This window comes from Pseudomonas sp. R45(2017), assembly GCF_002112305.1.
Classification (GTDB): domain Bacteria; phylum Pseudomonadota; class Gammaproteobacteria; order Pseudomonadales; family Pseudomonadaceae; genus Aquipseudomonas; species Aquipseudomonas paraglycinae.
Genome location: NZ_NEHH01000015.1, coordinates 1 through 96250 on the forward strand (window position 1 = coordinate 1; position 96250 = coordinate 96250).

General features: G+C 61.9%; 63 protein-coding genes. 28 read left to right on the forward strand and 35 right to left on the reverse strand.

The features are described from left to right. Positions 1-355 precede the first annotated feature (355 nt). A complete protein-coding gene (locus CAF74_RS27030) occupies positions 356-1312 on the reverse strand; it encodes a threonine dehydratase (protein ID WP_085748367.1) in 957 nt (318 codons plus the stop codon). 97 nt (positions 1313-1409) lie between these two features. On the opposite strand from CAF74_RS27030, the gene CAF74_RS27035 reads away from it, so the two are divergent. Both CAF74_RS27035 and yghU read left to right on the forward strand, forming a co-directional pair. After that, entirely contained in the window at positions 1410-2255 is an 846-nt protein-coding gene (locus CAF74_RS27035; protein ID WP_085748368.1) for an AraC family transcriptional regulator, read from the forward strand. A gap of 166 nt (positions 2256-2421) precedes the next feature. Continuing rightward, entirely contained in the window at positions 2422-3261 is an 840-nt protein-coding gene (yghU, locus tag CAF74_RS27040; RefSeq protein ID WP_085748369.1) for a glutathione-dependent disulfide-bond oxidoreductase, read from the forward strand. A gap of 54 nt (positions 3262-3315) precedes the next feature. Here the strand turns inward: yghU and CAF74_RS27045 are convergent, their stop codons facing one another. Next, positions 3316-3807, reverse strand: a complete 492-nt coding sequence (locus CAF74_RS27045) for a DUF2269 domain-containing protein (RefSeq protein ID WP_085748370.1) — start codon at positions 3805-3807, stop codon at positions 3316-3318. A gap of 2 nt (positions 3808-3809) precedes the next feature. Further along, entirely contained in the window at positions 3810-4937 is a 1128-nt protein-coding gene (locus CAF74_RS27050; protein WP_085748371.1) for a saccharopine dehydrogenase family protein, read from the reverse strand. Positions 4938-5287: 350 nt separating this feature from the next. On the opposite strand from CAF74_RS27050, the gene glcD reads away from it, so the two are divergent. The 3 genes from glcD to glcF are packed head-to-tail and all read left to right on the forward strand — an operon-like array spanning position 5288 to position 9072. Beyond that, positions 5288-6787, forward strand: a complete 1500-nt coding sequence (glcD, locus tag CAF74_RS27060) for a glycolate oxidase subunit GlcD (RefSeq protein WP_085748373.1) — start codon at positions 5288-5290, stop codon at positions 6785-6787. Continuing rightward, positions 6787-7851 carry a glycolate oxidase subunit GlcE gene (gene glcE / locus CAF74_RS27065; RefSeq protein ID WP_085748374.1) on the forward strand — a complete coding sequence of 355 codons (1065 nt, stop codon included), beginning with the start codon at positions 6787-6789 and terminating at the stop codon, positions 7849-7851. The genes glcD and glcE overlap by 1 nt, the downstream gene beginning before the upstream one ends. 3 nt (positions 7852-7854) lie before the next feature. Then, positions 7855-9072, forward strand: a complete 1218-nt coding sequence (gene glcF, locus CAF74_RS27070) for a glycolate oxidase subunit GlcF (protein WP_085748375.1) — start codon at positions 7855-7857, stop codon at positions 9070-9072. Between the two features lie 16 nt (positions 9073-9088). On the opposite strand, the gene CAF74_RS27075 is transcribed toward glcF, so the two are convergent. Beyond that, the gene (locus tag CAF74_RS27075; RefSeq protein ID WP_085748376.1) at positions 9089-9316 is read right to left on the reverse strand and encodes a hypothetical protein; all 228 of its coding nucleotides are present in this window, start codon (positions 9314-9316) and stop codon (positions 9089-9091) included. 255 nt (positions 9317-9571) lie between these two features. On the opposite strand from CAF74_RS27075, the gene CAF74_RS27080 reads away from it, so the two are divergent. Continuing rightward, entirely contained in the window at positions 9572-10342 is a 771-nt protein-coding gene (locus CAF74_RS27080) for a helix-turn-helix transcriptional regulator (protein WP_085748377.1), read from the forward strand. Positions 10343-10407: 65 nt separating this feature from the next. Here CAF74_RS27080 and CAF74_RS27085 read toward each other — a convergent pair whose 3' ends face one another. The 5 genes from CAF74_RS27085 to CAF74_RS27105 form a co-directional block, all read right to left on the reverse strand. After that, on the reverse strand, positions 10408-12363 hold the full coding sequence (locus CAF74_RS27085) for a MacB family efflux pump subunit (protein WP_085748378.1): 1956 nt from the start codon (positions 12361-12363) through the stop codon (positions 10408-10410). Between the two features lie 2 nt (positions 12364-12365). Further along, a complete protein-coding gene (macA, locus tag CAF74_RS27090) occupies positions 12366-13514 on the reverse strand; it encodes a macrolide transporter subunit MacA (protein ID WP_085748379.1) in 1149 nt (382 codons plus the stop codon). A 66-nt stretch (positions 13515-13580) separates the two neighbouring features. Beyond that, positions 13581-21881 carry a non-ribosomal peptide synthetase gene (locus tag CAF74_RS27095; RefSeq protein ID WP_085748380.1) on the reverse strand — a complete coding sequence of 2767 codons (8301 nt, stop codon included), beginning with the start codon at positions 21879-21881 and terminating at the stop codon, positions 13581-13583. Then, entirely contained in the window at positions 21878-34885 is a 13008-nt protein-coding gene (locus CAF74_RS27100; RefSeq protein ID WP_085748381.1) for a non-ribosomal peptide synthetase, read from the reverse strand. Before CAF74_RS27100 ends, CAF74_RS27095 begins: the two co-directional genes overlap by 4 nt. Before the next feature lie 185 nt (positions 34886-35070). Then, on the reverse strand, positions 35071-41481 hold the full coding sequence (locus CAF74_RS27105) for a non-ribosomal peptide synthetase (RefSeq protein ID WP_085748382.1): 6411 nt from the start codon (positions 41479-41481) through the stop codon (positions 35071-35073). Positions 41482-41971: 490 nt separating this feature from the next. Here CAF74_RS27105 and CAF74_RS27110 point away from each other — a divergent pair, with 490 nt between their 5' ends. The 4 genes from CAF74_RS27110 (at position 41972) to CAF74_RS27125 (ending at position 45479) form a co-directional block, all read left to right on the forward strand. Then, positions 41972-42766: a helix-turn-helix transcriptional regulator gene (locus tag CAF74_RS27110; protein ID WP_085748383.1), complete on the forward strand. Its 795-nt coding sequence runs from the start codon at positions 41972-41974 to the stop codon at positions 42764-42766. Positions 42767-42828: 62 nt separating this feature from the next. Next, complete coding sequence (locus tag CAF74_RS27115; RefSeq protein ID WP_085748384.1) at positions 42829-44247, forward strand: efflux transporter outer membrane subunit; 1419 nt, start codon at positions 42829-42831, stop codon at positions 44245-44247. A 150-nt stretch (positions 44248-44397) separates the two neighbouring features. Beyond that, on the forward strand, positions 44398-45003 hold the full coding sequence (locus CAF74_RS27120) for an SCO family protein (RefSeq protein WP_085748385.1): 606 nt from the start codon (positions 44398-44400) through the stop codon (positions 45001-45003). After that, the gene (locus tag CAF74_RS27125) at positions 45003-45479 is read left to right on the forward strand and encodes a copper chaperone PCu(A)C (RefSeq protein ID WP_085748386.1); all 477 of its coding nucleotides are present in this window, start codon (positions 45003-45005) and stop codon (positions 45477-45479) included. The genes CAF74_RS27120 and CAF74_RS27125 overlap by 1 nt, the downstream gene beginning before the upstream one ends. An 84-nt stretch (positions 45480-45563) precedes the next feature. On the opposite strand, the gene CAF74_RS27130 is transcribed toward CAF74_RS27125, so the two are convergent. The 3 genes from CAF74_RS27130 to CAF74_RS27140 all read right to left on the reverse strand — a co-directional run bounded on the left by CAF74_RS27130 (position 45564) and on the right by CAF74_RS27140 (position 48325). Next, the gene (locus CAF74_RS27130) at positions 45564-45980 is read right to left on the reverse strand and encodes an organic hydroperoxide resistance protein (protein WP_007956881.1); all 417 of its coding nucleotides are present in this window, start codon (positions 45978-45980) and stop codon (positions 45564-45566) included. A gap of 157 nt (positions 45981-46137) precedes the next feature. Next, positions 46138-47151 (reverse strand): ABC transporter substrate-binding protein, encoded by a 1014-nt coding sequence (locus CAF74_RS27135; protein WP_007956902.1) that lies wholly within the window; start codon positions 47149-47151, stop codon positions 46138-46140. A gap of 142 nt (positions 47152-47293) precedes the next feature. After that, the gene (locus tag CAF74_RS27140) at positions 47294-48325 is read right to left on the reverse strand and encodes a sterol desaturase family protein (RefSeq protein ID WP_085748415.1); all 1032 of its coding nucleotides are present in this window, start codon (positions 48323-48325) and stop codon (positions 47294-47296) included. A gap of 287 nt (positions 48326-48612) precedes the next feature. Between CAF74_RS27140 and CAF74_RS27145 the strand changes: the two genes are divergently transcribed. Next, the gene (locus CAF74_RS27145) at positions 48613-50823 is read left to right on the forward strand and encodes an LTA synthase family protein (protein ID WP_085748387.1); all 2211 of its coding nucleotides are present in this window, start codon (positions 48613-48615) and stop codon (positions 50821-50823) included. 49 nt (positions 50824-50872) lie between these two features. Here CAF74_RS27145 and CAF74_RS27150 read toward each other — a convergent pair whose 3' ends face one another. Continuing rightward, on the reverse strand, positions 50873-52909 hold the full coding sequence (locus CAF74_RS27150) for a TonB-dependent receptor (RefSeq protein ID WP_085748388.1): 2037 nt from the start codon (positions 52907-52909) through the stop codon (positions 50873-50875). Positions 52910-53235: 326 nt separating this feature from the next. Here CAF74_RS27150 and katG point away from each other — a divergent pair, with 326 nt between their 5' ends. After that, on the forward strand, positions 53236-55503 hold the full coding sequence (katG, locus tag CAF74_RS27155; RefSeq protein ID WP_085748389.1) for a catalase/peroxidase HPI: 2268 nt from the start codon (positions 53236-53238) through the stop codon (positions 55501-55503). Between the two features lie 68 nt (positions 55504-55571). Here katG and pepN read toward each other — a convergent pair whose 3' ends face one another. The 6 genes from pepN to CAF74_RS27185 are packed head-to-tail and all read right to left on the reverse strand — an operon-like array spanning position 55572 to position 62085. Continuing rightward, positions 55572-58229, reverse strand: a complete 2658-nt coding sequence (pepN, locus tag CAF74_RS27160; RefSeq protein WP_085748390.1) for an aminopeptidase N — start codon at positions 58227-58229, stop codon at positions 55572-55574. A 10-nt stretch (positions 58230-58239) separates the two neighbouring features. Beyond that, positions 58240-59070, reverse strand: a complete 831-nt coding sequence (locus tag CAF74_RS27165; RefSeq protein WP_085748391.1) for a DUF2797 domain-containing protein — start codon at positions 59068-59070, stop codon at positions 58240-58242. Next, on the reverse strand, positions 59067-59327 hold the full coding sequence (locus CAF74_RS27170; protein WP_011333626.1) for a YeaC family protein: 261 nt from the start codon (positions 59325-59327) through the stop codon (positions 59067-59069). Before CAF74_RS27170 ends, CAF74_RS27165 begins: the two co-directional genes overlap by 4 nt. A gap of 30 nt (positions 59328-59357) precedes the next feature. Beyond that, positions 59358-60227 (reverse strand): rhomboid family intramembrane serine protease, encoded by an 870-nt coding sequence (locus CAF74_RS27175; protein WP_085748392.1) that lies wholly within the window; start codon positions 60225-60227, stop codon positions 59358-59360. Then, on the reverse strand, positions 60224-61198 hold the full coding sequence (locus CAF74_RS27180; RefSeq protein ID WP_173892803.1) for a metallophosphoesterase: 975 nt from the start codon (positions 61196-61198) through the stop codon (positions 60224-60226). Before CAF74_RS27180 ends, CAF74_RS27175 begins: the two co-directional genes overlap by 4 nt. Further along, positions 61195-62085, reverse strand: a complete 891-nt coding sequence (locus CAF74_RS27185) for an NAD(+) kinase (protein ID WP_007956919.1) — start codon at positions 62083-62085, stop codon at positions 61195-61197. The genes CAF74_RS27180 and CAF74_RS27185 overlap by 4 nt, the downstream gene beginning before the upstream one ends. Before the next feature lie 115 nt (positions 62086-62200). Between CAF74_RS27185 and CAF74_RS27190 the strand changes: the two genes are divergently transcribed. Continuing rightward, complete coding sequence (locus CAF74_RS27190) at positions 62201-63151, forward strand: DUF1853 family protein (protein ID WP_085748394.1); 951 nt, start codon at positions 62201-62203, stop codon at positions 63149-63151. On the opposite strand, the gene CAF74_RS27195 is transcribed toward CAF74_RS27190, so the two are convergent. Continuing rightward, positions 63148-64431: an arsenic transporter gene (locus tag CAF74_RS27195; protein WP_085748395.1), complete on the reverse strand. Its 1284-nt coding sequence runs from the start codon at positions 64429-64431 to the stop codon at positions 63148-63150. The two genes, CAF74_RS27190 and CAF74_RS27195, sit on opposite strands and share 4 nt — an antisense overlap. 169 nt (positions 64432-64600) lie before the next feature. Then, complete coding sequence (locus CAF74_RS27200; protein ID WP_007956924.1) at positions 64601-65158, reverse strand: NADPH-dependent FMN reductase; 558 nt, start codon at positions 65156-65158, stop codon at positions 64601-64603. A gap of 185 nt (positions 65159-65343) precedes the next feature. Here CAF74_RS27200 and CAF74_RS27205 point away from each other — a divergent pair, with 185 nt between their 5' ends. Then, positions 65344-65580 (forward strand): hypothetical protein, encoded by a 237-nt coding sequence (locus tag CAF74_RS27205; protein WP_007956926.1) that lies wholly within the window; start codon positions 65344-65346, stop codon positions 65578-65580. A gap of 85 nt (positions 65581-65665) precedes the next feature. Further along, positions 65666-66559 (forward strand): LysR family transcriptional regulator, encoded by an 894-nt coding sequence (locus CAF74_RS27210; protein WP_085748396.1) that lies wholly within the window; start codon positions 65666-65668, stop codon positions 66557-66559. Here the strand turns inward: CAF74_RS27210 and CAF74_RS27215 are convergent. From CAF74_RS27215 to CAF74_RS27235, 5 genes are all read right to left on the reverse strand, one after another. Then, positions 66525-67139 carry a GNAT family N-acetyltransferase gene (locus CAF74_RS27215; protein ID WP_085748397.1) on the reverse strand — a complete coding sequence of 205 codons (615 nt, stop codon included), beginning with the start codon at positions 67137-67139 and terminating at the stop codon, positions 66525-66527. The two genes, CAF74_RS27210 and CAF74_RS27215, sit on opposite strands and share 35 nt — an antisense overlap. A 14-nt stretch (positions 67140-67153) precedes the next feature. After that, complete coding sequence (locus tag CAF74_RS27220; RefSeq protein WP_064382285.1) at positions 67154-69409, reverse strand: Orn/Lys/Arg decarboxylase N-terminal domain-containing protein; 2256 nt, start codon at positions 69407-69409, stop codon at positions 67154-67156. A 154-nt stretch (positions 69410-69563) separates the two neighbouring features. Then, entirely contained in the window at positions 69564-70328 is a 765-nt protein-coding gene (gene dnaQ, locus CAF74_RS27225; protein WP_085748398.1) for a DNA polymerase III subunit epsilon, read from the reverse strand. An 83-nt stretch (positions 70329-70411) separates the two neighbouring features. Further along, positions 70412-70873, reverse strand: a complete 462-nt coding sequence (rnhA, locus tag CAF74_RS27230; protein ID WP_003224162.1) for a ribonuclease HI — start codon at positions 70871-70873, stop codon at positions 70412-70414. Between the two features lie 93 nt (positions 70874-70966). Next, positions 70967-71725: a methyltransferase domain-containing protein gene (locus CAF74_RS27235; RefSeq protein WP_007956935.1), complete on the reverse strand. Its 759-nt coding sequence runs from the start codon at positions 71723-71725 to the stop codon at positions 70967-70969. 65 nt (positions 71726-71790) lie between these two features. On the opposite strand from CAF74_RS27235, the gene gloB reads away from it, so the two are divergent. The 8 genes from gloB (at position 71791) to fabI (ending at position 82508) form a co-directional block, all read left to right on the forward strand. Next, positions 71791-72558 (forward strand): hydroxyacylglutathione hydrolase, encoded by a 768-nt coding sequence (gloB, locus tag CAF74_RS27240; protein ID WP_085748416.1) that lies wholly within the window; start codon positions 71791-71793, stop codon positions 72556-72558. Between the two features lie 99 nt (positions 72559-72657). Beyond that, positions 72658-74136: a transglycosylase SLT domain-containing protein gene (locus tag CAF74_RS27245; protein ID WP_085748399.1), complete on the forward strand. Its 1479-nt coding sequence runs from the start codon at positions 72658-72660 to the stop codon at positions 74134-74136. 176 nt (positions 74137-74312) lie between these two features. Next, positions 74313-76145, forward strand: coding sequence for an extracellular solute-binding protein (locus CAF74_RS27250; RefSeq protein ID WP_085748400.1), 1833 nt, complete (start codon positions 74313-74315; stop codon positions 76143-76145). Then, a complete protein-coding gene (locus tag CAF74_RS27255) occupies positions 76142-77983 on the forward strand; it encodes an extracellular solute-binding protein (protein ID WP_085748401.1) in 1842 nt (613 codons plus the stop codon). Before CAF74_RS27250 ends, CAF74_RS27255 begins: the two co-directional genes overlap by 4 nt. A gap of 4 nt (positions 77984-77987) precedes the next feature. Next, positions 77988-79061 (forward strand): microcin C ABC transporter permease YejB, encoded by a 1074-nt coding sequence (locus tag CAF74_RS27260; RefSeq protein WP_007956943.1) that lies wholly within the window; start codon positions 77988-77990, stop codon positions 79059-79061. A gap of 1 nt (position 79062) precedes the next feature. Next, positions 79063-80082 (forward strand): ABC transporter permease, encoded by a 1020-nt coding sequence (locus CAF74_RS27265; RefSeq protein ID WP_085698849.1) that lies wholly within the window; start codon positions 79063-79065, stop codon positions 80080-80082. Between the two features lies 1 nt (position 80083). Next, a complete protein-coding gene (locus CAF74_RS27270) occupies positions 80084-81694 on the forward strand; it encodes an ABC transporter ATP-binding protein (protein ID WP_007956946.1) in 1611 nt (536 codons plus the stop codon). A gap of 19 nt (positions 81695-81713) precedes the next feature. Further along, positions 81714-82508, forward strand: coding sequence for an enoyl-ACP reductase FabI (gene fabI, locus CAF74_RS27275; RefSeq protein ID WP_007956947.1), 795 nt, complete (start codon positions 81714-81716; stop codon positions 82506-82508). A gap of 113 nt (positions 82509-82621) precedes the next feature. On the opposite strand, the gene CAF74_RS27280 is transcribed toward fabI, so the two are convergent. The 4 genes from CAF74_RS27280 to CAF74_RS27295 form a co-directional block, all read right to left on the reverse strand. Next, positions 82622-83587 carry a sensor domain-containing diguanylate cyclase gene (locus CAF74_RS27280; RefSeq protein WP_085748402.1) on the reverse strand — a complete coding sequence of 322 codons (966 nt, stop codon included), beginning with the start codon at positions 83585-83587 and terminating at the stop codon, positions 82622-82624. Positions 83588-83648: 61 nt separating this feature from the next. Next, a complete protein-coding gene (locus tag CAF74_RS27285) occupies positions 83649-84227 on the reverse strand; it encodes a hypothetical protein (RefSeq protein ID WP_085748403.1) in 579 nt (192 codons plus the stop codon). 1 nt (position 84228) lies between these two features. Further along, complete coding sequence (locus CAF74_RS27290) at positions 84229-86391, reverse strand: xanthine dehydrogenase family protein molybdopterin-binding subunit (RefSeq protein WP_085748404.1); 2163 nt, start codon at positions 86389-86391, stop codon at positions 84229-84231. An 18-nt stretch (positions 86392-86409) separates the two neighbouring features. Beyond that, positions 86410-86865 carry a (2Fe-2S)-binding protein gene (locus CAF74_RS27295; RefSeq protein ID WP_007956954.1) on the reverse strand — a complete coding sequence of 152 codons (456 nt, stop codon included), beginning with the start codon at positions 86863-86865 and terminating at the stop codon, positions 86410-86412. 240 nt (positions 86866-87105) lie between these two features. On the opposite strand from CAF74_RS27295, the gene CAF74_RS27300 reads away from it, so the two are divergent. Next, positions 87106-87936: an alpha/beta fold hydrolase gene (locus CAF74_RS27300; protein WP_085748405.1), complete on the forward strand. Its 831-nt coding sequence runs from the start codon at positions 87106-87108 to the stop codon at positions 87934-87936. 35 nt (positions 87937-87971) lie between these two features. On the opposite strand, the gene CAF74_RS27305 is transcribed toward CAF74_RS27300, so the two are convergent. Beyond that, complete coding sequence (locus CAF74_RS27305; RefSeq protein WP_085748406.1) at positions 87972-88364, reverse strand: GFA family protein; 393 nt, start codon at positions 88362-88364, stop codon at positions 87972-87974. A 109-nt stretch (positions 88365-88473) separates the two neighbouring features. Here CAF74_RS27305 and CAF74_RS27310 point away from each other — a divergent pair, with 109 nt between their 5' ends. Then, positions 88474-89622: a GGDEF domain-containing protein gene (locus CAF74_RS27310; protein WP_085748407.1), complete on the forward strand. Its 1149-nt coding sequence runs from the start codon at positions 88474-88476 to the stop codon at positions 89620-89622. A 38-nt stretch (positions 89623-89660) separates the two neighbouring features. Further along, on the forward strand, positions 89661-90332 hold the full coding sequence (locus tag CAF74_RS27315) for a bifunctional 2-polyprenyl-6-hydroxyphenol methylase/3-demethylubiquinol 3-O-methyltransferase UbiG (protein ID WP_085748408.1): 672 nt from the start codon (positions 89661-89663) through the stop codon (positions 90330-90332). Positions 90333-90337: 5 nt separating this feature from the next. Here CAF74_RS27315 and CAF74_RS27320 read toward each other — a convergent pair whose 3' ends face one another. The 3 genes from CAF74_RS27320 to CAF74_RS27330 form a co-directional block, all read right to left on the reverse strand. Beyond that, positions 90338-91492 carry an NnrS family protein gene (locus CAF74_RS27320; RefSeq protein ID WP_085748409.1) on the reverse strand — a complete coding sequence of 385 codons (1155 nt, stop codon included), beginning with the start codon at positions 91490-91492 and terminating at the stop codon, positions 90338-90340. A 2-nt stretch (positions 91493-91494) separates the two neighbouring features. Further along, positions 91495-91743 carry a transmembrane sensor/regulator PpyR gene (locus tag CAF74_RS27325; RefSeq protein ID WP_085748410.1) on the reverse strand — a complete coding sequence of 83 codons (249 nt, stop codon included), beginning with the start codon at positions 91741-91743 and terminating at the stop codon, positions 91495-91497. A gap of 164 nt (positions 91744-91907) precedes the next feature. Then, on the reverse strand, positions 91908-93254 hold the full coding sequence (locus tag CAF74_RS27330) for an FG-GAP repeat protein (protein WP_085748411.1): 1347 nt from the start codon (positions 93252-93254) through the stop codon (positions 91908-91910). 148 nt (positions 93255-93402) lie between these two features. Between CAF74_RS27330 and CAF74_RS27335 the strand changes: the two genes are divergently transcribed. Next, a complete protein-coding gene (locus CAF74_RS27335) occupies positions 93403-93906 on the forward strand; it encodes a VOC family protein (RefSeq protein WP_085748412.1) in 504 nt (167 codons plus the stop codon). Between the two features lie 35 nt (positions 93907-93941). Further along, a complete protein-coding gene (locus CAF74_RS27340; RefSeq protein WP_085748413.1) occupies positions 93942-94772 on the forward strand; it encodes an AraC family transcriptional regulator in 831 nt (276 codons plus the stop codon). A gap of 91 nt (positions 94773-94863) precedes the next feature. Here CAF74_RS27340 and CAF74_RS29300 read toward each other — a convergent pair. Then, positions 94864-96250, reverse strand: a 1387-nt coding sequence (locus CAF74_RS29300; RefSeq protein ID WP_176240519.1) for a hypothetical protein, incomplete at its 5' end; no start/stop codon positions are given.

The window sequence follows — 96250 nt, forward strand, 5'->3', positions numbered from 1 at the left end:
GCTTCCGATCTCTCGTTAGCGGGAGGCGAATTCTACAGCGTTACACGCTGCTGTCAACACCTCTTTTTCTCCGCTTTCGACCGAGAAGATCGAACCGTTGAAAGCGCCGAACAAGTCGACATTTCCAACTCCTTCCAGACTTCGATGAACTGAAGCGACCCGCTTTCGAAACCTACTTAACTCATTGAATCTCAAGGAGTTTTCCGTTTCGACTGCGCCGGAAGTGGGGCGAATTATAGAGACTCAGAATCTCCCGTCAACCCTTAATTTGCGTTTTCTATCAAGAGAGGGAAAAAGGCCGTTTCTATATAGAGGCGAATGTATAGCTGTCACTGAATGCCGAGCCCGCCAGAAATCAACCAATCACCTTCGCATACACCGACCGATCAATATTCCCCCCGGACAGAATCACCCCGACCTTCTTCCCCTCCATCCTCCCACGCTCCTGCATCAACGCAGCCAACGCTGAGGCGCCTGCACCCTCTGCTAGGTTATGGGTATCGGTGTAATACACACGCATGGCTTCGGCAATCTCGCCTTCGCTGACCGAGACGATCCTCGCCGCCCCTTCCTTATAGACGTCGAACGCCTGCGCAATCGGCTTGCGCACAGCCAGGCCATCGGCAAAGGTATTCGCCGACGCCGTTTCGCAGATCACATTCGCTTCGAACGACAGCTTGGCAGCCGCGGCCTCCGTCGACACCACCCCCACCACTTCAGTGTTCAGTCCTAGTGCGTCGCGAGCAGCAATGACACCACAGATCCCCGATCCGCAACCGATGGGCACGTACACCGTATCCAGATCCGGCGCCGCACCGAACAGCTCCAGCGCATAGGTCGCCACGCCCTTGAGCAGTTCAACGTGAAACGGCGGCACCAGAAAAAGGTCATGCTCCTGCGCCAGGCGCGCCGCCTCTTCACGGGCCTCGTCAAAATCGCGCCCGTATTCGACCACTTCACCACCAAAGCCACGCATGGCGTTGTTCTTTTCCAGCGAATTGCCCTGCGGCACCACAATCAGCGCTTTCAGGCCCACGGCCCCCGCTGCCAGCGCCAGACTCTGACCGTGATTTCCACGCGTCGCGGAGACGATGCCTTTGACTGTCGGATGTTCACACCGCAACCAGTGCATAAAGGTAATACCACCTCGCACCTTGAAGGCACCGGTCGGCGTGTGATTTTCATGCTTGACCCAAACGGTGCAGCCCAACCGCTCGGCCAGCAACGGCCAACGGTATTGGGCGGTAGGCGGCATCACCTGGTAAACCTGGCGGGCAGCGTTTTCGATGTCGTCGCGAGTGAGTGTGTGCATTTAGGTGGCTCCCTGAACTTTGGCCCAGTCTAGGCACGGACGCACCACATCGGCTTTCAAAAAACTGACCTGACTTTTATCCGACCTCTTCTCTACTATGGTGCTCATGAACCATCGAAACCGGCGCCACCCCATAACCGTCGCTGAACCGATACGTCGTATCGAGGCCGGTCCGTGGGCGATCGAACTGCTGCCGGGCGCAGCCTACTCGGCGCGGTACGTGGCGACCCAGTCAGCGATCGGCTTTGCCTTCGACAGCCAGCACGGCGTGCACGCGATTGGTACTGACCGGATACGCCCCTTCGATGCGATGCCCAATGGCCTGGCGTTTGTTCCGGCTGGATGTGACGTGCTGTCCGAGTCGCCCATGGGCGGCGAGTACCTGCGAGTGATACGCACCGACGGCAAAGCACTGGCGGGTGACCGGGCGTTCAACAATCGCATCGACCCGCAGGCCATTCACCTCGCGTCGCGAATGCGCAGTGCGCTGCTGCAAGCCTCTCTGGATGATGACTGGGAACGCTGGGCGCTCGGTCTGGCGGGACGGGTCGAAGGTCATGAAGCGGTGTCGCCTCCAGGCTCGATCACCAGCAGCCGCATGCGCCTGCTGGATGAATTCATCGACGCCGGTCTCGGCAGCCCGCTCGCCGTCCCGGCGATGGCGCAATTGCTGGAGTTGTCCGAGGGTTACTTCATGCGTGCCTTCAAGCAGGCAACCGGCAAAAGCCCCCACAGTTACCTGATCGACAGACGACTGGCCAAAGCCCGAGCGTCAATGCGCGATACAACGGACAGTCTTTCGCAGATCGCGCTCGCCTGCGGTTTCAACTCGCAGGCGCATATGACCACAGCCTTCAAACAGCGCCTCGGCGTGAGTCCGGCGCAATTGCGCACAGATTCGCGCCATAGCTCTGTTACCGACAAACAACATTCTTCTATATAGAAGAAGCGGTCACCCGGCAGCTGCCCGGCATGTCTTTAGTCAAACCATTTCAGCGAACAACCAGTGGCATTCAAACGCCCTTCTGTGGTGTCCTGTTCGACAAGAGCCCGGCACGCTCACCGTCCGGCTCACTCCATTCCGGCATGCAACCGATGAGGTCCGTTTCATGAGCAAGGCGCCCTACGCACCACCCAAGGTCTGGAAACACATCGCTCCGTCCGGCGGCCAGTTCGCCAGCATCAATCGCCCGACTGCCGGGCCAACGCACGACAAGACGCTGCCGGTCGGCAAGCATCCGTTGCAACTGTATTCGCTGGCCACGCCCAACGGCGTGAAAGTGACCATCCTGCTTGAGGAGTTGCTGGCGCTCGGACGCACCGACGCCGAGTACGACGCCTGGCTGATCCGCATCAACGAGGGCGACCAGTTCTCCAGCGGCTTTGTCGAGATCAACCCCAATTCGAAAATTCCGGCGCTGCTGGATCGCAGTGTAGAACCGACCATTCGCGTCTTCGAATCCGGCTCGATCCTGCTCTATCTGGCGGAAAAATTCGGCGCCTTTCTGCCCACCGACCTGGCGGGACGCACCGAAACCCTGAACTGGCTGTTCTGGCAGATGGGCTCGGCACCCTACCTGGGCGGTGGCTTCGGGCATTTCTATGCCTATGCGCCGGAAAAGCTCGAATACCCGATCAACCGGTTCACCATGGAAACCAAGCGCCAGCTGGATGTGCTTGATCGCCGCCTGAGTGAAAGCCCCTACCTCGCCGGCAACGACTACACCATCGCCGACATCGCGGTCTGGCCTTGGTACGGGCAATTGGTGCGCAACAACGTCTACTCCGCCGCCGAGTTCCTTTCCGCTCACGAATACACCCACGTGCAGCGCTGGGCGCAAGAGATTGCCGAACGGCCTGCGGTGGTTCGTGGCCAGCGCGTCAACCGGACGTGGGGCGATGAAGCGAGCCAGGTTCCTGAGCGACATCAAGCAAGCGATCTGGATTGAGCTTCGCCTGATACGACGCGACGCCCGGTGCGGATTTATCGGGCGTTGCGTTCGCTACACCAACAGGTTGGCCCACTGCCCCGGCGTCATCTTCGTCACCATCAGCAGCACGATCACGAACATCCCCAGAAATCCGGCAATCCCCATCCAGAACCATTTTCGGTACACGCAGCTGTACTCATCAGGGAGCCCTGCCCCGGTCTCGACCGCGCTCGAAGCCATCACGTGCAAACGCTTTTGAAGCACCAGTACCGGCAACCAGAGCGAGCCGACACACAGGAAAATGATCAAGGAGGTCAGCACCCATTCCGTGGTCAGGGGCAGTCCGGCAAGCCTGGTCAACCCGTAACCCGTCGCGATCTGGATAAAGCCCGCCGGCGTGGTGATCCAGGCGTCGAACCGTACGACCATTCTCGCCACGTGAGCGATCACCAGAGGGTTGGCTGTACGGCTCGCGGCGATCAGGTAGAGGTAGGAGCCCATGCCGAATCCGAACAGAAAAACCGCGGCGATAATGTGAATGTATTTGAGGCACAGATAGAGCACGGTCAGTTCTGACCGTCAGAGAAATGCATCGACAGGCTCAGATTCTGCGGATCGTTGATGGCCGCCATGTATTCAGCGACAGTGATCTCGCCCACGCAGGGACGTGCGCCAGCCTCGGGCCGATATCCCCGGGCGATTTTCGCGGCCAGGGCAACGGCTGCGCAGCTCGGGATCTCCGGTCCCTTGTCATTTCGGGCGGTGAGCTGCACCGTCATGGCCAGCGGTTTTCCGTCGATACCGAGTCCTGTCACGTCGATATACATCGCGCTTTTGCCATCACCGAATCGCTCGAACCAGGTACCCCAGCGATGAAGCCGCGCCGCCCAGGGAACATGATCACGAAACGCACCAAACCTGCGGGCCAGGGCGAACAGACCGTTGGCCACACCACCCAGCTTGAGGCCCGCGCCGGCCTTGAAACTCAAGGTTCGTGCGCCGTAGCGTTTGGCGAAGATATCCATGTCCGGAACATCGACGTTCGCCAGCACCCGAACGCCCAACTGAGGCATCCTGCGCAACGTCAGATCCAGCCAGCCTGCCACCTCATGAACCTGGCCATTCCTGAGTTGCCTGATCGGCTTGCCGGCGTAGGCCAGAACACCTTCAATCGTCGACAGGCCCGGCATTTTCGCCGACGAGGAAATACCATGTTCGATCGAATCGATGCGGGAGAAGCGATGCCGCTGTTCATCGATAAGGGCCGATGAAAGTGTCGGCACCGAACTGCAACCGCTGAGAATCGCCACGCCGGCCTGTTTCGCGCGGGCATCGAGGGCTTCGATGCCGTTGACGAAGGTTCTGCAGTCGGACAAGTCGCAATAATGCACACCCGCGTCGATGCAACGCTCGGCGACCGCATAGGGTTGCCCTTGAAACGGGCCGCCGGTGTGGATGACCAGTTGAATGCCCATCGATTTCAGAGCCGCTTCAAACCCGTCCCCCATCGCGTTGCCGCACCAACTCTGGCAGACAACGCCCGACCGGGCTTTCAGCTCGTCGACTTTGCGCACCAATTTCTGCGGGTCGCGGCCGGAGATCACCAGCTCGATGTCCGGCATCTCAATCAGATGCCGACTGACAATGCTGCCGAAATTTCCATAACCGCCGACCACTAAAACCCTGAGTGCCACGCAATACTTCCTTGAAATGGATAACTGATTTCAATCGGACATCTTTTACTTATGCGACTGACCCAGCGGGACAGCGCAGGCCGGGTCAACACGCCCTTGGCGCGGGAGCCGAGCGCCGCGTAGAGCGTCAAGGATGTCACCGACAACGCCCGATCAAGGCGCGACATTGCTGCCGCAGTTTCTGATCCTTGCCTCGATTTTCATCTCGTCGGAGTGAAACGCCGCATATTACAGGAGCACGCGGGACAACGGACCAACGGCCGCTACGCTTTACTTCTCGGGGTCAGCGGCCCAATGATAGAAAACGGCACCGACCTCGAATAACGACAACGGAGGGTCGTCCACCGATCATGAACATTCTCTACGACGAACAGGTCGACGGCGTTTTGCCCGACGTCGACAAAGCCGCGTTGTTGCAAGCCCTGCAGCGCCAGTGGCCGGATCTTGAAGTCCTGCATCAGCTTGAGGAACTCAAGCCGTATGAGTGCGATGGCCTCTCCGCCTATCGCACCACGCCGTTGCTGGTGGTACTGCCACGGCACATCGATGAAGTTCAGGGCGTGTTGCGGATCTGCCATGAGCGGCGGGTTCCGGTGGTGGCCAGAGGCGCCGGGACCGGTTTGTCCGGCGGAGCCCTGCCACTGGAGAAAGGCGTGTTGCTGGTAATGGCGCGCTTCAACAACATCCTGCACATCGACCCTGAAGCCCGCACCGCGCGGGTTCAACCCGGGGTGCGCAACCTGGCGATTTCCCAGGCCGCTGCGCCGTTCGGGCTGTATTACGCGCCTGATCCTTCCTCGCAAATCGCCTGCTCCATCGGCGGCAACGTGGCGGAAAACGCCGGCGGGGTGCATTGCCTCAAGTACGGTCTGACCGTGCACAATCTACTCAAGGTCGAAATTCTTACCGTCGATGGCGAACATCTGACGCTAGGCTCGAACGCACTGGATTCCCCCGGTTTCGATCTGTTAGCACTGTTCACCGGTTCCGAAGGCCTGCTCGGCGTCATCACCGAAGTCACGGTCAAACTCTTGCCCAAACCCCAGACTGCCAAAGTGCTGCTGGCGGCGTTCGACTCCGTGGAAAAGGCTGGTCGTGCAGTGGCCGACATCATCGCGGCCGGCATTATTCCCGGTGGCCTGGAGATGATGGACAACCTGGCGATCCGCGCCGCCGAAGATTTCATCCATGCCGGTTATCCGGTAGACGCCGAGGCGATTCTGCTCTGCGAACTCGATGGCGTTGAAGCCGATGTCCACGATGATTGCGCGCGGGTCCGACAGGTGCTCGACCACGCCGGTGCCACCGAGCTGCGCCAGGCCCGGGATGAGGCCGAGCGCGTGCGATTCTGGGCCGGACGCAAGAATGCCTTCCCCGCCGTAGGACGGTTATCTCCGGACTATTACTGCATGGACGGCACCATCCCGCGCCGCGAATTGCCCGGCGTACTGCACGCGATTGCGCAGCTTTCAGCCGAATATGGCTTGCGGGTCGCCAATGTATTCCACGCTGGCGACGGCAACATGCATCCACTGATTCTGTTCGATGCCAATCAGCCCGGCGAACTGGAACGTGCCGAGGTGCTGGGCGGCAAGATCCTCGAACTGTGCGTGAAGGTCGGCGGCAGCATTACCGGCGAACACGGCGTGGGCCGGGAAAAAATCAACCAGATGTGCGCGCAGTTCAATCGTGACGAGCTGACCCTGTTCCACGCCGTAAAGGCAGCCTTCGACCCCGGCGGTCTGCTCAATCCCGGCAAAAACATTCCGACCCTGCATCGCTGCGCCGAATTCGGCGCCCTGCACGTACACCACGGGCAATTGCCCTTCCCCGAGCTGGAGCGGTTCTGATGGGTGATACCAAGGATTTCGATGACAGCGCCTCGTTGCTCGAACAGGTCAACCGGGCACTGGAAAGCGCCACGCCGCTGCGCATTCAGGGGGCCAACAGCAAGGCGTTTCTCGGACGCATCGTCGGTGGCGAGATTCTCGACACCCGCGCCCATCGCGGCATCGTCAGCTACGACCCGACCGAACTGGTAATCACCGCACGCTGCGGCACTCCACTAGTGGAACTGCTGGCCGTGCTGGACGCTTCGCAACAGATGCTGGCTTGTGAACCACCCGCCTTCGCCGACGACGCAACAGTCGGCGGCATGATCGCCACGGGCCTGTCCGGGCCGCGTCGGCCCTGGTCGGGATCGGTGCGCGATTTCGTGTTGGGCACGCGGATCATCACGGGACATGGCAAGCATTTGCGCTTCGGCGGCGAAGTCATGAAAAACGTCGCCGGCTACGACCTGTCGCGCCTGATGAGCGGCAGTTACGGCTCGCTGGGGGTGATCACCGAAGTCTCGCTCAAGGTGCTGCCCAAACCGCGTGCGTGCCTGAGCCTCAGTCTGGAAATGACCGGCGAACAAGCCCTGCTGCGCCTGGCCGAATGGGGCCAGCAGCCGTTGCCGATCAGCGCCGCCTGTCACGATGGCCGGCAATTGCACTTGCGTCTGGAGGGTGGCGAAGGTTCAGTGGCGGCCGCCCATGATCGCCTTGGCGGCGAGTTGATCGACAGTTCGTTCTGGGCCGACCTCAACGAGCAACGCCTGGGCTTCTTCGATGAAGACCAACCGCTCTGGCGCCTGTCCGTGCCGCTCAACACGCCGCCGCTGAACCTGCCCGGCGAGCAGTGGCTCGACTGGGGCGGCGCGCAACGCTGGCTCAAATCGACAGCCGAAGCGGCGACCATTCGCAAAGTCGTCGGTGACGTCGGCGGCCATGCGACCTGCTACAGCCACGGCCTGATCGATGAGCCGTTCCATCCTCTGGCGCCCGCCCTGCTGCACTATCACCGCCAACTCAAACGACAACTCGACCCCCGGGGCATTTTCAATCCCGGGCGTCAGTACGCGGAGCTTTGAGCCATGCAGACCACCCTCAGCCCGCAAGCCCGACAACTGCCCCGCGCCGAAGAGGCCGAAAGCATTCTGCGCACCTGCGTTCATTGCGGATTCTGCAACGCGACCTGCCCGACTTATCAATTGCTCGGCGATGAACTGGACGGCCCGCGCGGACGCATCTATTTGATCAAGCAAGTACTCGAAGGCAACGAAGTTACGGCGAAAACCCAGCAACACCTGGATCGCTGCCTGTCATGCCGTAACTGTGAAACCACCTGCCCTTCCGGCGTGGACTATCACAACCTGCTCGACATTGGCCGAGCAGTGGTCAACGCAGCCGTCCCGCGGCCGCTCGGGCAACGCCTGTTGCGCGAAGGGCTTCGAAGCGTCGTGCCCAATCCGCGGTTGTTCAAAGGGTTGGTCAATGGCGGGCAGATGTTCCGGGCGCTACTGCCCGATGCCCTGCAAGACAAACTGCCACGCAACGCGGTGATGCCTGCATCACGTCCCGACATCCGCCATGCAAGGCAAGTGCTGATGTTGGAGGGTTGCGTACAGCCGGGTTTGTCACCCAATACCAATGCAGCAGCGGCACGGGTGCTGGATCGTCTGGGCATCAGCGTGATCCCGGCCCGCGAGGCTGGTTGTTGCGGCGCGGTGGATTATCACCTCGACGCCCAGGCCACCGGCCTTGACCGCGCCCGTCACAATATCGATGCGTGGTGGCCGGCCATCGAACGGGGTGCCGAGGCGATCGTGCAGACCGCCAGCGGTTGCGGTGCGTTCATCAAGGATTACGGGCATTTGCTTCGCGCCGATCCAACTTATGCCGAAAAGGCCAAAGCCGTCAGCGCGCTGGCAAAAGATCTGGTTGAGGTGCTGCGTGAAGAGCCGCTCGAATCCTTCGGCATCCACGCCAATCAACGTGTGGCTTTCCATTGCCCCTGCACCTTGCAGCACGCGCAGAAACTTGGCGGTGTGGTGGAGTCGGTACTGGTCCGACTGGGCTTCGACCTGACTGCCGTCCCCGACGCTCATCTGTGCTGCGGCTCGGCAGGTACTTACTCGATCACCCAACCGGCGCTGGCCAGATCACTGCGCGACAACAAACTCGCTGCGCTGGAGAGTGGTCATCCCGAGATCATCGCCACCGCCAACATCGGCTGTCAGGCACACCTCGATGGCGCCGGCCGCACGCCCGTCAGGCACTGGATCGAACTGGTGGACGCGCATTGCCGCTGAATGTCCGGAGTGCCTGCTACCCTTCAAGCGGTGGCGCAGACAAGTCTTCATGACGGATAAAGATGTGGCCTGCATCGCGCACCAACTGTCGCCACTCGGAAGCGTTGATAAGTCCCTGCTCCAGCATCTCGTCGGCTCCCTTGAGCAACTCATCGTATTGATCCTGAGGGTCGAGCTGCTCCCGAGACTGTGTTGCCAGATTGCGCCAGGCCGACAGGGAGTCTTTTTTGCGTTGATCGAACATATCGAATGCCTCGCGAAGATGACATCGGGTAGAGCCGGTTCGGTTCTGCGTCGTTCGATACATGCGACGAGTGGAAGGCGATGCGGTTGCTGCACTCAATGTTCGTTATGAGCTAATAACCCCTTCATTAAACGGTCGCTCAAACGTTGTACTAGGATAGGATCCAAATTTCCCGATTTGTGGTCGCCGGCCAAGGACATCCGCTGGAGAGTCGGGAAAGCGCAATTCCCCCATTGCTACTCATGGATGAAACACATGAACTCACATCTGTTCCCTCACATCGGCAAGGTCATCGCCAGCACCGGCAGTCGGCATTTCCCACGGATGCTGCATGACCTGATCCTCACCCAACTGGCCGTGGACGCCACACATATCCGGCAGATGCGCGTGGAGCCGGTCGGGCGTGCTCAACCGCGCAGCGAGCCTGAATGCCCCAAAGAGGCGACGCTGACGGCCGAGACGGTGTATTCCGAACTGAGCACCGATCCCGGTAACAGCGACGTGCCCGCCCCCGAACCCTCCACGGTCACCGATGCGTCGCAGTTGCACCTGACCCGGCGCAAGGACGGTTACCGCTATGTGATCTCCGTGTATCGCTGCGGCCCGTCGAAGCGGTTTTCCGCCCGGGAGCGCAGCCTGTTACAGGACATCTCCCCGGTATTGCTGCCAATGGTGGAAAAGCACATCCACGCGCTGCAACCGGCGAATGCGGATCCCGAGGCGCAAGCCGCAGCGACCGAAGCCTCGCTTCAAGGCCTGGAAACCCTGCGATTGCGTTTTTGCGAGCGCGTGCAGCAACTGGGCCTGAGCCTGTCGAACCGTGAGATGGAAGTGTGCGTCGGCCTGCTTGCCGGCCGCACCGCGCCGGAACTGGCCGAGCAGCTGCAACTGAAGGTCAACACCGTCGAGAGCTACCTCAAGCGTGCCGCCATCAAACTGGGGATCAGCGGTCGACATTCGCTGATGCGCTGGATGTATTCACCTGAAGACTGCCCGGCCGCCTGCGACCCGTCTAACGCGGCCTGATTGTTCGCACGCCTGTAAAAGAACCGCCGCCCTGTCAGGGACGGCGGCTTTTTCATGCCTGCCTTTCAGTCCCGCGCCAATGCCTCGATCGGGTCGAGCCGCGAAGCATTGCGCGCCGGCACGAAGCCGAACACGATGCCGATCAGCGTCGAGCAGAACACCGCTGTCAGCACCGAGCCCAGCGAGAACACCATCTCCCATTCCTTGATGAACAGCGAAAACAAATGGCCGATGGCGTAACTCAACGAAATTCCAATCGCCCCGCCCAGCAGACAGACCATCACCGCCTCAACCAGAAACTGCTGACGAATATCCGACTGCCGCGCCCCCACCGCCATGCGAATACCGATCTCGCGGGTACGTTCGGTGACTGATACCAGCATGATGTTCATCACCCCTATGCCGCCGACCACCAGCGAAATCACCGCAATCAGCGACAGCAACAAGGCCAGTGAGCGGCTGGTTTTCTGCACCGTCTGCATCACGCTGTCGAGGTTGTTGGTGAAGAAATCCTTGGTGCCGTGGCGCTGCAGCATCAGCTTATTGACGTTGTCTTCGACAACCTTGCTCGGTTGGCCGTCCTTGATCCGCACACTGATGCTGTCCAGGTAACGCTGGCCCAATAACCGCCCGGCTGCGGTTTCATAAGGCACCCAGACATTCAAAGACTTGCTCGCCGAGAAGATGTTCTTCTTTTCCGCCGCCACACCGATCACGGTGCACGGCAGGTTGCCGATAAGGATCACCTGCCCCAGCGGATCGACTCCCTCGCCGAATAACCGTTGGCGGGTGTTGTGATCGATCACCACCACCTGCGCCTGGCGTCGGGCATCGTTTTCGCTGAACGGGATGCCCGACTCCATCTTGATTCCGCGCACCTGAAAGTACAGATCGCTGACGCCGTTGACCTGGGCATCGAGGTCAATGTTGCGGTAGCGTAGCAACAGATTGCGCCCGACCACCGGCGTGGCGCTGTCGACGTAGTACAACTGATTGAGCGCCGCCACATCCGCCGGAACCAGGGTTTCGATGGCCGCCGAACGGCTGTCGCCGAAACTGGTACCGGAATAGATATCGATGGTGTTGCTGCCGATGGCCTGAATGTCCTTGAGCACATAGCGCTTGGCCCCCTCGCCGATGGCCGAGATCGACACCACCGAGGTGATGCCGATGACGATCCCGAGCATGGTCAGCAGTGTGCGCATGCGATGCGAGATCAGCGCGACCCAGGCCATGTTGAACGCTTCCTTGAACAACCCGAGGCTGGCCACCAGACGCCGCGCTGCCGTGGATTTGGGCACCGCGTCCTCATTGGTCAGTGCCGTGGTGTCGCGCTCGTTGCGACGGTCGCTGAGGATTTCGCCGTCGCTGACTTCGATGATGCGCTCGGCGTTGGCCGCGACCTTGGGGTCGTGGGTCACCAGAATCACCGTGTGCCCGGCCGCGTGCAGTTCCAGCAAAATGCGCATCACCTCCTTGCCGCTGGTGGTATCGAGAGCGCCGGTGGGCTCGTCCGCGAGGATCACTTCGCCGCCGTTCATCAGCGCGCGGGCGATACTCACCCGCTGCTGCTGACCGCCCGAGAGTTGGCTCGGGCGATGGGTCAGGTGCCCTTCCAGCCCAAGGCGCGCCAACAATTCACGGGCTCGAGCATGCCGTTGTGGCTCCGGCGTGCCAGCGTAGATCGCCGGCATCTCGACGTTGTGCATCGCACTCAAGTGCGGCAGCAAGTGGTAGCGCTGAAAGATAAAGCCGAAATAGTCACGACGCAGTTCCGCCAGCGCCTGATTGTCCAGATCAAGGGTTTCCCGACCGTTGATCCTGTAGCTACCGGCGGTGGTGTAATCGAGGCAGCCGAGGATGTTCATCAGGGTCGACTTGCCGGACCCCGAGGCGCCGATGATCGCCACCATTTCCCCGGCATTGATCGTCAGGTTGATGTTCTTCAGCGCCAGAAATTCACGGTCGCCCGCCGTGAAGCTGCGGCTGATGCCGGTCAGTTGCAGCAGAGGTTCGCTCATGCTCATGCCCCTGCCACTTTCGTCACCGGATCACCGATCACCACCCGGTCGCCTTCGGCCAGGCCTTCGTTGACCTGCACCTTGACGTTGTTGTTGATCCCGGTCTGCACATTGCGCGACTGCGCCTGGCCCTTGGCGTCCAGCACCCGCACCGGGAAACTGCCGTCGTTGTTGCGCGGGCCCAGCGCGGCCACCGGAATCGTCAGCACCGATTTGGCGGTGTCGAGCACCACCCGCACCTGAGCCGTCATGGAAATGCGCAAACGGTGATCGGGGTTGGGCACCTCGAACAGCGCGTTGTAGAACACCGCCGTGTTCTGCTTCGGCGTGCCGGCGGGCGGGGTTTCGAGGAAGTTCTGCGGCGCAGGCTCAGTACCGCGCAGCTTGCCGTAATAACGCTTGTCCTCGCCGAGAATGGTGAAATACACCTCCTGCCCCGGCGCGATGTGAATGACGTCGGCCTCCGACACCTGAGCCTTGACGGTCATGGTGTCCAGGTCCGCCAGTTTGAGCAGGATCGGTGCCAGCTGGTTGGCGATCACGGTCTGGCCTTCCTGGGTCACGATGCCCACCACGTCGCCGTCGATGGGCGCGACGATCCGTGTGTAGGCCAGATTGACCTTGGCCGTATCGATCTGGATATGCGCGCTCTTGATCTGCGCGTCCAGCGACAACAGGTTGGCTTGCTGCACTTCGTAGTTCGATTGCGCGGTTTCGAAATCCTGCCGCGAGATCGAGGCGTCCTCCTGCAGGTTCTGATAACGCTCGTAGATCGCCTTGGTCTGGCGCAACTGAGCCTGAGTCGCCCGGCGCTGGGCTTGCAGATTCTCCTCATCGACCTGTGCCTGACGCAGGGTGTTCTGCAGCACCAACGGATCGATCTCCGCCAGCCACTGGCCCTTCTTGACCTTGTCGCCGACCTTGACCTTCAGCGACTTCAACTGCCCCGAAACCTGGGCACCGACGTCCACCTGCTTGATGCCCTCCAGCAAACCGGTGGCCAGCACTGCGTTTTCAATGTCAGCGCGTTCGACCGTGGCGGTCAGGTATTGCGGTGCCTCGGCCGGCGCCTGCACCGTGTAGAACACCAACCCGGCCACCAGCGTCAACGCGATTCCCAGACCGACTTTGCGCAACTTCGACTGTTCCATAAATGACCACGATTCCGTTCAGGGTTGAGCCCGGCCAGCGGCCGGGTTCCAGGATAAAGACTTCAATCAGGACAATACTTGACCCGCCGCCACCGTCAGCCCGTCATGCCACCACGCCGCGAGACTGAAGACGTTGGGCGCCTTGAGGATTGTGAAGTGGTTGCCCGGGCCGTACCACACCGCCAGATCCCTGGCCTCGCGCTGCCAGCCTTCGAGCATCGCCGCCTGTTCGCGCTGGTTGCCTGATGCGTCCAGCGTCGGGTCGTCTACCAGCGCCAGACGCACCGGCCCGGTGTAGGCCAGAGCCGGCCGATAGACCGTGCGCAGCGCGGTGGCGAAGGTCCGCACCGGGCCCTGCATCGCGTCGAATGACGCGCGTTCGGACAGCACACCGGCGCGCACCATTCCCTCGTGCAGCAGGCGCATTTGCGTGGTGTCGTCGGCTTCGGCGAAGGCCAGCGCATCGATGCCCAGGGACTTGCCGCTGGACAGTTGCAACGACTCGATCAGCCGCAACAACGCCGCCGTCGTGGTGTAGGGCTTGCCCACCACGCTGTTGCCGCCCGGTGATTCACTGTCGATCAGGGTCAGGGACGCCACCTCGCGCCCCGCCGCCTGCAACTGCGCCGCCATGGCGTAAGCCACCCAACCACCGAACGAATGCCCGATCAGATGCACCGGCCCTTGCGGATACAACTGCTCAAGTGCCCGCAGGTAGAACGTGGCGGCGCTTTCGACCCGACTGTGCGGCACCGTCGCGCCGTCGAGGCCTCGGGGCTGCAACCCATGAATCGGCCACTCCGGCCCCAGCGCCTCGGTCAGGTGGATGAACCCGGTAACACTGTCGCCAGCCCCCGGCACACAGAAAATCGGCGCATGCCCGGTGTGACCGGTCTGAATGGTCAAGATCGGCTGATAGGCCGTTGGCGCCGGCGCAGTTGCCGTTTCCAGCGCCTGAGTCAGGGCCTGCCCCAGAGCCTGAACGTGGGGTGCTTTCATCATGCTCTGGTGGTCGCCCGGTACGTCGATGCAGCGCAGCTGCGCACCTGGCAATTCCTCAGCCCAACCGCGCGTGGCGCTGAGTCGTGACATCGGCGCCGAACGCTCCGTGGCACGCAGCAGATACAACGGCAGACCGATCGGGTTGATCCGGTAATGCGCCAATGCATGCCCGTGGGCCACTTCCCGGTCGAGGTAATGCCAGGCATCCGCCGACGAGACAGCCGCCAGCTCGGGTCTGAGCAACTGCTGTTCGTGACAATGGTTGAACAAATCGGCGAACGCCCACTGCTCAAGTTCGGTCTGCAACACCGCCAGACGCGCCAATGCTTGCTGCCCCTGTGTCTCGTGCCCGGCCCAATGCGCCGTGCAATGCAAAAGCAATTGGCGCTTGTGCACATGTGCATCGTTCCACTGCGCCTTGTTCGGATCGGCCAGGCGCGGCACGTAGGTATCGATCAGCCCGACGAACGCCACTGACTCGTCCATCCCGAGCAGTTGCGCCGCGATTTCATAAGCCAGCACGCCACCGAACGACCAGCCGGCAAGCCGATAGGGGCCGTGGGGTTGTCTGGCGCGGATCACCTCGACCAGTCGGGTTGCCAGGCATTCCATGGTACGCAGTTGCGTCATACCGGAATCGATTCCCGGCAAGCCGTAAATCGGGAACTCGCCGCCGATGTGCAGGCCCAGCGCCGGGAAATACAGGTCACGGCCACTGAACTCATGCACCAGGAACAACGGCGTGCCTTGTTCACTTGCACGCACCACGACCACGCCGTCATGGAGCGGCACAGCGTCACTGCGCTGGCACAGCAGCGTGGCAGTCCCCTCGACCGTGGGATGCTGGAACAGCTCGGCCAACGAAACCGGCCTGTCGGACTTTTGCATCAGATCGACAAGCCGCACCGCCAGCAGCGAATGCCCGCCCAGTTCGAAGAAGTTGTCATGGCGGCCTACCCGCCCGACTTGCAACACTTCAGCCCATAGCCCGGCCAGTGATTCCTCAAGAGGATTGGCCGGCGCTTCATAGTCACGCATGACCAGCGCTTGGTGTGTCGGCGCCGGCAAGGCTTTGCGATCGACCTTGCCGTTGTTGTTCAGCGGCAGGCTCTCCAGCGCCACCCAGGCGGTCGGCACCATGTACTCCGGTAACCTGGCTTGCAGCAGCGCGCGGAGGGTAGCGCCCTGCAATGCAGGATCGTGCGCCGTGTAATAGGCCACCAGCCGCGTTGGTTCCTGTCCGTCGCGTCGGGCCAGAACCACCGCTTCCTTGACCCCCGGACAGCTCAACAGGCGGTTTTCGATTTCTCCGAGCTCAATGCGGAAGCCGCGAATCTTCACCTGGTCATCATTGCGGCCGATGCATTCCAGTCGCCCCGGCGCCTGCCAGCGCACCAGGTCGCCCGTGCGATACATCAAGGCCTGCAGATTGTCGCTGAACGGATCCCGGAGGAATTTCTCGGCACTCAGTTGAGGCCGGTTCAGATAACCCAGCGCAACACCCTGACCACCGATGTACAACTCACCGGTGACGCCGAACGGCACCGGTTGTTGCCGGTTATCCAGCACATACACGCGGGTATTGCCGATGGGGCCGCCAATCGAAACGCTGTCCGCATCCGGCGCCACCTCACGCACTTCGAAGGTGGTGGCGTACGTCGTGGTTTCGGTCGGGCCATAACAATGCACCAGGCGCAGGTCCGGTGCTTCGGCGAGCAGCTTTCGAAACGCCGCCGGATCGCCACGCTCCCCACCGCACAGCAGGATGCGCAGCCCTTTGAGCGCCTCGGGAATCAATTGCACGTACTGATTGAACAACGCTGTGGTGACGAAGAGGATCGTCGCCCCGCACCGGTCAAGCTCCCTACCGAATGCCTGTGGGTCGAGCAAGGTCGCATGATCGATCACGGCCACCTGGCCACCGTTGAGCAAGGCGCCCCAGATATCCATTGTGCTCGCATCGAACGCCGGGTTCGAAGCGAATGCCACCCGGTCACTCGAGTTGAAATCGGCGTAGCCGCAGTCGATCACAAGGCGGGTAATGCCGCGATGCGGCACCATGACCCCCTTCGGGGTGCCCGTGGAGCCCGAGGTGTACATGATGTACGCCAGCGCCTCCGAGGACTGAGGCAGATCCGGGTTGTGCGAAGGACTCCCGGCAAGCGCCAGGGTATCCAGATCCATTCGCCGTACCGGGTACTCGATGACCTGATCGCTGCCGGTCAACAGCGCGACCGCCTGACAATCCTGCACCATGAATGCCTGACGCTCGGCGGGTGCGTTGATGTCCAGCGGCACATAGGCCGCCGCACACTTGAGGATCGCCAACTGCGCGACCAACAGATCCAGCGAGCGTGGCAACAGAATCGCCACATGATCGCCAGGCTGCACACCTTGAGCGATGAGATGATGCGCCAGGCCGTTGGCGCTGCGGTTCAGTTCTGCGTAACGCAACACCTGCGTCCCGTGCACCGCCGCGACGGCTTGCGGATGTTTGGCAGCCTGCATCTCGAATACACGGTGCACGGTCAGCACTTGCAGACTGTTCCGCGCGCTGGCGTTGAATTCGTCGAGCAACTGCGTGCGTTCCTGATCCTCGATTATTTGCGCGTGTTCCAGCACTGCCTGGTCGTTGTTGACCATGGCCTGCAACAAGCGCTGGAAATAACCGACATAACGCCGTGCCGTCGCCTCATCGAACAGCGCTGTGGCGTACTCCATCCAGCCATTTATCCCGTTGGGCGATTCACCCAGGGTCAGGGTCAGGTCGAACTTGGCGAAGTGACTCGGCTCCGCCACCGCTTCCAGGGTCAGATCCCCCAGCGCCAATACCGGCCCGTCGCTGTTGCGCCAGTTGAACATGGTCTGGAACAGCGGGCTGTGGGCCAGGCTGCGGGCCGGTCGGGCGATTTCCACCACTTGCTCGAAGGGCAGGTCCTGATGGTCCTGGGCCTGCAGGGTCAGCGCCTTGACCCGCGCCAGCAGCGCTTCGGTGCTCAACTCACCGGAAGTATCAATGCGTAACGCCAGGGTATTGACGAACAACCCGATCAGTCCGTCGATTTCGGCCCGGAAACGGTTGGCTACCGGCGAGCCGACCACAATGTCCGACTGCCCGGCCAACCGGCTGAGCAGCATCGCCCACGCGCTCAGCATCGTCATGTACAGCGTCACGCCATGGCGCTGGCTCAAGGCTTTGAGGCCGGCGCTCAAGCGCTCGTCCAGGCACACTTCGACGCTGCTGCCGGCGTAATCCTGTTGCGGTGGTCGCGGTCGGTCGGCAGGCAACGTCAGCAAGGCTGGCGCATCGGCCAGCGTGCGTTGCCAATATTCGCTCTGGCGCTGCAAAACCTCCCCGCTCAGCCAGCGTCGCTGCCAGACGGCATAGTCGGTGTATTGCAACGCCAGCGGCGGCAAAGGGTCCGCCAACCCCTGACTGAAAGCCTGATACAACGCCATCAGCTCGCGGGTCAGCACCTCCATCGACCAACCGTCGGAGATGATGTGATGCAAGGTGATCAGCAGCACATGGTGATCGTCGGCCATACGCACCAGTCGTCCGCGAATCAACGGATCATCCTGCAAGTCGAACGGGCCGGAAGCTTCCCCCTGAATCAGCGCCTGCAAGGCTTCATCGGCCTGCGGGTGCTGGCGCAGGTCCTCGACCCGCAGCAGCACACCGCTGTCGGGCGGAGTAATCAGCACCTGGGCTTCGCCGTTGTACGGCGTGAAACGGCTGCGCAGGCTTTCGTGGCGAGCGACAATCCGGGCCAGCGCCCGCTGTAGCGCATCGGCGTCGAGCACACCGCGCAGACGCAGACCGATCGGAATGTTGTAAGCCGTGTTGGCACCTTCCATCTGCGCCAGAAACCAGAAGCGCTGCTGGGAAAACGACAGCGGCAATGCGCCGTCCCGTGGCACCGGCAGGATCGGCGGCTGTGTCGAGCGTCCGGCCCGGGTCAGCGACTGCGCCACCGACGCCAGTTCGGCATTGGCGAACAACTCGCCGAGCGCAAGCTCCACACCCAGCCGTTGACGCACTTGCGCGACCATGCGCATGGCCAGCAACGAATGGCCGCCCAACTCAAAGAAATGATCCTGACGCCCTATCCGTTCGACCTGCAGAACCTCGGCCCAGATCTGCGCCAGTGTGCATTCCAGCTCGCCTTGTGGTGCCTCGTATTCGCGTGTGAGCAGGGCCGTGCGCTCCGGTAACGGCAAGGCCTTGCGATCGAGCTTGCCATTGGCGGTCAGCGGCAGGCTGTCGAGTCTGACGAACGCGACCGGCACCATGTACTCGGGCAACTGGCCCAGCAAATGCTCGCGCAGTTGCGCGACAGCCAGTGGCTGCACCTGCGCCTGCTCGGTGAAATAGGCCACCAGCCGCGGTTGTCCTGGCTCGTCTTCACGAGCCAGGACAACCACTTCCTGAAGGCCGGGAAGCTGATGCAGGCGGCTTTCGATTTCCCCCAATTCGATGCGCATGCCGCGGATTTTCACTTGATCATCGTTGCGCCCCAGATAGTCGATCGTCCCGTCCGGGCGCCAGCGAGCTAGGTCGCCAGTGCGATACATACGCGCATTCGGTCGTTCACTGAAGGGGTCCGGCAGAAAGCGTTCAGCGGTCAGTTGCGCACGGTTCAAGTAACCGCGCGCCACGCCTGCGCCACCGATATACAGCTCGCCGGATACGCCGATCGGCACCGGACGCTGTTGGTCGTCGAGCAGGTACACCGAGGTATTGCTCACCGGTTTACCGATGTGCAGTGCCTCCCCCGCCTCAATCCGTCCGGATGTGGCAACGACGGTGGCTTCGGTCGGGCCATAGTTGTTGATCACATCGAAATGCTGATTGCGCGAAAACTGACGCAAGCGGTCGCCGCCGATCAGCAGGGTGCGCAATGTCGGGTGCTCGAGATGCCGACTGAAGGCGTATTCGGCGACGGGCGTCGGCAGGAAACTCACATCCAGCGGTTGCGCGCACCACCAGGCCAGCAGCCCGTCGACGTCTTCGCCGCCATCCTGAGCGGGCGCCAGGTGCAGGGTCGCGCCGACGCACAGAGCTGGCCAGACTTCCCATGCCATTGCGTCGAAGCCGAACCCGGCCAGACTCGACGTATGGCGACCGGCACACAGGTCAAAGGCGTTGCTGTGCCAGTCGACCAGATTGGCCAATGTCTGGTGTTCGACCATCACGCCCTTGGGCAAACCGGTGGAGCCGGAGGTGTAGATCACATAAGCCAGGTTCGCCTCGGACAGACCTAGTACCACCGGGTTTGCGTCATTGCCTGAGCGCCAGGTGCGCGGATCAAGATCGAGTACCGGCAGCTCCTGTCCCGGCAGCCGTGCGAGCAAATCACGTGAGGTCAGGATCGCCACCGGTGCGCAATCACTCAGCAAATAGTTCAGGCGTTCGGCCGGATGCGCGGGGTCGATCGGCACATACCCGGCGCCGGCCTTGAAGACAGCGAGCAATCCGGCCAGGGTATCCAGCCCTCGCCGGGCGACGACTGCGACCCGGTCATCCGGCTGCACACCCAAATCGATCAAGCGATGCGCCAGACGGTTGGCCTGGCGGTTCAGTTCGTCAAACGTCAGTTGCTTGTCCAGCTGCACCGCTGCCAGCGCTTGCGGTCGCGCGACGACCTGCGCCTCGAAGCGTTGATGAATCGTCTGTCCGCGTACGTATTCAACATCACTGGTGTTGAACCCCGTCAACAGCTGTTCGCGCTCCAGGGCGGGCAGAACCGACAGTTGGCTCAACGGCGTATCCGCAGCTTGCTCCAGTGTCTGCAACAGGTTTTCCATGGCACACACCATATAGCCGCAGATGCGCTGCGCCTCGACTTCACGGGTGGCCAGCAGCGTCAGGCTGAAGTGATCGCCAAAGTCATCGATGCTCAAGGTCAGCGGGTAATTGGTGCGTTCCTCCGCATGCAGGACGCTGATCCCCTCCCAGGCCGAGAGCGCTTCGGCACTGGCATTGGCACTCGAGGTGCTGTGCCGGTAGTTGAGCAGCGAACTGAACAGCGGCGATGACCCGACCACCCCGCTGCAGCGCTGGGCCAGCACCAGCGGGGCGTGCTCATGGCGCATCAGACGGGTCAGACGTGCATGGGTTGCCTTCACCGACTCGCTTGCTGCCAGCGCGCTGACCTCGACACGGAGCGGCAAGGTGTTGATGAAAATGCCCAGCGCGCGGTCGGTCGACTCCGCCCCTTGCATTCGCCCCATCAGCACGGTACCGAACACAACGGCGGACTTGCCGGTGAGTGCATTCAGAACCTGCCCCCAGCCGAGATGGAACAGACTCGCGACACTCACCCCGAGCGAACGGGCACTGGCTCGCAGGCGCTGCCCCAGCAACGGGTCAAGTGGCACACCGCACTCTTCGATGTCGCTGCCGTCGCCATGTACGCCTTGCAGGCCGAACGGCAACGTCGGCTCGTCGATGTCACCGAGCATCTCGCGGAAAAACGCCTCGTGCTCCGCCTCGCTGATGCCTAGCCGCGCCTGGGCGACATAATTGCGAAACGGTACGGGCGCTCCCAGTCTGGCGCTCTGCCCTGACAGGCAAGCCTGCATTTCCTCGCTGACCACAGCGAGCGCCGAGTGGTCCATTGCCATGTGGTGAAACAGCAATATCGCGACAATACGCCCGGACTCTGCATCCCAGGCATGGGCCAGGCGCAATAGCGGTGCACGTGTCACGTCGAGACGGAAATGCCGGGCGTCGAATCGCGCATGCAACTGCTCCAGAACATCGCCTTGAGCCACATCGAGCTGCACTTCTTCCACAGGTAACCCGACACGTCGCAGGACCACTTGCACCGGCGTGTCCAGTCCTTCCCAAACGATGGCGGTGCGCAGAATGTCGTGGCGCTCGATGACGGTCTGCAGGGCCTGGACGAATGCCTCGAACCGCTCGAGTCCGCTGAACGCGAATTTCGCCTGCATCACATACGGATCACCCTGTGCAGCGCTCGCGTGGTGGTAGAGGATGCCCTCCTGCAACGGCGTCAACGGGTAGATATCCTGGACATTGGCGCCGCCGCCAGGGATCTGCGCGACAATTTGATCGAGGGTGTCCTGGCTCAGGTCAACCAGCGTCAGCATCGCCGGGGTGACCCGTGTTGTGCCCGGTGAAATGCCATTGACCGGCACTTCAACCTGCCCCTCCCGTGCGGGCGAGTAAACGCCCGCCTCGATCAGCTCGATCAATGCCGGTTTGTGCTCGCGCAATGCGGCCAGCAAGGCCGGTTCACTCAGGGCCTGCTTGTTGCCATTGACCCGTAATTGCCCGTCCGTGATTGCCAACTGGATGTCTTTTGTCTTCAGCGTCGCCAACAGTTCATTCAGGTTCACAGGACGATCTCCATTCTTTCCGTGATGGCTGCGTAACCAGCCAGAGTCGGTTGCTCGAACAACGTCCGCACATCGGCTTCGATACCTGCCTGTTGCAGGCGCCCGATCAAACTGACCGCCAGCAACGAATGCCCACCCAGCTCAAAGAAATGGTCTTGCCGTCCGACGCGCTCGACTTTGAGCAATTCACACCACAGTCGCGCGAGGAGGATTTCCATCTCGCCGACCGGGGCTTCGTATTCGCGAATGCTGACTGCAGCCGAATCCGGTGCAGGCAGCGCCTTGCGATCCACCTTGCCGTTGGGACTCAGCGGCAGGCTGTCGAGCGCGACGAATGCCGACGGCACCATGTAATCGGGCAAGCGTGCCAGCAAGTGTTCGCGCAACGCCTCGACCCCCGGTTGCCCGGCGTCGGCATGCCAGGTGAAGTACGCCACCAGACGCTCCTCACGCACCATCACCACGGCTTCGCGCAGCGCTGGATGGCTGAGCAGTTGCGCTTCGATCTCACCCGGTTCCAGGCGCAGGCCACGCAGCTTGACCTGGAAGTCGTTGCGCCCGATGAATTCGAGCTGACCATCGGCGCGGTAACGCACTAGGTCGCCCGTGGCGTACAGCCGATCGCCGGCCACGAACGGGCTCGGGATAAACCGTTCAGCCATCAACTGCGGCAGGCCCAGATAGCCCCGCGCAACCCCGGCACCACCAATGAACAACTGACCGATCACGCCCATCGGCACCGGCCGCTTGGCGGCATCGAGGACATACAGACGGGTGTTGTTGATCGGCCGCCCGATCGGCAACGCGCTGTCCGGCACCGGCATCGACGGTTCCAGCGTCCACACCGTGCTGTCGACCGTGGCTTCGGTCGGGCCGTAAACGTTGTGCAAACGCACTTGCGGCAAACGCTCGCGCACACGGCGAGCCAGCGCCGGCGTCAGGTCACCGCCGCCACAGAACACGTCGGTAAGGCTGCTGCACTGGCTGACAGCGTCCTGCTCGAGGAACTGTTGCAACAGGACCGGCACGAACTGGATCACGCTGATCCGTTGCTCGCGAATCACCTGCGCCAGATAAGCCGGCTCGCGGTGCCCGTCAGGACGCGCCAGCACCAGACGCAGGCCAGCGTTCAGAGGCCAGAACAGCTCCCAGACCGAGGCATCGAAACTGAACGGGGTTTTCTGCAACAGCGCGCCGTCCGTCACGGCGGGACACAGCTGCGAACTCCAGTGCAGCAAATTGCCGACGCCACGATGCTCGACCATCACGCCTTTCGGCGCACCGGTCGAACCGGAGGTGTAAATCACGTAGGCCAGGTTCGAAGCGCTCAGGTTCGGTACTTGCGGGTTGTCCTCCGGATTGAATGTCCAGTGAGTCTGATCCAGATCGATCACCAGCGCGGTGCTCTCGCCCAGCAACTCACGCGTCGCCCCGTGCACCAGCACCGCTACCGGCGCGCTGTCCTTGAGCATGTAATCCAGACGTTCCGCCGGGTACGCCGGATCCAGCGGCACATAGGCACCGCCGGCCTTGAGAATGCCGAGCAGACCGACCATCAGCTCCAGCCCGCGCTCGACACAGATTGCCACCCGCGAATCCGGCCCCACGCCCAGCTCGCGCAAGTGATGGGCCAGACGGTTGGCCTGTGCGTTGAGTTCGGCGTAAGTCAGCCGCTGTTCACCAGCCTGCAACGCAACGGCTAGTGGCGTGCGTTGTACCTGCACTTCGAACAGCCCGTGAACGGTTTGCTCCAGATCATCGGCGGTGCCGGTGACATTGAGGTCGTAAAGCACCCGCTGACGTTCTGCGCCGTCAAGGATAGGCAAGCGGTTCAGCAGCTGATCCGGTGCCTGTTCCAGAGCCTCCGCCAGTGTCTCCAGCGCGGTTTGCATGTAGTCGCAGATCCGCTGCGAACCGATGCTCGCCGGGGTCATGGCGGTGAGCACAAAACCGCTGCCCAGATCATCGACGCCCAGGCTCAGTGGATAGTTGGTGCGTTCTTCGCTGCTCAGGGTCTCGATGCCTTGCCAGGCCTGACGAAGGTTTTGCTGTTGCGCCTCGTCGGCGCTGTGCCGGTAGTTGAGCATCGAACTGAACAGCGGCGACGGCGCGGCCACACCACTGCAACGCTGGGCCAGCGCCAGTGACGCGTGTTCATGACCGAGCAGCGCACTGAGCCGCGCATGCGTCGCCCGAGCCCCTTCGCGCACCGGGGTTGCCCCCAGATCGACCCGCAGCGGCAAGGTGTTGATGAACATCCCCAACGCCCGGTCGGCACCCTCGCCGCCCTGCATCCGGCCCATCAGCACCGTGCCGAATACAACACGATCCTGCCCGGATGTCGCGGCCAGCACCTGTGCCCACGCGAGGTGGAACAGGCTGGCCACGCTGATGCCCAGTTGCCGTGCGAGGCTGCGCAGACGCTGGCTGGTCGCTTCGGTCAGGGCCTGTCGCGTTTCCTCGATGTCGCTACCGTCACCTTGCACATCCTGCAAGCCGAACGGCAAGGTCGGCTCGTCGATGTCGCCGAGCATGTCGTGGAAGAACGCTTCGTGCTCCTGCTCGCTGACACCCAGCCGCGCCTGCGCTACGTAGTTGCGGTAAGGCACGGCCGCCCCCAGCGAAGCCTCATGCCCTTGCAGGCAGGCGAGCATTTCGTGCTGCACCACGTCCAGCGCAGTGTGATCCATCACCACATGGTGGAACAACAACATCGCGACCACCCGGTCGTGGGCCGGATCACGGGCATACACCAGACGCAGCAACGGTGCCTGACTGATGTCGAGGCGGTAATGCCGGGCATCGAAATGCTCGTGCAACTGCTCAAGAACGTCGCCATCCGCCGGGTCGAACAGGATCTCCTGCACCGGTAACTCGACGTGACGCCATACCACTTGCATCGGCTCGGCCAGTTTCTGCCAGATCACCGCCGTGCGCAGGATGTCGTGGCGTGCAATGACCTTGCGCAGCGCCGCCGCGAAGCTGTCGAGCCGCTCGAGGCTGTCGAAAGCCAGCCACGATTGCAGCAAGTACGGGTCGCCCTGCTCCGCACTCAGGTGGTGATAAAGGATGCCTTCCTGCAACGGCGCCAGCGGATAAATGTCCTGCACGTTGGCGGCGCCACCCGGCACGCTGGCCACGATCCGGTTGATGCTCGGCTGATCCAGTTCAGTCAGGCTCAGCAAATCCGGGGTGATGCGGGTGCAGTCGGCAGGAATGCGATTGGCCGGCACTTCGATTTCGCGACCGCTGCCTACCGCTGCGGCCAGTGCAGCCAGCGTTGGTTGGCTGAACAGCACGCGCACATCGGTGTTCAGGCCGATCTGGCGCAGGCGTTCGATAAGGCTCACGGCCAGCAGCGAGTGGCCGCCCAGTTCGAAGAAGTTGTCGTGGCGACCGACTTTTTCCAGCTTCAGAACATCGGCCCAAATCTGCGCCAGCGTAGTTTCCACCGGGCCTTGCGGGGCCTCGTATTCACGGCTGAGCCATGCGCTTTGATCCGGCTCCGGCAAGGCCTTGCGGTCGAGTTTGCCGTTGGCGGTCAGCGGCAAGGTGTCGAGGCGCACGTAAGCCGCCGGGATCAGCGCTTGCGGCAACCGGGTTTGCAGATGATTGCGCAGAGCTTCGATATCAGTCGGCGCTCGCTCGGTGAACCACACCAGCAACTGCCCGTCGCGCACCAGCGCTACTGCGTCCTGCACTGCCGGATGGGTACTCAGGGCGGCTTCGATTTCCCCCAGTTCAACCCGCACGCCGCGCAGTTTCACCTGATCGTCGTTGCGGCCCAGGTACTCGATGTTGCCGTCCGCCAGCCAGCGCGCAAGGTCGCCGGTGCGGTACATCCGCGCCTGCGGCTGATCGCTGAACGGATCATTCAGGAAGCGTTCGGCGGTCAGATCGGGACGGTTCAGGTAACCCCGTGCGACACCGGCGCCGGCGACGTACATCTCGCCAGTCACACCCACAGGCACTGGCCGTTGCTGGTCATCAAGCAGATAGATACGAGCGTTGGCCATCGGCCGGCCGATGTGCAGCGTTCGCCCGACTTCAACCGGACCCGAGGTGGCGACCACCGTAGCCTCGGTCGGGCCGTAGTTGTTGATCACCGAGAAGGTCTGCTCGCGATTGAACTGACGCAGCTTGTCGCCGCCGATCAGCAAGGTGCGCAGGGTCGGATGTTGCAGTTCGCGGCTGAACGCATATTCGGCCACTGGAGTTGGCAGGAAGCTGACCTGCAACGGCTGCGCCCGCCACCAGTCAAGCAGTTCGTCCAGATGCTCGTTGCTCACCGATTCCGGCGGCAAGTGCAACGTCGCACCGACGCACAGCGCAGGCCAGACTTCCCAAGCCATCGCATCGAAACCGAACCCGGCCACGCTGGCGGTGTGGCTGCCGGCGTGCAAGTCAAAGGCTTCGGCGTGCCAGTGCACAAGGTTTTCCAGGGTCGCGTGTTCGACCATCACGCCTTTCGGCTGGCCGGTGGAGCCCGAGGTGTAGATCACGTAGGCCAGGTTGTCCGGCGTAAAATCGGCGACCTGCGGATCAGCAACCGACAGGTCTTGCCAGGTCTCATGGGCAAGATCAATCACCGGTATGCCAGCCTGATTCGGCAAAGCTACGTCGCGAACCAGTACCACCCTCGGCGCACTGTCGGCCAGCATGTAAGCGATTCGCTCGGGTGGATAAGCCGGGTCGACCGGTACATAGGCGGCGCCGGCCTTGAGGATCGCCAGCAAACCGACCAGCATTTCCGAGCTGCGTTTGAGACAGATCGCCACTCGCGTATCGGTGGTAACACCCATCCCCTGCAGATGATGGGCCAGCCGATTGGCGCGCTGGTTCAATTGCCTGAACGTCAGGCGCTGCGTGCCCGCCTGAACCGCCACGGCATCCGGCGTGCGCGCAACCTGCGCTTCGAACAGACGATGAACACCTTGCGCTGACGGGTAAACCGACGTGCTCGCGTTGAAGTCGCCAAGCAGCTGCGCGCGCGCCGCCGCTGACAGGACGTTGAGACGTTCAAAGGCCTGTCCGGGGTTGTCGGCCAACGCTGTCGCCAGCTCCGTGAGAGCGGTGTGCATCAGCTCGCAGACCCGCTGCGCCCCCACATGATCCGGGGTCAGTGCCGACAGATTGAAGCCATCACCCCGGTCGTTGATGCTCAGGGTCAACGGATAATTCGTGCGCCCGTCCTGGGCCAGGAATTCGATGCCTTGCCAGACCGGATCAACAGGCACTCGCGCAGCGTCGTGGCCGCCATGCCGATAGTTGAGTACCGCGCTGAACAGCGGCAAAGGCGCGGCCACGGCGCTGCAACGCTGAGCCAGTGCCAGCGACGCATGCTCATGTCCCAGCAAAGCCGCCAACCGCTCATGAACCGTGCGAACCGCTTCACTCACACTCTGCCCGTCAACTTCCACGCGCAGCGGCAAGGTGTTGATGAACATCCCCAAAGCCCGATCCGCGCCCTCGCCGCCTTGCATGCGCCCCAGCAGCACGGTGCCGAACACCACGTCCCGGCGTCCGGAAGTCGCCGCCAGCACCCGCGCCCAGGCGAGATGAAACAGGCTCGCGACGCTGACCCCGTATTGCCGCGCCTGGCGGCGCAGGTGCCGATTCAATTCCACTGGCAGCGCCAGCGAATGCTCCTCGATGTTGCGGCCATCGCCCTGTACGTCCTGCAAGCCGAATGGCAGGGTCGGCTCGTCAATATCACCGAGCATCTCGCGAAAGAAGCTTTCGTGTTCATCCTCGCTGATGCCTTGGCGGGCCTGATGGACGTAGTTGCGGTAGGGCGCGGCGGGCGGCAAAGACTCAACCTGCCCCGGCAGATACAACTGCATTTCCCGGCGAACCACCTCCAGCGCGGTGTGATCCAGCACGACGTGATGAAACAACAGCACGCCTGCCACACGGTCATGCAGCGGATCTTCGGCATACACCAGACGGATCAGCGGTGCCTGACCGAGGTCGAGGCGATAATCCCGGGCATCGAAGCGTGCGCGCAACTGATCGAGGATATTGCCATCCAGCGGACTCAAATCGACCGATTGCACCGCCAGCGCGGCCTCTCGCCATACCACTTGCTGCGGGCTCGGCAATCCCTCCCAAACCAGACTGGTGCGCAGGATGTCGTGGCGCGCAATCACCTTTTGCAAGGCGTTGGCAAAAGCGCGCAGGCGCTCGATGCTGGCAAAGGCCAGACATGACTGTAATAAGTAGGGATCGCCCTCGGCGGCGCTCAGGTGATGGTAAAGAATGCCTTCCTGCAACGGCGCCAGCGGATAAATGTCCTGCACGTTGGCGGCGCCACCCGGCACGCTGGCCACGATCCGGTCGATGCTGGCCTGATCCAGTTCGGTCAGGCTCAGCAATTCCGAAGTGATGCGGGTGCAGTCGGCAGGAATGCGGTTGGCCGGCACTTCGATTTCGCGACCGCTCCCTACTGCCGCAGCCAATGCAGCCAGAGTCGGCTGGCTGAACAGCACGCGCACGTCGGTGTTGAGGCCGATCTGGCGCAGGCGTTCGATCAGGCTCACGGCCAGCAACGAGTGGCCGCCCAGTTCGAAGAAGTTGTCGTGACGTCCGACCTGCTCCAGCTTCAGGACATCGGTCCAGATCTGTGCCAACGCAGTCTCCACCGGACCTTGCGGGGCCTCGTATTCGCGGCTGAGCCAGGCGTTCTGATCCGGCTCCGGCAAGGCCTTGCGGTCGAGTTTGCCGTTGGCGGTCAGCGGCAAGGTGTCGAGTCGCACGTAAGCCGCCGGGATCAATGCTTGCGGCAAACGGGTTTGCAGATGATTACGCAAGGCTTCGATATCGGCAGGCGCACGTTCGGTGAACCACACCAGCAACTGGCCGTCGCGCACCAGTGCCACTGCGTCCTGCACTGCCGGATGGCTGGCCAGCGCCGCTTCGATTTCCCCCAGTTCAACCCGTACGCCGCGCAGTTTCACCTGATCGTCGTTACGCCCCAGGTACTCGATGTTGCCGTCCGCCAACCAGCGTGCGAGGTCGCCGGTGCGGTACATGCGCCCTTCGTTGAACGGATCCTTCAGGAAGCGTTCGGCGGTCAGATCGGGACGGTTCAGGTAACCCCGTGCGACACCGGCGCCGGCGACGTACAACTCCCCCGTCACACCTACTGGCACGGGGCGTTGCTGCTCATCCAGCAAATAGACCTTGGCGTTGGCAATCGGCCGGCCGATGTGCAGCGTTTGCCCGACGTCTACAGGGCCGGAGGTGGCGACCACCGTGGCTTCAGTCGGGCCATAGTTGTTGATCACCGCAAAGCTCTGCTCACGATTGAACTGCCGCAGCTTGTCGCCACCAATCAGCAAGGTACGCAGGGTCGGATGTTGCAGTTCGCGGCTGAACGCATATTCGGCTACCGGTGTCGGCAGGAAACTCACCTGCAACGGCTGCGCCCGCCACCAGTCGAGCAGTCCGTCCAGGTGCTCATTGCTCACCGTTTCCGGCGGCAGGTGCAACGTCGCGCCGACGCACAACGCCGGCCAGACTTCCCAGGCCATCGCATCAAAACCGAAACCGGCCACGCTGGCGGTGTGGCTGCCCGCGTGCAGGTCGAAGGCTTCGGCGTGCCAGTGCACAAGGTTTTCCAGGGTCGAGTGTTCGACCATCACGCCTTTCGGCTGGCCGGTGGAGCCTGAGGTGTAGATCACGTAGGCCAGATGCTCGTGGGTCAGGTCCGGCAACTGTGGATTGCTGTCCGGCAGATGCTGCCAGGCGTCGCTGTCAAGATTGATCACCGGCACGGCACCCAGCAGGTCGCGAGTAGCCGTCTGTGCCAACACCGCCACCGGATCGCTATCCTGCAACAGGTAAGCGATCCGTTCTGCCGGATGTGCCGGATCGACCGGAACATAACCGGCGCCAGCCTTGAGGATCGCCAGCAGCCCGATCAGCATCTGCGGACCACGCTGCACACAGAGCGCGACGCGATCGTCCGGTTGCACACCGAGGCCGATCAAGTGATGGGCCAGGCGGTTGGCGCGGCGGTTCAACCCGTCGTAGCTCAGACTTTGCCCGCCCTGCACCACTGCCACAGCGTCGGGTTGGCTCGCCGCTCGCGCTTCAAACAATTGGTGCACAACATGGCCATGGGCAAAGTCGCGACCGGTGACATTGAAACCGACCAGCACGCGCTGGCGTTCGGCCGCCGACAGAATCGACACCTGATTCATTGGCGCATGGCGATCCTGTTCCAGCGCGCTCAGCACATTGTGCAGTGCCGTTTGCAGGTAGTCGCAGACCCGCATGCCATCCACTTGGGGCACTGCCTGCACAGAAAGCCTGAAACCCTGTCCAAGGTCGTCGACGCTGACCACCAGCGGATAGTTGCTGCGCTCACGAGAATCGAGAATCCGGATGCCTTCCCATCCCGGCGTAGCCGTTTGTTGCGCGCTGTGGCGATAGTTGAGCAAGGTATTGAACAGCGGTTCCGATCCCGTCACGCCACTGCAACGTTGAGCCAGCATCAGCGGCGCTTGCTCATGCACCAGCAGTTGCGCCAGACGCTCGTGGGTCGCCCTGACACCCGCCTCCACCGCCGTGGCCCCGACATGGACCCGCAGCGGCAGAGTGTTGATGAACATGCCCAACGAACGATCGGCGCCCTCTCCCCCCTGCATGCGCCCCAGCAGCACCGTACCGAATACCACCTCCTCGCGCCCGCAGACCTGGGCAAGTACCTGACCCCAGGCCTGATGCACCAGACTCGCAACACTGATGCCCAGCGTGCGGGCCTGTTTGCGCAGGCGTGTGGCAAGACGCTCATCCAGTGCCAGCTCGCTGTCCACGATGTTTGTGCCATCGCCGAGTACGTCTCGCAGGCCGAACGCCAGGGTCGGTTCGACGATGTCGCCGAGCATCTCGCGAAAGAACGCTTCATGTGCCTCGGCATTCGAACCGAGACGGGCCTGAGCGACATAGTTGCGGTATTGCACGGGGGGCGGCAGCGCGCCGACTTGCCCGTCAAGTGCGTCGCTCATCTCGGCCACCAACACCTCGAGCGCGGTGTGATCGAGCACGATGTGGTGCAACAGCAGGATTCCGACCCAGCGGTTTTGCAAAGGGTCTTCGGTGTAGGCGAAGCGCATCAACGGCGCACGCTGCAAGTCCAGGCGATAGTGTCGCGGATCGAAGCGCGCCTGCATTTGCTGCAACACATCACCGTCCTGCGGATCGGCATCCACCCGTTCCAGTGCCAGCGGCGCCGCACGCCAAACTACTTGCACCGGCTCCTCAAGGTTTTCCCTGACCACACTGGTACGCAGGATGTCATGCCGAGCGATGACGCTGTTCAACGCGCGAACGAACGCCTTGATCTGCGCCAGTCCGTCGAAGGCGAACTGCGCTTGCAGCACGTACGGGTCACCGTCGGCAATGGCCAGATGGTGATAGAGGATTCCCGACTGCAACGGTGCCAGGGCGTAGATGTCCTGCACGTTGTCGATACCGCCCTCGACGGTCTCGACGATACGGTCGATGGCCGCTTGATCCAGCGTGGCCAGCGGCAGCATGTCCGGGGTGATGCGGGTGCAACCGGGTTCGATGCGATTGGCCGGCACGCTGACCGTGGCGTCCCCTCCCAGCGTCGCCGCGAGTGCCGCCACGCTCGGCTGGCCGAACAGCACGCGGACGTCGCACTGCATGTCCTGCTGGCGCATGCGCTCGATCAGCTTCACCGCCAGCAGCGAATGCCCGCCCAGCTCGAAGAAATTGTCATGTCTGCCCACCCGGTCCAATCCGAGCAAGGTCTGCCAGATTACAGCGATGCGGGTTTCGATTTCGCCAAGCGGTGCTTCAAACGCCCGCCGGGCGAAGGCTTCGTTGTCCGGCTGCGGCAACGCCCGGCGATCGAGTTTGCCGTTGGCCGTCAGCGGGAAGGCATCGAGGCGCACGAACGCGCCCGGCACCATATGCTCAGCCAGCGATGCCAGCAGGTGATCGCGCAATTGCGCAACGCTCGGTTCGACACCTTCGGCGGCCAGCCAGTAGGCCACCAGACGCGTGTCGCCGGGGCTGTCCTCGCGGGCGATCACCAGCGCATCGCGCACGCCGTCGCAGGCTGCAAGACGTGCCTGGATTTCGCCAAGCTCGATACGGAAACCACGGATTTTCACCTGATCGTCGTTGCGTCCCAGGTATTCGAGTTCGCCCTCCACCGTCCAGCGTGCCAGATCGCCGGTCTTGTACAAACGCGCTTCGGCATGCTCGCTGAACGGGTCGGCAATGAAGCGCTCGGCGGTCAACGCATCACGATTCAGGTAACCACGGGCAACCCCGGCGCCACCCACATACAACTCACCGGTCACCCCGGCTGGCACTGGCTCCCGCCGAGCATCGAGGACGTATAGCTGCAGGTCGGGAATGCGCACGCCGATCGGGCTGCTGGCGGTCAATTGTGCGTCTGCCGCCACCAACGGACGGTAGGTCACATGCACCGTGGTTTCGGTGATGCCGTACATGTTCACCAGCCGGGTGCCGGCGTTGCCGACCCGCGCATACCAGGGTTTGAGCGATCCTGGCTCCAGCGCCTCACCACCAAAAATCACCTCGCGCAGCGAATGCTGCAACGGGCTGCGGCCCTGGGCGGCGACCAACTGCCGGAACGCGCTTGGCGTCTGGTTGAGTACAGTGACGCCCGAGCGGCAGAGCAACGCATAACACTCGTCCGGCGAGCGGCTGATGTGTTGCGGCACCACCAGCAACTGTCCGCCGTACGCCAGCGCACCCCAGATTTCCCAGACCGAGAAATCAAAGGCAAACGAGTGGAACAACGCCCAGACGTCTTGCGCATTGAACCGGAACCAATCGTGGGTCGCGCCAAACAGGCGTGCCACGTTGCGGTGCTCGACCATCACCCCTTTTGGCAGCCCGGTGGAGCCAGAGGTGTAGATCACGTAGGCCAGATGCGCCGGACTCAAGTCCGGGATCTGTGGATTGAACTCCGGTTCATTTTGCAAACCTTGGTCGTCGAGATCGATCTGCGGCACGGAGAGCCCGGCAATCCGATCCAGAGTCGCTGCCTGCATCAGCACCGCCACCGGCGCACTGTCTTGCAGGGTGAAGGTGATGCGCTCCAGCGGATAAGCCGGATCGATCGGCACATATCCGGCACCCGCTTTGAGCACGCCGAGCAGGCCGGCGATCATTTGCGGGCCGCGCTCGACGCAGATCGCTACCCGGTCATCCGGACGGATGCCAAGGGCGAGCAAACGATGGGCTACCTGGTTGGCCTGTCGGTTGAGTGCCTCATAACTGTAAGTCCTGCCCTCGAACAGCAACGCGACTGCCTCGGGCCGGGTGTGCGCATGCGCTTCGAATTGCTGATGGATCAACGGCGTGTCGGGAAACGTCGCCTTCGGTGAATTGACGCCATACAACCAGTGCTCACGCTCGGCGGGCGGCAGGATGTTGAGGCTGTGCAATGCGGCTTGCGGGTTGTTCTGCAGCGCATCGACAAGACTGCCCAGTGCCGTGCGCAGGTATCCGGCGATTCGGGAGGCGCCAAGCGTCGCGTCGGCCAGCACCGTGATGCGCAGGTCCTGACCAAGGTCATCGATGTTGACCGTCAGCGGGTAGTTGGTGCGCTCGCGGGCGCCCAATACGTGCACCCCCGGCGACAGCTCGATCACCTCGGCAACTTCCTCCACGCTGCTGTGGCGGTAGTTGAGCATGGCGCTGAACAGCGGCGTCGGCACCGCCACGGCGCTGCAACGCTGGGCCAGTGCCAGAGACGCCTGCTCATGGGCGAGCAGCGCGGTCAGGCGTCGGTGCGTCGCCAGCACGCCGTCATGAACGCTCGACCCGCCGACATCCACCCGCAAAGGCAGCGTATTGATGAACATCCCCAATGCTTGCTCGACACCGTCAGCCGCATTCATCCGTCCCAGCAGAACGGTGCCGAACACCACCGTCGAGCGCCCGCACAACTGCCCCAGCACGCGTGCCATGGCCAGGTGCATCAGGCTCGCCACGCTCACCCCCGATTGTCGCGCGTGGGTACGCAGGCGCTGGCTCAGATCGCTGTCGAGCATGCACGAGACTTCCTCAATGCCCTGACCGTCACCTTGAACATCATGCAAGCCACCGGGCAGCGTCGGCTCGTCGATGTCGCCGAGCATCTCGCGAAAAAATGCCTGGTGCGCTTGCTCATCCGACTCCAGACGTGCCCTCGCCAGGTGGTCGCGAAACGGCACCGCCCTCGCGACTTCGGCATCGCGGCCTGACAGGTAGGCCTGAATTTCCCGGCGTACCACATCGAGCGCGACGTGATCCATGATCATGTGATGGAACAGCAACAATGCGACCACCCGGTCGTTGGCCGGATCCTCGGCGAACACCAGCCGCAACAATGGGGCCTGTTGCAGGTCGAGGCGAAAGTACTGCGGGTCGTGGCGTGCCAGCAATTGCGCGAGTACGTCCTCGCGATCATTCAGATCGACTTCCTCACTGACCAGCGGGGCTTCACGCCAGACCACCTGCACGGGATCGTCCAGATGCTCCCAGAGGATGGCGGTGCGCAAAATGTCATGGCGCCCGATCACCCGACGCAGCGCGTCGGTGAATGTATCCAGCCGTCCGCGACTGTCGAACGTGAACCGCGCCTGCGACACGTAGGGATCCCCCTCCGGCGCGGAGAGATGGTGATAAAGCAGCCCCTCCTGCAACGGCGCCAGCGGATAGATGTCCTGCACATTCGCCACACCGCCCGGCACGGTGGCGACGATGCGGTCGATGGCCAGCTGATCCAGTTGCACCAGCGGCAACATGTCCGGGGTGATGCGCAGCGCCGGGCTCGACCAGTCGCCGCCGTGGCTCGCCACCAGCTCCAGCAACTGCGCCTTGTGCTTGGCGAGGCTGTCCCACAACGCGTCGTCCAGCGCGTCGTCGTTGCCCAGAATGACCAGGTCTTCATCGTCCTGTTGAAGGCGGATCGCATGGGTGGAAATAACAGCCATCAGCTCGCGAAATTGCATGGGGGTAACCTGCTGTAAATTCGGGAAAAAGGAGCGCGCAGCGGCGAGTCCGTGCGGCCGCGCGCAGCCTGGAAAAGCTAAAACATCGGGGCTTGGGTGTCTGACATGGGAAGCAGGGACAAGCCCCGTGACCGGGCAGTCATGGCGTCGATCCGCGGGAACCGCGAATCGACGCCGATGTCGGCTCAGAGCCGGCGTTTGCGGTTGAGCGTCGGAATGGTGGTTTGCGGCACTTTCAGCTGTTTTGCCTGCGCCGAGGTTTGCGCCGCCAGCGCGGCCAGAGTCGGCTGGCTGAACAGCGTTCGCGCATCGACGTGCAGCCCTGCCTGACGCATGCGCGCCACCAGGCTGACCGCCAGCAACGAATGCCCGCCGAGTTCGAAGAAGTGGTCGTTGCGCCCGACCTGCTCCAGTTGCAACACCTCGGCCCAGATCTGCGCCAGCCGGATTTCGACTTCGCCCTCGGGCGCCTCGTAGCGGCGACTGAGCACCGCCTCTGCCCCCGGTGCCGGCAAGGCTTTACGGTCGACCTTGTCGTTGGGGGTCAGGGGCAATGCGTCGAGTTTCACGTAAGCGCCCGGCGCCATGTACTCCGGCAAACGCTCAAGCACATGGGCGCGCAAGGTTTCGATGGGAGGCGCGTCGAAGCCTTCGCGCACGGTGAAATACGCCACCAGTCGCTCGTCACGCACCAGCACCACCGCTTCACGCAGCGTCGGGTGCTCGATCAGCCGCGCTTCGATTTCCCCCGGTTCCAGACGCAGGCCACGCAGCTTGATCTGGAAGTCGTTGCGGCCGAGGAATTCGAGGTTGCCGTCCGCCCGGTAGCGCACCAGATCGCCGGTGCGGTACAAGCGATCACCGGCCACGAACGGGCTGTCGATGAAGCGCTCGGCCTGCATGTCCGGCAACCCCAGATAACCCCGCGCGACCCCGACCCCGCCGATGTGCAAATGTCCGCTGACACCGAACGGCACCGGTTGATCGTGGGCATCCAGCACGTAGAGTCGGGTGTTGCTCAAGGCCTTACCGATTGGCACCACGGCTTCCGGCACCGGTTGATCCGGTTCCAGCGTCCAGCCGGTGCTGTCGACCGTGGTTTCGGTCGGGCCATAGACGTTGTGCAGACGCACCCACGGCAGGCGCTCGCGGACACGCCGGGCCAGTGCGGCGGTCAGCTCACCGCCACCATTGAGCACGTCGGTCAGGCTGGTGCACTGGCTGACATCGTCCTGTTCGATGAACTGTTGCAGCAGCGCCGGCACGAACTTGACCACGGTGATCTGCCGTTCACGAATCACCTGAGTCACATAGGCCGAATCGCGGTTGCCGTCGGGACGCGCCAGCACCAGCCGCAGGCCGGAACACAGCGGCCAGAAAATCTCCCACACCGAACTGTCGAAGCTGAACGGGGCCTTCTGCAACAGCGCGCCATGTTCGGTCGGCGGACTGATCTGCGAGCCCCAGTGCACCATGTTGCAGGCGCTTCGGTGCTCGATCATCACGCCCTTCGGCGTGCCGGTGGAGCCCGAGGTGTAGATCATGTAGGCCAGGTTCGCAGCGCTCAGACCCGGTATTTTCAGGTTGTCGGCGGACGCGTGCTGCCAGGTGCAACGGTCGAAATCGATGACCGGCACACCCGGCTCGCCCAACAGATTGCGGGTGGTCTCGTGTACCAGCACCGCCACCGGGGCGCTGTCCTGCAGCATGTAATGCAGGCGTTCCAGCGGATAGTCGGGATCCAGCGGCACGTAAGCACCGCCGGCCTTGAGAATGCCGAGCAGGCCGACTATCAGATCCGGGCTGCGCTCGACACAGATCGCCACCCGCGAATCGGGCTGCACGCCGTGCTCGCGTAGATGATGCGCCAGACGGTTGGCCTGTTCGTTCAGCTGGCGATAGGTCAGTTGTTGCTCGCCAGCCTGCAATGCGATGGCGTCGGGTCTGCGCTGTACTTGTCGTTCGAACAACATCTGAAGCGGCTGATCGAGCGGGCAATCGACTTCGCTGGCATTGAACTCGACCAGCAGTTGCTCAAGCTCCGCCGCCGGCAGGATCGGCAAGCGATTCAGCGGCTGTTGCGGAGTTTGCTCCAGCGCATCCACCAGCGTCTGCAACGCGGTTTGCACGTAGTCGCCGATTCGCTGCGCACCGATGCTCATCAGGGTTCGCGTGGTGATCTGCAAAGCGCTGCCCAGATCATCGACGCTCAGGGTCAGCGGGTAGTTGGTGCGCTCTTCGTTCTCCAGGGTCTGAATGCCTTGCCAGGCTGGGTCCGACGCCGCTTCCTGCGCCTCAAGTTCGGTGTGCCGATAGTTGAGCAACGCACTGAACAGCGGCGCCGGTGACGCAACGCCGCTGCAACGCTGGGCCAGCGCCAGTGACGCATGTTCGTGCCCAAGCAAATCGGTCAGTCGGGCGTGGGTGAGCAGCACCGCATCGCGCACGCCACGGTTCATGTCCACCCGCAATGGCAAGGTGTTGATGAACACGCCCAGCGCCCGGTCCGCGCCCTCGCCGCCTTGCATCCGGCCCATAAAAACGCTGCCAAACACCACGTGCTCCTGCCCCGAGGTCGCCGCCAGCACCTGGGCCCAGGCCAGGTGAATCAGGCTGGCCACGCTGACGCCGGCCTGCCGCGCCTGAACACGCAAACGCCGATCCAGTTCAGGCGCAAGCGTGCGTACGGCTTCATCGATGCCGCGCCCGTCGCCCTGCACGTCCTGCAATCCGAACGGCAATGTCGGCTCGTCGATGTCGGCGAGCATCTCGCGGAAGAACGCTTCATGTTCCTGCTCACTGACACCGAGCCGGGTCTGGGCCACGTAATTGCGATACGGCACCGCTGGCGGCAAGGGCTCACTCAGCCCAAGCAAGTTGGCGCGCATTTCATGGCGCAGGACTTCCAGCGCGATGTGATCCAGCGCCAGGTGATGGAACAACAGAATCGCCACGATCCGCCCGTGGGCCGGATCGCGCGCATACATCAGCCGGATCAGCGGCGCCTGACTGACGTCGATGCGATAGCGACGAGCATCGAAACGCGCGTGTAGTTGCGCGAGGACATCGCCCTCGGCCGGATCGAAGGTAATTTCCTGCACCGGCAGTTCGGCTTCGCGCCAGACCACCTGCACCGCAGTGGTCAAACCTTCCCAGACCACCGCAGTGCGCAGGATGTCGTGGCGCGCCATGACCTGACGCAACGCGCCCGCATAGGCCTCGACCCGCTCGACGCTGTCGAACGCCAGCTGCGATTGCAGCAGGTACGGATCGCCCTGCGCGGCAGTGATGTGGTGATAAAGAATGCCTTCCTGCAACGGCGCCAACGGATAAATATCCTGCACGTTGGCCGCCCCGCCCGGCACCGTGGCGATGATCCGGTCGAGGGTGGCCTGATCCAGTTCAACCAACGGCAACAGGTCCGGCGTGATCCGCGTGCAACCTTGCGGAATGCGGTTGGCCGGCACTTCGACCTCGCGGCCACTGCCCACCGACGCGGCCAGTGCCGCCAGGGTCGGCTGGCCAAACAGCACGCGCACATCGCTGCTCATCCCCAGCTGACGCATGCGTTCGATCAGGTTGACCGCCAGTAACGAGTGCCCGCCCAGTTCAAAGAAGTGATCGTGACGCCCGACCTTTTCGACTTGCAGCACCTCGGCCCAGATCTGCGCCAGGAGGATTTCGACATCGCCTTGCGGGGCTTCATATTCGCGGCGGATCAACGCCTCCGGCCCCGGCGCCGGCAACGCCTGACGATCCAGTTTGCCGTTGGCCGTCAGCGGCAGCGCCGTCAGGCGCACGTAGGCCGATGGCAGCATCGCGCTGGGCAGACGGGTCTTGAGGTGAGCATGCAGCTGCGTGATATCCAGCGGCTGGCGTTCGGTGAACCAGGCCAGCAATTGCCCGTCGCGCACCTGCACCACCGCATCGCGCACGGATTCATGGCTGCTCAAAGCGGCTTCGATCTCACCGGGCTCGATGCGCACGCCACGGATCTTCACCTGATCGTCGTTGCGGCCCAGGTATTCGATAGTGCCGTCAGGGCACCAGCGTGCGAGGTCGCCGGTACGATACATCCGCGCGTTGGGCTGGCGGCTGAATGGATCGTCGAGGAAACGTTCGGCGGTCAGCTCAGGGCGATTGAAGTAACCCCGCGCCACCCCGGCGCCACCGACGTACAGCTCGCCGGCCACGCCAATCGGCACCGGACGCTGTCGGTCATCCAGCAGATAGGCCGTGGCATTGCTCACGGGTTTGCCGATGTGCAGCGTCCGGCCCGGTTCGATTCGGCCCGAGGTCGCGACCACCGTCGCTTCGGTCGGGCCGTAGTTGTTGATCACCGCGAACGTCTGCTCGCGATTGAACTGGCGCAGTCGATCACCGCCGATCAGCAGTGTGCGCAGGGTCGGGTGTTCGAGGTGACGGCTGAAGGCGTACTCGGCAATCGGGGTCGGCAGAAAACTCAAGTCCAGCGGTTGCGCACGCCACCAGTCGAGCAGCGCGTCAATGTCTTCGCCGCCGTCACGAGACGGCGCCAGGTGCAGGGTCGCGCCAGCACACAGCGCGGGCCAGACTTCCCAGGCCATGGCGTCGAAGCCGAAGCCGGCGAGGCTTGAAGTGTGGCAACCGGCGCTCAGGTCGAAGGCCGTGCAATGCCAGTCGACCAGATTCGATAACGTGTGATGCTCGACCATCACGCCCTTGGGCTGGCCGGTGGAGCCGGAGGTGTAGATCACGTAGGCCAGATGTGCAGTGGTCAGACCCGAAACGTCAGGGTTGAGATCGTTGATCGGCCAGGCGCGCGTGTCGATTTCAATCACCGGCACGTCGAGCACCGGCAAACGTTCGCGCAGATCGCGTTGGGTCAGGACCACGACCGGAGCACTGTCGCGCAATAAATAGCTCAGCCGTTCCGCAGGATGAGCCGGATCGACCGGTACATAACCGGCGCCGGACTTGAGAATCGCCAGCAGCGCGACCAGCGTGTCCAGCCCACGGCGGGCGACCAGCGCCACGCGGTCATCGGGTCGCACGCCAAGCCCGATCAAATGATGGGCCAGGGCGTTGGCCTGTCGGTTCAGCTCGGCATAGGTCAGCCGTTGTCCTCGGGATTCAGCCGCTACCGCATCCGGTCGTGTCGCCGCTTGCGTTTCGATGCGCTGGTGAATGGTCAGGTTTTGAGGGTATTGCGCGCGTGTGTCGTTCCACTGCTGCAAGAGCGCCGATTCGGTCGGCAGGCTCAGGCTGAAATCACCCACCATCAGCGCCGGGTCTTCAAGCCCCTGCTCCAGCACCCACAGCAAGCGCCCGCTCAGCGCCGCGATTTCTTCGGCGTCAAAGTAGGCCTCGTTGTACACCATGTACAAACTGTCCTCGTAGTCACCACGGCTGCTCAGCAGGTGCACCGACAACGGCGTGCCCTCTGCGTGGTTCGACACTTTGACCACCCGCCCCTGCGCCTCGCCGTAGCGGTATTCATGCGCATCGCGCTCATAGGACACGGTCACTTCGAACAACTGCGAGCGATCCTCGCGCAGCAAGCCGAGGGCACGGTTCATTTCGCTCAAGGGAAAACGCTGGTGGCGAAAGTCTTTTTTCAACTCGTCGTGAATCGCCTTGACCAGCGTCTTGAATGACAACTCGCGGCCAAACCCCATGCGCACCGCGCTGACCTGGGTGAACAGCCCCAGGGTCGATTTGAACCGGGCGCCGGAGCGGTTGAGCAGCGGCACGCCCACCACCCATTCGTCACGCTGGGCGCTGCGGCTGAAATACACATGGATCGCTGCCAGCAACACATGAAACGCCGACGCGCCGTACTCTCGGGCCACCTGCTTCATGCGCTCGTGCAAGCGAGCCGGAAAGACTTGCGAGAAAATCCGGGTCGGTGCCGCAGCGCTGGCAAAGCGTTCCTGATAGCGCGGCAACAACAGCGGCTCGGGCCGATGTTGGTATTTGTCCAGCCAATACGCCCGGTCACGGGCGTAACGGTCGGACTGAAAATACCGCGCATCGTCACGGATGAAATCGACATAGGACGGCGCCGAATCGGGCGGCAATTGCCCGAGCGCCAGCGCGTTGTAGATCTCGTCGAGGGATTTGAGCATCTCGCCGAAACCCCAGCCATCGACGATCAGGTGGTGGGCCTGGAGTGACAGCCAATGGCAGTTATCATCGAGCCAGAGCAGACGAAACCGGAACAACGGCCCGCCGTCCAGCGTAAACAGCTGCTCGATGTTTTCCTGCGTCAGTTGGCGCGCTGCGGCGTATGGATCGGGATGGCTGCGTAAATCGTGCACCGGCATCGGCACCGGCATGGACCTGGCAAAACGCTGCAACGGCAGCCCATCATCGCCGGCCCCCGGCAGCAGGCTGGTGCGCATCGCGTCATGCCGGGCCACGAGACCTTCAAGCGCCGCCTGCATCAGCGCCGGATCCAGCGACCCGGTCAGTTCGACATAGCCACCGATGTTGTACATCGGCGAATTCCCCTGACGCAGTTGGTCGAGCCAGATGTCACGCTGCGCAGCGGTCAACGGGAAGGCCTCGGAGATCGCGGACAGACCGTCCGCCGCATCGGCAGCAAATTGGTTCATAAGATCCATCTCACGTGATTTGGCGCGTATTCAAGCATCGGCCCCGAAATCCGCGTGACACGAAAAACCCGGACAACACTCCCCACTTTGTACAGTTGTGCGAGCCAACAGGGCCTGAGAAGTCAGCGATTTCCCTAAAAGTTCGGAAAGAAATGACTGAAAATCCTGTAGGACAATCGCCACACTTGCCTGCCCGCTAGCGTCCCGCACTGACGGGTGCGGCGGTCCGATCCCCGGATTTCGGGGTTCGTACTAGACCGTACAGTCACGGACTACGCGACCTTGCACATTCACCTGACAGAAACGTGACGCCATTTTTTCGGAAATGGTGGCACTTTGTGTCCCTGTTTTCCCCTACAGACGTAGGACAAATGCATAGGCTTAAATCCCGCTCCAGACGATTTCAAGGAGAAAAGACTGGGTGGGCGTTTCACGGGTGCATGCACGGCAGACGATTCGGCAATGGCTCTAAATCAGGGATGACAAGGATATGAATCTGACCGGCAGTCTTCGCAACATGGAAAATCCGCACTTTTATTGGCAGCTGGGGGAGTTGATCGCCAGCACCGGCAACGAGCGTTTTGCCACGAATATGTTCCAGTTGGTCGACAACCTCGTACCCGTCAATCGCGTCCATCTCAGTGAATGGACCCTGGATGAACGGGACTCAAGCGTGGTTGAGATCAAGGCGTTGGGCAGTGCCGGTTTGCCGGACACCTTTCCGCCCCCGGATCCGTTGCAGCACCCGGACGACCACCCGTTGCTGCAACAGATGATCGAGATGAACGACTCGCTACTGATTCAACTGAAAGCCTCGCTCCAGCATCGACACCCGCACCACAGCGTCCACCAATGCAATCTGGTGTCTCGCACGTCCAATCGCCGTTGCGTCATTTCGTTCTACCGTCCCCACACGCATCGGGTGTTTTCCCTGCCGGAGCTGTCGTTTCTCAAGCGCCTGTCCGACACCCTGTTGCCCTTGATCGAGCGCCACGCGCACATCAGTCGACAAGCCATCGCCCGCCAACCCCGCGCGCCACAAGCCGATCAACCCCAGACGCCGTTGCAACAGGTGTTCGATGAACGCCTGGCGTTGGGCGACATCACCTTGTCGGTGCGCGAGAAAGAAGTCTGCCTGGGTCTGCTGACCGGCGGCACCGTGCCGCAAATGGCAGAAAAGCTGCGGGTCAAGAACAGCTCGATCGAGACCTACCTCAAGCGCGCGGCCGCCAAGCTTGGGGTCAGCGGGCGACACGGTCTGGCGAAATGGATGGCTGGAGCCTGATCTGGCGTTTTTCTCATCACGGGCGCCCGGCGTCCGCTCTCATTCGTGAACGAGGCTGTTTGATGTTCAGATTGCCGATTTCCCTGCTGTCCGCTGCGCTGCTGCTGGGCGGTTGCTCGTTGATTCCCGATTACCAGCGACCGGCATCGCCGAGCGCTGCGCAGTATCCGCAAGGTCCGGCGTATGCCGCGCAATCCCCGGTCACGCCCCGGGTGGAAGACTGGCGCGCGCTGTTCAATGACCCGGCGTTGCAGCAATTGATTGAAAGCGCGCTGGTCAACAACCGTGATCTGCGGGTGGCCGCGCTGAACGTCGAGGCGTTTCAGGCGCAGTACCGCATCCAGCGCGCCGATCTGCTGCCGGCGGTGTCGGCCAGCGCCAACGAACTGCGTCAGCGGGTGCCGTCCAGCGTGACCCGCACCAAGGCGGCGATCACCTCGACCTACTCGGTGAATCTGGGCATCAGCGCCTATGAACTGGACTTCTTCGGCAGGGTGCGCAGCCTCAGCGAGCAGGCGCTGCTGACCTGGCTGTCCACCGAAGAGGCCCGGCGCAGTGCGCAATTGAGTCTGGTGGCCAACGTCGCCAACGCGTACCTGACCTGGCGCGCCGATCAGGAGTTGCTGGCGCTGGCCCGGGAAACGCTGGCCGCCGACGAACGAAGCCTGCACCTGACCACCCGCAACCGCGAGGCCGGCAAGTCTTCGGCGCTGGATCAGATTCAAGCACAAACCAGTGTCGACAGCACCCGCGCGAGCCTGGCCCGTTATCAGCGTCAGGTCGCCCAGGACTTGAACAGCCTGACGCTGCTGGTGGGTGCGCCAGTGTCGGAAAACCTGCCGGCGCGTCCGCTGGACAGTGATCTGGTGGCAACCGTGCCGGCCGGACTGCCCTCGGACTTGCTGCAACGCCGGCCGGACATTCTCCAGGCCGAATACAAACTGCGCGCCGCCAATGCCAACATCGGCGCGGCGCGGGCGGCGTTTTTCCCGAGTGTCAGCCTGACCGCCAATGCCGGGACATCCAGCCGCGATCTGTCCGGGCTGTTCAAGGGCGGCTCCGGTGCCTGGACATTCCAGCCGCAGATCAACCTGCCGATCTTCAGCGCCGGCAGTCTGCGCGCCAGCCTGGATTACGCGAAGCTGCAGAAGGACATCAGCGTCGCCGAGTACGAAAAGACCATTCAGACGGCATTCCAGGAAGTGTCCGACGGCCTCGCGGCGCGCCAGACCTACGAACAGCAACTCCAGGCCCAACGCGATCTGGTGCAGGCGACCCAGGATTACTACGACATGGCGCAGCACCGCTATCGAAGCGGCGTCGACAGCAGCCTGACGTTCCTCGATGCCCAGCGTTCGCTGTTCAGTTCCCAGCAAGGGCTGATTACCGATCGGTTGGCGCAGTTGGTGGCGCAAGTGAATCTGTACACCGCGCTGGGCGGCGGCTGGAGCCCGGTCGAGTCGCCACCGCCAACACCTTGAGTCATGTTTTCTTACACCTTTTGTCGCCTGTTCCGACATTGACAGGTGATCAAAAACCGACCTGCCGGATCATTTTGGTATCATGCGCCGCTTTTACGGTTAACCCCCCGCCTGTCCTGCCGACCGGCGGGCTCCAAAGGGCGGTATGAAATGACGGCTTTGTTGACTCGCCGCAAGGTGCTTGCGGGAATGGGCGTACTCGGTCTCGGCCTGCTCGCCGGCTGCGACACCCGCGGCGAACTGTCGTACAAGTACGGCAAGGATCTGAGCGACAAGATCCTCGGACGCACCTTCAAGCTCAAGGACACCGAAGGCAACACCGTGACGCTGTCGAGCTTTCGCGGCCTGATGCCGATGATCTTCTTCGGTTTCACCCAGTGCCCGGCGATTTGCCCGACGACGCTGGCCCGCGCCGCAAAAATCAAGAAGCTGATGGGCAAGGACGGTGACATCCTGCAAGTGGTGTTCATCACCCTCGACCCGGAACGCGACACCCCGGAAATCCTCGACGCCTACGTCAAGACCTTCGATCCAAGCTTCGTCGCGCTGTACGGCACCCTCGAAGAAACCAAGGCCACCGCCAAGGAATTCGACGTGTTCTACGAAAAAGTCCCGGCCGGCGACACCTATACCCTCTCCCACACCGCCACCAGTTATGTCTACGACACCCGGGGCAACTTGCGTGTGGGCCTGTCTCAATCGCTTTCTGCACAAGAGTGCACGGAAGATTTGCTTACCGTCATGGAGGTCTGCTGATGAACCCTTTTCTGAATCACATCAAACGTGCCGCACTGGGCCTGTCCCTGCTGGGCCTGGCTTTCCAGGTATCGGCGCAGACCAGGGTCGACGACGCCTGGGTGCGTGCGACCGTGCCGAACCAGTCGGCCAGCGGCGCGTTCATGACCGTCACCGCCGACAGCGACAGCAAGCTGCTCAGCGTTGCCTCGCCAGCGGCCAAGGACGTGCAGATCCATGAGATGACCATGAAGAACGACGTGATGAGCATGGGCCCAGTGAAATCGGTCGACCTGCCAGCGGGCAAGGCCGTCAACTTCGACCCGAATGGTTACCACGTGATGCTGATGGGCCTGACCGCTCAGTTGAAAGAAGGCGACAGCGTGCCGCTGACCCTGACCGTGGAAAACGCCAAGGGCGAAAAGGAAACCGTTGAAGTGAAAGCGCCGGTCAAGGCGCTGACCATGGAAGGCCACGATCACAGCAAGATGCATTGATCGTGCGACGGACAGATTTACGGCCTCAAAAAACAAAAGGGGCGGCATGATCGACGATCATGCCGCCCCTTTTGCATCTGGATATCAGACCAGTTTCAATTCGACCTCGATATTGTTGCGCGTGGCCTTGGAGTACGGGCACACCTGATGCGCCGCATCCACCAGCTGCTGCGCCGCGCCGCGCTCCATGCCCGGCAGGCTTACATTCAGTCGCGCCTGCAGGAGATACCCTCCCGAATTAGTGCCCAGGTCCACTTCGGCATCCACCGCCAGGTCCGCTGGCAGGCTGATTTTCTGCTGCCCCGCCACCGCTTTCATCGCGCCGATGAAACACGCCGACCAGCCTGCGGCGAACAATTGTTCCGGATTGGTCCCGCCGCCACTGGAGCCGGGCGACGACAGTTTTACATCGAGGATCCCGTCGGAACTGCGCGATGCGCCGTCACGTCCGCCGGTGGTGTGGGTTTTCGCGGTGTAGAGGACTTTTTCGATCTGACTCATGGCGATCTCCTGAATGAAAAACAGCAGATTGTTCACTCGGCGCCTCCCGTCGCAGCCTTGAGGTGCGCCCCCGTTTCACACAGCCCTCTGACTATAGACGCGGGTTTGTCGCTCACCCGGCGAACGGACGTGCGGACTGCTCAGAAAAGACGAGTGTTCAACTCCCCGCCCCGCCATGCGCCTCTTCAAAGAAATAATCCTTCCAGCTGTCCGCCTTGTTTTTCAGCACGCCCAGCTCCTGCAGTTTCTCTGCATAGATAAAGGTGCGTTGCGGCACCACGGTGAAATCGATTTCCGGGTCGGTGACAATTTTCTCAACCAGCGCCAGCGGTAGTTTCGACTGTTCAACCCGAATGTAAGCTTGAGCCGCCGCAGGCTTGTCGGCTTTGATGATCTTCTCGGCCTCGGCCAGGGCGTCGTAGAACGCCTTGTAGGTTTTCGGGTTTTCGTCGTGGAATTTTTCCGTGGTGTAGAGCACGTTGAATGTGGCCTGGCCGCCGAGCACGTCGTAGGAACTCAGCACCTTATGCACGTTGGGATTCTGCAGTGCCTGGTACTGGAACGGTGGGCTGGAGAAGTGTGCGTTGATTTCCGAGCCGCCGGCGATCAACGCGGCCGTCGCATCCGGGTGCGGCAGGCTGACGGAGATGTCGTCGAATTTCTTGTATTGGTCATTGCCGAATTCCTTGGCCGTTTCGATCTGCAGCGTGCGCGACTGGAAGCCCACACCCGCCGCCGGCACGGCGATGCGATCCTTGTCGCTGAAGTCCTTGAGGGTTTTCACGTTCGGGTTATTGGTCAGCAGGTAGTTGGGCATCGAGCCCAGCGAAGCGATGGCCTTGACGTTCTGCTTGCCCTTGGTGCGATCCCACACGGTGAGCATCGGCGGCACGCCGGCCGAGACCACGTCCAGCGATCCGGTGAGCAACGCTTCGTTCATGGCGGTGGCGCCGGAAATGCTGTTCCAGTCGACCTTGATGTCCAGGCCCTGGGCCTTGCCGTGCTTCTCGATCAAGTGCTGATCGCGCACCACATCCAGAATCAGATAACCGATGCCGAATTGCTGGGCGATGCTGATCTTGCCTTCGGCCTGAGCGGTGTTGCCGAGTAGCGAACCAGCCAGCGAAGCCGCCAGCAGCGTCAGTGCAGAACGTTTGAACGGTAGGGCCATGACAACCTCGCAGTGATTTCCAGGAAAATCTGTGAGGCCGGACTTTATCGCTATAAAAAACGAAATTTAAATACCGTTATCGCATATTGATATCACTGGAAAACCAGCTTCGAAAAACTGATGAACAGGCTGATACCGACGTTCAAGGCGTACGCTGGTTGAACCGGGTTCTAAGACCGTCGGCGTTCAATGACAGGCGCTTCGCGGTTTCCACGAACGGGGTGACGGTCAGGCTGTACAGCGTCAGATAACGCGTGCGGTCCTGCTCGCCCGTGCCGAAGCGCAAGGCTTCGGGCTTTGAGGTGGTGACGTACAGCGTGCCGAACAGCCAGTCCCACAGTGACAGATTGATCGCGAAATTCTTGTTGAAATGGCGCGGTGCGTCGCTGTGATGAATCTGGTGCTGGGCCGGGCTGCTGAGCACATGCTCGACCGCCGGCCCGAACGACAGCCAGACATGGCTGTGCCGCAGATTGGAGCCCAGGCTGTTGATAATCAGCGCCAGCCAGGTCACGCCGAACAGCGTGTAGCGGCTGATCTCGCCGCCGCAGGCATACCAGACCGTCCCGGCAAACGCGCCGAGGCCGGCGGTGATGACGATTCGTTCAACGATCGATTCGGCAATGTGAATCCGGCTGGCGGTGGCCGGCACCAGCACCGGCGCCGAATGATGAACCTTGTGAAATTCCCACAGATAGCGGGAATGAAAGGCGCGGTGAATCCAGTAATGCAGAAAATCCCTGAACAGGAACACGCCCAGTCCGTAGAACAACGCGATCAACGGGTGTTCCGGCACTTGCTCGCGCGCGCCCCACAACTGAGTGAAAAACTGTGCGTAGTCGCCCGAACGCAGAATATGCGGGTCGACGAGGCCGACCACGGGCAACACCAGCGTCACCCGAAGAATCGCCTTGATGAAGTAATAACGGTAATCCAGCCAGGCCGAACGATGCCCGTGAACACGACCGCCGCCGACAAATTGCCAGAAGGATCGGGCTTGCGTCAGGTGCCGGGATTTTCGGTGGCGATAAAGGCCGTATGCCACGCCGTAGGATGTGAGCAGAAACACCACACCGAGGCGGCCGTTCAAATCGAACAGGCCAAGGAACCTTTCGGTGACCGGATCGATCACCCAGCGGCTGAGCTGCGCGTGAAGTTGCGCGAGTAAATCCACGACGAACGACTCCATCAGAAGTCGCGCATTGTAAATCGCACTGGTTCGCAAATGCAGCACGAACGGATCAAAGGCCGCTTAAACAGCCTGAAACAATAAAACCGCCGCCGCACTCAGGCCGGAAAACCGCCAAGACGGTCGCCGATCAAGGCCCCGCCCCTTGCGGATGGATCACAGCGATCTTCGGGACCGGATCACCCAGCCGTTTAAAAAGGCGATCAGACTGCCGACGCTTGGTATCATCGCCCACACTTTTATGACGGTTTAATGGCTGGAAGGTCTTTTTTGTGAGCGCTCTTTTTCAACGGCTGCGGCGCCTGGATGCCCGCCTTCTTTCTCTGGTTTTCCTGGTACTGATCGTGCCGGTGTGTCTTCGCGCGGCGCTCGGCTGGTCGAGCCTGTTCGGTTATCTGTCGGATCTGGCCATCGGCAGTTTGCTGGTGGTTTTGTTACATCGTCGTCCCTGGTGGCTGGCGCTACCGGTGCTGCTGTTCTGGGGATTGCTGGCGGTGGCGACCGCGGAACTGGTCAGCGCGGTCGGGCGCCTGCCGACCGTGGCAGACCTGCATTACCTGATCGACCCGCAGTTCGTGGAGAACTCCACCGGCGGCGGCTTCGCCCACCCCGGTGTGGCGGTTGCGCTGCTGGTGGCTTTGACCCTGTGGTTACTGAGTCACTGGACTCGACGCGCGACAAAGTTCCCCGCTCTGCCCCGCGCAGCCTGGGCGACGCCGGTGCTGCTGTTCTGCGCGTACTGGGGCGCGCAGCACCTGAACCCGAGCGATGCCGACCCATGGCGTCTGTACAACCTGCCGCACCAGTTGCTGGCCGCGCAGGTTGCCGACGTGCAGATGCAGGCTGAAGAATGGCTGGACGGCGACACCCAGGTCGCGCCCCCACCGATGGCCGGGCTCACCGATGTCGATCTGAACGGTCACCCATTGCTGGCGGCCAAAGGCCAGGCGCGCAATGTGCTGATCGTTGCCCTCGAAGGCATTCCGGGCGCCTACATCGGTGCCAATCGCCAAGCTATCGGCAGCCATTATCAGGAGGACCTGATGCCCAACCTCAGCCGCTGGGCCGAGCGCGGCATGAACACTCCGGATTACGTGCTGCACACCCATCAGACCATTCGCGGTCTGTACGCCATGCTCTGCGGCGATTACGACAAACTCGACAACGGCACGCCCAAAGGCGTGGAAATGCTGACCCAGCACGAGCGCAATCAGGCGTGCCTGCCGGCCCAGTTGCGTCAGCACGGTTTTGCCACTCACTACCTGCAAGGCGCAGGGCTGCGGTTCATGGCCAAAGACAAGATCATGCCGCACATCGGGTTCGATGCGACCCATGGCCTGGAATGGTTCACCAACGCCAACTACCTGGAATTCCCTTGGGGCAAGGATGACAAGGCGTTCTTCGAAGGCGCGCTGAAATACGTCGGCGACCTGAAAAAGCAGAAACAGCCGTGGATGCTCACGCTGCTGACCGTCGGCACCCACCAGCCCTACTCCGCGCCGGAGGATTACCTGCAACGCTACGACACGCCCAAGCAGGCCGCCGTCGGTTATCTGGACGATGCGCTGGAGCAGTTTCTCAGCGGCCTCGAACGCCAGGGCGTGCTGAAAGACACGCTGGTGGTGATCACTTCGGACGAGTCCCACGGCATCGACGGCGTACGCCTCGCGTCGTCCTGGGGCTTCAACCTGACCCTCGCGCCGGAGCAGGCGCAACTGCCGCGCCTGAACGCCGGGGTCTACGGTCACGTCGATCTGAGCGCGTCGATTCTGGATTACTTCGATTTTCCGGTGCCTTCCGCCCTCAGCGGGCGCTCGTTGTTTCGCGATTACGATTCGGGCCGCGAAATCATGTCGTTCACCAACGGCAAGCTGCGCTATCACGACGGTCGCGGCCTGCTGACTGAATGCGACATGCCGCGCCGTTGCCGCAATTACGCCAGCGAAGGGTTCATCGCCGAAAGCGCCACGTTCAAGGGCAATGCCAGCGGCCAGAACGCCCGGGACATCGCCGCCCGCGCCTCGGCCCTGGACCTGTCGCTGCTGCGCACCCCGCTGAACCAGCGCTATCAGTTCGGCAGCGCCAACGTCATCCCGCTGCAAGCGCAGATCAAGGACGACTGGGCAGACAACCTGATCGGCGCGCAATACCTGGAAATGCCCAAGGGCTCCCACACCCGCGTGCGCCTGACCGTGCGTTCGGTCGATCCGCAGCAGGCAGCGTACATTCAGCTCAAGGCCAAGGAGTTCGAACAGGACGTGCAACTGGGCCTGCCGACCGAGATGGTCGCCACGGCGGATCAGCCGCTGGAGATGGACTTCAGTTTCGACAACCCGCAACCGCGCAAGGCGTTTTCGTTTCACTTGTTGGGGTATGGGCTGGGCGCCGTGGAAGTCAGTGATTTCAGCGTGATCACCGAACTGCCGGGGCAACAGGATCTGCTGGACGAGATCCCGGAAGAAGACACCGCTCAATCGAGTTGAGGTCGACGCCAGCGTCGCAACGACGCTGGCGCCCGTCCGGTGTGAACGATCAGAAGGTGGTACGCAGTCCGACCTGAATGCTGCGCCCTTCTGCCGGTGCAATATCGCGCAGGATCGAGCTGGCGTAACGCACGGTCTGGTTGGTCAGGTTCTCGGCATTGACGAAGGCCAGCCATTTGCTCTGGCCAACATCAAAGTGATAACCCACATTAGCCCCCAGCGTGGTGTAGCCGTCGGTGCTGCTTTCGTTGTCCGGCACCCGGTGCTGGGAACTGGCGTGTTCCACATCGATCCGTGCCTCCCAGCGATCCAGCTCCCACAACAGACCGGTGTTCAACCGCAGTGGTGCGATGCGCGGCAGGTCCTGGCCGTTGTCGAGGTTCTTGGCGCGGGTGTAGTCGCCCGACAGCTCCAGCGCAAACTTGCCGTAGGCATTTTCGCCAAGGGTCCAGCGATCCTGCGCTTCGATACCGCTGAAGCGCGCCCGCACGCCGGAGTAGGTGTATTCGGGGATGCCGTCGGCGTCCTCCTCCCCTTCGTCATTCAGCGTGCGTCCGGTGCTGAGCAAGCCGATGTAATTAGAGAAGTGGCTATAGAACACGCCCACGCTGCCCTTGTGGGTGCCGTTGTCGAAACGCAGGGCCAGGTCGCTGGAGACGGCTTTCTCTTTCGACAGCCCCGCATCCCCGACTTCATAAGTGCCGGTGGCAACGTGGGCGCCGTTGGCGTAAAGCTCATAGAACGTCGGCGCGCGTTCGGTGTAGCCCAGCGTGGCGGCGACCGACCAGACCGGCGTCAGCGTGTACACCGCGCCGGATGACAGGCTGCCGGCGGTGAAGCTGCTGGAGCGATCGGCATTGGCGAAACGCTCGTTGCCTTTGGCGTCCGGGTCGACCGTGGTGTGTTCAAGGCGTCCGCCGAGGGTGAACAGCAGGCGATCCGTGGCTTGCAGCTCTTCGAGAATGAACAGTGCACCGGCATCGGTATCGGTGTGCGGCACGAAGGCTTCTTCGCCCAGCGCCGAGAATTCGTTGCGACTGACCTGCGCACCAATCACCCCGTTGAACGGCCCCAGCGGCTGATGCCGGGCCTCGACCCGCGCCTCGTAGCCCTTGTTCTTGAACGTGGTGCCGACCTCGCCGCCCTCGATTTCGCGGTGCTGGTAATCGGTGTAGCCGGCGTCGAACTTCACCGAGCTGAACGGGCCGTCGAGGTTGCGAATTTCCGAGGCAAACGCGTAGTGCTCCTGCTCCATGCGGATGCGCACGTCGTCTTCGGCCGGCGAGCCGTAGTTCGAATCGTAATTGCTGTACGACAGCCCCGCGTAACCGTCATCCCAGGTGTACGACCCGCCCACAGCACCGCCGTCCTGACGACCATCGCTGTTGGCCAGCCGATGCTTCTTCGAATCGCCATCGTCGTTCGCCCGCTCACGACTGGTCTTGGCGTAGCCGGGGATTTTAAGGTCATTGAATTCGCGGGCGCTGGCGTCCACGTGCAAGGCGAACTGGCCGTTACCGGCTTCGAGTTTGCCGGCGCTGCTGCGGGTGGTGTCGGCGCCGCCGTAGCGCAACTCGCCAGCACCGTGAATGCCGTCGATGGCTTCGGTCGGGATGCGGTTGTCGAAGGTGTTGACCACCCCGCCGATGGCGCTGCCGCCGTACAGCAAGGCTGCCGGGCCACGGACGATTTCGATGCGCTCGACGTTGACCGGATCCAGCGGCACCGCGTGATCGTAGGACAGCGACGAGGCGTCCAGCGCGCCGACGCCGTTGCGCAGGATGCGAATGCGATCGCCGTCCTGCCCGCGAATGATCGGCCGACTGGCACCCGGGCCGAAGTAGGACGACGACACACCCGGCTGCTTGTTCAGGGTTTCGCCGAGGCTGCCCTTTTGCTGCAGCGTCAGGTCATCGCCGCTCAACACGGTCGAAGGCGAGGCCAGGGTCTGACTGCCCAGCGGATTGCCGGTGATGACTTGCGGTTGCAGTTCCAGCGGGTCGGCGGCGAATGCGGGCAAAGCGATCAGCAGCGCCGAGGCCATGAGCGTCAGGCGGGGTTGGTAGGTGTGGAAACGGGAAGGCATTTAAGAAATCCGTCAGGCAGAAAAGTGAGGATCAATGCCGGCGCTACAGAGGGTGTATTACTGGCATCGATCAGATGAAATCATTTTTATGTTATACAATAACATTTCCAATGGCCATCACGTTTCTTCCCCACAATTGCAAACCATCGCTCAAGCACGGGCATTTCAGCGCCCTGCCCGGCCCACGCTCCCGGCTCGTCGCGTAAGAGACTGCGCCTATCACGCTCCAATAGTCGGCCTATTAGCTGACTCGCCGAGTCGGGTCTAGCCTTACTACTCCGAAGTCGGCACGAGCCGGCCGCAGAAGACCTGATAAGGACCCGAACATGGCAAATGAATCGAAATGCCCGTTCAATCACGCCGCCGGCGGTGGCACGACGAACCGCGATTGGTGGCCGAATCAACTGAACCTGAAAATCCTGAGTCAGCACTCGCCCGCATCCGATCCGATGGGCAAGGACTTCGACTACGCCAAGGCTTTCAAGAGCCTGGATTTCCAGGCTCTCAAACGCGATCTGACGGCGCTGATGACCGACTCCCAGGAGTGGTGGCCAGCGGACTTCGGCCACTACGGCCCGCTCTTCATCCGCATGGCCTGGCACAGCGCCGGCACCTATCGCACTGCTGACGGCCGTGGCGGCGCCGGCTCCGGCCAGCAACGCTTCGCCCCACTCAACAGCTGGCCGGACAACGTCAGCCTCGACAAGGCCCGCCGCCTGCTGTGGCCGATCAAGCAGAAATACGGCCGCAACATTTCCTGGGCCGACCTGATCGTTCTCACCGGCAACGTCGCGCTGGAATCGATGGGCTTCAAGACCTTCGGTTTCTCCGGTGGCCGCGCGGACGTCTGGGAGCCGGACGAAGATGTGTACTGGGGTTCGGAAAACAAATGGCTGGGCGGCGACAATCGCTACGGCAAGGACCCGGAATCCATGCAGCCGCCGGGCGAAGGAACACTGGTCGCGGAACCTGCCGAACACGGCAATGAGGAAAGCCGCACCAATCAGGGCGAACGCAACCTCGAGAACCCGCTCGCCGCCGTGCAGATGGGCCTGATCTACGTGAACCCGGAAGGCCCGGAAGGCAATCCCGACCCGGTGGCCTCGGCCAAGGATATCCGCGAAACCTTCGGCCGCATGGCCATGAACGACGAGGAAACCGTCGCCCTGATCGCCGGCGGCCACGCCTTCGGCAAGACCCACGGCGCCGGCCCCGCCGATAACGTCGGCCCGGAACCGGAAGCCGCCGGCCTCGAAGAACAAGGCCTGGGCTGGAAAAACAGCTTCGGCACCGGCAAAGGCGCCGACACCATCACCAGCGGCCTGGAAGTGACCTGGACCACCACCCCGACAAAGTGGAGCAACAACTATCTGGAAAACCTGTTCGGCTTCGAATGGGAACTGACCAAGAGCCCGGCCGGTGCCCATCAGTGGAAACCGAAAAACGGCGCCGGGGCCGGCACCATTCCCCACGCCCACGACCCGAACAAACGCATCGACCCGACCATGCTTACCTCCGACCTGGCCCTGCGTTTCGACCCGGCCTACGAGAAGATTTCGCGGCGCTTCCTGGCCAATCCCGATCAACTGGCCGACGCCTTCGCCCGCGCCTGGTACAAGCTGATTCACCGTGACATGGGCCCGCTGTCGCGTTATCTCGGCCCGGAATTGCCTCAAGAAGAACTGCTGTGGCAAGACCCGATTCCCGAGGCCAACCATCCACTGGTGGACGACAGCGATATCAGGGCGCTGAAAGGCAAAGTACTGGCGTCGGGGCTGTCCGTTTCGGAACTGGTCTCCACCGCCTGGGCGGCCGCATCGACCTTCCGGGGTTCGGACAAACGCGGCGGCGCCAATGGTGGACGTCTGCGTCTGGCACCGCAAAAGTTCTGGCAGGCCAACCAACCGGAGCAACTGGACAAGGTGCTGAAAGTCCTCGAAGGCATTCAGAACGAGTTCAACGCCGGTGCGGCAGGCAAGCAAGTCTCGATGGCGGACCTGATTGTGCTGGCGGGTAATGCCGGTGTCGAACAAGCAGCGAAAAACGCCGGGCACACGGTGACTGTGCCGTTCAATCCGGGGCGCACCGATGCGACTCAGGAGCAAACCGACGTCGAGTCGTTCGGCTTCCTCGAACCGCACACCGACGGCTTCCGCAACTACGCCGCCAACACCTATCGCGTGCCGGCCGAAGCGTTGCTGATCGACAAGGCGCAACTGCTGACGCTTTCGGCGCCGGAAATGACCGTGTTGATCGGCGGCCTGCGCGTGCTGGACACCAACGTCGGCAAGACGAAACACGGGGTCTTTACCGACAAGCCCGGATCACTGACCAACGATTTCTTCCGCAACCTGCTGGACATGGGCGTGGAATGGAAACCGACGTCGAAAACCGAGTTCGAAGGCCGCGACCGTAAAACCGGCAGCGTGAAGTGGACGGCGACCCGGGTCGATCTGGTGTTCGGTTCCAACTCGGTGCTGCGGGCGCTGGCAGAGGTGTATGCCAGCTCCGATGCGAAGGAACAGTTCGTCAACGACTTCGTTGCCGCTTGGGCGAAGGTGATGGATCTGGATCGGTTTGATTTGCGCCAATAAACCTTTTTCATCCACCCACAAAAAACGCCGCTCATCGAGCGGCGTTTTTTTATTGCCCTGAAACAGCGTCAAGCAAGGCTTTTGCTGACCACTTCATACACATCACTGGACAACTGACCGGACGCCAGAATCCGCTCCAGCTCCGCCTTTATCAGCGCCTGACGAGCGCCGTCATACTTGCGCCAGCGCGTCAGCGGCGCCAATTGACGCGACGCGATCTGCGGGTTGAAGCCGTTCAGTTCGATCACCAGATCCGCCAGGAAGCGATAACCCGAACCGTCCGCCGCGTGGAAGTTGATCAGGTTCTGCCCGGCGAACGCACCGACCAGCGCACGCACCTTGTTCGGGTTCTTGATGTTGAACGCCGGGTGCTGCATCAGCGCTTTCACCCGCTCCAGACCGCCCGGCAAGGTGCTGCCGGCCTGCACGCTGAACCACTGATCCATGACCAGCGGATTGTCCTTGAAGTGCTCGGCGAAACTGGCCAGTGCGGTCGCTTTCTGCTCGTCGAACGGCGAGTTGACCAGCACCGCCAGCGCGGTCAGGCGCTCGGTCATGTTGTCGCAGCTGTCGAACTGTTCCAGCGTTGCCGCCAGCACTTCCGGCTTGCCGCTGAGCATCAGGTAAGACAGCGCGATGTTCTGCAACGCGCGACGGGCGAAGTGCTCGGCCTCGGCCACGTACGGGGTTTGCTTCGACAGGTCGCGGTTGGCCTGATAACGCAGCCACAGCGCCTCGAACAGATTGTCCGCCAGTTGCTGACGGGCGAATTCGCGGGCGGTGTGGATCGCGTCCACGTCGGCGACTTCGCTGATTTCGGTCAGGTAGGCTTCGCTTGGCAGCGAGAGCATTTCCGCGACCATCGCCTGATCCAGCGACTCGTCCGACAGCACGGTGCGCAGCGCGGAAACCAGACGTGGGTCGAGCACCAGGCTTTCGCCCTTCTGCTGCTGGCCGATCAACTCTTGCAGCACCTGCACCGACAGTTGCTGACCGGCATCCCAGCGGTTGAAACCGTCGGTGTCATGCTGCATCAGGAACATCAGCTGATCGCGGTTGTACGGGAAGCTCAGTTTCACCGGCGCCGAGAAGCCACGCAGCAACGACGGCAGCGGCTGTTCGGCGATGTCGACGAAGGTGAACGTCTGTTCGGCTTCGGTCACCGAGATCACTCGGCTAGTGCCTTGGGCCGAGGCTTCACCGGACAGACGCAGGGCAATCTCGTTGCCCTGACTGTCGAGCAGGCCCAGCTCCACCGGGATCACGAACGGCAGTTTTTCAACCTTGTCCGGGGTTTCCGGGCAGCTCTGGCGGAAGGTCAGACTGTAGGTTTTCGCGGCGGCGTCGTAAGACTCGCTCACCGCCAGACGAGGTGTGCCGGCCTGGCTGTACCAGCGCTTGAACTGGGTCAGGTCGACGCCGTTGGCATCTTCCATGGCCTTGATGAAGTCATCGCAGGTCACGGCCTGGCCGTCGTGGCGTTCAAAGTACAGGTCGCTGCCTTTGCGGAAGCCTTCGGCGCCCAGCAGGGTGTGGATCATGCCGACCACTTCCGAGCCCTTTTCGTACACGGTCAGGGTGTAGAAGTTGGAAATCTCGATGAAGCTGTCCGGGCGCACGGCGTGGGCCATGGGACCCGCATCTTCGGCGAACTGGTGGGTACGCAGGTACGCCACGTCCTGAATGCGCTTGACCGTGGCCGAGTTCATGTCAGAGGAGAAACCGGCATCGCGGAACACCGTGAAGCCTTCCTTGAGCGACAGCTGGAACCAGTCGCGGCAGGTCACGCGGTTGCCCGACCAGTTGTGGAAGTATTCGTGAGCGACGATCGCTTCAACGCGCTGGTGCGCGGCGTCGGTAGCGGTTTCGGCACGGGCCAGCACGGCGCTGGAGTTGAAGATGTTGAGGCCCTTGTTCTCCATCGCGCCCATGTTGAAGTCGTTCACGGCGACGATCATGAAAATGTCCAGATCGTACTCGCGACCGTAGACCTCTTCGTCCCAGCGCATCGACTTCTTCAGGCTGTTCATGGCGTGCTGGCACTTGTCGATGTTTTCCGGCTCGACGTAGATGCGCAGCGCCACGTTGCGGTTGGTCATGGTGGTGAAGCTGTCTTCAACGCACCACAAGTCACCGGCCACCAGCGCAAACAGGTACGCCGGTTTCATGAACGGGTCTTCCCAGGTCGCCCAGTGCCGGCCGTCTTCGCCGGGGCCGCTGGCGATCGGGTTGCCGTTGGACAGCAGCACCGGATAGCTGTGCTGCTCGGCGACCACGGTGGTGGTGAACTTGCTCATCACGTCCGGGCGGTCGAGGTAATAGGTGATCTTGCGGAAGCCTTCGGCCTCGCACTGGGTGCAGAACATCGTGCCGGACTTGTACAGGCCTTCCAGTGCAGTGTTGGTTTCCGGGTGGATCCTGACGCTGGTGTCGACCGTGAAGGTTTCGCTGGCCGGTTGCAGGGTCAGGTGGTTTTCAGTCAGTTGGTAATCGCTCGCGCTCAGTTCCTGGTCTGCCAGGGTCACCGAGAGCAATTCCAGCTGCTGGCCATCGAGCACCAGCGGCGGCAGGCCCGGGCCACGGGCCGGGTTGCGGCGCATCACCAGTTGCGCGTGGACCAGACTGTGGTCCTCGAACAACTCGAAGGTCAGGTGTGTTTCATCGATCAGGTACTCGGGCGCCTGATAGTCCTTCAGGTAAATCATCTTCGGTTGTTCGGTGCGCATGCTGAAGTCCTTATTGATGCACGGCGAGCTGATAGGCCGTGTACTTGCGAATGTTGATCACGCCGGTGTCGAAGATCAGGTACTGGCCCTTGATCCCCAGCAGCGTGCCTTCGGCAATCGGGTTCTTGTCCAGGTTGAAGCTGACGATCTTGGCCGGGTACTGCTCGACCGGGTAGCGGATTTCCAGCGGCTCGACATCGGCGATGGTCTGAATGGCCTGGAGACCGAATCGCTCCTGCAAACCTTGCAGACCCGGGGCGCAGCTTTCGAACAGTTGATCGCGCACCTGCGCCAGATCCACCGCCGCCGCGTCGCCTTTGAGCAAGGCGCGCCAGTTGGTCTTGTCCGCCACCTGGCTGCGGAACAGGTCTTCGACGAAACCCGACTGCTGCCGCGTCGAAACGCGCATGATCGGCAGCGCCTGACTGGCGCCCTGGTCGAGCCAGCGGGTCGGCAACTGGGTGGCGCGAGTGATGCCGACCTTGATCCCCGACGAATTGGCCAGGTAGACGACGTGGTCGGTCATGCAGAACTTCTCGCCCCACTCAGGCTCACGGCAGGTGCCAGCATCGAAGTGGCAGCGTTCCGGGCTCATGATGCAGATGTCGCACTGAGCCAGTTTGGTCATGCACGGGTAGCAGTAACCCTGACTGAAACTGGTCTTGGTCTTGCGCCCGCAATGGGTGCAGTGGATCGCCCCCAGGTATTCCAGACGCACCGTGCTGCCGATCAACGGGTTGACCGGCACCTCGACGTCATCCAGACGAAACGCGTACTGCACGTTCGGCCCGTCCAGGCGCGCCGACATTTTGCTGATTGCACCGCGGCCGATCTCGATCAATGGAGGGCGTCCGACTTGAACAGGATGTTCGGCACTTCAATCGACTTCGACGCACATTCCTGCGGGCCCATGTAACCGGTGCGCTCTTCTTCGGGCAGGTTCTGCATTTCCCAGGCGATCATCGCCTGCAACGACAGTTCACGCTGTTCGGCGGTGAGCTTGCCACCGTCCGACCACTTACCGATCTCTACCGCCAGCTTCAGGCTCTGGTAGATATCCGGGGTGATGTTCTTAATCAAATCGTTAAAAGAGGACATCAGGGTCTCCGTGCTCTTTATTCAAAAAATTCAGGCGGCCAGTTTACGGCGGTTGTACAAACCGCCCAACAAACCGGTGAAGCATCCGATGAGTAACCCGCTGACGTGGGCAGCGTTGGCGATTTCGCCGAAGCCGATCATCGAGATCAGCCCGGACATGCACACCAGCAACCACACCAGCATCATTGCCAGCACGCCGCGCGGCAGGCGATAGGCCGGGTTCGGCGCCAGCAGCTGGAAGATCCAGCAGTGACCGAGCAATCCGTAAAGTACGCCGGACAGTCCGCCGAACAGGCTCGGGCCGCCCCACGCGAACTGCGCATAGTTGGAAACGAGGCCGAACAGCAGCGTCAGGCCGATCAGGTTGACGCTGCCCTGGCGCGACTCGATGCGCCGCCCCAGCTCCCAGTACCACATGCCGTTCATGGCCAGGTGCAGGATGCCGAAGTGGATCAGCATTGGCGTAAACAGGCGCCACCACTGCCCCGCCGCCAGGCTGTCGGCCAGGGGTGTGAAGTGGATGTAGTCGCCAACCACGCGAAAATCGAGGAAGGTCAGCCAGCGCATCGTCTCGAGGTTGTCGCCGAGAAAGGTCAACCCGCCAACGATCAGGCTCAGCAGCAGAATGAATCCGGTGGCTTTGGCATGTTTCAGTTGTTCGGCGAAGCTCGGGCGCTTGAGCGTCGGCGCCGACGGAATTTCCAGCTGCTGATCCGGATCACCCGCCGGGAAACGCTCGTACAGCGAACGTACGTCGTCGCTGATTTCCGAGGGCACCCACAACACCTGCTCGCCCGCCTCTTCACTGACGCGATGGGGCACTTGCATGCGTTGCAGCAGTTTGACGAACCCACTCAGGTCCGCCGCCAACGGCACACGCAAGACGGCTATGGCACTCATCGCAGCACCTCCGGCCGCTCGACGTCGACCCAGACAAATTTATGCGGATCGAGGCGGGTTTCCTGATCCAGACGATAGGCGACCAGTTTGCCGTAGAGCACCGCGCTGTAATCCAGGCACGCGAGGTTCGGCCGGATCGGCGCCGGTTTGCCGCTGCGCCAGTAGTGGCCGACGAACAGCAATGGCTCATCGATACCGTAGCGCAGCAGGGAATTCTTTTCGCTGGAGGTCAGCGGTTTTTGCGCCACCGGTTCCGGCAGTGCGTCGGGCTGGAACACGATGTCGCCGTAGGTCTGCGGATCGTCTTCCCAGAACTTGGTACGGAAAAACGAACGCACCAGGCCATCGCCGCTGGTCATGGTCAGGCCATCCGGCAGGCGCATGTCGGTGCCGCGCAGCAGGCGATCGAACACGGTACAGGCGAAACTGCCCGGTACGGCCGAGGCCTGGAGGAAGTGCTCGTCGATGCAGCCATCGGGGAACAGCGCGCGCAGCGGCTCTATCAGGCCGGCATCCCAGCAGGCATGCACCACGCGGAAACGTCCGGCGTCGACGAACAGCGGCAGTTGGTAGAACCACTGCTGGAAGTCGTGCCAGTCGCCCGGATGGTCTTCGAACTGGGTCAGGGTTTCGTGCAGCAATCGGGCATGGCGCGGGGTGTGTTCACGCACGAACTGCTTGCCGCTGCCCGGAGGCGCCGGGGTGCTCCAGCCGAGGGCGTTGAACTCGTGGTTGCCCATGATGCACAACGCCTGACCGGCCTCGACCATGTCGTGGACGATGTGCAGCGCCTCGCGAATCCGCGGGCCACGGTCGATGATGTCGCCGACAAACACGGCCATGCGCGATGGATGTCGCCAGACCCCGCCCTGCTTGTGGTAACCGAGACGGTCCAGCAAGTGTTCCAGGGTCAGGGCGCATCCGTGCACGTCACCAATCAGGTCATAACTGCGCGCGGGATCGAGCATCAGTCGCCTCCACCACCCAACTTGCTGCCCCAGCCGAGCTTGGTGCGGCAGACTTCGTAGTAGTTGTGGTCGAGCGGATGGATCAGCCGCAGCTTCTGTGCTTTCTTGCTGACGGTAATGGTGTCGCCCGGCGCGCAGGTGAAGTGGTTCTGCCCGTCGCAGGAGACCTGCGGGTAGATCTGCATATCTTTGGACACGACGATTTTCAGCTCACTGTTGCCATCGACCACGATCGGTCTGCCCGACAAGGTATGGGGGTACATCGGCACAATCACAATAGCGTCAAGCTTGGGATGCATGATCGGGCCGCCGGCGGACAGCGCGTATGCGGTAGAACCGGTCGGGGTCGACACGATCAGGCCGTCGGCCTTCTGGCTGCAGACGAACTGGCCGTCGATGTACAGCTCGAACTCGATCATCCGCGTCGATTTGCCCGGGTGCAGCACCACGTCGTTCAGCGCATCGCCCTGGCCGATGGCCTCGGCGTGACGACGGACTTCGGCCTGCAGCAGGAAGCGGTTTTCCACCAGATAATGGCCGTCGAGCACTTCGGCAACCTTGATTTCCAGCTCGTCGGGGCGGATGTCGGTGAGAAAGCCGAGGCTACCACGGTTGATCCCGAGCACCGGAATATTGTGCTTGGCCAGTGCCCGTGCCGCGCCGAGCAGGCTGCCGTCACCGCCGACCACGATGACCATGTCGCAGACTTCGCCGAGCATCTTGCGTGACGAAGTTTGCAGGCCATGGCCCGGCAGGACTTCGGCGATGGTGTCTTCGAGAATCACGTGCAGGTGACGATCGAGCAGGAAGCGTTTCAGTCGGCGGACGGTATCCAGCACCTGGGAGCTGCCCAGGCGACCGATGATGCCGATATTACGAAATTGCTCCATGGGACTCCTGCGGGGGACTGAGACGGCGAAAAGCACGATTATGGGCGAAAGCGCCGGATAGACAAAATCCTTTCAGCCCCGAGGATGCGCCGGTGTTTGAGGCTATGCTCGCAAGATGATCCTATTTCCCGATTTGCTTCAGCTGCCCCACCAGTTACGCCACCCCGAGGTGCGCGATCTGGCGTGGGTGATCCTCGCCCCGCCGATGCTCGCCGCAACCCCATGGCCGCAGCGCCATCCGCTGGCGGGCAGCGACTGGGTCGGCGACCCCGAGCGCCTGGAACACTGGCTGCGCCAGCTCGACCGCGACAGTTACGGCCTGCTGCACTGGCTGTCCCAGGCCCGCACCCGGCGCCTGGGCCTGTATTACGAGCGGTTGTGGCAATTTGCGGTGAAACACGCGCCGGGCATCGAACTGATCGCCGCCAACCTGCCGATCCGCCGCGAAGGCCACACCCTCGGCGAGCTGGACATGCTGCTGCGCGATCGCGACGGCGTGCACCACCTGGAACTGGCCATCAAGCTCTACCTCGGCCCGCAGAACGGCGACGGTCATGATCCGGCGTCGTGGCTGGGGCCGGGTTGTCATGATCGACTGGATCGCAAACTGGCGCATTTGAGCGAACATCAGCTGCCGATCTCCGCGCGCCCGGAAAGCCGCGAAGTGCTGGCGGCGCTGGATGTCAGGTCGTTCAGCGCGCAACTGTGGCTGGGCGGATACTTGCTGTATCCGTGGCCCGGTCAGTCCGTGCCGCCCAGCGGCGCCCACCCGCAGCATTTGCGTGGCAGTTGGCTGCATCAGAAAGACTGGCCGGCGTTTGTCGCCCAGCGCCCGGACGGACGCTGGCAACCCCTGCCCCGCCACGCCTGGCTGGCGCCGGCGCACTACCCGGCGGACCAGACCTGGAGCAACGGACACTTGCAGGCCTGGCTCGATGAACTCGAACCGCTGGCCCCGGCGCAACTGATGGTACGCCTGACCGAAAACGCCCGGGGCGAATGGGAAGAAGCCGAGCGGCTGTTTCTGGTGTCGGATCTGTGGCCGAACGTGCCGGGGCAGAATTAAACCGACAACCGCACCGCCAGTGCGGCCAGCGTCACCAGCAACACCGGCACCGTCAGTACGATCCCGACCTTGAAGTAATAACCCCAGCCGATCCGGATGTTCTTGCGCTCCAGCACATGCAGCCAAAGCAAGGTCGCGAGACTGCCGATCGGGGTGATTTTCGGCCCCAGGTCACTGCCGATCACGTTGGCGTAGATCATCGCCTCCTTCACCACACCGCTGGCCTGACTGGCATCGATCGACAGCAACCCGACCAGCACCGTCGGCAGGTTGTTCATGATCGATGACAACAAGGCCGTCAGCACCCCGGTGCCCATCGCCGCACCCCATACGCCGTGAACGGCGAACACATCGAGCCACCCGGCCAGATAATCGGTGAGCCCGGCATTGCGCAGTCCGTAGACCACCAGGTACATGCCCAGCGAGAAAATCACGATCTGCCACGGCGCCTCTTTCATGACCTTGCGCGTGGAGATCTTGTGCCCGCGCGCGGCAATCGCCAGCAAGAGCGCCGCGCACACCGCCGAGATCGCGCTGATCGGAATCCCCAGCGGTTCCAGCGCGAAACAGCCGATCAACAAAATCACCAACACCGCCCAACCGGCGTAGAACGTGGCTTTGTCGTGGATGGCGGTTTCCGGGTGTTCAAGCTGTTCCGGGTCGTAAGCCTTGGGAATATCACGGCGGAAGAACCACAGCAGCATGCCCAGCGTGGCGGCGACGCTGACGAAGTTGACCGGCACCATCACCGCCGCATAGCGGTTAAAACCGATGTGGAAAAAGTCGGCCGAGACGATGTTCACCAGATTCGACACCACCAGCGGCAGGCTCGCGGTGTCGGCAATGAACCCCGCGCCCATGACGAACGCCAGAGTCGCCGCCGGGGAAAAGCGCAGGGCCAGCAGCATGGAAATCACGATCGGCGTGAGGATCAGCGCTGCGCCGTCATTGGCGAACAGCGCCGACACCAGCGCGCCGAGCAGCACCATGAAGGCAAACAGCTTGCGTCCGCTGCCCCGGCCCCAACGCGCCACGTGCAGGGCCGCCCAAGCGAAAAAGCCGGCTTCGTCGAGCAGCAGACTGATGATGATCAGCGCCACGAACGTGCCGGTGGCGTTCCAGATGATTTGCCACACCAGCGGGATGTCGCTCAGGTGCACCACACCGAAAATCAGCGCGATGATGGCGCCGAACGTTGCACTCCAGCCGACCCCGAGGCCTTTGGGTTGCCAGATCACCAGGGTAATGGTCAGCAGGAAAATCAGTGACGCAGCGAGCATTCGCGACAGCCTTCAGTCAGGTTAAGAAAACAAGCCACAACAAAAACCTGTGGGAGCGAACCTGCTCGCGATTGCGGTGTGTCATTCAACTGATATGCCAGCTGATACACCGCCTTCGCGAGCAGGTTCGCTCCCACAGGGTCGATATCTTGTCAGAAAATTCAGTGGATCACTTCTTGTGTTGCGCCACCCACTCACCAAACGCATTGATGAAACTTTGCAGGAACGGCTTCACCGACTCGTTCAGTTTGCCCGCCTCGTCGAATGCCGTGCCCGCGCCGCCCAGATAGGCTTCCGGCTGCTGCATGCAAGGCACGTTGAGGAAAACAAAAGACTGACGCAGATGCTGGTTGGCACCGAAACCGCCGATGGCACCCGGCGAAACGCTGATCACCGCCCCCGGTTTGCCGCTCCAGACACTCTTGCCATATGGCCGCGAACCGACATCGATCGCGTTCTTCAAAGGCGCCGGCACCGAGCGGTTGTACTCCGGGGTGACAAACAGCAGAGCGTCGGATGAACCCACTTTTTGCCGGAAAGTGCTGTAGGCTGCCGGCGGTGAATCGCCGTCGATGTCTTCGTTGTAGAGTGGCAGATCGCCAATTTCGACAATGTTCAGCTTGAGGTTGGCCGGTGCCAGTTCCGCCAGCGCCAGGGCGACCTTGCGGTTGATGGACGCCTTGCGCAGGCTGCCGACCACTACTGCGACGTTATAGACATTGCTCATTGGAAGACTCTCGACTGTCCGTGGGAGGAGCCACTAGTTATAGATGATCCGGTGACGATTTCACCAGACGCCGAAGGTTATTTCCCGCGTCTGGATTATTTTTTTCCTGTAGGAAAACTTACCAAGCTCGATGAAGGTCTACCAAGCCGCAAATCAAGCGTTTTATCTCCAGAGGTTCTAAGCAGATGGCAGCAGTACTCGTCGGTCAGTTCCATGCAAGAGATGCGGAAGGCCGCGTTTATTCCGTGCATGAGTTCCAGGAATCCAACCCGTCGGCAGACGGTTTCACCGGCACGGAGCCCGTTACCACCTACAAACTGGCGATTGGCGACCGCGTCAACAAGATCGACGACAACGAGTTTTTGCTGGTTCAGTCGGGCATCACCCTGATCCGCGAACCCGAGCCATCGGTCGCTTCATAACCGATCGTTATGAGCAGAAGTCATCCGCGCCGAGTTGGGGTAGGATTCAGCCACTGACCCCAACGGCCGGACATGGACTTCACGCATGCGTTTACGTCATATCGAGGTGATTCAGGCGCTTTTGCAGACCGGTCACGTGGGCACCGCCGCCGAATGGCTGCAACTAGCGGCGCCCGAGGTCGAGGAGCGTTTGCGCGAAGCCGAGAGTCAACTCGGGTTCATGCTGTTCGCCAGCGTACGCGGACGACTTCAGCCAACCCCGGAGGCCCGGGCGCTGCAAGTCGAGATCGGCCACATCTATGAAGCGCTGGAGCCGGTGCGACGGCTGGCCAGCAGTCTCAAGCAATACCTCGCCCCACCCCTGCGGATCATCGGCACCCCGCCGCTGGCCCAGCAACTGCTGCCGCAAAGCCTCGCCGCCCTGCGCCGGCGCCTGCCCGACGTGCCCTGCACCCTGCTCAGTGAACCGACCCGCGACATCGTCCGCCACCTGCTGCTGCGCGACAGCGATCTGGGCCTGAGCCTGCACGATCCACAACACCCCGATATCCATTGCCAGCCAATGGCCCAAGGCAAATTGCAGTTGCTCGCGCCCCACGGCTGGCTGCAACCGAAGCAGAAGTACATTTCCCTGCAGGATCTGGCCGGTCAGGCGATGGTCGGCCTCGAAGGTCAGGACCCGTTGAGCCCGGCCCTGGAAAACAAGCTTCAGGCCCTGCGCCCGGCGCCGACCATCCAGACCCGGGTGCAGACCCACCAGATGATGCGCAGCATGGTCGAGGCCGGCGAAGGCCTGGCGATCGTCGACCCGTTCACCGCCCTCGGTGCACGGGCGGGCGGTCTCGATGTTTGCCCGTTGTCGCCGGCGGTGCCGATCAGCCTGTATGCCCTGACCTTCAAACACGCCACGCCGTCAGCGGCGATACAGACGCTGCTTGGGATCGTTACGGAACAAGCCGAGGCGATGCTGGCGAACTGATCGGATGCTCCAGCGGGTTATCGAACAATCGATACCAGAACAGCGCTACTTCGGCGGTGTTCGGATCGATTCCGCGATAACGCAGGTGGTCGATGCCGCCGATCACATACCCGCAACGCTCATACAGGCGACAGGCGCCAAGGTTGTTGTTCTGGGTTTCCAGCATGATTCCCGGCAGTTTTTTCTTGCGGCTCCAGAACTGCGCCACGTCGAGCAAGGCTTTAGCCACCCCATGGCGCCGCGCCGGGGCGTGCACCGCCAGTTCATCGATATGGGCAAAGCCGTTCCAGTTGGTGCTGATCACCAGATGACCAACCGGCTCGTCCTCCAGATACGCCATGAAGATCGCGCTGTCGGCGGCGTCGCGAAAACTGCTGAACTCCTCCGGATCGATGCCGTAGCACTTGCGATACGGCACGATGGCGGTCACGGCCCATTGCGCCACAGGCTTGCCGATTTCGGCCGCGCCGTAGGCGGCCACCTCGAAACTGAAATCGCTGCCCCAGATATATTCGGCAAAACTGTCGTCGGCGACCCGCACCGACAGCCCTGGGTATTTCGGATTCATGACCGGTTGCATACTCGGAAAAGCCCTCATTCCTTGACGCAATCGACGGTGTAGTGCCGCCCATTGCCCTCATCTTCGTGTTGCAGACCGTGCACATCGACTACGAACCCCGGAAACGTTGTGTCGAACGTGCGGGCAAACCTGAGGTATTCGATGATCGAGCGCGTGGATTCGGTAAAACGTTCGCCGGGCATGATCAGCGGAATGCCCGGCGGGTACGGCACCAGCATCACCGCTGCGACCCGGCCTTCCAGCTCATCGATCGGCACCGCCTCGACTTCGCCGCGCACCAGTTGGTCGTAGGCGTGGGCCGGTTTCATGGCGATTTCCGGCAGCACGGTGTACATGCGCTTGAGGTGTCTGGCGGTGGCGTTGCTGCGGTAGCAGGCGTGGAGCTGATCGCACAGATCGCGCAGGCCCATGCCGCGATAGCGCACAGGATCCTCTTGGGCGACACACTTCAGGCAGGTGTCGAGGCTGACGTTGGCGTCGTAGCTGCGCTTGAACTCCAGCAGTTCGGTCAACAGCGTGCTCCACTTGCCTTTGGTGATGCCCATGGAGAACAGCACCAGAAATGAATACAGGCCGGTTTTCTCCACCACCAGCCCGCGCTCCCACAGGAAACGGCTGACCACTGCCGCCGGAATACCCTTGTCGCTTAAAGCGCCGCCAGCGGTCAGGCCCGGCATGACCAGGGTGACCTTGATCGGGTCGAGCAGTACGTAGTCGTCGCTGACCTCGCCGAAACCGTGCCAGTCCGCATCCGGTTGCAGCAGCCAGTCCTCGGTCTGCACCCGGTCGATGCCCTCGACACCCGGTGGCTGCCAGATCGAGAACCACCAATCGTCAGCGGCGATGTGCTGACGCAGATTGGCCAGGGCCCGGCGAAAGCTCAGGGCTTCGTCGAAGGTTTCCTGCAGCAGCGAGCGTCCGGCCGGGCCTTCCATCATCGCCGAGGCGACGTCCAGCGAAGCAATGATGCTGTACTGCGGCGACGTCGAGATGTGCATCATGAACGCTTCGTTGAACCGGTCGCGATCCAGTTGCCGCGCGCCGCCGTCCTGCACATGAATCATCGAGGCCTGGCTGAACGCCGCCAGCAGTTTGTGGGTGGAATGGGTGGTGAACACCAGCGGACTGTCCTCGCTGCGCGAGGTGGCCATGCCGTAACGGCCGGCAAAAAATTCGTGAAACGCCGCGTAGGCGTACCAGGCTTCGTCGAAATGCAGGACTTCGACGCTGTTGCCCAGACTCTGCTTTATCAGCTCGGCGTTGTAGCAAAGGCCGTCGTATGTGGAATTGGTGATCACCGCCAGTTTGACTTTCGGCTCGCGGCCCTTGGTCAGCGGGCTGGCATCGATCTTGGCCTGAATCGATTCGCGACTGAATTCACTGAGCGGAATCGGACCAATGATCCCCAGCTCATTGCGCTCCGGGCACAGGTACAGTGGAATCGCGCCGGTCATGATGATCGCGTGCAACACCGACTTGTGACAGTTGCGATCCACCAGCACCAGATCATCGCGCCCGACCATCGAATGCCAGACGATCTTGTTGGCGGTCGAGGTGCCATTGATCACGAAAAAGGTGTGATCGGCGCCGAAATTGCGCGCGGCTCGCGCTTCCGCCTCGGCGAGTGGCCCGGTGTGGTCGAGCAAGGAACCCAGCTCCGGCACCGACACCGATAAATCGGATCGCAGGGTGTTTTCCCCGAAGAACTGGTGAAACGCCTGCCCCACCGGACTCTTGTGATACGCCACACCACCGCCATGACCGGGGGTGTGCCAGGAATAATTGGAATCGGCCGTATGCTGCACCAGCGCCTTGAAGAATGGCGGCAACAGCCCGTCCAGGTATTTGCGCGCCGCCCGCGCCACTTGCCGGGCGAGAAACGGCACGGTGTCTTCGAACAGGTAGAGAATGCCGCGCAACTGGTTGAGCTCGGCCATGGCATCGGCCGGGGCGTTTTCCAGGGTGACTTGCTCGCCAAGGGCAAAGATCGGCAGATCCGGCGCCCGCACCCGGGCCAGACCGATCAGTTCGGCCATGTTCTGCAACAGGTGGGAGTTGGTGCTGGCGTCTTCGGCGGCGATCAGCATGCACGCCAGACCATGGTGGGTTGACGCCACCAGCCGGCCTTCGGTGTAGTCCGTGGCCGAAACGATACTGAAACCTTCCAGCTCCAGCTCTCGGGCGATTCCGCGAATGCGGTCACCGGCAACCGTGTCGGCCTTGATGTCGCGGTGGACGATCAGCACCGGGAACTTCAAATCTTTGTACATGGGGCTCAGTGTCCTGAGGCGGCGGAGAGTGATCTGCCAATGTCCTCAGGGTAGAGGGTCGGAGCGGATGTGGCGAGGGTGGCCAGTTGTCAGTACTGCCAAAAACAAAGGATCGCCCGCACATGGCTTGGTGTTCGGACGATCCTTTAGTGCCTTACGCTTGAGCTTCAGCTTCAGCTTCCAGCAGCTGGGTCCACAGCGCCGGGGCGCCGGCCGACTTGGCGATGATTTCCAGACGCACCTGATGTTCGGCCAGCTCGGCTTCGGTGGCGCGAATGATTCGCCCCGGTTTGCGATCCGCCGGCAGACGGCGGATTTCGGTGGCGGAGTTGTCAGCGCCCTCGCCCGTGCCATTGCCGTCGGAGGCGTTGCCGGCCAGCGACAGGCTGGTCTGGCCACCGGTCATGGTCAGGTAGACGTCGGCGAGAATTTCCGAGTCGAGCAATGCGCCGTGCAGCTCACGGCCGGAGTTGTCGACGCCGTAGCGTTTGCACAGGGCATCGAGGCTGTTGCGCTGACCCGGGTGACGTTCCCGGGCCATCATCAGGGTGTCGAGGATCGTGCAGTGCTGCGTGATGTCCGCGCGATCCTGCTGGCCCATCAGCGCGAATTCGTTGTTGATGAAGCCAACGTCGAACGCCGCGTTATGGATGATCAGCTGCGCGCCGTTGATAAACTCGAAGAACTCGTCGGCCACTTCGGCGAAACGCGGCTTGCCGACCAGGAATTCATTGGTGATGCCGTGAACGGCAATCGCGCCTTCATCACTCTCGCGATCCGGTTGCAGGTAAACGTGAAAGTGTCGGCCCGTCAGGCGTCGACCGATCAGCTCGACACAACCGATTTCGATAATCCGGTGGCCGTCGGTCACCGGCATGCCGGTGGTTTCGGTATCGAGTACAACGGATCTGGTGGCCATCAGTGTTCAGCTCTCAACGGGGGTCAATCGTGCAAAAGCGGCGATGTTAACACGCTCGCCGGGAGTGTTTCAGTGGGAAGGATTCAGCTCTGCTTGTAACCGCGAACCTCATCCACCCCACGGTTGGCCAACTGGTCGGCGCGTTCGTTGCCGTGGTGGCCGATGTGACCGCGGACCCATTTCCAGGTGACCTTGTGGCGGTTGACCTGCTCGTCGAGCTCTTTCCACAGGTCGGCGTTTTTCACTGGCTCCTTGGCGGCGGTTTTCCAGCCGCGCTTCTTCCAGTTGGCCATCCACTCGTTGATGCCTTTCATCACATATTGCGAGTCGGTCACCAGCAGCACTTCGCACGGACGCTTGAGGGCTTCCAGGCCGCGAATTGCGCCAAGCAGCTCCATGCGGTTGTTGGTGGTGTTGGCTTCGCCGCCCCACAGTTCCTTTTCAACGCCCTTGCACACCAACAGGGCGCCCCAGCCGCCCGGGCCGGGGTTGCCCTTGCAGGCGCCGTCAGTGAACAGTTCTACGCTATCGACGCTTTCGCTCATGCCAGTCTATCCAGAAAAAATGCGTGGCCTCGCCGATCACGGATCGACAATGGCCGAGGCCGGGATTGACCCGGCCATCAATAAAAGAAGGTTTTACGGTTCGATGCGCCGGCGGTTGACCTTGGCCATCGGCAGCGGAATCAGCTTGCCCATCGGCTCGCGGCGTTCCTGACGCACCGGACGCAGGCCGACCACGATCTTGCGCGCAACCAGCAGATAGAAGCCGCCGCCCGACAGTTGCCAGTCGCCAGCCTTGCGTTCCCAGCCGGCCAGACGGGCCTGCCACTTGGGTGACGCGAGCGGCGGACGATAGCACCCGAAGCGGCGTTTCTCCAGCGCGAAGCCCAGCAGGTTGAGCCAGTCCGCCACCCGTGACGGCGAGATGCAGCGCGCCTGACGCAAAGCGTCATGGGCGAATACATGGCGCAGCCCCCAGGTACTCCAGGGGTTGATGCCGACGATCAGCAGATGCCCGCCGGGGCGCACGCTGCTGGCCGCTTCGCGCAAAAGTCCGTGGGGCGACAGGCAGAAATCCAGGCCGTGCTGCAACACCACCACGTCGGCGGCGTGCTCGCTCAACGGCCAGGCCTGTTCTTCGCAGACGATCTCCACGCCCGGCAACGGCGCGCCAAGCCGCACGTTGCGCTGCACCTGCGGCGCCGACGGCGGTGTTTCGGCGGACGGGCCGTAATGCACCAGATAGCCGCCGAAGAATCGGCCCAGCTCGTCTTCGAGCATGCGCCGTTCTTCGTCCAGTAGAAATTGCCCGAGGGGGCCGGACAGCCATTCACGGGCTGCACCGATCAGCGCGAGCCAGTCAGGATCGGCCTGAGCGAACGCTTTATCGATCATTGCATTCTCCAACACGCCAGGAACCTCTAAGATGCGCCAATGTTACCCGCTTGGCGAATTCGACGATGATACAGATCAGTGCCCTGCCCGCCTTCACCGACAACTACATCTGGTTGTTACAGGATCATGCCACCCAGCGTTGCGCAGTGGTCGATCCGGGGGATGCCGCCCCCGTGCAGGCGTGGCTCGACGCGCATCCGGGCTGGGTGCTCGGCGACATCCTCATCACCCACCATCACCACGACCATGTCGGCGGCGTCGAGACGCTGAAAAAGGCTACCGGCGCCACGGTCTACGGGCCGGCCAGCGAAAGCATCCCGGGGCGTGACGTGGCCCTCAAGGACAACGACACGGTGCGCGTGCTCGGCTGGGACTTCGACGTCTACGCCGTGCCTGGCCACACCCTGGGACACATCGCCTACTACCATCATGGCCTGCTGTTCTGTGGCGACACCCTGTTCGCTGCCGGTTGCGGCCGCCTGTTCGAAGGCACGCCGCAACAGATGCACCAGTCGTTGAGCCGTCTGGCGGCGCTGCCGGAAGACACGCTGGTCTACTGCACCCACGAATACACCCTGAGCAACCTGAAATTTGCCGCCGCCGTGGAGCCGGGCAACCGGGACATCGCCGCCCGTCTGGAAAAAGTCAGCCAGCAACGTGACAACGGTGTGATGACCCTGCCCTCGACTCTCGCGCTGGAAAAGCTCACAAACCCCTTTTTGCGCACCGGTGAAATATTAGTTACACAAAAAGTGGACGAACGGAACGGCCCTCAAAACCGGGCGCCGAGTGAGGTTTTTGCGGCTCTGCGGGCATGGAAAGATACGTTCTAAGTGGCTCACCGCTTGGTACAAAAATTCTGAATGGTTGACCGCAGGGGGTGCGCTTTCTAGAATCGCCCGACATTTTTGCCCGGAACTTACTTCCAGCCAATGTCGTCATCCATACGTAAGTCCGTCAATTCAGATGCTTTGACCCGCCTGGCGCAAGCCATCGCGGTGGCTGTGTCCGCCACACTGGCGGGCTGTTCCAGCCACGCTCCGCAGACTGAAGCGACACATACGCCGAACATTGCTGCGCGAGCCAAGCAGAAGCCTATCTGGTTGTCCGAAAAGCCCAGCCCGCAGGTGCCTCAGGACATCTGGGAGCGCATGCGCAGTGGTTTCCAGCTGCAGGAAGGTCTGGGCGTGAACCCGCGCATCGAGCAACAGCGCCTGTGGTTCGCCAGTAACCCTTCCTTCCTCGAGAACGCCGGCGAACGCGGCAGCCTCTACATTCATTACATCGTCGAGCGCCTCGAAGAACGCAACATGCCGCTGGAGCTGGCGCTGCTGCCGGTCATCGAAAGCGCCTACAACCCGATGGCCTATTCCCGGGCCGACGCAGTGGGCCTCTGGCAGTTCATCCCGTCCACCGGGCGCTACTTCAACCTGCGCCAGACCCGTTTCTACGATGGCCGTCGCGACATTACTGCCTCGACCACGGCAGCGATGGACTACCTGACCCGCCTGCACGACATGTTCAACGGTGACTGGCTGCTGGCCCTGGCCGCGTACAACGCCGGTGAAGGCACGGTCAGCCGCGCTATCGAGCGCAACGAAAAGCTCGGCCTGCCGACCGACTACTGGAACCTGCCGCTGCCGGCGGAAACCCAGGCTTACGTGCCGAAACTGCTGGCGCTCTCGCAAGTGGTACTGACGCCTGAAGCCTATGGCGTGAACCTCAACCCGATCGCCAACGAACCGTATTTCCAGGTCGTCGAAATCAACCAGCGCATGGACCTGTCCAAGGTCGCGGCGGTGGCCAACATCGATGAAGACGAGCTGTTCCAGCTCAACCCGGCGTTCAAGCAGCGCACCACCATCGACGGCCCGCAGCACCTGCTGGTGCCGACCTCCAAGGCCCAACTGCTGACCGCCAGCCTGCAGACCATGCGTCCTGAAGAGCTGATCAGCCCGCGTTCGCTGAAACCGGTGTTCGAAGGCGCCGACCCGAGCGAAATCGCCCAGGCCAAGCGCGCCTATCGGGTCAAGCGTGGCGACAACCTCGGCTCCATCGCCAAGGCCAACAAGGTCGAGGTCAAGGACCTGCAACGCTGGAACAAGCTGACCGGCAAGAACCTCAAGGTCGGCCAGACCCTGGTCATGCGCGACACTACCCAGCGCACGCCTACCCGCAAGAGTGGCGGACGCATCAATACGGTCGTCGCTGCCAACAGCAAGACCAGCAGCAAGGCCAAAGACAAGGACGACAGCAAGCAGCAGACCCAATACAAGGTCAAACGTGGCGACACGCTGTACGTCGTGGCCAAGCGCTTCAACGTCGAGATGCAACACCTCAAGCGCTGGAATCCGGGCGCCGGCAAAGCGCTCAAGCCTGGGCAGATGCTCACGGTCTACCAGCCGCACTGACAAAGAGCCCCTGAATTTCAGGGGCTTTTTTTCGCCTGTCATTTTTTTGATATTTCCATAGATCGGCGCAGACAGCCCCCACAATTAACCGCGCATTAAGCACCTGTCTTTTTCCTGTCCATACAAGCTGTTACTGTACGGCCCACAAAGCCCAAGCCGCCTGGATCGGATCTGACTTGAAGCGTCCCCTCCTCCTGCTCCTGATCAGCCTGGCCTTGAGCTCCCCCGTCAGCGCGGCGATCACCGAAAGCCACGGTTATGCGCAGTTCGGCACGCTCAAGTACCCGGCCAGATTTACCCACTTCGACTGGGTCAACCCGCAAGCGCCCAAGGGCGGCACCTTGCGGGTGATGGCGTTTGGCACCTTCGATACGCTCAATCCCTACACCTTCAAGGGCACCAGCCCGGTCACCACGGCGAATTTCCTGCAATACGGCATCAACGAGCTGAACGAGCCGCTGATGGTCGGCACTGGGCAATACGCACCGTCCGGTGACGAACCGGCGTCCAGTTACGGCTTGATCGCCCAATCGGTGGAGTACAGCGAAGATCGCAGCTGGGTGGTGTTCAATCTGCGCCCGCAAGCGCGCTTCCACGACGGCACGCCGATTACCGCGTACGACGTGGCGTTCTCCTATCGCCTGCTGCTCAAGGAAGGTCATCCGCTGTATCGCACCGCCCTTCAGGAAGTGCTGCGGGTTGATATCCTCAACCCGCAGCGCATCCGCTTTGTACTCAAGCGCAGCGGCAATCCGTTGCTGATCCTGCGTCTGGGTGAGTTGCCGGTACTGCCCCAGCATTACTGGAAAGATCGCGACTTCAAGGCCACCACCTTCGAGCCGCCGCTGGGCAGCGGGCCGTACCGCATCACCTCGGTCACGCCGGGGCGGCAGTTGATTTTCGAGCGGGTCAAGGACTACTGGGGCAAGGACCTGCCAGTCAACCGCGGCAAATACAACTTCGATCGCATGGAAGTCGAGTTCTACCGCGACAGCGATGTGGCCTTCGAAGCATTCAAGGCCGGCGAGTTCGACATTTATATCGAGCATCAGGCGAAGAACTGGGCCAACGGTTACAACTTCCCGGCGATCCGTCGCGGCGACGTGATAAAGGCGCAGATCCCGCACCAGATCCCGACCCAGAGTCAGGGCCTGTTCATGAACACCCGGCGCCCAGCCTTTGCCGATATCAAGGTGCGCGAAGCCCTGGGCCTGATGTTCGACTTCGAATGGACCAACCGCGCGCTGTTCAGCGATGCCTACAAGCGCACCACCAGCTACTACCCCAACAGCGAGTTCAGCGCCGTCGGCCTGCCGGTCGGCCATGAATGGCTGATGCTCAAGCCGTACAAGGATCAACTGCCGGCGCGCCTCTTCACCGAACCGTTCACGCTGCCGCAGACCGACGGTCGCGGCATCCCTCGGGAAACAATGCGCAAAGCCCTGGCGCTGCTGGCCGAGGCCGGCTGGAAGCTCAATGGCCAGCGCTTGCAGAACACCGCCGGCCAGCCGCTGCGTTTCGAGCTGCTGCTGGTCAATCCGAACCTGGAGCGGATCCTCCAGCCGTACATTGAAAACCTCAACAGCATCGGCATCGACGCGCGCCTGCGCACCGTGGATCGTGCCCAGTACAAACAGCGTCTGGATCAGTTCGATTTCGACATGATCCTGATGACCCTCAACCAGACCCTCAGCCCGGGGCTGGAACAGTGGCAGTACTTCCACTCCAGCCAGGTCGGGGTCAAGGGCAGCAAGAATTACGCGGGCATCGTCAATCCGGTGGTTGATCATCTGCTTGAACACTTGCTCGCCGCGCAAACCCGCGACGAACAAGTCGCTGCCGGCAAGGCACTGGACCGCGTGCTGCTCTGGCAGCACTACAGCATTCCCAACTGGTACCTCAATTATCACCGTCTGGCGTACCGCAACCGGTTCGCCTTCGTCACCACGCCGCCCTACACCCTGGGCCTGAGCGCGTGGTGGCTGAAATCTTCGGAGAAAGATCGATGAAGCCTATCCGCGCCCTGCTCGTGCAGGCCAGCGGTCTGTTGTTCACCGGGCTGGCCTTGGCCGCCCCGCAACACGCCGTGACCCTGTACAACGAGCCGCCGAAGTACCCCGCCGACTTCAAGCACTTCGACTATGTAAACCCTGACGCGCCCAAGGGCGGGATCTTCCGCCAGGCCGGCTTCGGCGGCTTCGACAGCCTCAATCCGTTCATCAGCAAAGGCGTGCCGGCGGACGATATCGGCCTGATCTACGACACCCTGGCCAAACAGGGTCTGGACGAGCCATTCACCGAATACGGCCTGATCGCCAGCAAGATCGAAAAGGCCCCGGACAACAGTTGGGTGCGCTTCTACCTGCGTCCCGAAGCGAAGTTTCACGACGGCCACCCGGTACGCGCCGACGATGTGGTGTTCAGCTTCCAGACGCTGACCAAGGAAGGCGCACCGATGTATCGCGGCTACTACGCCGACGTCGAGGAAGTGATCGCCGAAGACCCGCTCAAGGTGCTGTTCAAGTTCAAGCACACCAACAACCGCGAACTGCCGCTGATCCTCGGTCAGTTGCCGGTGCTGCCGAAACACTGGTGGGCCGAGCGTGATTTCAACAAGGGCAACCTGGAAATCCCGCTGGGCAGCGGCCCGTACAAGGTTACGCAAGTGAAGGCCGGGCGTTCGGTGCGTTACGAGCGGGTCAAGGACTATTGGGGCAAGGATCTGCCGGTCAATCGCGGTTTCTACAACTTCGACGTAATGACCACCGACTATTACCGCGACAACACCGTCGCGCTGGAAGCGTTGAAAGCCGGGCAGTTCGATTACTGGCTGGAAATGGCCGCGAAAAACTGGGCCAACGCCTACAACGTGCCGGCAGTGACCGAAGGGCGGCTGATCAAGGAACAGATTGCCAACAGCAATCCGACCGGCATGCAGGGCTTCGTCTTCAATTTGCGCCGTCCGGTGTTTCAGGACGTGCGGGTACGCCAGGCCCTCGGCCTGCTGTTCGACTTCGAATGGACCAACAAGCAACTGTTCAACGGCGCTTATGCGCGCACCCGCAGTTATTTTGAAAACTCGGAAATGGCCGCCACCGGCCTGCCTGATGCAGAACAGGTGGCGATCCTCGATCCGTTCCGCAGCCAGCTGCCGGCGCAGGTGTTCAGCGAAGCCTTCGAAAATCCGAAAACCGACGCCAGCGGCATGATCCGCACGCAACAGCGCGAGGCGTATCAGTTGCTGCAAGAGGCTGGCTGGAAAATCGTCGACGACAAAATGGTCGACGCGACCGGCAAACCGGTGGTCATCGAGTTCCTCCTGGCGCAGACCGAATTCGAACGCGTGTTGTTGCCGTTCAAGCGCAACCTCAGCGACCTCGGCATCGACCTGGTGATCCGCCGCGTCGACGTCTCGCAATACGTCAATCGCGTGCGCTCGCGAGACTTCGACATGATGGTCGGCAGCTTTCCGCAGTCCAACTCGCCCGGCAACGAGCAGCGCGAATTCTGGATGAGCGCCGCCGCCGACAAGTCCAGCAGCCGAAATTCGATCGGCCTCAAGGACCCGGTGGTCGATCACCTGGTGGAGAACCTGATCAACGCCGATTCGCGCAAAAGCCTGGTGGCCCACGCCCGCGCTCTGGACCGTGTGCTGCAATGGGGCTACTACGTGATCCCCAACTGGCACATCAAGACCTGGCGCGTGGCGTACTGGAACCACATCGGCCACCCGAAAGTCTCCCCCAAGTACGACATCGGCATTAACACCTGGTGGGTCAAACCCGATGCGAAGCCGGCGGTAGAAGTCGAAACCCAACTGCAAGCCGACCCTGTGGGCACGGAGTAATCAGATGCTGGCGTACATTTTTCGGCGACTGCTGCTGATCATCCCGACCCTGTTCGGCATTCTGCTGATCAACTTCGTGATCATCCAGGCCGCGCCCGGCGGGCCGGTGGAACAGATGATCGCCAAGCTCGAAGGCTTCGAAGGTGCCACCAGCCGCATCGCCGGCGGCGGTGCCGAAGTGTCGGTGGCCGGCTCCTCCTATCGCGGTGCGCAGGGCCTGGACCCGGCGCTGATCAAGGAAATCGAGAAGATGTACGGGTTCGACAAGTCGGCCCCGGAACGTCTGTGGATCATGGTCAAGAACTACGCCCGGCTGGATTTCGGCGACAGCTTCTTCCGCGACGCCAAGGTCATCGACCTGATCAAGGAAAAGATGCCGGTGTCGATCTCGCTCGGATTGTGGAGCACGTTGATCATGTACCTGGTATCGATTCCGCTGGGGATCGCCAAGGCCACGCGGCACGGCAGTCATTTCGACGTCTGGACCAGTTCGGCGATCATCGTCGGTTATGCGATCCCGGCGTTCCTGTTTGCGATTCTGCTGATCGTGGTGTTTGCCGGCGGCAGTTATCTGGACTGGTTTCCTTTACGCGGCCTGACCTCGAACAATTTCGATGAGCTGAGCCTGGGCGGCAAGGTTCTCGATTACTTCTGGCACCTGGCGCTGCCAGTGACGGCGCTGGTGATCGGCAACTTCGCGACCATGACCCTGCTGACCAAAAACAGCTTCCTTGACGAGATCAACAAGCAATACGTGGTCACCGCCAAGGCCAAGGGCCTGACCCGCCACCGCGTGCTCTACGGCCATGTGTTCCGCAACGCGATGCTGCTGGTGATTGCCGGTTTCCCGTCGGCGTTCATCGGCATCTTCTTCACCGGCTCGTTGCTGGTGGAAGTGATCTTCTCCCTCGACGGCCTTGGTCTGATGAGTTTCGAAGCGGCGATCAACCGCGATTACCCGGTGGTGTTCGGCACCCTGTTCATCTTCACCCTGCTGGGGCTGGTGGTGAAACTGATCGGCGACCTCACCTACACCCTTGTCGATCCACGTATCGACTTTGCCAGCCGGGAGCATTGAGATGAACCTGTCCCCTCTCAACCGCCGGCGCTTCGAACTGTTCAAGGCCAACAAGCGTGGCTGGTGGTCGCTGTGGCTGTTCCTGATCCTGTTCGGCCTGAGCCTCGGCGCCGAGCTGATCGCCAACGACAAGCCGCTGGTGGTGCATTACGACAACAACTGGTATTTCCCGGCGATCAAGCGCTACCCGGAAACCACCTTCGGCGGCGAATTTCCGCTGGAAGCCAACTACAAGAGCCCGTACATCCGCGAGCTGCTCAAGGCCAAGGACGCGTGGGTGCTGTGGGCGCCGATTCCGTTCAGCTACCAGAGCATCAACTACGACCTGAAAGTCCCGGCCCCCGCCCCGCCATCGGCGGACAACCTGCTGGGTACCGACGATCAGGGCCGCGATGTGCTGGCGCGGGTGATCTACGGCTTCCGTATCTCCGTGCTGTTCGCCCTGACCCTGACCGTGCTCAGCTCGATCATCGGCGTGATCGCCGGCGCCTTGCAGGGCTTCTATGGCGGCTGGGTCGATCTGGCCGGCCAGCGCTTTCTGGAGATCTGGTCGGGCTTGCCGGTGTTGTACTTGCTGATCATCCTCGCCAGTTTCGTCCAGCCGAACTTCTGGTGGCTGCTGGGGATCATGCTGCTGTTCTCGTGGATGAGCCTGGTGGACGTGGTGCGCGCCGAGTTCCTGCGCGGGCGTAACCTCGAATACGTGCGCGCAGCCAGAGCGCTGGGCATGCAGAACGGCGCAATCATGTTCCGCCACATCCTGCCCAACGCCATGGTTTCGACCATGACCTTCATGCCGTTCATCCTGACCGGCGCCATCGGCACCCTCACCGCCCTGGATTTCCTCGGTTTCGGCTTGCCGGCCGGCAGTCCGTCGCTGGGTGAGCTGGTGGCTCAGGGCAAATCCAACCTGCAGGCGCCGTGGCTGGGCATGAGCGCGTTTGCGGTGCTGGCGCTGATGTTGAGTTTGCTGGTGTTCATCGGCGAGTCCGCTCGCGATGCCTTCGACCCGAGGAAGTGACATGAATCAGGACAATCTGATCGAAATCCGCGACCTGGCCGTCGAGTTCGGCATCGGTGATCGCGTGCAACGGGTGGTCGAAGGCGTGAGTTTCGACATCAAGCGCGGCGAAACCCTGGCGCTGGTGGGCGAATCAGGCTCGGGCAAGTCGGTGACCGCGCATTCGATCCTGCGCCTGCTGCCCTATCCGCTGGCGCGGCATCCGGCCGGCAGCATCAATTATTCCGGGCAGAACCTGCTGGAGCTGGGCGAAAAGACCATCCGTCACATTCGTGGCAACCGGATCGCGATGATCTTTCAGGAGCCGATGACCTCGCTCAACCCGCTGCACTCGATCGAGAAGCAGATCAACGAGGTGCTGGGCATCCACAAGGGCCTGACCGGCAAGGTCGCGACCAAGCGCACGCTGGAGTTGCTGGAGATGGTCGGCATCCCCGAGCCGCACAAGCGCCTCAAGGCCCTGCCCCACGAATTGTCCGGCGGCCAGCGCCAGCGGGTGATGATCGCCATGGCCTTGGCCAACGAGCCGGAACTGCTGATTGCCGACGAGCCGACCACTGCGCTGGACGTGACCGTTCAGCTGAAAATCCTCGACCTGCTCAAGGAATTGCAGGCTCGATTGGGCATGGCGCTGTTACTGATCAGTCACGATTTGAACCTCGTGCGAAGAATTGCGCATCGTGTATGTGTCATGCAGCGCGGTTGCATCGTCGAACAGGCATCGTGCGAAGAGCTGTTCCGTTCGCCGCAGCATCCGTACACTCGGGAACTGCTTGGCGCGGAGCCCAGCGGAGGCCCGGCGAGCAATAAAATCGGGGCGCCGCTGCTTGAAGTCGAGGATCTGAAAGTCTGGTTCCCGATCAAGAAAGGCCTGCTCAAGCGCACGGTGGATCACGTCAAGGCAGTGGACGGCATCAATTTCAGCCTGCCTCAGGGTCAGACCCTGGGGATCGTGGGGGAAAGCGGTTCCGGCAAATCCACCCTGGGTCTGGCGATCCTGCGGTTGATCGGCAGCAAAGGTGCGATCCGTTTTGAGGGCAAGCAGCTAGACTGCCTGACGCAAAGCGAAGTCCGGCCGCTGCGCCGGGAGATGCAGGTGGTGTTTCAGGATCCGTTTGGCAGCCTGAGCCCGCGGATGTGCGTGAATGACATCGTTGGCGAAGGCCTGCGGATCCACAAGATGGGCACCGCTGCCGAGCAGGAAGCGGCGATTATTGCGGCATTGAAGGAGGTAGGTCTGGATCCGGAAACCCGGCACCGCTACCCCCACGAATTTTCCGGTGGGCAACGGCAGCGAATTGCCATAGCCCGGGCCTTGGTGCTCAAACCGGCGCTGATCCTGCTGGACGAGCCGACTTCGGCGCTCGACCGGACGGTGCAGCGGCAAGTGGTGGAGCTGTTGCGTTCACTGCAAGCCAAGTACAACCTGACGTATTTGTTCATCAGCCATGACCTGGCTGTCGTCAAAGCGCTGAGCCACCAACTGATGGTGGTCAAGCATGGCCAAGTGGTCGAACAGGGAGACGCGCAAAGTATCTTTGCCGCCCCCCAACATCCGTATACACAGCAGTTGCTGGAGGCCGCTTTCCTGGCACCAGCCACTGCGCAATAACCTGAAAGAGGAGCAACACATGGGTTTTCTCGCCGGTAAGCGCGTACTGATCGTCGGTGTCGCCAGCAAGCTGTCCATCGCATCCGGCATCGCTGCCGCCATGCATCGCGAGGGCGCTGAGCTTGCCTTCACTTATCAGAACGACAAACTGAAAGGTCGCGTCGAAGAGTTCGCACAGGGCTGGGGTTCGAGCCCTGAGCTGTGCTTCCCGTGCGACGTGGCCAGCGATGAAGAAATCGCCAAGGTCTTCGAAGAACTGAGCAAAAAGTGGGACGGCCTGGACTGCATCGTGCACTCCGTCGGCTTCGCCCCGGGCGACCAACTGGACGGCGACTTCACCGAAGCCACCACCCGTGACGGTTTCCGCATCGCTCACGACATCAGCGCCTACAGCTTCGTGGCCCTGGCCAAAGCTGGCCGTGAAATGATGAAAGGCCGCAACGGCAGCCTGCTGACCCTGTCGTACCTGGGCGCCGAGCGCACCATGCCGAACTACAACGTGATGGGCATGGCCAAGGCTTCGCTGGAAGCCGGCGTACGTTACCTGGCCGGCTCCCTGGGCCCGGACGGCACCCGCGTCAACTGCGTATCGGCTGGCCCGATCCGCACCCTGGCCGCTTCCGGCATCAAGAACTTCCGCAAGATGCTGGCCGCCAACGAAGCGCAAACTCCGCTGCGCCGCAACGTCACCATCGAAGAAGTCGGCAACGCCGGCGCCTTCCTGTGCTCCGACCTGGCGTCGGGCATCAGCGGTGAAATCATGTACGTGGACGGCGGCTTCAACACCACCGCCATGGGCAACATCGAAGAGTAATCTTCGCGCTGCCGATAAAAAGCCCGCCTATTCAGGCGGGCTTTTTCATGCCTGCGATTTCGTTAACATCGTCTTTTTCTGTGGGAGCCAGCCTGCTGGCGATAAGGCCAGAATCAACAACGCTTCAACGCTTGCTTGTGCTCATACATCGCTGCATCCGCATCCGCCAGTAACTTGTCCACGGTGTCATGGCGCTGCGGGTTGTATTCGATCTGGCCGACGCTGAAGCGAATCGCGTAACCCCGGTGCAACGTGGCATTGCGCTCTTCGAGAATTTCCTTGAGTCGCGCCATGATCGCCGTGGTTTCGACATGGCTTGAGCCGGTCAGCAGCGCCACGAATTCATCGCCGCCCAGCCGCCCGACCACATCGCTCTCGCGAAAGGCGATGCGCAGCACATCGGCGAAGGTCTTGAGCGCGCTGTCGCCCTCGGCGTGCCCATAAAGGTCGTTGATCTGCTTGAAATCATTGAGGTCGAAAAACAGCAGCGTCGCCGGTTTTTCCAGGCGTGCGCAGGCGTCGAGCGCGTGCTGGGCCAGCATCTTGAAGCCGCGACGATTGGACAGCAGCGTCAGCTCGTCCATGCTCGCCATCTGCACGGCCATCAGTTCCTGCTCGGCCATGCCGGCCAGATCGCGCAGCAGGGCGCGCTCCTCGTCGTCGAGATCGCGGGGTTTGGTGTCGATCAGGCACAAGGTGCCCATCTTGTTGCCGCTGGGTACGGTCAGCGGATAACCGGCGTAGAACCGGATTTTCGGCTCCCCGGTAACCAAAGGGTTGTCGTGGAAACGCTCGTCCTCTCGGGCGTCAGGTACCAGCATGAGCTCGTCCTTGAGAATCGCATGGCCACAGAATGAAACAGAGCGTGGCGTTTCGGCCGTGTCCAGACCCACGCACGACTTGAACCATTGCCGCTCCTTGTCCACCAGCGTGACCAGCGCGATCGGCACGTTGAACAGACGCTTGGCCAGTCGCGTCAGCCGGTCGAAGCGCTCCTCCGGTGCGGTGTCGAGCAGCTTCAGGTCCTGCAGCGCTTGAATGCGCGCAACTTCATTAGCGGGTTTGCCGGGTACCAGCATCACACACTCCTTTGTCGTCGATGCAGTTGAGCGTAGCCCGAATCAGCAATGACTCAACTTCTCATCCACCGGCCACCGGACACGGCCCGCCCGCATCGGCCCAGAGTTTGAACTGGGTCACGAAGATATCGTGCGGCACCGGCACCGGCGCGCGCCCTGCCCCGGGACTCCAGCCCCAGAGCACCAGTTTGTCCTCGCTGACGTGTTTGATCAGCGCGGCGAAGTCCCGGTCGCCGTTGCTGGCGCGGTCCTTGATCATTGCGCACAAGCGATCCGGCGGCAGACCGATCCAGGCCATCTTGTGGGCGGCAGGCGGCAGGCTCCAGTGCGGCGCGCCCGGTGGCGCATGGGGGCCATAACTGGCCGGCGGATTGCTTTCGGCGTGACAGGTGGCGCAGGGCAAACCGGCGGCGCCCTTGCCGTCCATGCCGCGTACCACGTTCATCGCGTGGGGGATGCCGGCGTCGAACTGCAACGGCGAATCGCCGGGAATGTGACAGTTCTGGCAGCGCGGGCTCTGGAAGACTTTCTGCACCGTGCTGAAGGCCTTCAAGGCTTCCTGATCGTCAGCGAACAGATCCGACGCGTAACCGCCCAGCCCAAGCAGAATCACCGTGCCCAACAACAGATGTCGTTTCATCTCACACCCCCGACAATTGCAGCGGCATTTCCCGCAGGCGCTGCCCGGTCAGGGCGAATACCGCGTTGGCCACCGCCGGCGCCGTGGGCGGTACACCGGCCTCGCCGATGCCGCCGGGTTTCTCGCTGCTGGGCACGATGTGCACCTCGACCAGCGGCATTTCATTGAGCCGCAACACCTGATAGTCGTGATAGTTGGACTGCACGACATGGCCGTCCTTGAGCGTCAGTTTGCTGTGCAGCGCCATGCCCAGGCCGAAGGTGATGCACGATTCCATCTGCGCAGCGATGCTCTGCGGGTTGACCGCAATCCCGCAGTCCACCGCGCAGACCACGCGATGCACGCGGATCGCCAGATTGTCCTGTGACACCTCCGCCACCTGCGCCACGTAACTGCCGAACGATTCGTGCACCGCCACGCCCAGCGCATGGCCGTCCGGTAGCGGGGCTTTCCAGTTGGCCTTCTCCACCGCCAGATTCAACACGCCGAGATGCCGGGCATGATCCTTGAGCAGCGTTCTTCGGTACTCCACCGGGTCCTTGCCCGCCGCCGTGGCCATTTCATCGATCAGCGACTCCATGACAAACGCGGTGTGGCTATGACCCACCGAACGCAGCCACAGCACGTTGATCCCGGTGGTCGGCGAGTGCAGATCGACCTGATGATGGGCCAGGCCCTTGATGTACGGGCTGTCCGAAACGCCTTCGACCGACGTCTGGTCGACGCCGTTCTTGACCATGGTTTTCTCGAGCATGGTGCCGGCCATGATCGATTGCCCGACCAGCACATGCTGCCAGGCCAGCGGCAGGCCGTCGGCGCCGAGGCCGATCTTCGCCTGATGCAGAAACATCGAGCGGTAGTAGCCACCGCGAATATCGTCTTCGCGCGACCACACGGTTTTCACCGGCATCGCCGCAGCCTTGGCCACTTGCACCGCTTCGGCGACAAAGTCCGAGGTCGGGTTGGCCCGCCGGCCGAAACCACCACCGAGAAATTCGGTGTGAATCTCCACCTGCTCCGGCTTGAGCCCGGTGATCTTGCCGGCAACCATCTGATCCAGCGTCTGGAACTGGGTGCCGGTCCAGATCTCGCACTTGTCGGCGCTGATCTTCACCGTGCAGTTGAGCGGCTCCATCGGCGCGTGGGCCAGGTATGGCACGCTGTATTCAACATCGATTTTCTTCGCTGCCTTGCCGAAATTGCCCTTGGCATCGCCGGCCTGCGCCGCCGAAGTGCCCGGTGTGGCCGCCAGTTTGCGGAAACTCGCCAACAGCTTTTCACTGCTCAGATCAGCGTTCGGCCCCAGGTCCCAATCGACCTTCAACGCATCGCGCCCGAGTTTCGCCGCCCAATAGTGCTCGGCGACCACCGCCACACCGGTCGGCACTTGCACCACTTTGTGCACGCCGGGGATCGCCAACGCCTCAGCGCCTTCGAAGGATTTCACCGTGGCGCCGAACGCCGGCGCCCGCGCCACCATCGCCGTCATCAATCCGTCGAACTGCACATCCATGCCGAACTTGGCGCGACCGGTGATTTTCTCCGGGGTGTCGAGGCGTTTGGTGGGTTTGCCGATGACTTTCCAGTCCTTGGCTTCTTTAAAGGTGATCGACTTCGGATCCGGCACCGGCAGTTGCCCGGCGGCGTCCGCCAGTTCGCCGTAGGTGGCGCGGTTGTCGCCGGCAATCACCACGCCGGACTCGGTGCGGATCGTCGACGGTGCCACGTTGAAACGCTTGGCCGCCGCTTCGATCAGCATCTGCCGCGCGGTGGCACCAGCGAGGCGGTAGCGGTCGAACTCCATCCAGGTTGAAGTCGATCCGCCGGTAATCTGCATCCCGCCAAAACCGGGCATGCCGTAATCGGCTGCCGAAGCTGGCGAGTGCTCGACGCGGATCTTCGACCAGTCGGCGTCCAGCTCTTCGGCGATCAACATGGTCAGCCCGGTCCAGATGCCCTGGCCCATTTCCGAATGGCCGAGCAGCACGGTCACGCTGTTGTCCGCTGCAATCCGCAGGAACGCGTTCGGCGCAAACACCTTGCCTTCGTTCTCGGCTGCCTTGGCAAAGCGATTGCCGCCGGGCACCACGAACGCCACCACCAGACCACCGCCAAGCACGGCGCTGCCCTTGAGAAATCCGCGACGGGATACAGGACTGTTCATCACTCACCTCCCCCTCGCTCAGCCGATGTCGGCCGCGCGTTTGACCGCCGCGCGGATTCTTGGGTACGTGCCGCAGCGGCAGATATTGCCGGAGAGCGCCTGATCGATATCGCTGTCGGTGGGTTTGGGGATTTTCGCCAGCAACGCGGCGGCGGACATGATCTGCCCGGACTGGCAGTAACCGCACTGCACCACGTCCAGTTCGGCCCAGGCCTGCTGCACCGGGTGCGAACCGTCGCTCGACAGGCCTTCGATGGTGAGGATCTTCTGGCCATGGGCGACGGCCGTGGCCGGAGTGATACACGAGCGCAGCGGCGCGCCATCGACGTGCACGGTGCAGGCACCGCACTGCGCCATGCCGCAACCGAATTTGGTACCGGTCAGGTGCGCGACATCGCGCAGGACCCAGAGCAACGGCATGTCCGCGGGGACATCGAGCTCCTGATCCTTGCCATTGATGTTCAAGGTCAGCATCGGGGACTTCCTCAGACTCACGGTGTTCTGAAGGGCGCTGCTCCGGCTCTCGATGGCCGTGCGCGCCTCGGCTTATCCCTTTCAGCTAAGCGCATTTTGACCCGACGACCAGCCGCTGCGACCACCGGTCATGCCGCACCGTTCGGGAATTCTTCGACCAAAGTGCCGACTTTGCTCCTACAGTTGATTCCGGTTGTCATCGCAAGACCTGCCCTTTCACACTTTCCAGGAGTCGCGAACATGGGATATGTCACAACGAAAGACGGCGTCGAAATCTTCTACAAGGACTGGGGCCCGAAAGACGCGCCGGTGATCCACTTCCACCACGGCTGGCCGCTCAGCGCGGATGACTGGGATGCGCAGATGCTGTTCTTCCTCGCGCAGGGCTTCCGGGTCGTGGCCCATGATCGACGGGGTCACGGGCGCTCGAGCCAGGTCTGGGACGGCCACGACATGGATCACTACGCCGACGATGTGGCGGCGGTAGTCAATCATCTGGGGACGCAGAAAGCCGTGCACGTCGGCCACTCCACCGGTGGCGGCGAAGTGATTCACTACATCGCCCGGCATGGCGAGGATCGGGTATCGAAAGCCGCGATCATCAGCGCCGTGCCACCGCTGATGGTGAAAACCGAAAGCAGCCCCGGCGGTTTGCCCAAGTCAGTGTTCGACGATCTTCAGGCGCAACTGGCGGCCAATCGTGCGCAGTTCTATCGCGACGTGCCCAGTGGGCCGTTTTACGGCTACAACCGCCCTGGCGCCAAGCCATCGGAAGGGATCATTGCGAACTGGTGGCGCCAGGGCATGATGGGCGGCGCCAAGGCGCACTACGACGGCATCGTCGCCTTCTCGCAGACCGATTTCACCGCCGACCTGAAAAGCATCTCGATCCCGGTACTGGTGATGCACGGCGACGACGACCAGATCGTGCCGTATGAAAATGCCGGTGTGCTGTCGGCGAAACTGCTGAAGAACAGCACGCTGAAGATTTATCCGGGCTTCCCTCACGGGATGCCGACCACCGAGGCGCCAACGATCAACGCGGATCTGCTGGCGTTCATTCGCGGCTGATAGTGGCCGGGGTCAGGAGCCCTGCCTGACCCCGGTCACTCTTCGGTTCGCCCCGTTCTCTCGCGATCACGCACGTAGTGTCGGGCCAGCGGAAAGGCCGGTAGCCACGACTCGCGACGCACCGTCCACAGCTCATAGGTGGGCAGGAATTGATCCGGCGCATCCAGCGCGCCCAGATTCACTTCGACTTCATCGCCACTGCGGCCAAACACCGATGAGCCACAGCGCGGGCAGAAATGTCGCCCGGCATAGTCACGGGTCTCGCCGCTGATCGTCACCGCGTCCTCGGGAAAGATCGCCGACGCGGCAAACAGCGCGCCATGGTGTTTGCGGCAATCCAGACAATGGCAAACGCCAACCCTGTAGGGTCGCCCGGACGCCTCAATCCGCACTTCGCCGCACAGACAACCGCCGGTCAATCGGTCCATGGGACACCTCGCCTGAAAATGGAATATCCGGTGAGTGAAAATAGCAGCCCATTGGGGGAACGCTTACAATCGTGGCCCATTAACACTATCCAGGCAGACCTGTCCTTTCATGGCGCTCGATCCTCTCACGATGCTCACCATTTCCACCGCCCTGGCCGCGGCGGCCGCCCTGTATCTGGCGGTCGAATGGCGCAGCATCCGCGAACCTTCCCTGCTGTTCTGGAGCGCCGGTTTCGCCACCATCACCGTCGGTTCGAGCCTGGCCCTGTTGCGCGCCAATGGTTATCCGCTGATCGGCATCTGGTTCGCCAACGGCCTGCTGGTGGTCGCGCACTGGCTGTTTCTGCTTGGGGTCGCGCGGTTTACCCAGCAGCGCTTGTCACGCGCCTGGTACTTGATGTTCCTGCTCTGGCTGGCGTTGCTGCTGCTACCGGAAGATCCGTCGTGGTCGAAGATCATGCTGATGGCTAACTCGCTGCTGGTGGCCGCGTTGATGCTGCGAGCCAGCCTGTTGCTGCGCCCGCACGGCAAATCGTTGAGCGTCGGCGCGGTGCAATTGCGTTATGTGCTGCTGATCCACGGCGCGTTCTATTTCGCCAAGGCGATCATCGCGGTGATTCCGGGCACGTTGATCGATCTGGCGTCGCTGCGCGGCGAAATCATTCAGATTTCCCTGGTTGAAGGCGCGATGGCGATCATGCTGATCGCGCTGTCGATGACCGGCACCGAGCGCTACCGGCGGGAAAAGCAGATTGCCGAACTGGCCGCCCGGGATCCGCTGACCGCGCTGTACAACCGCCGCGCCCTGGAAGTCCGCGCACCGCGCCTGCTCGACGAAGTCTCCAGCGCCCGCCCCGGCGCCCTGCTGCTGATCGACATCGACAACTTCAAACTGATCAACGATCTGTACGGCCACACCGCCGGCGACCGCTTGCTCATCGCCCTCAGCGAAATGATCCGCGCGGTACTGCCCAAAGATGCGCTGGCAGCACGGCTGGGCGGTGACGAATTCGTGATGCTGCTGGGCGATGCGTCGCACGCACAGATCATGGTGCTGGGCAGTGCGCTGCGTGAGCAGTTCCAACAGATGACTTCGCAGACCTACACCACACCGCAGGCCGTCACCCTGAGCATCGGTGCCAAGGTGTTCGATCAGCCGCCGGCCAGCCTCGCGGCGTTGATCGAGCAAGGTGACAGCGCGCTCTACGAATCCAAACGCGGCGGTCGCAACCGGATTCAACTGGCCGACTACACCTGACCTATCCTTGCCTGCATCCCGCGATCCCGGAGTCCGTCATGTCCTCGCCTGAATCCACCCTCCTCCAGAGCTGGCACCACAACGCCCGGGCCTGGACCGAAGCCGTGCGCAGCGGCGCCATCGAGAGTCGCCGGCAGGTCACTGATCAGGCCATTCTGCTGGCGGTAATGGGGCGTCAGCCCGAGCGCGTGCTCGATCTGGGATGCGGCGAAGGCTGGCTGTTGCGGGCGCTGGCCGAGCGAGGGTTTGACGCAGTCGGCGTGGACGGTGATGCGACGCTGGTCGAGGCCGCGCGGGTGGCAGGTTCATCGCCCGTGCATGTCGCCAGTTACGAAGATCTGGTTGAGGCGAAGGTCGACATTGGCCGCGACTACGACCTGATCTGCGCCAACTTTTCCCTGCTGCATCAGGACATCATTCCGCTGCTCGCGGCGATGAATGCCCTGCTCGTGCCCGGCGGTGCGCTGGTGATCCAGACGCTGCATCCGTGGTCGGTCGCGACCGGTGATTATCAGGATGGATGGCGGGAAGAAACCTTCGACGGTTTTCAGGGCGAGTGGCAACCGATGCCGTGGTATTTCCGCACCTTGTCCAGTTGGCTGAATGCGCTGGACATGGCCGGCCTGCAGTTGACCGGCCTGCGCGAGCCGCAGCATCCGCAAAGCCCGATGCCGCAGTCGTTGTTGATGATTGCCGAGCGTCGCGGATAAAAACCCTAAAGCCTCGGCTTAAGCAGGATCCCGGTGTAATGCCGCAAAAACAGCGCGAACCCCGCGCACCAGAGCACCACGGACAGCCCCAGCCCCAGACTGGAAAACGGCACCAGCAACACCCGGCAACCCGCAGCGATCAGCACCAGCGCAAAGCCCAGCACCATGCCTTTCGAGGGCTGTAACAACCGGCCGGTATGCCCAAGGCTGACCCGCGCAATCATCGCCAGAATCAACCCACCCACCCCGCCGACCGCCAGCGCATGGGTCGCCAGGCTTTGCTGGCCGATCAAACCCAGATGCCACAGCGCCATGGCCCAGGTTGCCAGCGCCATCCAGCCGTAAGCCAGATACAGCGACCACAGCAGCGGCACCCGCCACATCCCGCGATCATGCCAGCGGATCAGCCGCATCAACTGCAAACTGCCGGTCAGCACAAACAGGCCCGCCAGCCACAGCCGCGGCGAATCATTGAGGCCTGCCGCAAAAGTGACAGCGGTCAGCAGGCTGCCGATCAACAGCAATCGGGTTGGCAGTGGATTGGCGACGGGTGCCGGCGGACGGTTCAAGCCGCGCTGAATAAAGAACGGAATCACCCGCCCGCCAATCACGGTCATCAACGCCGCCACCAGCCACAATGCGCCCAGCACACCCTGGCGTTGCAGGCCGGCATCGTCGTTGTACAGGCCGATCAAAGTCAGCGCCTGACAACCCGCCATCAGCCCAAGCACCAACACAATCGGGTAGTTATCACGTTTGCGGGCAGCGACCAGATCCCGTCCCAGCATCACCGCCAGCAGCGGCAGAAAACCCCATTGCAGCGCCAGAATCAGCCCGGTCGGCAACGGCAGCCACCAGGCTACACGCCCGAGCAGCCAGACCGAGACCAGCGCGATCAGCGCCCCGCCGCGCACTCCGGGAATGCCGGTCCAGTTGGGAACCGCCGTCAGCAGAAACCCGGCAACGATCGCCGCCGCGAAACCGAAGGGCATTTCATGTCGATGCCACGCAAGCATGCCGCCCGCCGGTTGCAGATCGAACCAATGTCCGTAAAGCCACAGACCCCAGATCAGGATCGCCAGCGCGGCGAATCCTGCCCCGGCCAGAAACAGCGGCCGGAAGCCCAGGCTGAACAGCGGCGCATCGGCGAGTCTGCGCATGTTCAAACCACCACGGCGGCGTGATGTGGGCCCAGCCGATATTGAGACAGGAGCCGCATCACATAGCCGATCTTGATCAGCGTCGGGCCAACGATGGTCATGGCATGCATCGCCACCAGCAACGCAATCGGCATGTGGCCCTGATACAGATAAGCGCCGTAGATCCCGGCCAGCAACATGACCAGACCGGCGACGAGCACTTTGCTCGACAGGTGCAGAACGTTCAGCGGATTCTCGAAGAAAGTGAACATGTTTCATACTCCTGAGCGGATCAGTTTGTACGATTGATGTATCAATTCGTGTGCCAGATTTTTTATCTTTAAAAATCAGTTAGATAAGCCATAAGAGTCAATATGACTCGACCCAGAAAGAGTCATATCGACTTCAGTGATAGTCATAAAGACAACAATCGCCTTCAGGGTTGCTTTGCGTAAGCCCCTCTGAAGTCAGAGAACTCACCGGCACCCTCTACTTGCACCGCTCCGTCGAGCAGTCGCAATCGATAAAGTGGCTCGGCGATCTGATCCTGACCGATCACCAGATTGCCCGCCTGCAACGGCCACTGCCGAGTCTCCTGGCGGGGTGGTTTACCCGGTTGCGTCACGGCCATCTGGATCAACGCCTGCTCACCCGCACCCGTCTCGGTGGCCGGCACGATTTTGATCGTCAGCCACGCCGATCGCTCGTCCGGCGCCATCATCACGTAACGGCCTTCACGCTGATCGCCCGTGGGCGTCTGAAACTTTTGCGGTGCAACCCGGAACGCCGTCGGTCGCGCTTCGAAGATCAGAGACTTGTCGCCGTCGTGCCATGTTCCGCCCTGAAAGCCGTGCTCATCAGGCTCACCTGCCACGTACCAGTCGCCGGTGACACGGCCCTGGGCGTCCAGCTCATGCAGCAACACAGCTCCGTCATCGTAGGTCTCGCCCACCAGTCGGATCGGTTGGCCATTGCCCGTTTTCGTGTAACGAACCTCGCCAATGTAGACGCCACCCAGCATCTGCCACCACAGCTCGAATGGGATCTTGCCATCGAGCTTGCCCCGCAGCATCACCGGCGCTTCACCCACTGGCCCTTCAAGGCGACGCTGTTCCCGCCATTTGCCTTCCTTCAATTCCCGCTGCGTGACGTCGGTATAACCCGCCGGCATCAGCGGGCTGCCTTCGGAAGGCCGCTGCGCCACCTCGATGGTTTCTGTCACCTTGAGCGGCGAATTGTTCTGCACCTGCCAGGTATGGCTCTGGCGCCAGCAGCAACCGCTTTTCGCGTGAGTGACCAAGCGACGAGCGGCGGAATCGACTTCGAACAACCCCAGATACGGTTCGCGAGTCAGCGCCGACAAAGCCTTGTTCGGCACCAGCACCGGGCTCGACGGCTTAAACAGATAGACGTCGTAGGATGCCGCGCCGTAGCCACCGTCGTTACCGTTACGGAGCGCCAGATCCTGGTGTCCATCGAAATTGAAGTCGCCAAACACCACCAGACGTTGCTCGTCGCATCGCAAGGCCTTGGCTGAATCGTTGAGCGGAACCAGATCGACGGCATCGGCCGTGTCGATTCGTTGCAACACTTCGCCACTGGACTTGTCGCGCAGGATGACTTGTGCCGCCACTGGTTCGAAGTTCTGCGTCGGTGGATGCTCGATGGTCACATCGACGCTGTACCTGTTTGCCGGATCCGAGAGCTGACAGCTCAAAGATTCGGCACTGGCCGACGCGGCGGCAAACAGGCAGAAAAAAATCCATGTACGAGAGGCAACCATGATGCAGAGCGTCCTTGCGGCAAAATCGGGGCGGCAAGTCTAACGACAAACGTTTTTGGGCGCACTTGTCGATCTATGGCGCCTACGACCCGCTTCGGACTGACTACGCTTTTAATCCAGCGTGTCTAACCTGCCGAGGATGACTGCCATGCAACGCTTTCAAAAGCTGACCCCGTGCCTGTGGTTCGACGATCAGGCCGAGGCGGCGGCCAAGTTCTACTGCTCGATCTTCGATCACTCGAAAATCACCGCCCTCACCCACTACAGCAAGGTCGGCCAGGAATTCCACGGGCGCCCGGAAGGCTCGGTGATGACCGTCAGTTTCGAACTCGACGGCCATACCTTCACCGGGCTCAATGGCGGGCCGATGTTCAAGTTCAATGAGGCGATCTCGTTTCAGGTCAATTGCCAGAATCAGGAAGAAGTCGACCATTTCTGGGGCAACCTCAGCGCCGGCGGGCCGGTGGAAGCCCAGCAATGCGGCTGGCTCAAGGACAAGTTCGGCGTATCGTGGCAGATCGTGCCGGTGGCCTTCATGCACATGATGACCGACCCCGACCAGACCAAGGTCCAACGGGCGATGCAGGCCATGTTCCGGATGAAAAAACTCGACATTGCCGAACTCGAACGAGCCTTCGCCGGCCAGAGCTAATACACTCGGGCACTGGTCTGCCGAGAACCACAACGATGAAAGCTGCCGCCAAGAACCCCGAACAAGCCCCGCGCTTCTGGCGCGACGACGCCCTGCCCTTCATCGAAGCGCGGGCCATCGCCGATGGGCGCGAGGTCTGCTATTCACGGCACTCCCACGCGCACTTTTCCATCGGCGCGATCACCGCCGGGCGCAGTACTTACGTGCATGAGCAATCATCTTTCGAAGTGACGGCCGGCACCGTGGTGCTGATGAATCCGGGGGACGTGCACGCGTGCAACCCGATCGATGACCAGCCGTGGTCGTATTTGATGTTGTATGTGGAAACGCCGTGGCTGACGGATCTGCAGCATCAGCTGGGGTTCAGTGCGGAACTTGAGTTTCGGCGGTTTTCCGATACCCATTTGAATGATGCCCGCCTGTTTCGCGACTTGAATGCGTTGTACGCGATATTGGTCGACGAGCAGCAAGACGTGCTGCGCAAACAGAGCGCTGCGGTGGAGTTTTTCAGCGACCTGCAACTGCGCCTGAACCCTATCGAACAACCTCTGCGAGAGCCGAACTTCAAACTCGAACGCGCCGCCGACTTCATTCGCCATCATTGCACCGACCTGCTCAGCCTCGACGACATTTGCGCCGCCGCCGAGCTGTCACCGTCCTATTTGATTCGCGCCTTCAAACAGCATTTCGGCATGACGCCCCATGCGTTTTTGGTCAACCAGCGCATTCAGTTTGCCCGAGAGTGTCTGAGGCGCGGGCAGTTGATTGCGGATGTGGCGCTGGAGGCGGGGTTTGCCGATCAGGCGCATTTTCAGCGGGCGTTCAAGCAGCATCTGGCGGCTACGCCGGGGCAGTATCGGGGGTGAAGAAAAACGGCCCGCATCGTTGCGGGCCGTGAGGGTAACGGGCGAAGCCATTGGTCATGGCTTTGCCGCAGGTAAATAAATGCGTCCCCTTTTAGTCCCGTCGCAATGAAATGTTGTCTATCACAAGCCAGTCACCCGGAGAGTTTTCGATCTCAATTCGGATGATTCCCGCTGCAGCGAAAACAAGCTCGAATACGTTGTTCAAGGTCAGTTGCAGATTTCTCTGTCCGAGGAGGCCGTTTTGACCGTAAAAGTACACACTGTTGGTGCTGGTATTGGTAGCCCCATACCAGAACGACACATGAGCGCACGGAAATGCAAGGGTCAACGAAATGCGCTGCGCAATTGCATCTTGATACCCAACATGCAAAGCGTTCCCTTCTGTTTTTCCAGGAATAGTCAAAAAACCATCGCTTACTGATGTCACACCCGCAGTCCCTGCTCCCCCGATATGCTTGATTGTCATTAATGGCGTTTGAATCGTTTGCCCAAAACCTATGAACTGTCGCGGTACAGCCTCAAAGTCTTCGATAAGTGATTGCGCCACTGCCTTGATCGTATAGACCCTATCCGGAAATTCCTCTGCCGTCGCCCTGACATTGGTCATGTCCATCGACACTGCAAACTTCACGAGCAGTGTGGTGGCATTTCCGAGTTGCTTGAGGAAGCTGTTCACCAACGTTTGAAGCCAGAAACCCTGACTGACCCAAGTCGGATTGACTCGCGCCGGCAAACCATTCCACAAGGGCAGAATAACCACATTACCGTTCGGGTCCTTGCCTTCCAGTGATAGCCAGCACGGCATGCCGTCTGCAATCAGTGTCCAGAGCAAAGCGTGAATCCTGGCGTTCTGGGTACCCAGCGCGATAACGTCCAGCACGTTGTTCGCATCCGCTTCCAGAATTTTTGGCGGGATCAGCGCCGTGGCGGGCAATGGCAGGATATTTAGTGGCAAGACTTGCGATGAGGTCTCAACACCGTTGCGCTCGATTACATAGGTGACCTTGACCATTTTACGCAAACTGTAGGCCAGCACCGAGCGTGGTACCTGAAACTTCAGGCCCGCACTGACCAGCTGTTGCGCACTGTTGAATGAGGCCCCGGTCGCACTGATCGCGCCCTCCCATTTGACACGGATCCTGTCGCTGGGCAGCAAAGTGCCCACAGGCACCACTACCTCGACATTCTGCAAGGTCGGATTGAAGTTGTTGCCTGTCTGCCCCGTGACGGAGGGGGGCAGTAAAACAAGTGTGTTGGCGGTGATAACGATGGAGGTCGTAGGCGACACTCTGAGGTTGTTCAGTTGATCTTTTATGGTGGCGCTCACTGTACGAGTACCGTCACCGATCTGCTGGAGGTCAAGGGTCGTCAGGTTGTACGTGACCGGGTTGGCAGGATGGACATAGGGAATGGTTTTACTCCATGAGCCTATGGTCAGTTCCATTTCGTCAAATTGGCGCGGGTCGCTCCGGGTTAAA

Excerpts from the sequence above, each read along its gene's own strand:
- CAF74_RS27245 (WP_085748399.1), top strand. The coding sequence starts at position 72,658 with ATGTCGTCATCCATACGTAAGTCCGTCAATTCAGATGCTTTGACCCGC.
- CAF74_RS27235 (WP_007956935.1), bottom strand. The coding sequence starts at position 71,725 with ATGATCGATAAAGCGTTCGCTCAGGCCGATCCTGACTGGCTCGCGCTG.
- CAF74_RS27110 (WP_085748383.1), top strand. The coding sequence starts at position 41,972 with ATGAATCTGACCGGCAGTCTTCGCAACATGGAAAATCCGCACTTTTAT.
- CAF74_RS27185 (WP_007956919.1), bottom strand. The coding sequence starts at position 62,085 with ATGGAGCAATTTCGTAATATCGGCATCATCGGTCGCCTGGGCAGCTCC.
- yghU (WP_085748369.1), top strand. The coding sequence starts at position 2,422 with ATGAGCAAGGCGCCCTACGCACCACCCAAGGTCTGGAAACACATCGCT.
- CAF74_RS27105 (WP_085748382.1), bottom strand. The coding sequence starts at position 41,481 with ATGAACCAATTTGCTGCCGATGCGGCGGACGGTCTGTCCGCGATCTCC.
- CAF74_RS27325 (WP_085748410.1), bottom strand. The coding sequence starts at position 91,743 with ATGTTCACTTTCTTCGAGAATCCGCTGAACGTTCTGCACCTGTCGAGC.
- CAF74_RS27280 (WP_085748402.1), bottom strand. The coding sequence starts at position 83,587 with ATGCTGGTACCCGGCAAACCCGCTAATGAAGTTGCGCGCATTCAAGCG.
- CAF74_RS27030 (WP_085748367.1), bottom strand. The coding sequence starts at position 1,312 with ATGCACACACTCACTCGCGACGACATCGAAAACGCTGCCCGCCAGGTT.
- CAF74_RS27220 (WP_064382285.1), bottom strand. The coding sequence starts at position 69,409 with ATGTACAAAGATTTGAAGTTCCCGGTGCTGATCGTCCACCGCGACATC.
- CAF74_RS27135 (WP_007956902.1), bottom strand. The coding sequence starts at position 47,151 with ATGGCCCTACCGTTCAAACGTTCTGCACTGACGCTGCTGGCGGCTTCG.
- CAF74_RS27195 (WP_085748395.1), bottom strand. The coding sequence starts at position 64,431 with ATGCTCGCTGCGTCACTGATTTTCCTGCTGACCATTACCCTGGTGATC.
- CAF74_RS27315 (WP_085748408.1), top strand. The coding sequence starts at position 89,661 with ATGTCCTCGCCTGAATCCACCCTCCTCCAGAGCTGGCACCACAACGCC.
- CAF74_RS27190 (WP_085748394.1), top strand. The coding sequence starts at position 62,201 with ATGATCCTATTTCCCGATTTGCTTCAGCTGCCCCACCAGTTACGCCAC.
- CAF74_RS27265 (WP_085698849.1), top strand. The coding sequence starts at position 79,063 with ATGAACCTGTCCCCTCTCAACCGCCGGCGCTTCGAACTGTTCAAGGCC.
- CAF74_RS27175 (WP_085748392.1), bottom strand. The coding sequence starts at position 60,227 with ATGAGTGCCATAGCCGTCTTGCGTGTGCCGTTGGCGGCGGACCTGAGT.
- CAF74_RS27285 (WP_085748403.1), bottom strand. The coding sequence starts at position 84,227 with ATGAAACGACATCTGTTGTTGGGCACGGTGATTCTGCTTGGGCTGGGC.
- glcD (WP_085748373.1), top strand. The coding sequence starts at position 5,288 with ATGAACATTCTCTACGACGAACAGGTCGACGGCGTTTTGCCCGACGTC.
- dnaQ (WP_085748398.1), bottom strand. The coding sequence starts at position 70,328 with ATGGCCACCAGATCCGTTGTACTCGATACCGAAACCACCGGCATGCCG.
- CAF74_RS27320 (WP_085748409.1), bottom strand. The coding sequence starts at position 91,492 with ATGCGCAGACTCGCCGATGCGCCGCTGTTCAGCCTGGGCTTCCGGCCG.
- CAF74_RS27330 (WP_085748411.1), bottom strand. The coding sequence starts at position 93,254 with ATGGTTGCCTCTCGTACATGGATTTTTTTCTGCCTGTTTGCCGCCGCG.
- gloB (WP_085748416.1), top strand. The coding sequence starts at position 71,791 with ATGATACAGATCAGTGCCCTGCCCGCCTTCACCGACAACTACATCTGG.
- CAF74_RS27305 (WP_085748406.1), bottom strand. The coding sequence starts at position 88,364 with ATGGACCGATTGACCGGCGGTTGTCTGTGCGGCGAAGTGCGGATTGAG.
- macA (WP_085748379.1), bottom strand. The coding sequence starts at position 13,514 with ATGGAACAGTCGAAGTTGCGCAAAGTCGGTCTGGGAATCGCGTTGACG.
- CAF74_RS27080 (WP_085748377.1), top strand. The coding sequence starts at position 9,572 with ATGAACTCACATCTGTTCCCTCACATCGGCAAGGTCATCGCCAGCACC.
- CAF74_RS27295 (WP_007956954.1), bottom strand. The coding sequence starts at position 86,865 with ATGCTGACCTTGAACATCAATGGCAAGGATCAGGAGCTCGATGTCCCC.
- CAF74_RS27085 (WP_085748378.1), bottom strand. The coding sequence starts at position 12,363 with ATGAGCGAACCTCTGCTGCAACTGACCGGCATCAGCCGCAGCTTCACG.
- CAF74_RS27125 (WP_085748386.1), top strand. The coding sequence starts at position 45,003 with ATGAACCCTTTTCTGAATCACATCAAACGTGCCGCACTGGGCCTGTCC.
- CAF74_RS27300 (WP_085748405.1), top strand. The coding sequence starts at position 87,106 with ATGGGATATGTCACAACGAAAGACGGCGTCGAAATCTTCTACAAGGAC.
- CAF74_RS27340 (WP_085748413.1), top strand. The coding sequence starts at position 93,942 with ATGAAAGCTGCCGCCAAGAACCCCGAACAAGCCCCGCGCTTCTGGCGC.
- CAF74_RS27270 (WP_007956946.1), top strand. The coding sequence starts at position 80,084 with ATGAATCAGGACAATCTGATCGAAATCCGCGACCTGGCCGTCGAGTTC.
- CAF74_RS27130 (WP_007956881.1), bottom strand. The coding sequence starts at position 45,980 with ATGAGTCAGATCGAAAAAGTCCTCTACACCGCGAAAACCCACACCACC.
- CAF74_RS27170 (WP_011333626.1), bottom strand. The coding sequence starts at position 59,327 with ATGTCCTCTTTTAACGATTTGATTAAGAACATCACCCCGGATATCTAC.
- glcE (WP_085748374.1), top strand. The coding sequence starts at position 6,787 with ATGGGTGATACCAAGGATTTCGATGACAGCGCCTCGTTGCTCGAACAG.
- rnhA (WP_003224162.1), bottom strand. The coding sequence starts at position 70,873 with ATGAGCGAAAGCGTCGATAGCGTAGAACTGTTCACTGACGGCGCCTGC.
- katG (WP_085748389.1), top strand. The coding sequence starts at position 53,236 with ATGGCAAATGAATCGAAATGCCCGTTCAATCACGCCGCCGGCGGTGGC.
- CAF74_RS27290 (WP_085748404.1), bottom strand. The coding sequence starts at position 86,391 with ATGAACAGTCCTGTATCCCGTCGCGGATTTCTCAAGGGCAGCGCCGTG.
- CAF74_RS27200 (WP_007956924.1), bottom strand. The coding sequence starts at position 65,158 with ATGAGCAATGTCTATAACGTCGCAGTAGTGGTCGGCAGCCTGCGCAAG.
- CAF74_RS27100 (WP_085748381.1), bottom strand. The coding sequence starts at position 34,885 with ATGCAATTTCGCGAGCTGATGGCTGTTATTTCCACCCATGCGATCCGC.
- CAF74_RS27115 (WP_085748384.1), top strand. The coding sequence starts at position 42,829 with ATGTTCAGATTGCCGATTTCCCTGCTGTCCGCTGCGCTGCTGCTGGGC.
- CAF74_RS27075 (WP_085748376.1), bottom strand. The coding sequence starts at position 9,316 with ATGTTCGATCAACGCAAAAAAGACTCCCTGTCGGCCTGGCGCAATCTG.
- CAF74_RS27150 (WP_085748388.1), bottom strand. The coding sequence starts at position 52,909 with ATGCCTTCCCGTTTCCACACCTACCAACCCCGCCTGACGCTCATGGCC.
- CAF74_RS27310 (WP_085748407.1), top strand. The coding sequence starts at position 88,474 with ATGGCGCTCGATCCTCTCACGATGCTCACCATTTCCACCGCCCTGGCC.
- CAF74_RS27035 (WP_085748368.1), top strand. The coding sequence starts at position 1,410 with ATGGTGCTCATGAACCATCGAAACCGGCGCCACCCCATAACCGTCGCT.
- pepN (WP_085748390.1), bottom strand. The coding sequence starts at position 58,229 with ATGCGCACCGAACAACCGAAGATGATTTACCTGAAGGACTATCAGGCG.
- CAF74_RS27255 (WP_085748401.1), top strand. The coding sequence starts at position 76,142 with ATGAAGCCTATCCGCGCCCTGCTCGTGCAGGCCAGCGGTCTGTTGTTC.
- CAF74_RS27120 (WP_085748385.1), top strand. The coding sequence starts at position 44,398 with ATGACGGCTTTGTTGACTCGCCGCAAGGTGCTTGCGGGAATGGGCGTA.
- fabI (WP_007956947.1), top strand. The coding sequence starts at position 81,714 with ATGGGTTTTCTCGCCGGTAAGCGCGTACTGATCGTCGGTGTCGCCAGC.
- CAF74_RS27205 (WP_007956926.1), top strand. The coding sequence starts at position 65,344 with ATGGCAGCAGTACTCGTCGGTCAGTTCCATGCAAGAGATGCGGAAGGC.
- CAF74_RS27335 (WP_085748412.1), top strand. The coding sequence starts at position 93,403 with ATGCAACGCTTTCAAAAGCTGACCCCGTGCCTGTGGTTCGACGATCAG.
- CAF74_RS27215 (WP_085748397.1), bottom strand. The coding sequence starts at position 67,139 with ATGCAACCGGTCATGAATCCGAAATACCCAGGGCTGTCGGTGCGGGTC.
- CAF74_RS27260 (WP_007956943.1), top strand. The coding sequence starts at position 77,988 with ATGCTGGCGTACATTTTTCGGCGACTGCTGCTGATCATCCCGACCCTG.
- CAF74_RS27210 (WP_085748396.1), top strand. The coding sequence starts at position 65,666 with ATGCGTTTACGTCATATCGAGGTGATTCAGGCGCTTTTGCAGACCGGT.
- glcF (WP_085748375.1), top strand. The coding sequence starts at position 7,855 with ATGCAGACCACCCTCAGCCCGCAAGCCCGACAACTGCCCCGCGCCGAA.